This window comes from Granulicella rosea, from assembly GCF_900188085.1.
Lineage (GTDB): Bacteria > Acidobacteriota > Terriglobia > Terriglobales > Acidobacteriaceae > Edaphobacter > Edaphobacter rosea.
Genome location: NZ_FZOU01000003.1, coordinates 396,249 through 511,591, shown reverse-complemented (window position 1 = coordinate 511,591; position 115,343 = coordinate 396,249). Strand labels below are relative to the sequence as shown.

General features: G+C 63.4%; 92 protein-coding genes (2 of these 92 cut by a window edge). 41 read left to right on the top strand and 51 right to left on the bottom strand.

Annotated elements, in window-relative coordinates:
* The 3 genes from carB to CHB87_RS11525 all read right to left on the bottom strand — a co-directional run.
* A protein-coding gene (carB, locus tag CHB87_RS11535) for a carbamoyl-phosphate synthase large subunit (protein WP_089408562.1) crosses the window boundary here: on the bottom strand, positions 1-2,817 show its 5' portion. The gene continues 471 nt to the left of window position 1, outside the view; 2,817 of the gene's 3,288 nt are visible here — the first part of the coding sequence; the start codon lies at positions 2,815-2,817; its stop codon lies off the left edge, out of view.
* Between the two features lie 78 nt (positions 2,818-2,895).
* Positions 2,896-4,029, bottom strand: coding sequence for a glutamine-hydrolyzing carbamoyl-phosphate synthase small subunit (gene carA / locus CHB87_RS11530; RefSeq protein WP_089408561.1), 1,134 nt, complete (start codon positions 4,027-4,029; stop codon positions 2,896-2,898).
* 389 nt (positions 4,030-4,418) lie between these two features.
* Positions 4,419-4,730, bottom strand: a complete 312-nt coding sequence (locus tag CHB87_RS11525) for a Rieske (2Fe-2S) protein (RefSeq protein ID WP_089408560.1) — start codon at positions 4,728-4,730, stop codon at positions 4,419-4,421.
* 133 nt (positions 4,731-4,863) lie between these two features.
* Between CHB87_RS11525 and CHB87_RS11520 the strand changes: the two genes are divergently transcribed.
* Together CHB87_RS11520 and CHB87_RS11515 are read left to right on the top strand one after the other, a co-directional pair.
* Positions 4,864-5,799: an alpha/beta hydrolase gene (locus CHB87_RS11520; RefSeq protein ID WP_176441703.1), complete on the top strand. Its 936-nt coding sequence runs from the start codon at positions 4,864-4,866 to the stop codon at positions 5,797-5,799.
* 91 nt (positions 5,800-5,890) lie between these two features.
* The gene (locus CHB87_RS11515) at positions 5,891-6,316 is read left to right on the top strand and encodes a DoxX family protein (RefSeq protein ID WP_089408558.1); all 426 of its coding nucleotides are present in this window, start codon (positions 5,891-5,893) and stop codon (positions 6,314-6,316) included.
* Between the two features lie 280 nt (positions 6,317-6,596).
* On the opposite strand, the gene CHB87_RS11510 is transcribed toward CHB87_RS11515, so the two are convergent.
* The 3 genes from CHB87_RS11510 to CHB87_RS11500 all read right to left on the bottom strand — a co-directional run bounded on the left by CHB87_RS11510 (position 6,597) and on the right by CHB87_RS11500 (position 12,949).
* A complete protein-coding gene (locus tag CHB87_RS11510) occupies positions 6,597-7,928 on the bottom strand; it encodes a DUF1501 domain-containing protein (RefSeq protein WP_245817945.1) in 1,332 nt (443 codons plus the stop codon).
* Between the two features lie 92 nt (positions 7,929-8,020).
* Positions 8,021-10,618 carry a DUF1800 family protein gene (locus CHB87_RS11505; RefSeq protein WP_089408557.1) on the bottom strand — a complete coding sequence of 866 codons (2,598 nt, stop codon included), beginning with the start codon at positions 10,616-10,618 and terminating at the stop codon, positions 8,021-8,023.
* Positions 10,619-10,756: 138 nt separating this feature from the next.
* On the bottom strand, positions 10,757-12,949 hold the full coding sequence (locus CHB87_RS11500; RefSeq protein WP_089408556.1) for an alpha-ketoacid dehydrogenase subunit alpha/beta: 2,193 nt from the start codon (positions 12,947-12,949) through the stop codon (positions 10,757-10,759).
* A gap of 213 nt (positions 12,950-13,162) precedes the next feature.
* Here CHB87_RS11500 and CHB87_RS11495 point away from each other — a divergent pair, with 213 nt between their 5' ends.
* Entirely contained in the window at positions 13,163-14,587 is a 1,425-nt protein-coding gene (locus CHB87_RS11495; RefSeq protein ID WP_089408555.1) for a S8 family serine peptidase, read from the top strand.
* Positions 14,588-14,623: 36 nt separating this feature from the next.
* Here the strand turns inward: CHB87_RS11495 and CHB87_RS11490 are convergent, their stop codons facing one another.
* Positions 14,624-15,004 (bottom strand): hypothetical protein, encoded by a 381-nt coding sequence (locus CHB87_RS11490; protein WP_142988310.1) that lies wholly within the window; start codon positions 15,002-15,004, stop codon positions 14,624-14,626.
* Positions 15,005-15,274: 270 nt separating this feature from the next.
* Here CHB87_RS11490 and CHB87_RS11480 point away from each other — a divergent pair, with 270 nt between their 5' ends.
* Entirely contained in the window at positions 15,275-16,132 is an 858-nt protein-coding gene (locus tag CHB87_RS11480; RefSeq protein WP_089408552.1) for a mechanosensitive ion channel family protein, read from the top strand.
* Positions 16,133-16,329: 197 nt separating this feature from the next.
* Here the strand turns inward: CHB87_RS11480 and CHB87_RS11475 are convergent, their stop codons facing one another.
* On the bottom strand, positions 16,330-18,423 hold the full coding sequence (locus tag CHB87_RS11475; RefSeq protein ID WP_245817944.1) for a thioredoxin domain-containing protein: 2,094 nt from the start codon (positions 18,421-18,423) through the stop codon (positions 16,330-16,332).
* Positions 18,424-18,543: 120 nt separating this feature from the next.
* The gene (locus tag CHB87_RS11470; protein ID WP_245817943.1) at positions 18,544-20,604 is read right to left on the bottom strand and encodes a TolC family protein; all 2,061 of its coding nucleotides are present in this window, start codon (positions 20,602-20,604) and stop codon (positions 18,544-18,546) included.
* 395 nt (positions 20,605-20,999) lie between these two features.
* On the opposite strand from CHB87_RS11470, the gene truA reads away from it, so the two are divergent.
* From truA to CHB87_RS11445, 5 genes are all read left to right on the top strand, one after another.
* Positions 21,000-21,791, top strand: a complete 792-nt coding sequence (gene truA / locus CHB87_RS11465; RefSeq protein WP_089408550.1) for a tRNA pseudouridine(38-40) synthase TruA — start codon at positions 21,000-21,002, stop codon at positions 21,789-21,791.
* 194 nt (positions 21,792-21,985) lie between these two features.
* Complete coding sequence (locus tag CHB87_RS11460) at positions 21,986-23,293, top strand: M20/M25/M40 family metallo-hydrolase (protein WP_089408549.1); 1,308 nt, start codon at positions 21,986-21,988, stop codon at positions 23,291-23,293.
* Positions 23,294-23,471: 178 nt separating this feature from the next.
* Positions 23,472-25,112 carry a trypsin-like peptidase domain-containing protein gene (locus CHB87_RS11455; RefSeq protein ID WP_089408548.1) on the top strand — a complete coding sequence of 547 codons (1,641 nt, stop codon included), beginning with the start codon at positions 23,472-23,474 and terminating at the stop codon, positions 25,110-25,112.
* A 284-nt stretch (positions 25,113-25,396) separates the two neighbouring features.
* Positions 25,397-25,762: a peptidoglycan-binding protein gene (locus tag CHB87_RS11450; RefSeq protein WP_245817942.1), complete on the top strand. Its 366-nt coding sequence runs from the start codon at positions 25,397-25,399 to the stop codon at positions 25,760-25,762.
* A 53-nt stretch (positions 25,763-25,815) separates the two neighbouring features.
* Positions 25,816-26,565, top strand: coding sequence for an MIP/aquaporin family protein (locus CHB87_RS11445; protein WP_089408546.1), 750 nt, complete (start codon positions 25,816-25,818; stop codon positions 26,563-26,565).
* On the opposite strand, the gene CHB87_RS11440 is transcribed toward CHB87_RS11445, so the two are convergent.
* Positions 26,555-27,043: a cupin domain-containing protein gene (locus tag CHB87_RS11440; protein WP_089408545.1), complete on the bottom strand. Its 489-nt coding sequence runs from the start codon at positions 27,041-27,043 to the stop codon at positions 26,555-26,557. The two genes, CHB87_RS11445 and CHB87_RS11440, sit on opposite strands and share 11 nt — an antisense overlap.
* 86 nt (positions 27,044-27,129) lie before the next feature.
* Between CHB87_RS11440 and CHB87_RS11435 the strand changes: the two genes are divergently transcribed.
* The gene (locus CHB87_RS11435; RefSeq protein WP_089408544.1) at positions 27,130-28,437 is read left to right on the top strand and encodes an NCS2 family permease; all 1,308 of its coding nucleotides are present in this window, start codon (positions 27,130-27,132) and stop codon (positions 28,435-28,437) included.
* A gap of 87 nt (positions 28,438-28,524) precedes the next feature.
* Here the strand turns inward: CHB87_RS11435 and CHB87_RS11430 are convergent, their stop codons facing one another.
* The 7 genes from CHB87_RS11430 to CHB87_RS11400 all read right to left on the bottom strand — a co-directional run bounded on the left by CHB87_RS11430 (position 28,525) and on the right by CHB87_RS11400 (position 38,085).
* Complete coding sequence (locus CHB87_RS11430) at positions 28,525-29,535, bottom strand: DsbA family protein (protein ID WP_245817941.1); 1,011 nt, start codon at positions 29,533-29,535, stop codon at positions 28,525-28,527.
* A 99-nt stretch (positions 29,536-29,634) separates the two neighbouring features.
* Positions 29,635-31,323 carry an NAD+ synthase gene (locus CHB87_RS11425; RefSeq protein ID WP_089408542.1) on the bottom strand — a complete coding sequence of 563 codons (1,689 nt, stop codon included), beginning with the start codon at positions 31,321-31,323 and terminating at the stop codon, positions 29,635-29,637.
* Between the two features lie 45 nt (positions 31,324-31,368).
* Positions 31,369-32,877, bottom strand: a complete 1,509-nt coding sequence (locus tag CHB87_RS11420) for a sugar transferase (RefSeq protein WP_089408541.1) — start codon at positions 32,875-32,877, stop codon at positions 31,369-31,371.
* Positions 32,878-33,188: 311 nt separating this feature from the next.
* Entirely contained in the window at positions 33,189-34,202 is a 1,014-nt protein-coding gene (locus tag CHB87_RS11415) for an ABC transporter ATP-binding protein (protein WP_425432473.1), read from the bottom strand.
* Positions 34,203-34,228: 26 nt separating this feature from the next.
* Positions 34,229-34,858, bottom strand: coding sequence for a molybdenum cofactor guanylyltransferase (mobA, locus tag CHB87_RS11410; protein WP_089408540.1), 630 nt, complete (start codon positions 34,856-34,858; stop codon positions 34,229-34,231).
* On the bottom strand, positions 34,858-36,312 hold the full coding sequence (locus CHB87_RS11405) for a dipeptidase (protein WP_089408670.1): 1,455 nt from the start codon (positions 36,310-36,312) through the stop codon (positions 34,858-34,860). Before CHB87_RS11405 ends, mobA begins: the two co-directional genes overlap by 1 nt.
* Before the next feature lie 408 nt (positions 36,313-36,720).
* On the bottom strand, positions 36,721-38,085 hold the full coding sequence (locus tag CHB87_RS11400; RefSeq protein WP_089408539.1) for a M28 family peptidase: 1,365 nt from the start codon (positions 38,083-38,085) through the stop codon (positions 36,721-36,723).
* 178 nt (positions 38,086-38,263) lie between these two features.
* Between CHB87_RS11400 and CHB87_RS11395 the strand changes: the two genes are divergently transcribed.
* The 4 genes from CHB87_RS11395 to secA all read left to right on the top strand — a co-directional run bounded on the left by CHB87_RS11395 (position 38,264) and on the right by secA (position 43,313).
* Positions 38,264-39,115, top strand: a complete 852-nt coding sequence (locus CHB87_RS11395) for a rhamnogalacturonan acetylesterase (RefSeq protein ID WP_089408538.1) — start codon at positions 38,264-38,266, stop codon at positions 39,113-39,115.
* Between the two features lie 167 nt (positions 39,116-39,282).
* On the top strand, positions 39,283-39,840 hold the full coding sequence (locus CHB87_RS11390; protein WP_089408537.1) for a hypothetical protein: 558 nt from the start codon (positions 39,283-39,285) through the stop codon (positions 39,838-39,840).
* A 65-nt stretch (positions 39,841-39,905) separates the two neighbouring features.
* On the top strand, positions 39,906-40,217 hold the full coding sequence (locus tag CHB87_RS11385; protein ID WP_089408536.1) for a hypothetical protein: 312 nt from the start codon (positions 39,906-39,908) through the stop codon (positions 40,215-40,217).
* 108 nt (positions 40,218-40,325) lie between these two features.
* Positions 40,326-43,313, top strand: coding sequence for a preprotein translocase subunit SecA (secA, locus tag CHB87_RS11380; RefSeq protein ID WP_089408535.1), 2,988 nt, complete (start codon positions 40,326-40,328; stop codon positions 43,311-43,313).
* Positions 43,314-43,390: 77 nt separating this feature from the next.
* On the opposite strand, the gene CHB87_RS11375 is transcribed toward secA, so the two are convergent.
* The 3 genes from CHB87_RS11375 to CHB87_RS11365 all read right to left on the bottom strand — a co-directional run bounded on the left by CHB87_RS11375 (position 43,391) and on the right by CHB87_RS11365 (position 47,498).
* Positions 43,391-43,981, bottom strand: a complete 591-nt coding sequence (locus tag CHB87_RS11375; RefSeq protein WP_089408534.1) for a hypothetical protein — start codon at positions 43,979-43,981, stop codon at positions 43,391-43,393.
* Positions 43,982-44,003: 22 nt separating this feature from the next.
* Entirely contained in the window at positions 44,004-45,941 is a 1,938-nt protein-coding gene (locus CHB87_RS11370) for a sensor histidine kinase (RefSeq protein WP_089408533.1), read from the bottom strand.
* 111 nt (positions 45,942-46,052) lie between these two features.
* Entirely contained in the window at positions 46,053-47,498 is a 1,446-nt protein-coding gene (locus CHB87_RS11365; RefSeq protein ID WP_245817940.1) for a sigma-54-dependent transcriptional regulator, read from the bottom strand.
* A gap of 97 nt (positions 47,499-47,595) precedes the next feature.
* On the opposite strand from CHB87_RS11365, the gene CHB87_RS11360 reads away from it, so the two are divergent.
* Positions 47,596-47,922, top strand: a complete 327-nt coding sequence (locus tag CHB87_RS11360) for a rhodanese-like domain-containing protein (RefSeq protein ID WP_089408531.1) — start codon at positions 47,596-47,598, stop codon at positions 47,920-47,922.
* Positions 47,923-48,009: 87 nt separating this feature from the next.
* On the opposite strand, the gene CHB87_RS11355 is transcribed toward CHB87_RS11360, so the two are convergent.
* Positions 48,010-48,915, bottom strand: a complete 906-nt coding sequence (locus CHB87_RS11355; protein WP_089408530.1) for a dihydroorotate dehydrogenase — start codon at positions 48,913-48,915, stop codon at positions 48,010-48,012.
* A 202-nt stretch (positions 48,916-49,117) separates the two neighbouring features.
* Here CHB87_RS11355 and serS point away from each other — a divergent pair, with 202 nt between their 5' ends.
* From serS to CHB87_RS11335, 3 genes are all read left to right on the top strand, one after another.
* Positions 49,118-50,476 (top strand): serine--tRNA ligase, encoded by a 1,359-nt coding sequence (serS, locus tag CHB87_RS11345; RefSeq protein ID WP_089408528.1) that lies wholly within the window; start codon positions 49,118-49,120, stop codon positions 50,474-50,476.
* Entirely contained in the window at positions 50,477-50,857 is a 381-nt protein-coding gene (locus tag CHB87_RS11340; RefSeq protein ID WP_089408527.1) for a hypothetical protein, read from the top strand.
* Positions 50,858-50,935: 78 nt separating this feature from the next.
* Positions 50,936-51,622 carry a LolA family protein gene (locus tag CHB87_RS11335; RefSeq protein WP_089408526.1) on the top strand — a complete coding sequence of 229 codons (687 nt, stop codon included), beginning with the start codon at positions 50,936-50,938 and terminating at the stop codon, positions 51,620-51,622.
* A 260-nt stretch (positions 51,623-51,882) separates the two neighbouring features.
* On the opposite strand, the gene CHB87_RS11330 is transcribed toward CHB87_RS11335, so the two are convergent.
* Positions 51,883-52,161: an exodeoxyribonuclease VII small subunit gene (locus tag CHB87_RS11330; protein ID WP_089408525.1), complete on the bottom strand. Its 279-nt coding sequence runs from the start codon at positions 52,159-52,161 to the stop codon at positions 51,883-51,885.
* A gap of 12 nt (positions 52,162-52,173) precedes the next feature.
* Positions 52,174-53,988 carry a bifunctional homocysteine S-methyltransferase/methylenetetrahydrofolate reductase gene (locus CHB87_RS11325; RefSeq protein ID WP_245817956.1) on the bottom strand — a complete coding sequence of 605 codons (1,815 nt, stop codon included), beginning with the start codon at positions 53,986-53,988 and terminating at the stop codon, positions 52,174-52,176.
* Between the two features lie 338 nt (positions 53,989-54,326).
* Between CHB87_RS11325 and CHB87_RS11320 the strand changes: the two genes are divergently transcribed.
* From CHB87_RS11320 to CHB87_RS11305, 4 genes are all read left to right on the top strand, one after another.
* Positions 54,327-55,871: a hypothetical protein gene (locus CHB87_RS11320; protein WP_245817939.1), complete on the top strand. Its 1,545-nt coding sequence runs from the start codon at positions 54,327-54,329 to the stop codon at positions 55,869-55,871.
* 82 nt (positions 55,872-55,953) lie between these two features.
* Positions 55,954-56,673, top strand: coding sequence for a bacillithiol biosynthesis deacetylase BshB1 (bshB1, locus tag CHB87_RS11315; RefSeq protein ID WP_089408523.1), 720 nt, complete (start codon positions 55,954-55,956; stop codon positions 56,671-56,673).
* A gap of 312 nt (positions 56,674-56,985) precedes the next feature.
* Positions 56,986-58,032: a ferritin-like domain-containing protein gene (locus CHB87_RS11310; protein ID WP_217897035.1), complete on the top strand. Its 1,047-nt coding sequence runs from the start codon at positions 56,986-56,988 to the stop codon at positions 58,030-58,032.
* 24 nt (positions 58,033-58,056) lie between these two features.
* Positions 58,057-59,091 (top strand): ferritin-like domain-containing protein, encoded by a 1,035-nt coding sequence (locus CHB87_RS11305; protein ID WP_089408522.1) that lies wholly within the window; start codon positions 58,057-58,059, stop codon positions 59,089-59,091.
* 129 nt (positions 59,092-59,220) lie between these two features.
* On the opposite strand, the gene CHB87_RS11300 is transcribed toward CHB87_RS11305, so the two are convergent.
* The 6 genes from CHB87_RS11300 to dcd form a co-directional block, all read right to left on the bottom strand.
* Entirely contained in the window at positions 59,221-59,844 is a 624-nt protein-coding gene (locus CHB87_RS11300; protein WP_089408521.1) for a hypothetical protein, read from the bottom strand.
* Between the two features lie 4 nt (positions 59,845-59,848).
* Positions 59,849-60,763, bottom strand: coding sequence for a UDP-3-O-(3-hydroxymyristoyl)glucosamine N-acyltransferase (lpxD, locus tag CHB87_RS11295; protein WP_089408520.1), 915 nt, complete (start codon positions 60,761-60,763; stop codon positions 59,849-59,851).
* The gene (locus CHB87_RS11290; protein ID WP_089408667.1) at positions 60,763-61,626 is read right to left on the bottom strand and encodes a lysophospholipid acyltransferase family protein; all 864 of its coding nucleotides are present in this window, start codon (positions 61,624-61,626) and stop codon (positions 60,763-60,765) included. The genes lpxD and CHB87_RS11290 overlap by 1 nt, the downstream gene beginning before the upstream one ends.
* A 167-nt stretch (positions 61,627-61,793) precedes the next feature.
* A complete protein-coding gene (locus tag CHB87_RS11285; protein ID WP_089408519.1) occupies positions 61,794-62,492 on the bottom strand; it encodes a lipid-binding SYLF domain-containing protein in 699 nt (232 codons plus the stop codon).
* A 290-nt stretch (positions 62,493-62,782) separates the two neighbouring features.
* Complete coding sequence (locus tag CHB87_RS11280) at positions 62,783-63,448, bottom strand: response regulator transcription factor (RefSeq protein WP_089408666.1); 666 nt, start codon at positions 63,446-63,448, stop codon at positions 62,783-62,785.
* 104 nt (positions 63,449-63,552) lie between these two features.
* Positions 63,553-64,107 (bottom strand): dCTP deaminase, encoded by a 555-nt coding sequence (gene dcd / locus CHB87_RS11275; protein ID WP_089408518.1) that lies wholly within the window; start codon positions 64,105-64,107, stop codon positions 63,553-63,555.
* Between the two features lie 200 nt (positions 64,108-64,307).
* On the opposite strand from dcd, the gene CHB87_RS11270 reads away from it, so the two are divergent.
* From CHB87_RS11270 to CHB87_RS11255, 4 genes are all read left to right on the top strand, one after another.
* Entirely contained in the window at positions 64,308-64,577 is a 270-nt protein-coding gene (locus CHB87_RS11270) for an HU family DNA-binding protein (protein ID WP_089408665.1), read from the top strand.
* A gap of 136 nt (positions 64,578-64,713) precedes the next feature.
* Entirely contained in the window at positions 64,714-65,715 is a 1,002-nt protein-coding gene (locus CHB87_RS11265; RefSeq protein WP_142988309.1) for a site-2 protease family protein, read from the top strand.
* Between the two features lie 39 nt (positions 65,716-65,754).
* Positions 65,755-67,098, top strand: a complete 1,344-nt coding sequence (locus CHB87_RS11260; RefSeq protein WP_245817938.1) for a carboxypeptidase-like regulatory domain-containing protein — start codon at positions 65,755-65,757, stop codon at positions 67,096-67,098.
* The gene (locus tag CHB87_RS11255) at positions 67,098-67,598 is read left to right on the top strand and encodes a DUF4149 domain-containing protein (protein ID WP_089408516.1); all 501 of its coding nucleotides are present in this window, start codon (positions 67,098-67,100) and stop codon (positions 67,596-67,598) included. The genes CHB87_RS11260 and CHB87_RS11255 overlap by 1 nt, the downstream gene beginning before the upstream one ends.
* A 128-nt stretch (positions 67,599-67,726) precedes the next feature.
* Here the strand turns inward: CHB87_RS11255 and CHB87_RS11250 are convergent, their stop codons facing one another.
* Positions 67,727-70,084, bottom strand: a complete 2,358-nt coding sequence (locus CHB87_RS11250; RefSeq protein WP_245817937.1) for an NHL domain-containing protein — start codon at positions 70,082-70,084, stop codon at positions 67,727-67,729.
* A gap of 36 nt (positions 70,085-70,120) precedes the next feature.
* Positions 70,121-70,459, bottom strand: coding sequence for a hypothetical protein (locus tag CHB87_RS11245; RefSeq protein ID WP_089408515.1), 339 nt, complete (start codon positions 70,457-70,459; stop codon positions 70,121-70,123).
* Between the two features lie 191 nt (positions 70,460-70,650).
* On the opposite strand from CHB87_RS11245, the gene CHB87_RS11240 reads away from it, so the two are divergent.
* Positions 70,651-71,517, top strand: a complete 867-nt coding sequence (locus tag CHB87_RS11240; RefSeq protein WP_089408514.1) for a hypothetical protein — start codon at positions 70,651-70,653, stop codon at positions 71,515-71,517.
* Between the two features lie 71 nt (positions 71,518-71,588).
* A complete protein-coding gene (gene yihA, locus CHB87_RS11235; RefSeq protein ID WP_089408513.1) occupies positions 71,589-72,209 on the top strand; it encodes a ribosome biogenesis GTP-binding protein YihA/YsxC in 621 nt (206 codons plus the stop codon).
* Between the two features lie 64 nt (positions 72,210-72,273).
* On the opposite strand, the gene CHB87_RS11230 is transcribed toward yihA, so the two are convergent.
* The 3 genes from CHB87_RS11230 to CHB87_RS11220 form a co-directional block, all read right to left on the bottom strand.
* Entirely contained in the window at positions 72,274-72,507 is a 234-nt protein-coding gene (locus CHB87_RS11230; RefSeq protein WP_089408512.1) for a hypothetical protein, read from the bottom strand.
* Positions 72,508-72,535: 28 nt separating this feature from the next.
* Positions 72,536-73,876 (bottom strand): inositol-3-phosphate synthase, encoded by a 1,341-nt coding sequence (locus CHB87_RS11225; RefSeq protein ID WP_089408511.1) that lies wholly within the window; start codon positions 73,874-73,876, stop codon positions 72,536-72,538.
* A gap of 402 nt (positions 73,877-74,278) precedes the next feature.
* Complete coding sequence (locus CHB87_RS11220; RefSeq protein ID WP_089408510.1) at positions 74,279-74,908, bottom strand: DedA family protein; 630 nt, start codon at positions 74,906-74,908, stop codon at positions 74,279-74,281.
* A gap of 83 nt (positions 74,909-74,991) precedes the next feature.
* Between CHB87_RS11220 and CHB87_RS11215 the strand changes: the two genes are divergently transcribed.
* Positions 74,992-75,894 carry a chlorite dismutase family protein gene (locus CHB87_RS11215; protein WP_089408509.1) on the top strand — a complete coding sequence of 301 codons (903 nt, stop codon included), beginning with the start codon at positions 74,992-74,994 and terminating at the stop codon, positions 75,892-75,894.
* A gap of 80 nt (positions 75,895-75,974) precedes the next feature.
* The gene (gene nth / locus CHB87_RS11210) at positions 75,975-76,784 is read left to right on the top strand and encodes an endonuclease III (protein ID WP_089408508.1); all 810 of its coding nucleotides are present in this window, start codon (positions 75,975-75,977) and stop codon (positions 76,782-76,784) included.
* Positions 76,785-76,788: 4 nt separating this feature from the next.
* Here the strand turns inward: nth and CHB87_RS11205 are convergent, their stop codons facing one another.
* A complete protein-coding gene (locus CHB87_RS11205; RefSeq protein ID WP_089408662.1) occupies positions 76,789-77,568 on the bottom strand; it encodes a uroporphyrinogen-III synthase in 780 nt (259 codons plus the stop codon).
* Positions 77,569-77,656: 88 nt separating this feature from the next.
* Here CHB87_RS11205 and CHB87_RS11200 point away from each other — a divergent pair, with 88 nt between their 5' ends.
* Genes CHB87_RS11200 through CHB87_RS11190 form a run of 3 tightly spaced genes read left to right on the top strand, consistent with a single transcriptional unit; the run spans position 77,657 to position 80,936 of the window.
* A complete protein-coding gene (locus tag CHB87_RS11200; protein WP_142988308.1) occupies positions 77,657-78,793 on the top strand; it encodes a hypothetical protein in 1,137 nt (378 codons plus the stop codon).
* A gap of 17 nt (positions 78,794-78,810) precedes the next feature.
* Positions 78,811-79,230 (top strand): type 2 periplasmic-binding domain-containing protein, encoded by a 420-nt coding sequence (locus CHB87_RS11195; RefSeq protein ID WP_089408506.1) that lies wholly within the window; start codon positions 78,811-78,813, stop codon positions 79,228-79,230.
* Entirely contained in the window at positions 79,230-80,936 is a 1,707-nt protein-coding gene (locus tag CHB87_RS11190; RefSeq protein WP_089408505.1) for a methyl-accepting chemotaxis protein, read from the top strand. The genes CHB87_RS11195 and CHB87_RS11190 overlap by 1 nt, the downstream gene beginning before the upstream one ends.
* Here the strand turns inward: CHB87_RS11190 and CHB87_RS11185 are convergent.
* Positions 80,928-82,229, bottom strand: a complete 1,302-nt coding sequence (locus tag CHB87_RS11185; protein ID WP_089408504.1) for an Hsp70 family protein — start codon at positions 82,227-82,229, stop codon at positions 80,928-80,930. The genes CHB87_RS11190 and CHB87_RS11185 overlap by 9 nt on opposite strands.
* Before the next feature lie 95 nt (positions 82,230-82,324).
* Here CHB87_RS11185 and CHB87_RS11180 point away from each other — a divergent pair, with 95 nt between their 5' ends.
* Both CHB87_RS11180 and CHB87_RS11175 read left to right on the top strand, forming a co-directional pair.
* Positions 82,325-82,819, top strand: a complete 495-nt coding sequence (locus tag CHB87_RS11180; protein WP_089408503.1) for a heme-degrading domain-containing protein — start codon at positions 82,325-82,327, stop codon at positions 82,817-82,819.
* Positions 82,820-82,866: 47 nt separating this feature from the next.
* A complete protein-coding gene (locus CHB87_RS11175; RefSeq protein WP_089408502.1) occupies positions 82,867-83,649 on the top strand; it encodes a DUF1223 domain-containing protein in 783 nt (260 codons plus the stop codon).
* Here the strand turns inward: CHB87_RS11175 and hemC are convergent.
* Positions 83,646-84,599, bottom strand: coding sequence for a hydroxymethylbilane synthase (hemC, locus tag CHB87_RS11170; protein ID WP_089408501.1), 954 nt, complete (start codon positions 84,597-84,599; stop codon positions 83,646-83,648). The genes CHB87_RS11175 and hemC overlap by 4 nt on opposite strands.
* Before the next feature lie 38 nt (positions 84,600-84,637).
* Here hemC and CHB87_RS21890 point away from each other — a divergent pair, with 38 nt between their 5' ends.
* Positions 84,638-84,961: a hypothetical protein gene (locus CHB87_RS21890; protein WP_142988307.1), complete on the top strand. Its 324-nt coding sequence runs from the start codon at positions 84,638-84,640 to the stop codon at positions 84,959-84,961.
* A 24-nt stretch (positions 84,962-84,985) separates the two neighbouring features.
* Here CHB87_RS21890 and hemA read toward each other — a convergent pair whose 3' ends face one another.
* The 3 genes from hemA to CHB87_RS11155 form a co-directional block, all read right to left on the bottom strand.
* Positions 84,986-86,209: a glutamyl-tRNA reductase gene (gene hemA / locus CHB87_RS11165; protein WP_089408500.1), complete on the bottom strand. Its 1,224-nt coding sequence runs from the start codon at positions 86,207-86,209 to the stop codon at positions 84,986-84,988.
* Entirely contained in the window at positions 86,206-86,997 is a 792-nt protein-coding gene (ccsA, locus tag CHB87_RS11160) for a cytochrome c biogenesis protein CcsA (protein WP_342743559.1), read from the bottom strand. Before ccsA ends, hemA begins: the two co-directional genes overlap by 4 nt.
* 175 nt (positions 86,998-87,172) lie before the next feature.
* The gene (locus tag CHB87_RS11155) at positions 87,173-87,400 is read right to left on the bottom strand and encodes a hypothetical protein (protein ID WP_089408498.1); all 228 of its coding nucleotides are present in this window, start codon (positions 87,398-87,400) and stop codon (positions 87,173-87,175) included.
* A gap of 72 nt (positions 87,401-87,472) precedes the next feature.
* On the opposite strand from CHB87_RS11155, the gene mutS reads away from it, so the two are divergent.
* From mutS to CHB87_RS11140, 3 genes are read left to right on the top strand one after another with little or no spacing between them, the layout of a single operon-like run.
* Positions 87,473-90,151 (top strand): DNA mismatch repair protein MutS, encoded by a 2,679-nt coding sequence (gene mutS / locus CHB87_RS11150; RefSeq protein WP_089408497.1) that lies wholly within the window; start codon positions 87,473-87,475, stop codon positions 90,149-90,151.
* Positions 90,148-91,314: an anhydro-N-acetylmuramic acid kinase gene (locus tag CHB87_RS11145; protein WP_089408496.1), complete on the top strand. Its 1,167-nt coding sequence runs from the start codon at positions 90,148-90,150 to the stop codon at positions 91,312-91,314. The genes mutS and CHB87_RS11145 overlap by 4 nt, the downstream gene beginning before the upstream one ends.
* Positions 91,307-92,833, top strand: a complete 1,527-nt coding sequence (locus CHB87_RS11140; protein ID WP_089408495.1) for an ABC transporter substrate-binding protein — start codon at positions 91,307-91,309, stop codon at positions 92,831-92,833. Before CHB87_RS11145 ends, CHB87_RS11140 begins: the two co-directional genes overlap by 8 nt.
* A gap of 72 nt (positions 92,834-92,905) precedes the next feature.
* Here the strand turns inward: CHB87_RS11140 and CHB87_RS11135 are convergent, their stop codons facing one another.
* The 4 genes from CHB87_RS11135 to CHB87_RS11120 are packed head-to-tail and all read right to left on the bottom strand — an operon-like array spanning position 92,906 to position 97,102.
* Positions 92,906-93,358 carry a DMT family transporter gene (locus CHB87_RS11135; RefSeq protein ID WP_089408494.1) on the bottom strand — a complete coding sequence of 151 codons (453 nt, stop codon included), beginning with the start codon at positions 93,356-93,358 and terminating at the stop codon, positions 92,906-92,908.
* A 17-nt stretch (positions 93,359-93,375) separates the two neighbouring features.
* The gene (locus CHB87_RS11130; protein WP_425432475.1) at positions 93,376-94,665 is read right to left on the bottom strand and encodes an arsenic transporter; all 1,290 of its coding nucleotides are present in this window, start codon (positions 94,663-94,665) and stop codon (positions 93,376-93,378) included.
* Positions 94,666-94,679: 14 nt separating this feature from the next.
* Complete coding sequence (locus tag CHB87_RS11125; RefSeq protein WP_089408492.1) at positions 94,680-95,822, bottom strand: metallophosphoesterase family protein; 1,143 nt, start codon at positions 95,820-95,822, stop codon at positions 94,680-94,682.
* A complete protein-coding gene (locus CHB87_RS11120) occupies positions 95,819-97,102 on the bottom strand; it encodes an MFS transporter (RefSeq protein WP_089408491.1) in 1,284 nt (427 codons plus the stop codon). The genes CHB87_RS11125 and CHB87_RS11120 overlap by 4 nt, the downstream gene beginning before the upstream one ends.
* A 526-nt stretch (positions 97,103-97,628) precedes the next feature.
* Between CHB87_RS11120 and CHB87_RS11115 the strand changes: the two genes are divergently transcribed.
* Both CHB87_RS11115 and CHB87_RS11110 read left to right on the top strand, forming a co-directional pair.
* Positions 97,629-99,284 carry an ATP-binding protein gene (locus tag CHB87_RS11115; protein WP_089408490.1) on the top strand — a complete coding sequence of 552 codons (1,656 nt, stop codon included), beginning with the start codon at positions 97,629-97,631 and terminating at the stop codon, positions 99,282-99,284.
* The gene (locus CHB87_RS11110; RefSeq protein ID WP_089408489.1) at positions 99,277-100,683 is read left to right on the top strand and encodes a sigma-54-dependent transcriptional regulator; all 1,407 of its coding nucleotides are present in this window, start codon (positions 99,277-99,279) and stop codon (positions 100,681-100,683) included. Before CHB87_RS11115 ends, CHB87_RS11110 begins: the two co-directional genes overlap by 8 nt.
* A gap of 435 nt (positions 100,684-101,118) precedes the next feature.
* On the opposite strand, the gene CHB87_RS11105 is transcribed toward CHB87_RS11110, so the two are convergent.
* The 7 genes from CHB87_RS11105 to CHB87_RS11075 form a co-directional block, all read right to left on the bottom strand.
* Positions 101,119-103,170: a beta-galactosidase gene (locus tag CHB87_RS11105; protein WP_089408488.1), complete on the bottom strand. Its 2,052-nt coding sequence runs from the start codon at positions 103,168-103,170 to the stop codon at positions 101,119-101,121.
* 18 nt (positions 103,171-103,188) lie between these two features.
* Complete coding sequence (locus tag CHB87_RS11100) at positions 103,189-103,539, bottom strand: winged helix-turn-helix transcriptional regulator (RefSeq protein ID WP_176441702.1); 351 nt, start codon at positions 103,537-103,539, stop codon at positions 103,189-103,191.
* 175 nt (positions 103,540-103,714) lie between these two features.
* Positions 103,715-104,029, bottom strand: coding sequence for a helix-turn-helix domain-containing protein (locus tag CHB87_RS11095; RefSeq protein WP_089408486.1), 315 nt, complete (start codon positions 104,027-104,029; stop codon positions 103,715-103,717).
* A gap of 270 nt (positions 104,030-104,299) precedes the next feature.
* Positions 104,300-105,601: an NHL repeat-containing protein gene (locus CHB87_RS11090; RefSeq protein ID WP_142988306.1), complete on the bottom strand. Its 1,302-nt coding sequence runs from the start codon at positions 105,599-105,601 to the stop codon at positions 104,300-104,302.
* A gap of 77 nt (positions 105,602-105,678) precedes the next feature.
* The gene (locus tag CHB87_RS11085; protein WP_176441701.1) at positions 105,679-109,812 is read right to left on the bottom strand and encodes a beta strand repeat-containing protein; all 4,134 of its coding nucleotides are present in this window, start codon (positions 109,810-109,812) and stop codon (positions 105,679-105,681) included.
* Between the two features lie 217 nt (positions 109,813-110,029).
* Positions 110,030-113,479 carry a glycosyl hydrolase gene (locus CHB87_RS11080; protein ID WP_089408661.1) on the bottom strand — a complete coding sequence of 1,150 codons (3,450 nt, stop codon included), beginning with the start codon at positions 113,477-113,479 and terminating at the stop codon, positions 110,030-110,032.
* Positions 113,480-113,623: 144 nt separating this feature from the next.
* On the bottom strand, positions 113,624-115,343 hold the final stretch of the coding sequence (locus CHB87_RS11075) for a TonB-dependent receptor (protein WP_089408483.1). The gene runs 1,910 nt beyond the window's last position; 1,720 of the gene's 3,630 nt are visible here — the last part of the coding sequence; its start codon lies beyond the right edge, outside the window; the stop codon is at positions 113,624-113,626.

Sequence of the window (115,343 nt, the reverse complement as noted above, 5' to 3'; positions counted from 1 at the left end):
GTTGTCCGCCACTCCCATCACCTCGCCGGTCGACTTCATCTCCGGCCCAAGCACCGTGTCCACGCCCGGAAACTTACCCCACGGGAAGACCGGCGACTTCACGAAGAAGTGCGAGCCCGTATCGAGATCCTTGCCATCCGCCACCTGCGAGGGCAACAGCTCCTTCAGCTTGCGGCCGGTCATGATGCGCGCTGCAATCTTCGCCAGCGGAATCCCCGTCGCCTTCGACACATACGGCACCGTACGCGAGGCGCGCGGGTTGACCTCGATGACGAAGACCTTGCCACGCTGCACGCCGTACTGGATATTCACCAGGCCACGCACATCGAGCGCATTGGCCAGCTTGCGCGTGTAGTCGCGGATCGTCTCCTTGACCTCATCCGTCAGGTCGACCGACGGCAGCACGCAGGACGAGTCGCCCGAGTGAATCCCGGCCTCTTCGATGTGCTGCATGATGCCCGCGATGATGACGTCATCGCCATCGCATAGCGCATCCACGTCGCACTCGGTCGCATCCTCGAGGAAGTGGTCGATCAGCACCGGCCGCTCCTGCGAGTATTCGATCGCCGTATTCATGTAGTGGACGATGGTCTCGTCGTCGTACGCCAGCACCATCGCGCGACCGCCCAGCACGTAGCTGGGACGAACCAGCACGGGGTAGCCCACGCGGTTCGCGCCAGCCAGCGCCTCGGCGATCGAGGTCGCCAGCGCGCCCTCCGGCTGCGGTATGCCCAGATCTTCGATCAGCTTGCCGAAGCGCTTGCGGTCCTCCGCCAGATCGATCGACTCGGGCGACGTGCCGATGATCGGCACACCGGCGCGCTTCAGCGGCAGCGACAGATTCAGCGGAGTCTGCCCGCCGAACTGCACGATCATGCCGATGTCCGCGCCGCTCGCAGCCTCATGCTCGTAGACGCCCAGTACATCCTCAAGCGTCAGCGGCTCGAAGTACAGGCGGTCCGAGGTGTCGTAGTCGGTCGAGACCGTCTCCGGGTTGCAGTTCACCATGATCGTCTCGTAGCCGTCCTCGCGCAGCGCGAACGCAGCGTGGCAACAGCAGTAGTCGAACTCGATGCCCTGCCCGATGCGGTTCGGGCCCGACCCGAGGATCAGGATCTTCTTCCGATCGGTCGGTGCAGCCTCGTCCTCCTCGTCGTAGCAGCTATACAGGTAAGGCGTCTCGCTGAAGAACTCGCCCGCGCAGGTGTCGACCATCTTGTACACCGGCATGACGTTCAGCCGCTTGCGCAGCGCGCGCACCGCCTTTGTGCCCTCCGCGCCCGTCAAGCCCCAGACCGCGGCCAGCCGCTCGTCCGAGATGCCCATCCGCTTGGCCGTGCGCAGCTCCGCGGCGGTCACATCGTCGATGGTCTTCTCGCCGATGGCCTTGATCTCGTCCGTGATCTGCTTCATCTGGTAGAGGAACCAGGGGTCCATGCCAGTCATCTTGGCGACCTCGCGGACGCTCATGCCGCGTTCGAAGGCGTAGCGCAGGTAGCTCAGACGCTCCGGATGCGGCGTCACCAGACGCTGCGTCAGACGGCGCGGCTCGATGTCGTCCGCCGTCGCCTTCTTGCCCGTCTCGAGCGAGCGCACGGCCTTCATCATCGCTTCTTTGAAGGTGCGGCCGATGGCCATCACCTCGCCGACCGACTTCATCTGCGGCCCGAGAATCTCGTCCGCGCCGGGAAACTTCTCGAACTGCCACTTCGGAATCTTGACGACGACGTAGTCGATCGTCGGCTCGAAGCAGGCCGGTGTAGCCTTGGTGATGTCGTTCTGCAGCTCGTCCAGCGTGTAACCGACCGCCAGACGCGCCGCGATCTTCGCAATCGGGAAGCCCGTGGCTTTGCTCGCCAAGGCCGACGAACGCGACACACGCGGATTCATCTCGATCACCGTCATGCGGCCGTTCAGCGGATTCACCGCGAACTGCACGTTGCTGCCGCCGGTCTCGACGCCGATCTCGCGGATGACGGCGATGGACGCATCGCGCATCACCTGCAGCTCGCGGTCGCTCAGCGTCTGCGCCGGCGCAACAGTGATGGAGTCGCCCGTATGCACGCCCATTGGGTCGAAGTTTTCGATCGAACAGATGATGATGACGTTGTCGTTCAGGTCACGCACCACCTCCATCTCGTACTCCTTCCAGCCCAACACGCTCTCCTCGATCAGGCACTCGCCCACCGGCGAAAGATCGAGTCCGCGCGAGAGAATCTCATTCATCTCTTCGCGGTTGTAAGCGATGCCGCCGCCCGAACCGCCCAGCGTGAACGACGGCCGGATGACCACCGGAAAGCCGATCTTCGCCGCGAAGCCAAGCCCGTCCGACACCGTCCGCACCAACTGCGAGCGCGGCATGTCGAGGCCGATCTTGGTCATCGCATCCTTGAAGAGCAGGCGGTCTTCGGCCTTCTTGATCGCCTCCAGCTTCGCGCCGATCAGCTCCACGCCGAGTTTGTCCAGCACGCCCGCGTCGGCCAGATCGACCGCCAGGTTCAGCGCCGTCTGCCCACCCACCGTCGGCAGCACCGCGAAGACGCCCGGCTTGCCAGACTCCTTCAACAGCTCCACCTCGACGCGCAGAATCTCTTCCACATACTGCGTCGTCAACGGCTCGATGTACGTGCGATCGGCGACCTCCGGGTCCGTCATGATGGATGCCGGGTTCGAGTTCACCAGCACCACCTCGTAGCCCTCGGCCTTCAGCGCCTTGCACGCCTGCGTGCCGGAGTAGTCGAACTCCGCCGACTGCCCAATCACGATCGGCCCCGAGCCGATCACCAGAATCTTCGCGATGTCATTCCTGCGTGGCATTTCTACTCGCTTTCATGTCTTACCCGCGTTGATAAGGGCGCGACTGAAACGCGCCCTCATCAAGCTCAATCTCAAAAACTACTTCTTCCACTCTTCCATCATCTTCCGAAAATCCTTGAAGAGATAATGCGAGTCGTGCGGTCCGGGGCTGGCCTCGGGATGGTACTGCACGCTGAACATCGGGTCCGTCTTGTGCTTCAACCCGGCCAGCGTCTGGTCGTTCAGATTCGTGTGCGTCTGTTCGACATCCGCAGGCAGCGTAGCCGGGTCGACGTTGTAGTTGTGGTTCTGCGCCGTGATCTCCACCTTGCCCGTCTGGTGGTTCATGATCGGGTGATTCCCGCCATGATGGCCGAACTTCAGCTTGTACGTCTTGCCGCCCAGCGCCAGACCGAAGATCTGGTGTCCCAGGCAGATACCGAACAGCGGCGCCTTGCCCTTGAGCTTCTGCACATTCTCGATCGCATAGTCGAGCGGCTCCGGGTCGCCAGGTCCGTTCGAGAAGAAGACGCCGTCAGGATTCAACGCCAATACATCCTCAGCCGAAGTCCGCGATGGAACCACCGTCACGCGGCAGCCCTCGCGCGCCAGCATGCGAAGGATATTCTCCTTGATGCCGAAATCGTACGCCACCACGTGCATCTTGTCGCCCGTGTGCGACGGCTTCAGCAGCTTATCGCCGGTCTGATTCTTCGGCTCCGCGTCGGACCACTCGTAGATGGACTTCGTCGAAACGACCGAGGCCAGATCCGTCCCGTCCATCTTCTTGATCGCCCGCGCCTTGGCGACCATCGCTGCCTCGTCGAGGTGCTCGCCGCTCGCGATCACGCCGCGCATCACGCCGAACGCCCGCAGGTGCCGCACCACCGCCCGCGTATCGACCTCGGCGATCACCGGAACGCCATTGCGCTCCAGATACTCGTCCGCTACCTCGGTCGAGCGCCAGTTGGAGGACATCGGCGAAAACTCGCGCGTCACCAGGCCCTCGATGTAGGGCTTGCGCGACTCCGCATCCGAAGGACTCGTACCGTAATTGCCAATGTGTGGATTCGTCAGAACGACGATCTGTCCCGCGTACGAGGGATCGGTAAAGATCTCCTGGTAGCCGGTCAGCGATGTATTGAAAACAACCTCACCCGAGCACTCCGCTCGCGCGCCGAAACCCTTGCCACGAAAGATGCGCCCGTCTTCAAGCGCCAGTATTGCCTGCATCGCCTCTCCTGCGGAATCCGATTAGGAGTGGATTCAATCGATTCTATCAGGTTGAGGCGGTTCCTCCGAGCTGTCACATCCTTTTCACACAAGGCAAAAGGCCCGGCAGCAATGCCAGGCCCTTCACAATCGATACCACCCAGACTAGCGGCGGTGATGGCGGTGATGACGGTGGTGGTGGCGAGCCTGGGCCGGGATGACCGAACCAGCCAGAACGGCGAGTGCAACGACAGCGAGCATCAGACTGCGGAACTTCGTCATGCGAAAACCTCCAGGGTCGTGGACCCATGCATCCTCAGATGCGAGAATCCTATGCCTATTTTCGTTCGTCGCACATAAATTTTTCCTCAGTCGAAACCGCGAACCAGCGTTGATTCCCGCCGGCAAGCTCAGCCGATCTCCACCATCACGCTATCTCCCTCAATCCGAACAGGAAACACATCCACCCGCTCGTGGACCGGATACTGCGACTCCCCGGTCTTCAGGTCGAAGACCCACGAATGCCACGGGCAAACCACCGCCGCACCCTCCAGCCAGCCCTGTCCCAGCGGCCCCTGCCGGTGCGGACACAGGTTATCCACCGCTGAAAGCTCGCCGCCCACGTTCGCCAGACACATCTCCCGACCACCCGCGCCCGTCTCCATCACCGCGCCCGGCTTCGGTGCCTCCGCCACACCACACAACCGCACCCACTGCCCCATGCAAACTCCTCCAACATCATCGTAGAGCTTTTCTTGTTGTCGTTCTCGCGGGAAATCTGCCTCCGTCTTTTGTCCGCGTCGATAGCGGCGCCCCCGTGAGAACCGACAAATGCTACCCTCAGCACAGAAGCCCATGGCCACACAGAAGACGAAAAAGCCGCAGTCGAACGTCAGAATTCAAACCGCAGACCCCGAGGTCGTCGACCCCATGTGGCTGCTCAAGGCCGCCGCCATCATGGTCGCCGTCGGACTGCTCTGCGGCTATGGCACGCTCTGTTACCTCGTCTACCAGGGCCAGTGGCAGCTCGTGCTGCACCCGGACGCGACACACCCCAAAGCCGTCGCCACGGCCACGCTGCCGCTTCAGCCCATCGCCTTCGGCGCGACCGAGTCCGGCCAGCCCCGCCTCAACGGCTGGTGGATACCCGGCGACGGCAACCACGCGGAAACAACCGTCCTCTACCTGCACGATGGCTCCGGCAATCTCGACCGGCAGATCGCGCCACTCGAGGCTCTGCACGCCGCCGGCCTCAGCGTCTTCGCCTTCGACTATCGCGGCTTCGGCGCGAGCGAGTCGACCCACCCAACCCAGCAGCTCATGACCGAGGACTCCGCGGCCGCGCTCGACTATTTGTTGAACACGCGACATCTACCGGCGAAGACGATCGTGCCCTACGGAGCGGGTCTCGGCGCGGCGCTGGCCGTGCAGCTCGCCGTCGCTCACCCGGAGTTGCCCGCCCTGATCGTCGAATCGCCCAACCCCGACCTGCTCGCGCTCGCCCGTAAAGACCCGCGCGCCGGCATGGTTCCCTTGAACTCGCTCTTCCACGAACGTTTCGAACTGACCGCGCTCCAGAGCCTGAAGACGCCGAAGCTGCTGCTCGCCGGCGGTCCGTCGCCGGTCGTCACCCCGCCGGACGCGCAGTCGCTCGCGACGCTCTTCCACCAGGCCGCCACTCCCAGCTTCATCGTCTCAGGCGCGCTCACCGGTCCAGCCTTCCCTCAGACGATTCAGCGCTTCCTCGACGAATACCTGCCCGCCGGCCCATCGCAACTGACACACCAGTAAGCCTCATTTGTCATTCCCGCAGGGAATCTGCTTTACGTCTTTGCCGTTGCTTTTCTTTCTGTCATCCTCAAATTCAGAGAGAGAAAAACCGATGATCCGATGGCTCAACCGCCTCCAACCCTGGGGTCTATTCTTCGTCCGCGTGGTTCTAGGCATCGCGATGACGTATCACGGATACACCAAGCTCATTCCCGCCAGCGGCCTGCACCGCGCTCACCCGCTGGCCGGATTCGAGATCTGGAATCACTACGTCGCAACGCTCGGGCTTCCCTACTGGCTCGGCTACGTCTCGCTCCTGACGGAGCTGCTCGGCGGCCTGCTGCTCATCCTGGGCCTGCTCACCCGCTTCGCCGCGTTGATGGTCACGGGCAACATGCTCGTCGCGCTGATCCTGGTCAATCTTCGCCACGGCTACGCCAGCTCCGAGTACACGCTCGCCCTCATCGTCATGGCGTTCCTGCTCCTGCTGACCGGCTCGGGAGCCCTCGCGCTCGACCGCAAGTTCGGCCTCTCGTAACTAACTAAAAAACAGGTGGTTAAGGAGTGAAGGCGCCCGGTGTTCAGGGCGCCTTACTTGATGAAGGGGAGGGGTAGTGCGGATATGGGAAGCCGGTACCGAGGGAACTGAAAGTCCGGCAAATTTCTTACTACACTTCATAAGACGCAACCTCGAACAAAAAGTTGTCCTCATTTTCGGGATAAATCTACGGGAAACAGAATATTTCTAAAAAAGGCTGCGGCCTGCAAAAATCCGCAGACCACAGCCCTCATCGTGCAAGTTACCGCTAAATCAATGGCTAAACGAAGTTCAGGAACTCACTCGGATTGACATTGCCGCCCGGGAAGACCGTGTTCAGGTTCTTCGCACCCAGCGTTTTATAGGCAGCCTCGCCCAGCACGCGGCGGAAGTCCGTCGTCACGGCAAGGTCGCGTCCCTCGTTCAACTGATCGTTGTTCAGGCCCGGCCACTTGCCGTAGACCTTGCCGCCCTTGACGCCGCCGCCCAGGATGAACATCGCGTTCGCATGCCCGTGATCGGTGCCTCCCGTGCCGTTCTGCCGCGCGGTCCGGCCGAACTCCGACATCGTGACCAGCGTGATGTTCTCCGAGTCCGCGCCCATGTCCTTCCAAAAGGCCGCGATGCCCTCCGAAAACTCCTTCAGCCGGTTGGCAAGCTGGCCGTTCGCCGCGCCCTGATTCTGGTGCGTATCCCAGCCGCCGATATCCGAGAACGCCGCCTCCACGCCGAGATTCGCCTTCAGAAGCTGCGCAATCTGCTTCAAACTGTTGCCAAACGGGGTCGTCGGATACGTGACTCCCGCCGCAGGCGTGTACTTCGCCGGATCGGCTGACTTCAGCATCTTCACCGCTTCGAAGGTCTCCTGACCCGTGCCATGCAGCACTGCGTCCGAGCTCTCGTCATACATCGCCTGGAAGGCGTTCGAGATGGACGAGGTCTGCGGGCCCTTGCCGCCGACCGAGAAGTCGGCGAGATTGTTGACGGCAATCGCCGGCAGCTTGCCCTGCAGCGTGCGCGGAACCTGCGTGCCCAGTGCGACCGCGCGGAAGGCCGACGGCTTCCCTACCGGGCCGACCTGCAGCGCACGGTTCAGCCAACCATCCTGCGTCACCTTGACGCCCGGCGTGCCGGACTCCATGTAATCCTGCGCGTCAAAGTGCGAGCGCGTCGTGTCGGTCGAACCCGCCGCATGCACGATCGCCAGATGCCCCGAGGCAAACAGCGGTTTGAACGCCGCCATCGCCGGATGCAGACCGAACTGCCCGTCGAGATCCAGCACGTCCTTCTGCTGAATCGCAATCGTGGGCCGCATCGAGTAGTAGTTCTTCTCCTGGTAAGGCACGACGATGTTCAACCCGTCCGCCGCGCCGCGCTGGAAGAGCACGACCAGCTTCTTATTGGCCGCCTGCGCCGTCGTCGCCTCGGCCATGACGGAACGCATCAGGAAGCTCGGAATCACCGATGTCCCGACCAGCGCCATCGCGCCGCCTTTCATGAATGCGCGCCGCGAGGCGCCCGTTCCGTCAAGCCCACGCCGGGCCAGGTCGCGCCCATGCATGTCGCATCCCCAGTCGCTCCGGTCGGTCATACCCATCTTCATGAATCCCATGTCGAACCTCCTGCGTGCCCTGCTGCGTACCAATGCTTGTTAAGTTGAACGTATGGCGCGGCGGAAAGTTGTCCGAATACCGAAACAACCTTCTAACGCCGCTGAAACTCCGGCGAACCCAGCAACAACCCGGCGATCACCGCCGCCTGCCTGTCCTGCGCCCCCTGCTGCCCCGGCCGGCGCGCCATGTCGCCGGTCAAAAATGCGCCCGTAGCCGGAACGGCTCCATCTCCAGCCGCCGTATTCTGCCCCGCGCCAAACTCCTTCGCCGCCTGGTCCGGCGCCGCAGTGTTTTCGGACTGGGCCAGCACGGTCGCGCGCGTCTTCTCGCTCACCGGCTGCCCCAGCAGAATCCCTTCCAGCGTACGCTCCTTCGCGGCTGCCGCGATCTTCACCGGATCGACGGAGGTATCCATCGCGACCGGCTTCAGGTTGCCCTCGGAAGACCCCAGCAGAAGAGGCCAGTTCGTTCGCGTCCCCGCAAGCCGGTTGCCGCTCAGCACCAGTGCGAAGTTCATCCGGCTCACCAGCGCGCCTGTGCTTACCCACGGCTCGCTCTTCCACGAGTAGCCGTTCGGCGTCTGCATCCCGTAAAAACCCATGCCGAGCTGGTTCAGCGCCTGCACCAGCGGCAGCGCGTTGTTCACCTGCGCGCCGCTCGCCCGCACGGCCGAGACCACGAACTCCTCCGGCGTCTTCACCTTCGCGCGGTACACCGCTGGCGACCAGAACTCCGGCGACTTGAACATCGTGCGCAGCACCGTCTTGATGTCGCCGTTCGACGCCACCCACGACGCAGCCATCCGGTCGACCAGCGCCTCCGGTGGGTTGTCGCTCACGAACCGGACCGCCAGCTTCCGCGAGATAAAGCGCGCCGTCGCCGGGCTGGTCGCGAGCATATGCAGCACCCGCAGACCCTCGGCCTGACCCTCCGCATCCATGGCCGTCTTCTGAATCCCACCCTGACCGCCGCGACGTCCGCCGCCGCCGATTCCCGGCTGATTCATGCTCGCCAGCCACTCGTCTTCGCCCCTGGACTGGATCGTCACGCCCAGCACCACCTTCGGTCCAAGCTCATGCCGGCGCTCGTCGAAGCGAAACTCCGACCCGCCCTGACCGCCGCCGTACGGACGTTCGATCGTCCACCCCGTCAGCACCTTCGCCACGTTGGTCACGTCGGCCTGCGTGTAGCCCGAGCCGCAGCCCTTGCCCAGCTTGCTGACCGGGTGGTCCATGCTGACCTCGCACTGGACGCCCAGCGTGTGCAGCTCCATCAGCTCGCGCGCGTAGTTCTCGTTCAGCCCGCGATCCTTCAGAGCCTGCTTGACCTGCGGATTCTTCGCGTACTGCGCCAGCCGCGCGCCTTGCTTCGTCGCGATCGACTCCGGTCCGACGCTCTGGAAGTTGTCCAGATACATCAACATCGCCGGACTCTCCGCCGTCGCCACCAGCAGTTGCTCGAAGTTGCCCAGCGCGTTCGGCCGGATCACCTCGCGCTCATACGCCGGCAGCAGGTATGGCTCCTGCTGATTCTTGCGCAGGTAGACATTGAAGTGATTCAGCCAGAAGTCCGTCATCACGGCCTCCAACTGGCGGTCGCTGTAGACATCGCGCATCATCCGCGACTCCACCACCTCACCGCCCACCAGCCGCGCCGAGCCCTGCAGCGACGCGATGGTCTCACGCTGCAGCGGGTTCATTCCAGCGGCCAGCCCAACCACCTCCTGCTGGCTCAGACTCCTGCGGAAGTTTACAAGTTGATCGGGCTCGATCGAGAGAATCGCCAGCAGGCGCTGCTCCGGATCGAGCGCCAGGATTCGCTGCGTCTCCGCCTCGGGAAAGAACTGCTCCGCATGCTGCTGACGCCCGCGCCCAGCCAGATTCGTATCGTCGGTGTTGAAGTCGCCGGCCGCAACCTTGCCCGCCTCGGCCGCCATGGCGTCGCCGCCGGCCGCCGCTTTCTTCTTGCCTGCTCCGACCTGGTCGCCCAGTAGATTGACGCGTTCGTTCTTCTGCTTCTTCGCAGGTGCACTTTGGGGCGCGCCATCCGGTGCATCGCCGACGCTACCGACGGGCGCACCCCCCATCATGGATGGTCCGGCAGCTCCCTTCGCGTAGGCCATTGTCGCGTCCATGTCCATCGCCTTCGGATCGGCTGTCTTTACGCCTCCACCCGCCGCCTCGATCTTCGCCTGCGCCTTCTTGTAAAACGCGATCTGGTCTTTATAGATGCCGTGCAGGACCGGGTCTGCCGGCAGGTCGGCCTTAGTGCGGATCATATCCCGCAGCATCTGCGGACTGGGATAGCGCTCGATCAGCTCCGCCTGCGTCATCTGCATCGCGGGAAAGAGTTCCAGCCGCTTGTCGAGCGCCGAGTCGTCGATCGAAGCCGGGTTGAGCTGGCGGTCGAACCAAGCATCCAGCCCCATCGCCTTCGCCGCCTCCACGTCGCCCGGGCGCGGTCCGAAGGTCAGCCGGTTCAGCGCATGCAGCACACGTTCATCGCCCTGAAGCTGCGGCGCGGCGACCGCCTTGCGCCGGACGACCGGCGCCGTTCCCTCCGCCAGCACGGGCTGACCCGCCATCAGCGCGCAAAGAATCGCAGCGATACCGGCGCGCCCCATCGCAGGGACCGAGCTACCCGTAAACGTGCGACGCCAGCCAGGGAAAAAAGACGATGCAAGCTTCATCACCGAACCTCCGTGCGCAACCAGCTTAGTCCGGGCGAGCAACCACCCGCCAGCGAATTCGGCACACACCAGAGAAAACCCCGCCGCACGATCAAGTTGCGGCGGGATTCGATTCTTTTTTTCTATGAAGGGCGCCTCTCAGTACGCAGCCAGCTCCGCCATGGCCCGGTACAGATCCTCCGGCTGCGGCAGAATCGCATCTTCGAGAATAGGCTGGTAGGCGACAAACGTATCCATCGCCGCCACCCGCCGGACGGGGGCATCGAGGTCGTGGAACAGCTCCTCGCCGATCCGCGCCGCGATCTCCGCGCCATAGCCCCAGCTCTTCATATCCTCGTGCGCGACGATCACCTTGCTGGTCTTGCGCACCGACTCCGCAATCGCCTCCCAGTCGTACGGCGAGAGAGAACGCAGGTCGATCAACTCGACCGAAATGCCTTTTTCACGTTCGAGCTTGACTGCCGCCTGCAACGCGCGCGGCACGACGGCACCGTAGGTCACGACCGTCAGATCCTTGCCCGGCTTCACGATCTTCGCCTTGCCGAACGGAATCGTATAGTCCGGCCCAGGATACTGAGCGCGTCCGAAGGTCTCTCGGTAGAGCCGCTTATGTTCGAGAAACAGAACGGGATCGTCGCAACGGATCGCCGTCCGCAGAAGACCCAGAGCGTCCAGCGCGTTCGACGGCATCACCACGCGAATGCCCGGCGTATGGGTGAAGATGCTCTCGCCCGACTGCGAGTGATACAGCGAGCCGCCCGTCAGGTAGCCGCCGATCGGAACGCGCATCACCAGCGGCGATGAAAACGCGCCGTTCGACCGCCAGCGCATGACGGAAAGCTCGTTGCGCATCTGGTGGACCGCCGGCCAGATGTAGTCGAAGAACTGAATCTCAACCACAGGCTTCAGCCCGCGCGCCGCCATGCCGATCGCGCGTCCGACGATGTTCGCCTCGGCCAGCGGCGAGTTCCACACGCGGTCCGAACCGAACTCCGTCTGCAGCCCGCTGGTCAGCTTGAAGACGCCGCCCTTGCCCTTCACCTTCGGGTCTTTCAGCGCCTCGACGCGCGTCGCATCGGCGACATCCTCGCCGAAGATCACGATCCGCTCGTCGCGCCGCATCTCGTCCTTCAGGCAGGTGTTGATGAGGTCGGCCATGGTGCGCTCGTTCGAGTCGTCCGCCGGATGCGGCGCGACATCGAAACGGGCATCCGTGCAGCTCAGGTCTTCCGAGTACTGATGCTTGAGGATGTCCTCGACCTTCGGGAACGCCGCCGCGACGGCCGCATCGGCCGCGGCCTGCACCTCTTCGTCGACCGCAAGCTCCAGCGCCTTGATCTCGTCCGCCGTTAGGATACCCTCGCGCAGCAGCCAGACGTGCATCTTCGCGATGGGGTCACGCAGGGCCGCGGCCTCGATCTCAGACGCCGCGCGGTAGTCCTTTTCGTCCTCGCTCATCGAGTGCGAGTACGGCCGCACGACGTGCCCATGCACCAGCGCCGGACCCTGGCCGGAGCGCGCATAAGCCACCGCTTCGACCATCGCGGTGTAGCTGGCGATGGGGTCGGTGCCGTCCACCTCGGCGAAGTGGAAGTTCGGGAAGTTCGCAATTAGCCGCGAGATGTTGCCGCCCGGAGTGTTCGCCTCCACCGGCGTCGAGATCGCATACTCATTGTCTTCAACCACATAGACCACGGGCAGCTTCGCGTTCGAAGCCGTATTCAACGACTCCCAGAACTCGCCCTGGCTGGTAGAACCCTCGCCGATCGAGACGTAGACCACCTCGTCGGCCTCGAACTTTACATCCTTGAACTCGCGGTAGTCGCCCGGAACCCTGGCCGCGGACGAAGGCCGGTTGCGGAAGTATCGCCCAGCCTCCGCGCAGCCGATGGCGTGCAGGCACTGCGTCGCCGTCGCCGAACTGGGCGAGACGATATTCAGCCGCTTGCTGGTCCAGTGCGACGGCATCTGACGGCCGCCGCTCGCCGGGTCTGCCGCCGCGCCGACCGACTGCAGCAGTTGCTCGGCGACCGTATTGCCCAGCGCCAGGCAGATCGCGCGGTCGCGATAGTACGGGAAGAACCAGTCGTAGCCCGGACGCATCGCCATGCCGGCCGCGACCAGCAGCGCCTCATGCCCGGCGCACGAGATCTGGAAGAAGATCTTCTGCTGCCGCTTCAGCACGATCTCCCGATCGTCCGTGCGGCGCGAGAGGTACATCAGCCGGTAGAACTCCACCAGCTTCTCCGCGGACAGCCCGCCCCATGAGCGTTGCAGCTCACCCGGCTCATCCTGCTGTACCGCCCCTCCGTTCTTCGACTGACGCGCCATCCGTTTCCCCTCTGCTGAATTTCTATCACCTGTGACAGGCGGCTGTCCTTATCCTAAATGTCCGCGCGGAGGAAACCTCGTTCTTGAGCCCGTTCCTATATTCAGACACCCTCCGCCGGCGCCGCTGCCTCAATCCGGAAATCCTCACCGGCGCCGCCCCATCCCGCCGATTGAGACCTCAGCAGCAAGCCGAACAGGCCTCTGGGGAACATCATGCACCTTCCGAAACGCATCCTTCTCGCGACCGCCGCTCTTTTCATCACCGCCTGCGCCCAGGCCCAGCAGCACCGTCTGCTCGTCGTCTACCGCGATGGCGTCGTCCCGGCCGACGCGGAGTTGCGCGCGCACGCCGCCGGCGCACGCATGCTGCGCCGCCATGACCGCCTCGGCATCGCGCTGATCGGAGCCACCGATACCGCGTCGGCAAAAAAGACCCTCGCCGCCCAGACGGACGTGGAAGCCGTCGTCGAGGACCGCGTCCTCTCCGCCACCAGCATCACCATCAGCAACCTGCCCATCCAGATCAACACGCTTCAGTCCTACGACGGCCTCTACAACACGCCGCAGGGCTGGGCCGTGCGCGCCGCCGGCGGCGCCCCCACCCAGTGGGCGACCACGCAGGGCAAGGGCGTACGCATCGCCATCCTCGACTCCGGCGTCGATGCGACGCACCCCGACCTCGCGCCGAACCTCGCGCTCAACCTCTCCGAGATCGACCAGACCGCCCTGCCCAGCCCCTGCGACGACGGCACACCGCAGGACCAGACCGGCCACGGAAGCTGGACCGCATCGCTCGCCGCCGGCGCGCTCGGCCCCGGCACCGGAGACGTCGCCGGCGTCGCCCCCGCCGCCACGATCCTGAATATCAAGGTGCTCGAGCGCCTGCCCGCCGTCACCGGCGACGCGACCACCTGCGGAGCCGGTCAGGCCAGCGGTCTGCTGAGCTGGGTGCTCCAGGGCATCGACGACGCCGTCGCCAACCGCGCGGACGTCATCTCCATGTCGCTCGGCACGCTCGTCGACCTCTCCACCGGCGACGGCGCGGGGCTGAAGGCGACCTTCGACCGCGTCACCTACGCGGCATCCCAGGCCGGCGTCATCCTGATCGCGGCGGCCGGAAACGATGGCGTCGATCTTTCGAACCCGCGCTACATCGAGCTGCCCGCGCAGGCGCGCGGCGTGGTCGCCATCACCGCCTCCACCAACCCGGACTGCGCCGAGAACCTGCTGGCCAACGCCGCCTGCGTCGCCGGTGCGGTGACCATGCCCTACTACAGCAACTACGGCGCGCCGTTGAACGCTCTCTCCGCCCCCGGCGGCAGCTACCCCGAAGGCCCGGCGAACGACGTCACCAAACCGACCGGCTGGATCGTCGGCGCATGCAGCTCTGGCCTCGCTGGAACCCAGCCCTCGACGAGCACGATCGACCAGATGCACAGCTACGGTTGCTTCGGACTCGGCCACCAGGGCTACGTGCAGGCCATGGGCACCAGCGCCTCGGCCGCGCTCGCGGCAGGATCGGCAGCTCTCATCCGCGCCGCCCACCCGACCTGGGACGCCGCGACCGTCATCGCCGCCATGTACAGCACCGCCGTGAATGGCCAGATCAATACCGCAAGCGCCGTGGCTCTTCCCTAAAAACCTGCCCAGCAACCGGCAGACTGGGCGCGTGCTTCACTTCGTTCCCTTCTCCCGCTCCTTCACCGAACGCGCCAGCTTCTCGATCGCCTCCGCGCGCTTCACCACGTCGAGCGACAACATATTCTTGTCCGTCTTATCGACGTCCTTCTTAAGCGCCTGCGCCAGCTCCAGCAGCTTGTCCGTATCGGCGATCAGCAGCCTCTGCCGCTCGGTCATCCGTGCGATCCCCAGCCGCTCCTGGGTCGAGGGATTCAGCTCACTGCCCGTTCCGTCACCCAGCGATGGCCGGTGATTCGCCGGCCCGGGCGCCGTCTGCTCCGACGCGGGTATGGTTGGAATCCCATTCTGCTGTCCGCCGGCCACAACCGGAGCCGTCGCCAGTCCAAGCGCCAAAAGCCAGATCGTCCGTCTCATCCCCACCCCCCAAGGAAGCGCTCATCGCCAAACTCGACCGCCCCGGGCTTCCTTGCGGGGTCTGCCTGCGTCTCATTCTCAGTGAACTGGCCCAATCCGCCTAGCGGATAAGATAACCGGAGCGTCTGTCGAAGTTCCAACGGACCCAAAAGTGAAAGCGAGCCTGCCCTGAACGTCATCGCCCTCTTCGCCCATCTCATCCCCGTACCTGCGTCCGACGAACCCATCCTCCGCACCCTCGAACGCGACTGGCATCAGGACGTGATCGATATGGTGCGCGACCGCCTCCCCAAGGTCGCCGTCGTCCTCGTCATTCTCTTCGGCGTACAGCGGATCGTCGCGTTCTTCTGCGCCCGCATGCAGCGCGCGGCGGCGCGCCAGGCCAACGTCCAGCGCGCCGCGCAGATGCGCACGATGGCGACGATCATTCGCGCGACGTCGTACAGCATACTCGGATTCTTCGCCTTTTTGCAGATCCTGACGCTCTTCAACATCAACTACGCGCCGCTGCTGGCCTCGGCCGGCATCCTCGGCGTGGGTATCGGCCTCGGCGCCCAGAGCCTCTTCAAGGACATCATCAACGGCATCTTCATCCTCGTCGAGGACCAGTACAACGTCGGCGAGGTGGTCAAGATCGCCTCGCTGACCGGCACGGTCGAGGACCTCACCTTCCGGCTCACCCGTCTGCGCGACGGCGACGGCACGCTGCACATCATCCCGAACAGCCAGATCGCGACCGTTTCAAACCTGACGCGCGACTACTCTGTCGCGACCCTGCCGCTCTCGGTCGACGCCAGCGCCGACACGGCCCGCGTCCTCACACTGCTGCGCAAGATCGCCGCCGACATACGCCAGGACCCCGCCTTCAAGGACGTCGCCATCGCCGATCCCGACGTGCCGGGCATCGACCAGATCAACGGCCGCGCCCTGGTCTATCCGATCAGCATCCGCGTAAAAGCCAACCAGAAGGACGGCATCCTGCGCGCGCTGCGCCAGCGCATCGTCGACACGTTCAAGCAGGAGCGCATCCCGCTCGGCATCGACCCGGCCAACATGCTGCTGCTCCAGCAGCAGAAGGCGCCGGACCCGACGGCGCCGCCAGCCCAGCAGCCGCTGATCGGCTCTTAGCTTGAGCAGGCGTATTTTTTAACCCTCCTCAGGCGCTCGTCATCCTGAACGGAGTGAAGGACCCCTGTATTGCGTTGTTGCTGTTGTCTTTCGTTCTTTCTTGTCTGATGGCAACAAACAGCAACGGCAAGAGCAAAATACGGGGGTTCTTCGCTTCGCTCAGAATGACGGCTCTTTACGGGAGTTGAGGAGAAGCATCACGCCCCGGCCGCCAGAACCTCCGCCAGCCGCTCCACAGAAGCGATCGGCGGCATGCAGATGAACCCGCTGCAGACGACGGCGAAGCTCTCAGCGGTCTCCGGCAGATGCGGAAGCGTCTGCGCGAGCGACGGCGGCAGCGCCCCAAGCTGATCCTGCCGCAGCCGCACCACGCTCCGATTCACCGCATACCGGTTCAGCGCGGTCTTCTCCAGCTCGGACGCCAGTTCATCCGATCCGATCACGCACACCTGCACCGGCGCCTGCACCATCCGCTGCAAGGCGAGGCCGTAGCTCGCGGCGTACAACCCAAGATGTTCGACCACCCCGGCAAAGCATTCGAGCGTAGCCTGCGCCTTCGCGGCGAACTCCTCGCGACCGGTCAGCGCCTCCAGCCTCAGCAATAGCGCCGCCGCGACCGAGTTCCCCGCCGGAGTCGGCGAGTCCTGCAACGGCTTGCGCCGAACGCTCAGCGCGCCCAGAGGAACCTCGTCCTCCGCAGGCGCCTCGGTGTCGAAGAACGCGCTGCCAGCCGCGTCGTAGAACTTCGCAATCGCCGCCTTACCCAACGCCAGCGCTACGTCGAAGTACCGCAGCTCACCCGTCGCCTCCCAGGCGTCGAGCGCCGCATGCCCGGGGAAGACGTAGTCCTCCAACCCTCCAGCCAGCCGCGGCCCATTCTCCACGGCCTCGCCATACGCGACGACGTGCGTCATTGAACCGTCTTTCCATGCGGAGGCCAGCATGCGGTCGAGCGACTTCAACGCAAACGCTGTCGCAGCGGAGTCCTCCAACACGCGCCCTGCCTCCAGGTAAGCCGAGATGCACATCGCGTTCCACGGCGTGTAGATCGTCTTATCCACATACGGCGTTGGACGCAGCTTCCGCGCCGCGTACAGCTTCGGCTTCGCCGAGGCCAGCAACTCCAGCGCCCGCTCCACCGTCGCGCCGGCCTGCTTCGCGACCGTCTCTATCCCCAGGTCGATGTGCAGCGTATTTTTCAGCGGATTGTGGTGCATGTCGCCAATCTCGCCGATGTCGAAATACCGCCCCGCGATGGCCATCTCATCCGGCGTCAGCACGGCGGCGGCCTCGTCCATCGTCCAGGTGAAGTAGTCGCCGTCGTCGTCGAGAGACTCGTCGGCATCCTGCGAGGCGTAGAAGCCGCCCTGCTCGCGGTCGCTCAGCCACTCGTCCATCCAGCGCATGATGTCGCGCGCCACCCGCGCAAACTCCGGCTCGCGGAAGCTCTGGTAGGCGTGAATGTAGTTCTTCAGCAGCTCGCTGTTGTCGTAGGACATCTTTTCGAAGTGCGGGACGGTCCACTTTTCATCGACCGAATAGCGATGGAACCCGCCCGCCAGATGGTCATGGATACCGCCCTTCGCCATCTTTTCGAGCGAGACCGTCGCAGCCAGCCGCACCGCCTTCGCCCCTTCGTCGTTCAGCCGATGCACCGTGTCGATCAGCAGATCGATCGCGCCGGAGTTGGGAAACTTCGGCTGCGCGCCGAAGCCGCCATTGCGCCCATCGAACTGACGGATGGCCGATTCGACCAGCTTGCCAAGCAGCTCCGCGCCAGGGTCCGGCACCGGCTCGTTGAACTGCTCGCTGTTCTCGATGGCCGACATCACGCTGCTGGCGGACTCGTCCACCTCGCCGCGCTTGTCCATAAAGGCCTCGGCCATGGTCAGCAGCACGCGCCGCAGGCTCGGACGCCCGTGCCCATCGACCGGCGGGAAGTACGTGCCGCCGAAGAACGGCTTGCCGTCCGGGGTCAAAAACGCCGTCAGCGGCCAGCCGCCACCGCCGCTGATCGCCGCGACCGCCGCCTGATAGCGCGCATCCACATCGGGCCGCTCGTCGCGATCCACCTTGATCGCAATGAAATGTTCATTGATGATCGAAGCGGTTTCGACGTTCTCGTAGCTCTCGCGGTCCATCACATGACACCAGTGACACCACACGGCGCCGATATCGAGCAGGATCGGCTTGTCTTGCTCCACGGCCTTTGCAAAGGCTTCGGCGCTCCACTCATGCCACTGCACAGGCTGGTGCATCGCCGACCGCAGGTACGCGGAACGCGCACTCATCAGACCATTCTTCACTTCAACGCTCATCTTGCCTCAAGTTTAGTTCACCCGATTGGATGCAGACGCAGGCAGGCCCGAACCATGAGGTCCGGGCCTGTGTGTTTGTGCGCAAGACGCGGGTTACGGCGTGGCCGAGAGCGGCTTCGGCGGCGCCGGCGGCTTCGGAGCGGTCAGGCCCGGGACGAACGGCATCTGCGTCATCGTGCCTGCGGCCGCGTCCACCAGCGAGATGCCGTAGCGGTCCAGCGTGTTCGAGACGATCTGCGACAGCGCCGAGCGGTCCTTCGCATACGCGGCCGTTGCCGAGATGAGCGTGTTCTCCGCCGTCGCCAGGTTGCGCTCCTGCTGCAGCACGTTCGCCGTCGTCGAGGCGCCGAGCTTGTACTTCTTCTGCTCGGCGTCGAGCGACTGCGCGCCGTAGTCGCGCGCGGCCTGCGCGGCCTCGACGTTCGCGCGGTCGTTCGTCAACGCGTACTGCGCGTTGATGACCTGGATGCGAATCTGCGTGTAGAGCTGCTGCAGACGCATCTGCGTCTGGCGATACTCCATCTGCGAGCGCGCCTGGTCCGCCTGCGCGGTGCGGTTGCGGATCGGGATCGTGATGTTCACGCCAGCGCCGTAGTCCGGGTTATTCGCCGACAGCAGGTTCTGCAGCACGCCACCGTAGCCCGTGGGAGTCGAGGCGGTGTTGTTCGCCGAGCCCGTTCCCAGGTTCACCGCACTTCCGTTTACCGTACCGCCAAGCGCGTTCGTACCGTAGAAGGCGAAGGCATCCACCGTCGGGAGCAGACCGTTCTTCTCCCCGCGGATGGTGATCTCGTTGTTCTTCATCGTCAGCAGAGCCTGCTCGATCTGCGGGTTGTTGACGTACGACAGCCGAACGAGATCCTCGACCTTCATGTCTTCTTCCGGCGTGCGATCGAGACCGATGCGGTCGGTCGGGACAACGGGAGCATTCGCGATCAGCGACTCGCTCAGGTCGCGGGCGATCGCCTGCTTCATCAGCAACTGCTGATACTCCAGGTTCGACTTCGAAGTGATGAGCGCCTGCCGGTCGGTCGCGACGGCCGAGTCCGAGTTGACCACGTCGAGCGGCGCGAGCGTGCCGATCTCCAACTGCTTCCGGTTGTCGGACGCCAGTTGCGTCGACTGCTGCAGCGCGCGCTCCTTCGCCTGTTCGTCCTCATAGGCCGAGACCAGCGACCAGTAGATGCTCTCCACCTGCGTGACCGTGTAGATGACCTGCTGGCGGAAGGACGAGTCCGTGATGCGGCGGTCGTTGATCGCCTCGACGATGAAGCGGCGATTCAACCCCGTGCCGAAGCCCTGCAGCAGGTGCTGCGTCGCGGTCGCGCGGAGCGTCGTGGTGATGCTCGGCGTGTAGGTCGCGAGCACGCTGGTCGTCGCGGCGCGCGTGTTGTTGAAGCCTACGTTCAGCAGCGTGCCGGAGCTGAAGCCCTGCTGGTACGCCACATTCGCCGTGACGGTATTGACAGTCGCCGTCGGCGATACGCTGCTCGAGCTCTGCGTGGTCGCGCGCTCGAACTCCACCGTGCTGGTCAGTTGCGGGTCGAAGTTGTACGGGGCGGGTCCGCCGCCGTTGGTGCTGAGCACGAGGCCCGAAGTTCCGGTGCCCGAGCCGCCCGACGAGGTCGACGTGCCGCCCGGACCGCCGCCGCTGGTAATCGTGGTCGTCGTGCCGCCCAGCGTGTTCTCCACCAATCCGGTCGAGACGCCGCGCAGCGACGAGCCGGCGCGCGCGCGCAGAATGTCCGTGTCGGCGATGTCCAGGTTGATGCGCGCGATCGCGATGTCGTAGTTGTTCTCGAGCGCGAGCGTAATGGCGTCCGTCAGGCCCAGGTAGATCGTGCCGTCGCGCAGCAGCGTCGCCAACCGGGGCGTGTTCTGGATCGTCGGCAGCGGCACCTGCGTCGAGGTATAGGGCGCGATCAGGTTCAGGAACTTGTACCCCTTCAGATGGGTGTAGTCCTTGGCGGTGTCGCGCAGGTAGAGCGGCTCGGTCGCCTTCGGCTCCGGCGGCAGGCCCGCGTTGTCGCCTGGCGCGGCCGTGGATGGCGCGGTGGGGCTTACCTGTGTCTGCTGCGCGAATCCCTGCGGCGCCGTCGCGCTCATGAGCAGCAATGCCACGCTTGCCGCCGACTTCAGATCATTCAATCTCACGTTTGTGCTCTCCAGCCTCTTGTTTCCAACTGTGCCGGCGCCGCTGTTGCGGCGTCGGCGAACTTCGAATCGAACTCTGTCCGGCTCATGGCGCATGCCTCCGCCATGACTTCTCAAATCCGGACGCCTGAAAATCCCGGAGACCCACTGCTACGTTGGAGTGATCTTCTACTAGACGAAGCCGACCGCGCCGAAGTCTCGCAAAAAATATGCTTTCCGGCGCTCCCTGCAACCTCTATCTCTCCGTTACGCATCGCCGCCGGTTTTCGTTCCCGAAAATCACCGCAACCATCCAAATTCTTCGATATCCCTCATCATACCAATCGAATGCCCCGGATAGCCGCCCATCGCCGGAACTCCGGGGAAGCGTTATCGTGGAGATAGCCAAACACACTATGCCCCTCTGGAAGCTCATCCTCGCGTACGACGGAACGCCGTTTCATGGCTGGCAGATTCAGCCCGGACTGTCGACCGTGCAGGGTACGCTCGCCGCCGCGATCCTCCACGTCACGGGCGAAGACGTGCTGCCGCAGGGCTCCGGACGCACCGACACCGGCGTCCACGCGCTCGGACAGGTCGCCAGCTTCGAGCTCGCCGCGCCCATCCCGGCCCAGAATCTGCACCGCGCCCTGAATCGCGCGCTGCCGCCCAGCATCCGCATCCTGTCGCTCGAAGCCGCCCCCGAGGGCTTCCACGCCCGCTACTCCGCCGTGCGCAAGACGTATGAATACCGGATCTTCCCGCACGACCGCTGGCAGCCCGGCTTGCCGGATCGCATCTGCTCGCCCATGCTGGCGCCCTGGGTCTGGGACTGCCGCTGGCCGCTCGACCTCGACCGGATGCAGCAGGCCGCGCAGGACGTCCTCGGCACGCACGACTTCACCAGCTTCGCCGCGTCGGACCCCGACCGCACCGCCCGCAAGGCCGGGTCCACGGTGGAAGCGTCGAACGTCCGCACCATCTTCGCCTCCGACTGGACCCACCGGGACGAACTCCTCGTCTACCGCGTGACCGGCTCCGGCTTCCTGCACCATATGGTGCGAAACCTCGTCGGCGCCTTCGTCGACGCAGGCGCAGGGCGCATCGCAGCCGGAGACATCGCGAAGATCATCGCCGCCCAAAGCCGCTCCGCCGCCGGCCCCACCGCACCCGCCAGCGGACTCTTCCTCGTCGAGGTGGTCTATTGATATCCACCTCCGGTCAATCTGCGCCTTCATCTCCAGTCCCCGCCCAAGAGGCTCGTCATCCTGAGCGAAGCGGAGGACCCCCGTATTTCGCTTTTGCCTTTGTCGTTTGCTTCCCTGCGGAGGCATCCTGATATGTTTACCTCCGCCATTGCGCGAATCATCAAAACAGTTAGTTTTGGCCCGGAGGTCTCCTGATGTTCACCTCTGCCGCGACGGCCATGGCGCAGCACCGCATCAGCCGCCTTGCGGCAATCCCTTCCGTCCACCGCGCCTTCCACTGGCTGCACCTGCATCAGCCGCAGCTCCGCCAGTGGCAGTTGCAGATGCTCGCCATCCCCGCTCCGCCCTTCGGCGAACGACCGCGCGCGGAGTGGTTCGCCGAACGCTTCACACAGCTAGGACTGGAGAACGTCCACCTGGATGAAGAGGGCAACGCCCTCGCCGAACTACGCACCAATTCGGGCGCCTCCAATCTTCAATCAGGTTTCGATTCCGAGACGTGGGTTTCAGCCGGCGAGCCCAGCCCCAAAACGAAATACCTCCTGATTTCGGCGCATCTGGACACCGTCTTCCCCGCCGGAACCGCCACCCAGCCGACGGAGGATGGCCCACGCATCCTCGCCCCCGGCGCATGCGACAACGCCGCCGGCCTCTCCGCCCTGCTCGGCATCGCGGCAGCCCTCCAGTGCGCAGGCATCTCACTCCCCATCCTCTTCGCGGCGAACGTCGGCGAGGAGGGCGAAGGCGACCTGCGCGGCATGCGGCAGCTCTTCGAGCGCGGCGCGTACCAAGGCCGCATCGGCGCGGCCATCGCACTCGAAGGCGGCGGAACCGGCACGGTGGTCAACCGCGCGCTCGGCAGCCGGCGCTTCCGCGTCACGGTCAGCGGCCCCGGCGGCCATTCTTGGACCGACGCCGGCGCGCCCAACCCCATTACCCTGCTCAGCCGCTGCCTGGCCGCGCTGGCCGAGATGCCGCTTCCCGCCTCGCCCCGCACCACGCTCAGCCCCGGCATGATCTCCGGCGGCACCAGCGTCAACTCCATCCCCACCTCGGCCTCCGCGCTGCTCGACCTGCGTTCGACCGACCCCGACCAACTCGCCATGACCGAGCTGAACCTCCACCGCACCCTTGAGCTGCTCATCGCGCGCGCTAACCGGCAGAACCCCCACCAACCGCCCGCGAAGCTGCAGATCGAGACCATCGGCAGCCGGCCGGCCGGCGCCCTGTCCGAGGACGCGCCGCTCTTCCAGACCATCCGCGCGGTCGACCGGCACCTCTCTATCCGCACCGAGCCGCGCATCGGGTCCACCGACGCCAACCTGCCGCTCGCGCTCAAAGTTCCCGCCGTCGCGATCGCCACCGGCGGCACGGGCGACGGCATCCACACCGAGGCCGAATGGTACGACCCCACCGGTCGCGAGACCGCGCTGCGCCGCATCCTGCTCATCCTGTTGGACACCGCGCAGCAGCTCGACAACGCCCAGCTACTAGTTCTTTAGTCCCAGCCCAAAACTTTCCCTCAAAATGGGCGTCTAACCAAACGACAAGCAATTCCTGCGTTTCGCCCGGTGAGAAAAGTGCCGTAAGCTGCGCACACGCATCTATATACTGGGCAGTGCCAGCCGTTTCGTTTACGGCGAGACCCGCATACTGCATGAATTGAGGAACCCTCGACCCATGGAATCACAGAAGCCGCATTTCTTCACTCGCCTCCGCAGCCACCGCCTCACCACCACCTTCACGCTGCTCGCAACGCTCTCCATCGGCGTCCTTGCGGGGTCGGTGCTCACTCGCAGCGTCAGCGGCAAGGAGCAGCAAGGGGTCGATAGCTCGAGCGCGCGTCCACTGGTCATTCCCAATCCGACCAATCTTTCGAACGGCTTCTCCGCCATCGCCAAGCAGGTCGGCCCGGCGGTCGTGAACATCAACACCGAGTCGCTGCCCAAGGAATCGCCCAAGAAGAAGCGCCGGCCCGGCGCAGGCGGGCAAGGCGGCGGACAGGGCGATCCCCAGAGCCCCGAGGACTTCTTCAACCGCTTCTTCGGCGGACAGGGCGGCGGACAAGGCGATGACGACGGCGACGGACAGGGCGGCGGCGAGCGTCGCGCACTCGGTTCGGGCTTCATCGTCGACTCGCAGGGCTACATCATCACCAACAACCACGTCGTCGACAAGGCCGACAAGATCTTCGTGAAGCTCGCCAGCGACCACGACGAGGCGGACGAGGGCGTCCCGGCGCGTGTCGTCGGCGTCGACCCCGAGACCGACATCGCGGTCATCAAGATCGACGTGAAGACCCCGCTCCCGACCGTCAAGCTCGGCAACTCCGACGGCGCGCAGGTCGGCGACTGGGTGCTCGCCATCGGCAGCCCGTTCTCGCTCTCGCAGACCGTCACGGCCGGCATCGTCAGCGCGAAGAACCGCTCCATCGACGACCGCGACGCGAACGGCCTTTCGAAGCAGTTTCAGAAGTTCATCCAGACCGACGCAGCCATCAATCCCGGCAACTCCGGCGGTCCGCTGGTCGACATGGCCGGCCAGGTCGTCGGCATGAACACCGCGATCTATACCCAGTCCATGGGTTCGCAGGGCGTCGGCTTCGCCATGCCGTCGAATATCGTCGCGTCGGTCTACAACATGCTCATCGGACCGGAGCATAAGGTCATCCGCGGCTCGATCGGCATCACCTTCCAGGCGGCGCAGTCTTCGGCGGTCAACCGCATCTACGGCTACGGCAACGGCGGCATCATCATCACGACCGTCAGCCCGACCGGCGGCGCGGCCAAGGCTGGTCTGCAGCCGAACGACGTCATCATCTCCATCGACGGGCGCAAGATCGCCGACGGAGATGACATGGTGCAGGATATCTCCGCCCGCAAGGTCGGCTCTTCGGTCAAGATCGGCTACGTCCGCGACGGCAAGCAGATGACCGCGAGCGTCACCATCGGCGACCGTGCGAAGACCTACTCCGACATCACCGCGAACACGGACGACGACGCAGCCGCACCGCAGCAGGCCGATGCCGGCGAGAGCAAGCTCGGCATCACCGTCTCGCCGCTCCCGGCGGCACAGGCGGCCAAGCTGGGCATCAAGGGCGGAGTCACCATCACCAGCGTCCGGCCCGGCTCCTTCGCCGACGAGATCAACCTCGGCAAAGGCGCGCTGATTACGGAGATCAACAAAAAACCAGTCACCGACATGGCCAGCTACAACGCCATCGTCTCTGGCCTGAATGTTGGCGATGACGTCGTCTTCGTCATCCGCAACACTGCGTCGAAGCAGGGCGGCAACTCCTTCGTCGGCGGAACGATTCGCTAAACCGTTGATTCTTCGGGCATCCAATGTCTTCGCGGAAATCGCGACGGCATTGGATGCCGGAGGTCACACAAAAGTACCATCCATTGGAAAAAAAATACCTAACGTGGGCAACCATTTCCTATTGCCAACCGTTGATCGACCCGATACTCTTGTCAGGTAATCGGGTGACACTTTGAAGCGTGTCCTCGATACTTTGTTCGAGGCAACGTTCCAGTATGCGGTTCGGCTCTGTTCTCGCTCTCAGCTCGTGCATTTTGTTCGCCGCAGCCCTGCCTGCAGCGGCCATGCCTCGCGCACACCGCGGACCCACCTCCCCCAGGCTGTTTGCGAGCAGCAAGCACGCTGCTTCTACTCCGAAGCCCGCACCGCGGCCTGCCGCGCAACGCGTCATCGACCCGGCTCGCGCCACTCAGATTCAGTCCGCTCTTATTAAGAGCGGCTACATGAGCGGCTCGGCCACCGGCGTGTGGGATGCCCAGACCGAAACCGCGATGCAGAAGCTGCAGTCCGATAACGGATGGCAGACGAAAATCGTCCCCGACGCACGGGCCATCATCAAGCTGGGTCTCGGCCCGAACGCCAGCTCCGCCGCTGAAGGCGCAGGAACCGAATCGGAAGCCGCCATCAAGCCTGGCGTTGGACCTCAGTAGACTTTTCTTGTTTTGCCTCCTGCACCGCCCCAACGACAATCTGGGATCGCGCGATGCGTAAGCACTGGCCGCTTTACCTGATGGAAGCCGCCGAGCTGGCCGCCTTCATGCTTTCCGCCTGCCTCTTCACGGTCCTGCTCTACCATCCGGCGTCGCCTGCCCTGCATTGGATTCCCGACGCTACCCTCCGCCGAGCCTGCATGGGTATCGCAATGGGTGCGACCGCCGTCGCCATCATCAAGTCTCCGTGGGGCAAGCGCTCCGGCGCGCAGTTCAATCCGGCCATCACCCTCACGTTTCTGCGGCTGGGAAAGATCGGCCCCGTGGACGCCGTCTGCTATATCGCCGCGCACTTCGCGGGAGGCATCCTCGGCGTCGGGCTGTCCGCCATGCTGGCCGGCCGCGCTCTCGCCGTACCGGAGGTAAACTACGCCGTGACCGTGCCCGGCCCGTGGGGCACAGGCGCGGCCTTCGCGGCGGAGCTCTTCATGGCCGCGCTGCTGATGGCTGTCGTGCTCACCACCTCAAACCGTCCGAGACTCGCGCCCTACACAACCTACATGGTGGGCACACTTATCTTCGGCTACATCCTCGTCTTCGCGCCGGTCTCCGGCTTCAGCATCAACCCCGCTCGCACGGTCGGCTCGGCGATCTTTGCCCAACTCTGGACTGCGGTCTGGATCTACTTCGCCGCGCCTGTGCTCGGCATGTTGACGTCTGCGGAACTCTATCTGCGGCTGACCGAACCGCGCCCCAGGCCCTACTTCACCCATCGGCACCTGCAGCAGAAACCTACCGTGTAAGCTCGGCGATCTCCTCCGCCCACTCGCGCCACAGACCGCAAAGCTCCGCCCGGTCGCCCGCCGTGTAGTCCTCGAACTCGAACCCCGGACTGACCGTACACCCCAGCAGCGCCCACGTTCCGCCAGGCACAAGCCGCGCCCCCTGCCAAACCCCGTGGGGCACGACCACCTGTGGCCGCGCCCCGCCGGCAAGATCGTTGCCGATCACGACGCGCAGCCCCGTGCCATCGGGAAAGAGCTGAATCTGCTCCACCGGATCGCCCGCGTAGAAGTGGAAGACCTCGTCCGACGCCAGCAGGTGCATCTCGCTGAAGGTATTCGGCTCCAGCAGATAGTAGATCGCCGTCCCGGTCCGCCGCGCCGACGGATATCGCGCCAGCTCGACCGTTTCCGACGCCTCATACGTCCGCACATACCACCCACCCTCGCGCGGATGCGGCATAAGTCCCAGCATTTGCTTCACTTCTTCGGCGTTCATAAGTTTCCTCCGGCGGAACATTCATCTCACGTTATTCTGAACGAACTCAGCCGCAAATTCTGCACCCAAAGAGGGCATCCGCCGACATGCGCACCCGTCTCGAACAGTACTTCGGCTTTGCCGCCCACGGAACCACCTGGCGCACCGAGATCCTCGCCGGTCTCACCACCTTCATCACGATGGCGTACATCATCTTCGTGAACCCGGCGATTCTCTCGCAGACCGGCATGCCGCTTGCGGCGGTCACCACCAGCACCTGCCTCTGCGCGGCCTTCGGGTCGATCCTGATGGGAACCATCGCCAACTATCCGCTGGCGCTCGCGCCGGGTATGGGGTTGAACGCGTACTTTACCTACACGGTCGTCAAGGGCATGGGCGTGCCCTGGCAGACCGCGCTCGGCGCCGTCTTTCTCTCGGGCGTCATCTTTCTGCTGCTGACCTTCGGCGGCATCCGGCAGAAGCTGCTGGCGGCGATTCCCTACCAGCTCCACGCGGCGGTCGCGGGCGGCATCGGCCTGTTCATTGCATTCATCGGGCTGCGCAACTCCGGCATCATCGTGCCCAGCCCGGCGACGACGGTCACCCTCGGCAACCTGCATGCGCACACCACGCAACTCGCGATCTTCGGCATCGTGCTCATCGCCATCCTGCAGGCGTACAAGGTGAAGGCGTCGATGCTGATCGGCGTGCTCGGCACGCTCATCGTCGGCATCCTCTTCCATCAGGTCAAGTACCAGCCCTCGACCTTCAACCCGCTGGCGATCTCGGCCACCGCCTTCCACATGGACCTGCGCGGCGCGCTGAAGATGAACGCGCTCGAGATCATCTTCGTCTTCCTCTTCGTCGACCTGTTCGACAACATCGGCACGCTGGTCGCGGTGACCGAACGCGCAGGCCTGATCGCCGACGACCACACCATCCCTCGGCTCGATAAGATCTTCTTCGCCGACGCCAGCGCCACGGTCGTCGGCGCGCTGGCCGGCACCTCGACCGTCACCAGCTACATCGAAAGCTCGGCCGGAGTCGCGGCCGGCGGACGCACCGGCGTCACCGCCATCACCACCGGCATCCTCTTCTTCCTCGCCATCTTCATCGCGCCCGCCATCGGGGCCATCCCGGACTTCGCCACCGCGCCGGCGTTGATCCTGGTCGGCGCACTCATGGTCGCCGGCGCCGCGCGCATCGACTGGGAGGAGCCGCGCATCGCCATCCCCAGCTTCCTGACGCTGATCACGATTCCGCTGACGTACTCCATTGCCACGGGCCTGTCGTTCGGCATCATCAGCTTCGCGGTGCTGGAACTCGCCACCGGACGAGGACGCCGCCAGCACTGGATGCTCTACACCCTGGCCGCTCTGTTTCTCTTCCGCTTCGCCTACATGAGCGCGGGGTAGGCTGCCCTTTCTCTCCACCAAACGAAAAGCCCCATGTCTGAGACATCGAGACATGGGGCGTCCAGCATTGGTTCCAGGGAAGAGCGTTTACCGCACCTTCAGCCCCGGCGCCACTGTCGTTCCATCCTCGGCCTCGGTGAAGTCGATGATGTTCTTCAGCGTCTCGTACGGGATGGCGCCCAGCGGCAGCAGGCGTCCGTTGACGGCCAGCATCGGGGTCTGATCGACGCCCGCATCCTCGCCCAGCTTGAGCGATGCGTTCACCTGTTCCTTGATCGCAGGCGTAGCCGCGCAGGTCGCAACAGCCGCCGGATCGAGTCCGGCCTTGGTCACCGCGGCCTTCAGCGTGTCGTCGCCGGTCTCGGGCGTCAGCGCGCTCTGCGTGTCGTAGACGGCCTGCGCATAGGTGAAGTAGGCCTCGTTCTTCTGCTTCGCCACGCACGCCCCGTAGGTCGCGGCCTGGAAGGCGAATGGATGGATCTGCACCAGCGGAAAGGGCTGATAGACGATGTGCGCGTTTGGGTAGTCGCGCTCCAGGTTCTTCATCGTCTCCTGAGCCTCCTTGCAGTGTGGGCACTGCAGGTCCGAGAACTCGACCAGCATCAGCTTCTTGCTCACCGAGCCGCGTGTGGCGCCGTCGGCCCGCGAGGCCAGCATGGCGTTCAGGTCCGCGAATGGCTTCGCGCCAAACGAGATGACGCTGCCGCCCGCGACCGCATGCTTACCGTCGGGCGTGATGAAGAACGCCGTGCTCTGCACCTGCGCATTCGGCGCACGCTCGGAGACGAAGACCACGACCTTCGCGACGCCCGGCGCATCCGTCTTCTGGATCGCCTCCACGCGCCAGATGCGGTTCACATCGTATCCCCAGAGCGACTTCAGGAACCCGTCGACCGTCTCAAGCGTGGGGCTGGGGGCGGTAAAGTTCTTCGGGTCGACTGCGGGAAACGGGTCCGCCTTCGTCACCGGATCGAGCGACTGCAGTTGCAGAGACTTCTGCGGCGCAGGCGCTGCCGCCGCGGGCGCGGCCTGTGCCAGAACGGTTCCGGTAAACCCAATCGTCGACGCCAACGCCGCCACTACCATCGCTTTGTTCAATGAATCCATCCTCTCGAACTGTGTTCGTTGCATTGATTGTTGCCTGTCCCTGTGGTCGTCATTCCCACAGGGAATCTGCTTCTATCTTTACTTCTGCCTCTAAACCTCAACCTTCACCGCAATCGGAAACCGCCTTCCATTCCCGAACGACTTTTCCGTCACCTTCAAGACCGGAGCCGCCTGCTGCCGCTTGTACTCGCACCGCTCCACGAGCTTCAGCACCTGGCGAACCAGCGCGACATCCACCTTCTGCTCCGCCGCGATCTCCTCCGCCGAGCAGTACCGCTCGACATAGGCCTCGAGGATCGGGTCTAACACATCGTACGGCGGCAGCGAGTCCGTATCCTTCTGGTCCGGCCGCAGCTCGGCCGAGGGCGGCTTCTCGATCGTCGCCAGCGGAATGATCTCACGCTCGCGATTCGCATACCGGCTCAGCTCGTAGACGCGCGTCTTCATCACGTCGCCAATCACCGCCAGCGCGCCGACCATATCGCCGTAAAGCGTGCAGTAGCCGGTCGACATCTCGCTCTTGTTGCCGGTCGTCAGCACCAGCGCGTTGAACTTGTTCGACAGCGACATCAGCAGCACGCCGCGTGAGCGCGACTGCAGATTCTCCTCCGCCAGCCCGAACGGCGTGCCCACAAAGAGCGGCCCCAGCGTCTCCATGTAACGGTTGTAGATGTCGTGAATGGCGAGCATCTCGAAGCGTATCCCCAGCCGCAGCGCCAGATCGCGCGCGTCGTCCTTCGAACCTTCGGACGAATACTCGCTCGGCATGCCGACGCCCATCACATTCTCAGCGCCCAGCGCTTCCACCGCGATCGCCGCCACCAGCGCCGAGTCGATGCCGCCGCTCAAACCGATGATCGTCTTGCGGAAGCCGCACTTGCGCACATAGTCGCGCGTACCCAGCACGAGCGCGTCCCAGATCGCGGCGACGTCGTCCGAGACCGGCGGCGCGATCGGCGGCGCGGCGGCTGTATCGATCAGAATCAGGTCTTCGACGAAGGAGGAAGCCTGAGCCACCAGTGCGCCGTCCGCGCCCACGGCGAGGGACGATCCGTCGAAGATCAGGCTATCGTTGCCGCCGACCTGGTTGGTCATCGCGACCAGCGCGCCGTGCCGCTGCGCGATGGCGCCAAGCATCTTCTGCCGGACCTCGCGCTTGCTCTTCCAAAAGGGCGAGGCCGAGATGTTGACGATCAGCTTCGGCTGCGTGCGAAGCGCGGCGGGCTGCGCATCCCACTTCCCCATCAGTTCGTCCACGGGATCGACCGCGTAGTTGCGCCGCGGCCAGAAGTCCTTGTCGTTCCAGGCGTCCTCGCAGATCGTGATGGCGACCGGCGCCGGACCGGCGGGGGTCGGAATCGTCGTGAGCGATTGCGACGCGGCAGGCTCGAAGTACCGCTGCTCGTCGAAGACGTCGTAGAACGGCAGCAGCATCTTCTGTTGAATGTGCAGAATCTCGCCGCCCCCCACAAGCACCGCGACGTTGCGCACATGCTTGCCTTCGGGCGAGTTCGCCGGCATTACCGTGCCGACCAGGAGCGTGGGTCGTCCCGGCGTCGCGGTCCAGCGGACCAAGCCTTCGAGCGCCGTCTGCGCACGAGCCACAAACGACCGCTTCTCCAGCAGATCGGCAGGCGGATAGCCGCACACGGCAAGCTCGGGAAAGACCACCAGGTCCGCCGCAAGCCCTACCGCCCGTTCCGCAAACTCCAGAATCTTGTTCGTATTTCCGACAAAGTCCCCAACCGTCGGATTGATCTGCGCCAGTGCGATCTTCACGCTTCCAGTCTATCGAATAATTGGAAGCACCGGCTGCAACGGGACTTAGGAACCCGTTCCACCCAGCACCACGCCAATCGTGCGCGCCAGAATCGTGATATCCAACCAGAAGGTCCAGTTCTCGACATACGCGGTATCGAGCGAAATGTAGCTGTCGAAGGACGGATCCTGCCGCGCCTCCACCTGCCACAGACCGGTGATGCCGGGCAGCACGTCCAGCCGGCGCAGATGCGCCAGATCGTACTGCTCCACCTCGGAGGCGATCGGAGGCCGCGGCCCCACCAGGCTCATATCGCCGCGCAGCACGTTGTAGAACTGCGGCAGTTCGTCGAAGCTGTACTTGCGCAGACGGCGCCCGACCTTGGTGATGCGCGGGTCGTTGACGATCTTGAACAGGACGCCTTCGCGCTCGTTCAGGTGGCTCAGTTGCTCCTTGAGCTTGTCCGCATTCGTCACCATGGTGCGGAACTTGTAGCAGTTGAAGGTCCGGCCCTTGCGGCCGATGCGCGCGGCCTTGTAGAAGATCGGCCCCTTCGAGTCCATCCGCACCGCAATGGCGATGAAGAGCATCGGTATCGCAAGAACGGTCAACGCGATCGTCGCCAGCGTGATGTCCAGCGCGCGCTTCATCAGGAAGGCGCCGATCGGGAACTCGCGGCGGTGAAGCGGAATGGTGGGAAACTGGCCGATGTACTCGACGGTCGCATTCCAGGCCAGACCGTCGTAGAGGTCCGGCACCACGCGCACATCGATGCCGGCGGCGCGCGCCTCTTCGACCAGACCGATGACCAGTTTCTTTTCCGCCGGGACAGAGAGGAAGATCTCGTCGACGAAAAGCGACCGAGCCAGCGCGAGGCAGTTCTGCATGTTGCCGATCACGTCCGCGTCGCCCGACTCCGCCTCGCGCTCGGTCAGCGCGACGAAGCCCTTGAAGCGGAAGCCGAGGTGCTGTAGCGACTCCAGGTGATTGCGCAGCGCATGCGCCACGCGGCCCGCGCCGACGATCAGCACGTTGCGCGTCTCATGTCCGGCGCGATAGCGACTGTAGACCATGCTGCGCCAGACCGCGCGCCGCAGGCACAGGAGGAATGCCGTGAAGACCACCAGCAGAATGACGATGACGCGCGAGACCGACTCCACCTGCTTCAGGTAGAGCGTACCGCACAGGATGAGGCCGGAGACCAGCGTCGCCTGCACGGTCATGCGCTGCTCATGCAGCCCCGTGCGGTTCTGAATCGGCCCATAGACGCCGTAAGAATGGGTAAAAAAGATGAGACATACGCCGAACCACGCCCAATACGCCAGCCAGATGGGCGGAGACGTCGCGAAGATGGTGGGCAGCATGGAAAACGAGTGCGCGCCAAGGGGATTCCCCATCTGGCAGCGAACGGCGATCACGCCCGCGACGAAGGCCGTCAGCAGGTCCAGAAACGCCCACACCAGGCTCGTGACGGAAGGACGCTGCGACATACGCACCCGTGCTGACTTGGTGTTTCCGCCGCCGTGCCGCTTTCCCGAAACAATGACCTGCTGCAGATAATCCGGTGTCGCCATAATGCAAGTGTCTCCCGTCCAACGACCGACGAAGTTGAATTCCGGCCAGAACTACAGCCGAAATACACGTCCGAAGCTCCCCAAACTTCCTGGTCGAGGAACCCGCATCCAAATCCTACCTTGAGTATGACAGCCGGAGGCACTTCCATCCGGGAGGAAACTATCTCAAGACACGAATGAGGGTAAGTCGTGCAATCGACTGGTGAAGAGGTATGGAGCGCCACCTGAAGAATACGTTTTGAATCCATTCCCCGCAAGTCTTCCGCAAGTCTTTTATATAGATAAGCCGACGAGCGCTATACATCGGCCAATTATGCCGGTAGCACCAGTTCGTCCAGTAATAAAAACTCGCGAAGAATCGGATCGTCGCTTCGTTCCATCTCCGGCATCGTGCCGAAGAACCTCACCTCACCCTGATGCAGGAAGACCACCCGATCCGCCAGCTTCTTCGCAAAACGCATATCATGCGTTACCACGATGCTCGTGAGATGCAGTTGCTGCTTTAAACGTTGGATCAGATTGCCCAGCAGATGCGCCATCATCGGGTCGACCATGGTCGTCGGTTCGTCGTAGAGCACGGCCTCGGGCTGCGCCGCCAAAGCCCGCGCGATGGCGACCGACCGCTTCATCCCGGTCGAAAGATCGCTCGGCAGCAGGTTCTCCATCCCGGCCACGCCCACCATCTCCAGCAGCCCGCGCACCACCTGGAACATCTGGTCTTCTTCCATGTCCTTGCGCTCGCGCAGCGGAAACGCAACGTTCTCCCCCACCGTGATCGAGTCGAAGAGCGCGCCGTTCTGGAAGACCATCGTGACCTTCTTGCGAACCTCCTGCAACTGCCGCTCGCTGAAGTGGGTGATATCTTCGCCGCCGACCCGGATCGTGCCGGAGTCGACCTTGAGAAACCCGAGGAGCATCTGCAGCGAAACCGATTTGCCCACCCCGCTGCGGCCCAGGATACAAAGCGTCTCGCCCGGATTGACGCAGAAACTCACATCCTTCAGCACGTGAAAGTCGCCGAAAGACTTCGAGACATGCTCGAACGAGATATAAGAACGCGGCTTGCCGCGATCCTCCGGCACAGCCTCGACCGCAGCCTCGTTCTGCGCCGCGGCCTGCACCATGAACTCCTCGACCGCCGGCGTGATGCTCAGTTCGACGTCCGCCAGGAGCGGAACCGAGCCCGCATCGTCGGTGTCGGCGACGAGCGCGTCCGAACGATGCTCGGAACCCTCGGCATCCGAGCTCTCGACCGCGCGGTTCTTGTCCTCGGGCGTCCGCTCCAACGCCTTTTCCGCCGTCAAACTCTCGTCCTGCTCCGCCATTCGGGCATCCTCTGCGTGGTGTTGTCCTATTCTCTCTCAGATGCGGTCGCAGCCTGCACGGCGGCAAACTCTTCCGGCGTATTGACGTTCCGGAACCAGCCCGCATCATCCGCCACGACCGTATCCGCGAGCACGGCGTCCTCGGCGACTCCCTGCTCTGCCGTTAGCGCCGCCGCCGCCTCCCGCAACACGGGATAGAGCTTGTATCGCCCGCGGGCGATGGACGCAGCCAGATACGGCAGCACCGCGCGATGCAGCAGCGCCACCGTGGGCTGCGGAATGCCGTCGACCGTGAAGAGAGCCAGCCGCGTCGTGGAGCTCGACAGCGCCGCCTCGATCCATTCCCGCAGCAACGCCACCGGCAGACATGGCAGATCGACCGGCAGCACGAGCGCCCAGTCCGACGGGCAATGCGCCAACGCCGCCTCCAGCCCGCTCATCGGACCGCAGTCCGGGTGCAGATCCGGCGCCAGCGGCGCAAAGTCCGCATACGCAGGATAGGCGCCCAATATGTAGACATCCCCACAAATATCCCGCAACTTCGCCACCGCGCGCGCCAGCAACGTCTCGCCGTCAATTTGCAGCAACGCCTTATCCTGCCCCATCCGCGAGCTGCGGCCGCCGGCCAGGACGTAGCCGGTCACACGCGGCGGCATCAGCTCTCCAGCGCGGTGAGCGTGCTCAGGATACCGAACCAGCGCACGATCGACTCCACGCCCCGGTGAAAGTTCGCCAGATGAAACTTCTCGTTGGGCGCATGAAGGTTGTCGTCCGGCAGGCCGAAGCCCATCATGACCACCGGCAGTCCCAGCTCGCGCGTGAAGTCGCCCACGATCGGGATCGAACCGCCGCCGCGCACGAAGACCGTCTCCTTGCCGAAGACCGTGTGCATCGCCTCGGTCGCCGCGCGGACGAACTCGTTGTCCGTGCTGACGACGATGGGGTCGCCCGAGTGAATCAACCGCACCTCGAGCGTGCAGCCCTTCGGGCACAGCGTTTCGACATACTCCTTATACAGGCGGAAGCTCTCCGCCGGGGTCATATCCGGAACCAGACGCAGGCTCACCTTCGCCAGCGCACGCGCCGGAATCACCGTCTTCGCGCCCGCGCCGATGAAGCCGCCCGGCATGCCGTGAACGTCCAGCGTCGGCCGCGCCCAGGTGCGTTCGAGCACCGAGTAGCCGCTCTCACCGGTCAACGCAACCGAGCCAACCTCCGCGTGGCGATACTCCTCCTCGTCGAAGGGCAGCAGCTTCCACGCGGCCAGCTCGGCGTCGGACGGAGCCTGCACCTTGTCGTAGAAGCCGGGGATGAGGATCTTCCCCTCCGCATCCTTCAGTTGCGCGATGATCTGGGCCAGCGCGACGAACGGGTTCGGCGCGGCGCCGCCGTACATGCCGGAGTGCAGATCCGTCCGCGCGCCCTGCACCTCGATCTCGGTGTAGATCATACCGCGCAGGCCCACGCATAGCGTCGGCAGATCGGGCGCGAACATCTCCGTATCGCTCACCAGCGCGACATCCGCATGGAGCTGATCGCCGAAGTCGCGCACGAAGGCCGCGATGCCCTCACCGCCGACCTCCTCCTCGCCCTCGACGATGACGCGCACGTTGATCGGCAGCTTGCCGCCGCCCGCGACCATCAGCGATTCGAGCGCCTTCACGTGCATCCACATCTGGCCCTTGTCGTCGACCGCGCCGCGCGCGTACAGGTTGCCGTCGCGTTCGGTGGGCTCGAACGGCGGCGACTTCCACTCGTCGAGCGGCTCGGCCGGTTGCACATCGTAGTGCCCGTAGCAGAGCACGGTCGGCTTGCCCGGCGCATGCAGCCACTCCGCGTAGACCAGCGGATGGCCGATACGCGCCGGAACCACCTGCGCCGGGCCGGACGCGCCCGCCGTCATGCTCTCCTCGGTCGAGGTCTCGATCAGGTGGACGTTCTCCATGCCGATGCGCGTCAGCTCCGCCGCGACGAACTCCGCCGCCCGGCGCGTGTCGCCGGCGCGCGCTGGATCGGTCGAGACCGACGGAATCCGCAGCAGCGCCTTCAACTCTTCGACAAACCTGTCCCCATGATCCTTCGCAAACGCTACCGCCGCTGCACCATTCATCGACATCGCTTCTCCCTGTGGTTGCTCTTCTTGCCGTTGCACTTGCACGTCTTGTTTGTCATCCTCGAAGAGGATCTGCTTCCGTTCTGTCTTCTCAGCCCTTGCGTGTGAAGCGCCGCCACAGCCTGGGTGCCCCATCCATCGCAGCGCTTCACCGCGATGGGTGGGACGTAACACCGTTCGATTCGAGACAGCCCCTGAGCGGAGTTGAATGGGCTGCGTCTTGTTCGGCACGGGTGAGGAAGGCATACCCCAGGGGCTAAAGCCCCGTCCTTGCCAGGTCTAAGTGCCAAGGCTAAAGCCTTGGCCTACCCAGATGCAAAGACGTCAGCCTTGGCTGACTTGGCAAAAACGTCAGCCTTGGTATACCTGGATGCACCAGCGTCAGCTACTCGATCCTGCAACGCACTACCGCTTCGGCTGTCCGCCCGCACTCCACTCCGGCTTGAAGTCGCTCGACGCCAGCCAGCGCAGCGGCTCGACCAGCGATTGAATCGCCGCCGTCATAAACGGCAGGTCCAGATGCTCCAGATCGTCGTTCGGCTGGTGGTACGTCGGCACCGTGCCGTAGCCTGCCGCCGTGTGCGCGACCACCCCCTGCAGCGCAAGCTGATAGTTGTCCGAGCGTTCGAAGAAGTGCTCGTCCGGATAGGGATCGTCGCCCAGCTTCGCGCCATGCGCAGCCAGCGTCGGGCCAAGATTCGACCGGCTCCAGCCCGTGAAGAGCAGCGTATCCTTCGGCATCTTCGGGTCCTGGCTGCCGATCATCTCGAACTCCACGTTCGCGACCAGATCCTTCAGCGGCACGGGCGTGTGTTCGCCGAAGAACTCCGAACCCAGCTCGCCCGCCTCCTCGCTGCCGTAGCAGACGAAGAGCACGCTGCGCTTCAACTGCGGTCCGGCGGCCAGCGCATGCGCGAGTTCCAGCACGGCGGTCGTGCCCGCGGCGTCGTCGTTGGCGCCGTTGTAGATCGTGTCCCCGTTCACCGCCGGGCCGATGCCCAGGTGGTCGAGGTGCGCGGTCAGCAGAATCGTCCCGGCCTTCGGGTCGCTGCCGGGCAGGTAGCCGATGGCGTTGTACGTGCTGCGCGGCGGCTGAGGCAGCTCATGCACGCGCAGCTCGACGACCGCGCCGTCCTCCTGCGCGGCAAGGCTGGTCGCGGCCTGGCTGTCGACCGCAACCAACGTCCGCGAACCCGGCAACCCCGTCTTGAGACGTATTCCGATCTGCGTCTTCCCGCCCGTCGCTTCGACCATGTGGTCGATCTCCGCGTTCCTCGGCAGCAGTACGAGCGCAGCCCCAGCCCGGCGAGCCGTTCTCGCGGCGGCAAGCGTCGTCTTGCCGGTCAAAAGCACCGCCGCGCCCTTCAGGTCGCCCGCCTTTGCGATCTCCGCCGCATCCACCTTCCGCAGCTTCGCCTGCACATCCACGCCCGACGAGGAGAGCAGCAGGACGCCCGCGCCCTCGGACAAAGTCGCCGAGCCAACGTGCAGCGTCGCATGGCCGTCGAGTACGGGCGAGACCACCTCCGCGCTCTGCAGATAGCCGGTCATTCCCGGCGCGAACTTCAATCCGTACCCCATGAACTCCGACGCGACATAGGTCGCCGCAATCTGCTCGTCGCGCGTTGCGCTGCCGCGACCGGCCATCACGTCGCTCGCGAGAAACTCCTCATGCGCGCGCACCCACTCCGGCTTCACCGTCCAGCCGGTCTGGGCGAACAGGCCCTGTGTCGCCAGGCAAAGTCCCAGCGTCGCCGAAACCACGTGCATACCGCGCCTACTCCAGTTCATTCAGCCTGCCTTTCCAGCTCTTCGGCTCTGCTCGCGAACGAAGGCCGCAAGGTGAGTATAAGGAAGAATGGGTCCAGCGAACGGCGATCTCTTTCCCTCTCAACGGAAACAAATTCTCTAATGACACCGAGCGCTGCGGGATGTTAGCCTTGCGGCCATGTCTCGACTCCAGCTCCGCATCCCGTTCCGAGTCCTCGCCCTGCTGCTGCTCGCCTTTCCCCTGCTTCGCGTCCAGTCGCGAGCGCAGAATCCGGCCAACGGTACGCCCGACGCGCCGCCCCAGACCGAGGTCGCCGTCGACGCGCCGTTGAACCCGAAGCTGCCTACGGTCTTCATCGTCGGCGACTCCACCGCGCGCAACAAGGCGGACCTCGGCTGGGGAGACCACTTCGCGCCGCTCTTCGACACCACCCGCGTCAACATCGCCAACCGCGCCATGGCCGGCCGCAGCAGCCGCACCTATATCAACGAGGGCCGCTGGGCCAAGGTGCTGGCCGAGATGAAGCCGGGCGACTACCTGCTGCTGCAGATGGGCCACAACGACTCCGGCGATCTGGGAGGCGCGAAGCCGCGCGGCTCCATCCACTCCATCGGCGAAGAGACCAAGGACGTGCCCCAGACCACCGGCCCGCTCGCCGGACAGGTCGAGACGGTACACACCTACGGCTGGTATCTGCGCAAGTACATTGCCGAGGCCCGCGCCAAGGGCGCCACGCCGATCCTGCTGACCACCACCGTCCGCAACATCTGGAAGGATGGCAAGATCGAGCGCGACATCGGCTACAACGATTTCATCCGGCAGGTCGGCGCGCAGGAGAAGGTTCCGGTGGCCGACATGGGCGCGCTCGCCGCGGACAAGTGGCAGTCGCTCGGCCCGGCGGCCACTGCGGCGTACTTCCCCATCGACCACACCCACACCAGCCCGCAGGGCGCGACGATCAACGCCATCTGCGTGGCGGCGGCGCTGCAGAAGATTCATTCTCCGGTCGCGCAGTACCTGAAGCAGTAGAAGTGTCCGGGTGCCCCATCCATCGCAGCTTCAACGCGATGGGTGGGACGTATAACGTCCCCAACCGCTCCGGACGGTTCACGTCCCACCCTTTCGATGAAGCCGAAAGGATAGGTCGCCCGAACATCTCACTTCTGACTATCGAAGCCGTCCAAGTCGATACCGCCATGATGATCTCCTGCTCATTGACCCCGGAAGAGTTTGAGGCGCTTCGCCGAATCCTCTGGGCGCCCCTGTATCGACTCACTCTCTTCAATCGTTACTGGAACCAGCACCCCTTCTTCTTCTTTGGATCCTGGATTGTCTGCGGATTCGCCGCCGGCGCGATGCCGCGTCTCTACCGTCCTTATGGAGAGTTGCTCCTCTTCGCGGTTTGGCTCACGATCTTCATCCCGCTGATCCGCCGCTCTCAGCGTCCAGGTCCGAAGCTCATGGAGAAGTTGAACGCCGACTTGCCCTCATCTGTCTCCGTCGAGGACAACGGCATATCGACAAAGCTTCCTCTGGGCGTTGTTTCGACCGCCCCTTGGACAGCGTTCAAGAGTTGGCGAGATGCCGGCGCGTTCTTCTTTCTCAACTGGGCGGACGGTTCGAACTTCCTTGTCCTCCCTCTACGCGGCCTCTCTTCCGTGGAGCGGGAGACGCTGCGGGCGACCTTCGAGGATCGTCTCGGTCCATCGGTGGAGCCCATCATCCGCGGTTACGGATTGCTTCGATCCCGCTAAGGTTTGCTCGGCATGCGAGCCACTCCTCGCGTAACATAGAAGCTGTACGTTCCACGATCCACACGATGCGCCTGCGCTCCTCCCAGTTCGTCTTTCTCGTCGTCCTGCTCTGCTCGGTGCAGTTCGGGGGAGACTGCACGCTGCATCTGCTGGCGGACGCCGTCTGCGACCGCACCTGGATCGCCGCCTCGCGCGGTGAGACGCAATCGGCATCCATCACCCAGGACAACCGCCAGACGCTGGGCGCACATGCTGCCCGCCAGCCCGAAGAGCTGACCGCCGAGTCCCTGAGCGTCCACCGCTCGGTCTGGACGATGCGGTCGCCGGCCTCCGATGCCGCGGCCATCGCGCACCGCACCGGACTCCTGCGCGCCTAAGCTCTGCTCTTCAGCTACTCCGCACCCAATTCCACGCGATCTGCGTGAAACCGTGCCTGCCTCGCTTCGCGAGCGCCCACAACTGATAGATACCAAAGGACCTTCATCTTGTTCAACTCCGTCATCGCCAAGGTCTTCGGCACCGCCAACGAGCGCGCCGTCAAGAAGCTCCATCCGCTGGTCGAGCAGGTCAATGCGCTCGAACCCACTATCTCCGCGCTCTCCGACGATCAGCTCCGCGAGAAGACGCTCGAGTTCAAGGCGCGCGTCGCCAAGGCCATCGAAGGTCTGGACCCGAAGGAGCAGGCGGACGAAATCTACGCCGCCGAGAAGGCCGCGCTGGACGAGCTGCTGCCCGAGGCCTTCGCCGTCTGCCGCGAGGCCGGCAAGCGCATCGTCGGCATGCGCCACTTCGACGTGCAGATCATCGGCGGCTCGATCCTGCACCAGGGCAAGATCGCCGAGATGAAGACCGGCGAGGGCAAGACGCTGGTCGCCACCCTGCCGACGTACCTGAACGCACTCGCCGGACGCGGCGTCCACGTCGTCACCGTGAACGACTACCTCGCCAAGCGCGACGCGGAGTGGATGGGCAAGATCTACGGCTTCCTCGGTCTGACGGTCGGCGTCATCGTCCACGATCTTTCGGACCAGCAGCGCCGCGAGGCCTACGCCTCGGATATCACCTACGGCACGAACAACGAGTTCGGCTTCGACTATCTGCGCGACAACATGAAGTTCGAGCTCTCGGACATGGTCCAGCGCGGCCAGTACTACTGCGTCGTCGACGAGGTCGACTCGATCCTGATCGACGAGGCGCGCACGCCGCTCATCATCTCCGGCCCGACCGACCAGACCACCGACAAGTACGCGCGCGTCAACCTCATCATCCCCGAGCTGGAGCTGGGTGAGCTGATCGAGACGCTCGAGAACAAGACCTGGTCCGGCGACTATGTGATCGACGAAAAGTCACGCTCGATCACCGTGACCGACGAGGGCTGGGAGAAGATCGAAGGCCTGCTCGGCATCGGCAATATCGCCGACCCCGAAAACTGGGACCTCAAGCATCACGTCGAGACCGCCATCAAAGCGCACAACCTCTACAAGCGCGACGTCGAGTATGTGGTGAAGGACGGCGAGGTCATCATCGTCGACGAGTTCACCGGTCGCCTGATGCCAGGCCGGCGCTGGTCCGATGGCCTGCACCAGGCCGTCGAGGCCAAGGAAGGCGTGACGATCCGCAAGGAAGATCAGACCCTCGCCACCATTACCTTCCAGAACTACTTCCGCCTGTACAAGAAGCTCTCCGGCATGACCGGCACGGCCGAGACCGAGGCCGCCGAGTTCGACAACATCTACAAGCTCGACATTGTCGTCACGCCGACCAACCGCAGGATGCAGCGCATCGAGCACCAGGACGTCGTCTATCGCACGGTGAAGGAAAAATACTTCGCCGTCGCCGATGAGATCGCCCGCCTGCACGAGAAGAAGCAGCCCGTGCTCGTCGGCACGACCAGCATCGAGAAGTCCGAGCTGCTGTCGGACATCCTGAAGCGCAAGGGCGTCCGCCACGTCGTGTTGAACGCGAAGTTCCATGAGAAGGAGGCCGAGATCGTCGCGCAGGCTGGCCGTCTCGGCATGGTCACGATCGCGACCAACATGGCAGGCCGCGGAACCGACATTCTGCTGGGCGGCAACGCCGACTTCATGGCCCGTCAGGACCTCGTGCGCAAGCAGCAGGCGCGCGCGGTCTCGGGCGCGGAGGGCGCGATTCAACCCGTCGCCGGTCCGGGCATGTTCCGGTTCTACTACTCCGGCCAGGAGTTCGAGACGACGCAGGAGCTTTGGAACGCCGCCGTCGCGACGCACGAGGCAGCCGCCAAGGCCGAGCACGACGCCGTCATCGAGGCCGGCGGTCTGCACATCATCGGCACCGAACGCCACGAGAGCCGCCGCGTCGACAACCAGTTGCGCGGTCGCGCCGGACGCCAGGGCGACCCGGGCGACAGCCGCTTCTACCTCTCGCTCGAAGACGACCTGATGCGCATCTTCGCGCGCGAGTGGGTCTCCGGCCTGCTGCAGCGCCTGGGCATGGAAGAGGGCGTGCCGATCGAGTCCGGCATGATCTCGAAGCGCATCGAAGCCGCGCAGAAGGCAGTCGAGACGCAGAACTTCGAGTCCCGCAAGCACGTGCTCGAATACGACGACGTGATGAACAAGCAGCGCGAGGCAGTTTATGGCCTCCGCAAGCAGTTGATGGAAGGCGTCGATCAGAAGCAGCTCATCACCGAGGACTACGTCGGCACGATCCTCTCGAACATCCTCGAAGAGAACGCGCCCGAGAAGGCGCATCCCGACGAGTGGAAGACGCAGGCCATCTTCGACCAGCTCTTCGACCTCTTCGGCGTACGCTTCGAGAACGAGATCAACATCGCCGAGCTGAACCGCCACGAGCTGGGCGAGACCATCTTCGACAAACTGAAGGCGCGCTACGACATCAAGGAGTTGATCCTTTCGCCCGCGACCATGCGGTATCACGAGCGGATCGTGATGCTTTCGGTGCTCGACGGCCTGTGGAAGGATCACCTGCTCGCGATGGACCACCTGAAGGAGGGCATCGGACTGCGCGGCTACGCCCAGCAGGACCCGCTGGTCGCCTACAAGAAGGAGTCCTTCGACATGTTCGAGGCGATGATGCTGCGCTTCCAGGAAGACACCGCGCGTCACCTCTTCCGCATGCAGATCATCGGGCCGGACGGTCAGCCGATCGAGAGCGCCGAGCAGCTTGCCGCGGCACAGGCCGTGCAGGCGGAGCCGCCGGTGATCGACGCGGTCGCCCAGCCCGCGGCCATCGAGGCGCCAGTCCAGCGTGTGCCGACGGTGCCCATTGCCTCGCCTTCGACCACCATCGATGCGCTCGAAAAGGCCTTCCAGAAGAAGAAGGAGCGGGAGCTGCAGGCCGCGCGCAGCGCCGGCGGCAGCGCGACCGCCGATGCCGCAACCCCTCGTGTAGCCGGTGCGCAGGTTGGCCGCAACGACCTCTGCCCCTGCGGCTCGGGCAAGAAGTTCAAGAAGTGTCATGGGGCCGAAGCATAAACGCTTTTGAAGTTTCGAAGGTATGAGCTTAGAGCTTAAGGCCGTATAGCCTTAAGCTCTTTTCTTTGTCCCACAAGCTACTTCGTCAGGTCGTCCAGCAGCAGCTTCGCCTTCGTGGCCAGGTTCAGCGATCCTTCGGAGTCGCCAGAGTCCAGCGCCGCCTGCGACTGCCGCAGGAAGTTCTTCACCTGCCCCACTTGCAGTCGCTGCTGCTCGACCAGCCCGGCAGGCAGTTCGACGAGACGCTTGTTACAGGCGGCGATCAGGTCCGCCGCCTGCTGATGCTTCTGCGGCGAGGCGTCGCCGCCCGTCGTGAGCGCACCGATCACCGAGGCGCCGTCCGGCGCGGGGGCGCCTGCGCTCGCGACCTGCACTGGAGCGGGCACGGGCGTCTCTACAGGCTTCGGCGCTACGGGCGCGGGCTTCCGGCGCGGCTTGCGCGGAGGCTTTACCGTCACCACAGGCGCCTTTGGCAGCGGCTGCTGCTCCACCACCGGCGCCTTCGCCGGCTCCGGCGGCGCCACCAGAGGCTCCGGCGCCTGCGTCTGCGCGGCCAGCACCACCGGGTTCGGCTTGTGGCGGCAACCCGCGAGCACGCAGACCGACAGCAGCAGCGCATGCGCGGCCAGGGTCCGGCGGCCTTGCACAGTCGAGATTAAACGCTTCATTGCATCGTTCACAGCTTCACTTCTATCTTTCCGATTTCAAGTCCAGGCCGCGGGCCCCGGCTGGATTCAGCGGCAACCGAAGGGTGAACGTGGCGCCGCGATCCGCCGCGTCCGCTACCACGCTCGACCGCACCTCCATCGCGCCGCCGTGCATTTGTAGTATGCGATACGTCATGGCCAATCCGATACCGCTTCCTTTCGCCTTCGTCGTAAAGTACAGCTCGAAGATACGCGGCAGCAGATCGGGCGGAATTCCCTCGCCCTGATCGACGACCTCCAGCACGCAGAAGTGATGCTCCCGGCGCAGATTCAGACGCAGTTGGCCGCCCTCCGGCATGGCCTGCATCGCGTTCAGCACCAAATTCAGCACCGCCTGCCGTATCATCTCCGCATCGACCAGCACCATCAGGGGTTCGTCTGGCTCCTCCACCTCAACATGCACATGATTCTCTTCGAGTTCGTGCGAGGTAAGCGAGACGACCGCGCCCACGATCTCGCGCAGATCGGTCTCGCGCAGATGCAGCTCCATCGGGCGCGAAAAATCGGCGAGCGTCTGCACGACGCGGTCCAGCCGCTGCATCTCCCCCGCCAGCACCTCCGCATGCCGCTGCGCGCCGGCGATGTCGGTTCCGGCGGCGAGCTTCGACTTCAGCAGCTCCAGGTGGACGACCATCGCATTGATCGGATTCTTGACCTCGTGCCCAACGCCCGCGGTCAGCCGCCCGATCGCCGCAAGGCGCCGAGAGACCTCCAACTCGCGTTCGATCTCGAGCGCGGTCTCGGTATCGCGCAGCGTCAGCAGCGTGCCCAGGCTGCCGGGGTCGCCGCGACCGTCGTCGATGGGGTCGAGCGAAAGCTCCACCTCCCGGCCGTCTTCGAGCACCACGGTCCGGGCCGGGACGCGGCGACCGCTCTCGAACGCCGCCAGCACTGCCCTGCCCAGCCCGGTTTCGGGCCGGAAGATCTCGTCCAGCCGCAGCCCGACCATCGGCCCCTCTGGCCGGCTGTCGACCAGGAAGTGCGCGACCGCATCCGAGACCATGACGGCCCGGCCAGCCGCCGTGATCAGCAGCACGCCGTCGCGCAGCGTGTCGAGCACCCGGTTCATGTTCGCCTGCAGCGCCGTGTAGCCCTCTTCGGTCGATCGCAACTGACGACCCAGGCGGTCGATCGTATCCTTGACCCGCACCACCGCGTCGCTGCGCCTGCCGGTCGGCAGCCCCAGCACGCGGGAACGCGGCTCCGGCAGCGCCAGCGGCTCGGCCTCGCCTGCGACGGTCAGCTCCTCCAGCCTCCGGCTGATCTGCTCGATGGGCCGCAGCGCGACGTTCGCCAGCAAACCCGCGGCCAGCACCGAAACCAGCCCGGCGACCAACGCGAAGAATCCCGCCGCGCGCAGCCACGGCTCGATATTCGCAAGCAGAAACGTGGACCGGACGCCGACGTGGACGACCAGAAATGGCTCGCCGTTGCGGTCCAGCGGAACAGTCACGTCCAGTACATGCGGCGCGCCGAAGATCTCCCTCGCCTGGTACCCAAAGCCGGCGCGGCGCACCATTTCAAATTCTGTCCGCGCCATCGCCACCTGGTTCCACATCTGCGGATCGGTGCTGACGAGCGTGTATCCATGCGAGTCCGTGACGCCGACATCCTGCACCGCCGGACTGTAGCGGACGATGGCGGTCATGACATCGTTGAGCGAGGAGCTGGCGCGCAGCGCGTCGGCCACCGCTGCGTGGAAGGCCTCGTCCGTATGGTCGGCGGGCGGATGCGCGCGCAGACCGGACTCGACCGCCTGCCGGGTCATCAGAAGCACCTCGCGCGCCAGCACATCGTTGCTGGAGCCGGTCTGGTCGATGCGCTGGCGTAGCATCTCGCCCAGAAACAGGACAGAAAGCACGAGCACGATGGCGAAGGTGACACCCGACGCCGCCATCACCAGCTTGGTCTTCAACCGCATCGCGCGCCCTTGTCTGTCAGTCCCGCAGGAGAATCTACTTCCTTATTTGTCATTCCCGAAGGAAATCCGCTTCCTTGTTTGTCATTCCCGCAGGGAATCTGCTTCTGTTTTTTACTTCCCGTACTCGCCGCCGCCCGATGCGGCATGCGAGTACTCCTTCAACTTGTTCTGTAAGGTCTTCGAGCTGATGCCGAGAATCTCCGCAGCCCGCGTCTTGTTGTTATGGGTCGAGAGCAAGGTCTTTAGAATCAACTGCTTCTCCGCTTCGTCCACGGTCGTGCCGACCTCCACATGCACCGCCGTGGCGCTCTCATAGGCAGCCGTGTTTTCGATGGCGTGAGCGGGTGCGGGTTGGCGCGCCGGATGGGCCGACGGCGCAAAGCCCGGCTCGCCGAAGTGCGGCGGCAGGTGCTCGACGCCGATCGCTCCCTTGCCGGCCAGAATCGTCGCGCGCTCGATGGTGTTGCGCAGCTCGCGCACGTTGCCCGGCCAGTTGTATCCGGTCAACCGGGCAAGAAATGCGTCCGACATGCCCGATACCGAACAATGGTGGCGCGCGTTCATGTCGTCGATCATCTTCGACGCAATCGCTTCGACGTCATCCGTGTGATCGCGCAGCGGCGGCATCTGGATATTGAAGACGTTCAGGCGATAGTAGAGGTCGCCACGCAGTTCGCCCAGGGCGACGGCGCGCTCCGGGTCTTTATTTGTCGCCGCGACGACGCGCACGTCGACCGGCGTCTCGATCTTGCTGCCCAGTCGGCGCAGCGTTCGATCTTCGAGCACGCGCAGCAGCTTGGCCTGCGTGGCGGCGGGCATCTCGCCGATCTCGTCCAGCAGCAACGTGCCTTCCTCCGCCAGCTCGAAACAGCCCGCGCGCCGCTCCAGCGCGCCGGTGAAGGCGCCTTTTTCGTGGCCGAAGATCTCGCTTTCAATCAGTGTCTCGGGAATCGCCGCGCAGTTGACCGCGACGAACGGCTTGTTTCGCCGCGAGCTGAGGTCGTGCAGCGCGCGCGCGACCAGCTCCTTACCCGTGCCGCTCTCGCCCGTCACCAGTACGCTGACGTTCGACGGCGCGACTCGCTCGATCATCGAAAAGATGGACCGCATCTGCGGCGACGAGCCGACCAGCGAGCCGAGCACGCCCGTGTCGCGCAGTTGCCGCCGCGTGGCTTCGAGCTCTACATCGGCCTCGCGCTGGCGGCTGGCGTTTTGCAGAATCGTCCTGAGGCGGATGGGGTCGACCGGCTTGGGAACGTAGTCGTACGCGCCGATGCGCATGGCCTCCACCGCCGACTCGATCGAACCCTGCGCCGTCAGCATGATGACCTGCACCCGCTGCGGAAGGTCGCCGATGCGGTTCAGCATCTCCATGCCGTCCATGCGCGGCATCTTCAGGTCGGTGACGACGATGGCCGGCGACCACTGCTGCACTTTTTCCAGCCCCTCGACCCCATTCGCGGCGCAGTCCGTTCGATAGCCCCACGAAGCGATCAGCTCGGTGAGCCCATTGCGGGCGTGCATCTCGTCTTCGACGATCAAAACCTTTTCCTGCACCTCGGCAATACCTCCACGGCAGACAAGTGACACAGAACGACCGGTAATTCCGTAGGATGCAGAATCTTCCCGCAGCGTCCGCATATATTCTGTTGGAATGTTAGCCCCCGAGATCACCGTCCAGGAATTCACCCAGCTTCGTACTCAGCCCGCGCCTCCACTTCTGTTGGACGTGCGCGAACCCTGGGAGTTTGAGACCGCTCACCTGCCCGACTCCAGCCTGATCCCCATGGGTGAGATCACCAGCCGCGCCCACGCCGAACTCGATCCCGACCAGCCGATCGTCGTCCTCTGTCACCACGGGGCACGTTCGCTTTCGGTCACGATGTGGCTTCGGAATCAAGGGTTTGACCACGTGCAGTCGCTCGCCGGCGGGATCGACGAGTGGTCGCGGAACATCGACCCGACCGTGCCTCGCTACTAGCCAAGGCTCAACACCAATTAAACGGATCAAGAGTAAAGATTGGTGTTGATCGGTTCAATCGGTGCGGATCGGTGTTAGGTAGTTTGTTTAAAGTTGAAGCCCACGCGTCAGGCTTGAAGCCTGCGCAACCTCATGCGTCGCGCACCAGCGGCGCAGGCCATTGGCGATGTTTTCCACCGCCCGCGGATCGGCGTAGCTCGCCGTGCCCACCTGCACGGCAGTTGCGCCGGCGAGCATGAACTCCACCGCATCCTCCGCGCGCAGAATGCCGCCCATGCCGAGGATCGGAATCTTCACCGCGTTCGCCACCTCGTAGACCATGCGGACGGCGATCGGCTTGATGGCCGGCCCGGACAGCCCGGCGGTCACGTTCGCGATGCGCGGGCGGCGGGTCTCGACGTCGATCGCCATGGACAGAAAGGTGTTGACCAGCGAGAGGCCGCTCGCCCCGGCGTCCTCGGCCGACTTCGCCATCTTCGCGATACTGGTGACGTTCGGCGAGAGCTTCACGATCAACGGTCGCAGCGAGGCGCGCTCGCACTTCGAGACCAGCTCCGCCAGCAGGTGCTGGTCCGTGCCGAAGACCATGCCGCCGTGGCTGGTATTTGGACAGCTCGCGTTCAGCTCGTACATGGCGATGCCGGGCGCATCGTTCAGTACACGAATCACCTCCAGGCAGTCGTCGATGGTGAAGCCGAAGACGTTCGCGATCACGACCGCTCCGGGAATCTGGCGCAGACGCGGCATCTTCTCCGCCACAAACGCCTTCACGCCCATATTCTGCAGGCCGATGGCGTTCAACATGCCGGATGACGTCTCGACGATGCGCGGCGTCGGATTGCCGGCCATCGGCTCCCGCGAAAGCCCCTTGGTGACAAACGCGCCGATCTTGGCGATGGTTACAATCTCTTCAAATTCAACACCATAGCCGAAGGTGCCACTGGCCGCGATGACCGGCGAGGCCAGCTCCACACCCGCCACGGTCACCCGCATATCCGGCCCGGTGCGCAGCTTTAAGGGCGTGGGGGTAGTCGCGGCAGCTTCGGTTTTAGGCGTTGTGGAGGACATAGAAAGATTGTACGAGCCTTTGTTTGTCATTCCCGCAGGGAATCTGCTTTGGCCTTTCTTGTTTGTCGGCCTCGCGGAGGATCTGCTTTTGTACTTTTCTTGGCGGCAAGCGGATTAGAATAACCAGATGCTTGATCTGTCGTTCGTACGGGCGAACTTGCCCCTGGTAGAAGAGAAATTGCGCTCCCGCGGGATGGACCCGGTGGCCGTTCTGGGCAGCTTTGCCGAGATCGATACGGCTCGCCGCGAGGCCATCACCCAGGCCGAGACCACGAAGGCGCAGCGCAACCGCCTCTCCGAAGAGATTCAGAAGCTCCGCAAGGCAGGCGCGGACGCGACCGCGCAGACCGAAGAGACCCGACGCCTCAAGTCGGAAGGCGAAGTGCTCGAAGCCGCAGCCGCCAAGGCCGACGACCGCCTGCGCGAGATGATGCAGACCCTGCCGAATCTTCCGCAGGCCAGCGTCCCCACCGGCAAATCCGAGCACGACAACGTCGTCGAGAAGACCTGGGGCGAAAAGCCCGTGCTCGACTTCCCCGCCCGCCCGCACTGGGAGATCGGCGAAGCGCTCGGCATCCTCGACTTCGAGCGCGCGGCCAAGATCTCCGGCTCGCGCTTCGTCGTGCAGTTCGGCCAGGGAGCGCTGCTCGAACGCGCGCTCGCCAACTTCATGCTCGACCTGCACACTCGCCAGCATGGCTACACCGAGGTGTTGCCGCCGACGATGGTGAACTCCAAATCACTCTTCGGCACCGGCCAGCTGCCCAAGTTCGAGGAAGACCTCTTCCATTGCGACGACAAGGGCGCCTATGAGGCGGGCAAGTACCAGGATGGCGATCACTGGCTGATCCCCACCGCCGAGGTGCCGGTCACCAACCTCTTCCGCGACGAGACGCTCGACGAGGCGCAGCTTACGGTCAGCCTCTGCGCCTACACCTCCTGCTACCGGTCCGAGGCCGGCAGCTACGGCAAGGACGTGCGCGGCATGATCCGCCAGCATCAGTTTCAGAAGGTCGAGCTGGTGAAGTTCACGACGCCGGACAGGTCCGCGGAAGAGCACGAGAAGCTGACCCGCCATGCCGAGGCGGTGCTCGAAGCGCTGGGCCTGCCCTATCGCCGGATGCTGCTCTGCACGGGCGACATGGGCTTTGCGTCGTCCAAGACCTACGACCTCGAGGTGTGGCTGCCGGGACAAGGGCTCTACCGCGAAATTTCAAGCTGCTCGAACTTCGAGAGCTTCCAGGCGCGGCGCGCGAACATCCGCTACAAGCCCGCCGGGGCGAAGAAGTCCGAGTTCCTGCACACGCTCAACGGCTCCGGCCTGGCGGTTGGCCGGACTTATCTTGCGGTGCTTGAAAACTACCAGCAGGCCGACGGCACGGTCCGCATCCCCGACGTCCTGCGGCCGTATATGAACGGCGCGGAGTTCATCGGCAAACAGGTTGGCGCATGGCAGGGGAAGGCCGCGCAGCAAGGGAAGATATAAATGGGCAAGCTCCTCAAAAGCTATTTCTTCTGGACCTACGAGCGCGGCAGCCTGCACTACGACATCATGGTCACGTTGATTCTGATCTTCATGTTCGGCGCGCCGTTCGTCGTGAACTTCAAGGACAAGCCGGTCGAGACGGCCGCGCTGCACGCGAGCGAAGTGCTGGTCCGCGAGGCCGGCAACAAGGGCGACCGCAGCCGCTTCATCTACCAGGTGCGCGCGGAGGATATGACCGGCGCCAGGTCCGACGCCGAGATCAGCGCCGCCATCGTGCGGCTGGTCGAACCCATCTCCGGCGAGGTGACGCTCGAACGGTATGAGCCGCTGTACAACGCCTCCGGCCAGGTGATTGCCTACAATGCCTGGGTATTGCGCTAGGCTTCCGGATAACAAACCGACGCCCGCCGCATCTAACGGTGGAAGCTGGTGTTCGGACTATTTGAGGATTACGACCCGATGAAGATCTTGAAGCACCTCGGCCCTGTCGCCGCGTTTGCCCTCTTCCCCGCAGCAACCGCTCTTGCAACTCCGCCAACAGGGCTCGACGCCGTCATCGCCCAGATGGATGCGGCCTCGAAGACCTTCAAGTCCGCCCAGGCCGACTTCACCAAAGACATCTTCGAGAAGATCGTCAGCGATCACACGATCCAGAAGGGTAGCCTGTACGTCGAGCGCAAGGGCGCGGACACCTACATGGGGCTCAACATCACGGGCGCCGGAGCCACGACGGTCGAGTACACCCCCGGCACGGTGCGTCAGTACCAGCCCGGCCTGAAGTGCTTCAACACATACTCCAGCCTGAATAAATCGAGCGTTGAGAGCTTCCTGACGCTCGGCTTCGGCGGCAGCGGCACGGAGCTGAAGAAGAACTGGACGATCACCGACCAGGGAAGCGAGACGCTGAGCGACGGCAAATCGCAGGTCAAGGTGGAGAAGCTGGATCTGGTCGGCAAGGACCAGAGCGTACGCAACAACTTCACCCACGTCACCCTGTGGATCGATCCCGTGCGCGGCATCTCGTTGAAGCAGGTCTTCTATACGCCCAGCGGCGACACCCAGACCGCGACCTACACCAACATCCGCATGGGCGGGACCATCGACAAGAAACCGTACGCGATCGGCGGCGGAGCCTGCCACAAGTAACTCGCGCTTGGCTTGGAGCGGATTACCTTTTGCTGGCGAGCAGCCCAAATGCCTGTCATCCTGAGCGTAGCCGAAGGACCTGCTTTTGTTCTTGCTGTTGCTAGTCTTCCGCCTCTGACCGGAACATGAACAGGCAACGACAGAAGCCTGAAGCAGGTCCTTCACTTCGTTCAGGATGACAAGCATTGCGGGCTGCTGCTTGAGCCTAAAGGTAATCCGCTTTACAGCTCACCGCATGAAGCTCTAAGCCGGCAGCGCCTTCATTCTTCATCCTCGTCCTCAGGATCATCCTCGTCCGGATCGTCCTGCTCCGGGAAGGCGTCCTCGATATCCATCTCGGCGACCTGCACGCCGCCGCCCTCGGTTTCGACCAGCACCTGGATCCGGCCCTCGGCGCGCTCCAGCTCCAGCTTGCAGGCGTTCGAGAGCGTCACGCCCTCCTCGAACAGCCGCACCGACTCCTCCAGCGACAGCTCGCCCCGCTCCAGCCGCTCCACCACCGTCTCGAGCGCCGTCAACCTGTCCTCAAAGCTCGCCATAGCACTCTCCCCTTACAGAACTCCAATAACCTCGGCAGCGGCCTTGTACTTACCGAAGGGCGCGCTGACCTGCACGCCCTGGACATGACCACGCGACTGCTCCAGCATCTCCCGTGCGATGGCGATGCCGACCTCGCGCGACTCCTCGGGTGTCTCTGCGGCGGCCATTCGCGCCATGATCTCCGTCGGCATCGACACCTTCAGGTCGTTCTTCATAAACTCCGCGTTCTTCAGGCTCGTCAGCGGCCAGATGCCCGCGATGATCGGGATGCGGAACTGCTCGATCCGCCGCAGGAACTGCTCCAGCAGGCGCAGGTCGAAGACCGGCTGGGTGATGCCGAACTCCGCGCCCGCTTCGACCTTCGCGGCGAAGCGGCGGACCTCGTTGTCGATGTCGGGCACGCCGGGATTCGCCGCAACCGAAACGGTGAAGCCCGTCGAAGCGCCGATCGGATTGCCGCCGATATCGAGCCCGTGATTCAGGCCTTCGACGATCTTCACCAGACCGATCGCGTCCACGTCAAAGACGGCGGTCGCATCCGGATAGCTGCCCATCTTCGGCGGGTCGCCCGTCAGGCAGAGAATATTCTTCAGCCCGATCGACGACGCCCCGATGAGGTCGCCCTGCATGCCGAGGATGTTGCGGTCGCGGCAGGTGTAGTGCAGGATCGTCTCGATGCCGACCTTCTGCTGAATCTGCACGCACAGACTCTGCGCGCTCATGCGGGCGCTGGCGCGGGGCGAATCCGGCACATTGATGGCGTGGACGCCGAGCTTGTGCAGCACGTCCGCGCCCTCAAGCTCGCGGGTGCAGTCGATGCCCTTCGGCGGCACGATCTCGACCATCGTCACGAACTTCTTGCCTGCGATCAGCGAGCCGATCAGCGAGCGGTCTTTCAAGGGCGGCGGCTCGATGCCCGGCCTGGCGTTTGGAGCAGGCCCGGCCTTGACGCTTTCGACCCCAACCTCCTGCGCCTCCAGCGCACGCAGCGCGCCGCGCATGGCCTTGATATGCTGCGGCGTCGTGCCGCAGCAGCCGCCAACGATGGTCGCGCCAGCCTTCACAAACTTCTTCGCGAAGCTCGCCATGTACTCGGGCGAGTCCAGATAGATGCTGCGTCCGTCCACCTGGCGCGGCGTGCCGGCGTTCGGCATCGCGGCCAGCGGCAGCGTCGTGGCGGAGCGCATGCGCTCGATCGCCGCCAGCACGACCACCGGGCCGGAGCTGCAGTTGCAGCCCACGGCGTCCGCGCCCCAGGCGGTCAGGCGCTCCGCGGCAACCTCGGCGGTCGACCCGTCGAGACAGTTGCTCCGCTCATCGACCGTCATCATAACGATCAGAGGCAACTCCGGCGCCTCGGACTTGGCCGCGCGGATCGCCTGCTCGGCCTCGGCCAGCGACATCATCGTCTCGACGATCAACAGGTCGGCGCCCACGCCCGGCCCGCCCTCGGCCAGACCGCGAATCTGAGCGGCAAAAGCCGCGTAGGCGTCATCCGCCGAAAGCTCGCCATCCGCACCGACCCGCACGCCCAGCGAGCCGATCGCCCCGGCGACATACGCCTCCGAGGCCATCTTCTCGCGGTGCGCCTCGACGCACGCGCGCGCAATCCCGGCGCCCGCGCGGTTGATCTCGTGGACCTTCTCTTCGAGCCCGTAGCGCTTCAGCCGGACGGCATTCGCGCCGAAGGTGTTCGTCTCGATCACCGCCGCACCGGCCTGCAGATACTCGTTATGGACGCCGCGAACGACCTCGGGCTGCGAGAGATTCAGTTCGTCGTAGCAGCGATTGATAAAGATGCCGCAGCCATAGAGCATCGAGCCCATGGCGCCGTCGCACAGGATCGTCCTGCCGCGCAGCGCGGCGGCGGCGGCGAACAGCCTTCCAAAAGAGCTCTGGAATCGCCCCTGACCCTCATTTTGCCCGTCTTTTTCCACAGTCTCGACCGCTGTCGCCATCATCTCCCTACCCATCGAACCGGCGCCCTGGCGCATCGGCTCCAACCTATCCATCCTAAGCCACCGGCGTCGTTGGTCAAAACCCTCTGCTTCCGAAGTGGGTGGGCGAAGCGTCCAATGTTTAGCCCTTGAGTCCTTTGGTATACTCGGCCTAGTCCCCGCTGGCAGAAATTACGCCGCAGCGCGCACGTTTGGAGTCGTTCACGTTGAAATTGTTCAAGTCCTGCAGCCTCACCGCACTCTCAGCGCGCGGCCTTCTCCTGGCTCTCGTAGCGCTTTCGCTTACCTCGTGTGGCGGCAATAAGTATTACAGCTTCCCGGAGTACAACTTCGCCGGCCGGCCCGTGCCGCCGAGCAAGCTGCAAGAGCGCGTCATGGTCTCCATCACAGTGAACGGAGCGCAGGGCGCCCTGGCGATTCTGGACGGGTACCGCGACATCCGCAGCAACGTCGAGAACACAATCCCGTCGTTCTCCATCTCGGGCTATAGCGGCGCGTATCCCAGCCTGATCATCAACTACCCAGAGCAGACCCGCGGCTATGTGTACTCGTCGACCGACGGTTCGCTTGCCTCGATCAACTACGGCACGGAGGCCAGCCTGGGCAGCGCCGGCAGCTTCGGTGGCGTCTCCACATCGATCGCCGTGGCGCAGGACGATAGCCGCCTCTTCGGCGCGGTCGAGACCGCCGGCGCACTGGTCGTCATCGACAACAGCCTCGGCCGGACCTTCGTGTTGAACCTGCCGAACGTCTACAAGGTCGTCGAGAACACCGGCAACACCATCGCCCTGGCCATGGTGCGCAACTCGAACGCCCTCTATCGCGTCGTGAAGTTGAACACCAACCAGGTCTATAACACCACCCCCGGCGCGACCAATCCGCTCTTCCCGCCGGGTGCGGTCGACTGCCAGCCCTACATTCTGCCGGTCTACTGCGTCGTGCCCGTACCCACGAACAATACGCTGAACCGGCCTTCCAACGCCTACTTCTCGCTCGACGGCTCGACCGCCTACGTCATCAACTGCGGCACCGAGTGCGGCGGCACTGCGCCCGCGACGCTGCCGGGGTCGAGCGCCAGCATCACGCCGTTTTCAACCGGCTCGCTCACGGTCGACGTGATCCCGACCGTCGCCTCGCCCTCGCAGAAGGTCGACTCGCCCTCGATCGCCATTCCCGGCGGCGTAACCACAATGATCTCCGACGGTACGAACCTCTACATGGCAGGCCAGCAGCAGCAGACCGACGGCCGTTTCGCCGGCATGCTGACCGTCATGCCGCTGTCGACGCAGGTTCCGGGTACTCCGGTCGCCATCTCCGACGGCTCGCACAGCAAGATGCTCTTCGCCGACGACAACACACTCTGGGTTGGCTCGCAGGCCTGCTCGACCGGCGAGCGCGCCTACCAGGCGTCGCTGGGCGTCACCTCGCAGGCCGCGAACTACAACTGCCTGACCATGGTGAAGCTGGCGACCTCGACGACCAGCATGACGACGCAGATCATTCCAAACGCAGTGACCGGAACCAGCGCTGTTGTTCCCTATCCGAACCTCGACAACAACCAGTTCTACTACGGCTCGCTGACCGGCCTGTGCTGGGTGCAGAACTTCCACAAGGTCTACACCGCATACGGCGGCCAGGTACACGCCTTCAACACCACCGACGGCTCCGAGATCAACAACGCCAACATCTCGGTGCAGGGTACGGCGCTCGACGTGGCGTACATGGATGCCGTGACGAACACCGCGGACTAATCACGTAGAACCAGGGATTGGGGAATAGAAGCTGCTTCCGCAGCGCCATTCCCTGGTCCCTGTTTTCTTGCTCCCTCTCTCTATGGTCGACATTCTTGCCATCGCCGCGCATCGGGACGACGTCGAACAGACCTGCGGCGGCACGCTGCTGGCCATGCATGCACGCGGCTGGCGCACCGGCATCCTGGACCTGACGCAGGGCGAATCCGGCACACGCGGAACCGCCGCCGAGCGGCTGGCCGAGGCAACTGAGGCCGCCCGCATCCTGAACGTCACCCACCGCGAGGCGCTCGACCTGCCCGACGGGAACGTCCAGAACACGCTTGAGAACCGGCTGAAGATCGCCGCGGTCCTGCGCCGGCTGCGTCCCCGCGTGGTCATTCTGCCCTACTGGCAGGGCCGCCATCCGGATCACTACACCTCGGCCACGCTTGGCTACGAGGCCTGCTTCGTTGCAGGTCTCAGCAAGGTCGTCACCCCCGGCGACCCCGACGCCAAGCCTCACCGGCCCTACAAGATCCTTTACGCATCGCTCTATGCGGATGTCCGGCCCACGCTGGTCGTCGACATCACGCCGTATATGGAGACGCGTCTGGCCTCCCTGCTGGCATACCGGTCGCAGTACGGGAACCAGCCGCAGGGCGGCGGCCTCTTCGTGCCCGAAGAGGAGATTCGCGAACGCACCTTCGCCAGCGCGCGCCATTACGGCCTGCTCGCCGGCGTGCGCTATGCGGAGCCCTTCGTTCAGAAAGAGGTCGCGCTCGTCGACGACCTCATGGCCCTGCCCGTTCAGTCCATCTAGATCGACTAACCGTCCACTTTGTTGATGCCATCAAGTCTTGTCATCTAGATGGCCGGACGAGCAACCCCGCGCGCCGCTTCAGGAATCACAAGTCCCGTTCGCCAAGATAAGACCGGATTCAATTTGTAACTCAGTTTGATCTCTTTCAACGTATCGCACGATGCGTATGGCACTGCTTTGTCTTTTCTTTGGTGGAGTCGACCTATGTGTCAGCGGAAATAACTTTTGCACTTATTCCAATCCAAATGTTATTCGCTGGCGTGTTCAAGATACGAAGGCTGCAACAAACGTAACAACTGGAGAGGTAACGACGTGGACACACTCGAAAAGCTGTATAACAAAGGCGTCTCTCGACGCAACTTTATGGCTGGCGCCGGCGCACTCGGCGCTGCATCCGTCCTTGCCGGATGCAGCGACAGCGGCTCAGTCGCGGCTCCTGTCACCTCATCGACTTACACCGACCTGGATGTGCTGAACTTCGCACTGAACCTCGAGTATCTCGAAGCGCAGTTCTATCTCTATGCGGCGACAGGTAAGGGTCTTGCCACGGCGGACACGGTTGCTCCCTCCGGCTACACCGGCAAGTACACCGTCGGCACGGTCACGGTGGGCAACGCAGGCCTCGTCGCGGGAACCACCGCACAGCAGCAGCAGATCATCAGCGAAATCGCCTACGAAGAGCAAGAGCACGTTCGTTTCCTCCGCGCCGCGCTTGGGTCCGCCGCTGTTCCCATGCCTTCGATCGACCTCTCCTTCTTTGCTCCGCTTGCTACCGCGGCCGGCATTACGGGTGGTTCGACCTTCAGCCCCTTCGCCAGCTTCGACGCCTTCCTCATCGGCGCGTTCATCTTTGAGGATGTAGGCGTCACTGCCTATGCCGGCGCCGCTCCTCTTATCTCCGCCGCGGGCGTGACCGCAGGCTATCTCAACGCAGCTGCGGGTATCCTCGCCGTCGAGGCCTATCACGCAGGCTATGTACGTACGGCGCTTACCGGCCGCGCCATCGCAGCTGGCGCAACCACGCCGACCTCCACGGCTTATCCCTACGTTGGCATCGCGAACCAGGTTGCGGCTCTGCGTGCAACGCTCACGGTGGGCAACTCCGGCGCGGGCAGCACAGGCACCGGGAACACCGGCGCCGCAGGCTCTTCCACCTCGGTCGAGACGCTGCTCACCGTGCCCACCTCGGTGACCACGCCCAGCGCGATCGTCGCGGCGGACTCCACGTCCGCGATCGGCTTCGCACGCAATGTCAACCAAGTTCACCACATCGTGTATGGCTCCGCGACTGTTGGCGTGGCTAAGGGCGGCTTCTTCCCCAACGGCACCAACAGCATCTTCGCGACCACAACAGCCTAAGCGGCAGAAGGACGGATCACTTCCATGGCAAACCTCGAAACTCAGATACTGGACGATGTTATCGTCAAGAGCCGCCGCAAGCTGCTGACGCTTGGCGCAACCGCTCTCGGCGGCCTGGTGCTTGGCACATCCAAGGCACAGGCTGCAACCACATACACCGACGCGGACATTCTCAACTTCGCGCTCAACCTCGAATTCCTCGAGGCAAACTTCTACTACCTCGCGGCCTTCGGATGCACCATCAACACCCCGAATGCGGCGGCGATTGCAGCGGGCGCGCCTTCCGCGGGCATTCCCATCACCGGCTCGTCCGTCGGCACGGCGGGTACCGTCTCCGGCGGCTCGAAGGTCCCCTTCACAACTGTCTCGGCGGCATCTTATGCGATCGAGACCGCCATTGAAGAGGGCAAGCACGTCCTCTTCCTGCAGAAGGCTCTGGGCAGCGCAGCGGTTCCCCAGCCGGCCATCAACCTGGGCACCTCGTGGCAGACGCTTGCTACCGCGGCGAACATTCCCGGCGGCGCCTCCTACTCTCCTTACACGAGCGACGTAAACTTTCTCGTCGGCGCATACGTCTTCGAGGACGTAGGCGTCACGGCTTACCATGGCGCGGCATCGCTGCTTACCTCGGCCGGCAACCTGAGCGCCGCCGCGGGTATCCTCAGCGTTGAGGCCTATCACGCCGGCCTCGTTCGCACCACCATCAACACGCTCGATCCGACCAACACCGGCGCGGGCTCTTACACCACGCTCATCTCCAACCTGCGTGCGACGCTTTCAAACGCCGCGCTGCTTGGCGCATCGGGCGGCACCTACGACACCAACCCCGATGACTTCGGTCTCGCAACCTTCACCACGGGCGCACTCGGCGCGGGCGGCTCCACCGCAACCGCAACTCGCCTGACCGATGCCGACCAGACCAACGTCATTGCGTTCTCGCGCAACACCACGCAGGTGCTGAACATCGTCACCGGCGGCGGCGCTGTCGCGAACGGCGCAGTCAAGAGTCCCGCCACCGGAGTCTTCTACCCCGCCGGTATGAACGGCCTCTTCAAATAAAGCAGGACTTACAAAAAAATACAGAGACTCCAGTCCCTTCCGGCTGGAGTCTTTGCATTTTGTAACTCATTTTGAAAAGCAATGAACTGAAGCATCACTTACAGCTCGACCGCCGAAGAACTTATCGCTCTAAGCTATTCTCTTAGCTCCCGCCATAAGTCGCCCTCGAACATACGCTGCAAGCTCTTCACTGCAGTAAAGCGGAGGCCGCATGGTAAATCGCTGCGCATGTGCGATCAGCCGCAGCGAGACGCCTTCCCACTCCGGCGAGCCAACCTCGCCCTCCGGCAGCACCACCGCATCCGCGCGGTCGAGATACGCCTTCGCCGAGGCCTTGAAGTCCGCCGTCGCGGGGTCCAGCACACTGATAAACAGATCCGGCTTCAGGAAGCGCAGCACGCTGTTCGACTCCAGGATGACATTCTCCGCCTTCGTCATCTCCTGCCGGATGCGCGGCATCGCCTCGGCAAGCTGCCCCTGCCGGGTCCGCACCCACAGCGACCGCATCGCGCCCGCAGCGAGGTAGCGCGAGCTGTCCGTGCCGCTCTCGCGTTCGCGCTCTTCGCTGATTGCGATGGTGTGCTCGGCGGTCTCGCAGTCGCAGGCCTCGCCGTTGGCCGAGCAGACGCCGTGCCCGAACTGCGTAATCTTGAACGCGGTCCAGCGCAGCTCCGGCATGGCTGCAATGATGCCCGCCACGACGCTTGTCTTGCCGATATTCCGGGTGTGTCCGCCTACGACCACGATCGCCATATGTCTACCTGTGCTTCAACCGCGCCAGATCGCGCAGATATTCCTTCAGCGGCCGCGCCGGCCGGCCCCAGAAGACCTCGCCCGGCCCACGCATCTTCTTGCCGCTCAGTACGCCCGCGCCTCCGCCCAGGATCACGCCAGCCCCCACCGTAGCATGCTCGCCGATGCCTACCTGCCCGCCGAGGATCGCTCCGTCCTCCACCACGCTCGACCCCGAGATGCCCGTCTGCGCCGCGATCACCACGTTCCGCCCGATGCGGCAGTTGTGCGCGATGTGGACAAGGTTGTCGATCTTCGCGCCCTTACAGATGCGGGTCTCGCCCAGCGCGCCTCGGTCGATGGTCGTGTTCGCGCCGATCTCCACGTCATCCTCGATCGCCAGCGTCCCAACCTGTGGGAAGCCGATGTACTCCCCGGTCGCCGCATCGCGCGCGAAGCCGAAGCCCGTCGATCCCAGCACCGCGCCGGCCTTCACCGTCACGCGGTCGCCCAGCGTTGTGCCCGGATAGATCGTGACGCCGGCCTCAATCCTGCACTCGCTTCCAAGACTGACGCCGCTCGACAGCACGGCATACGGCCCAATCCAACAGCGCTCGCCGATGGTGACGCCCTGCTCTACAATCGCCGTCGGATGCACATAGCCCAGCCGTGCCGGCGCGAAGAACGCCTGATAGACCCGCGCAAACGCAAGCCGGGGAGCAGCGGTCTCGATCACCCTCGCATCTTCAGCGCCGGAGCCAGCGCTCGCCAGAATCAAGCCAGCAGTTGACCCCAACGCCAGCGCCAGCGCGGCCTTATCGGTCGCAAAGACCACCGCGTCGGCGGTCGCATCGTCGATGCTCGCCAACCTCGCGATCTTCGTCTCCGGCACACCGGTCGTCGAACCCAGCAGCGCCGCAATCTCTTTCGCCTTCGCCATCAGTACACTCCTGCTTCGCCGGGCGGTCTGGTCTTCCAGCGCCGGTGCATCCACAGCCACTGGTCAGGATACTCCCGAATATAACGCTCGATCACCGCCGTAAAGTGCGCCGTGTTGGCAAGCACATCGGCCTCGTGGTCGCCGGTGCAAATCAGCTCGAGCCGTTCGCCGAAACGCAGAGCATAGCGCTGTTCGGACTCCTCCCAGACCAGAAAGCCCGGCACCACGGCCGCTTCGGTCTTCAGCGCGATGCGCGCCAACCCGGCCGCCGTACAGGCCTCGACGCCGAAGAACGGCACGAAGAGCCCCTGCGGCGGCGTCATGTTCGTATCCATCAGGATGCCGACCGTCTCGCCCCTGCGCATCGCGCCGATCAGGCCGCGGGCAAAGTCGTCCTTATGCAGCACGCGATTGCCATGCATGCAGCGGATGCGGTTGACGAACTCGTCGACCAGCGGGTTATCGAGCCGCCGGATCACCATGCCCATCGGGTAGCCGACCAGCGAGTGATAGAAGCTCGAAAGCTCCCACGCGCCGAGGTGGCCGGTCAACACCAGCACCCCCTTGCCGGACTCGCGCGCCGCCAGGTAGTGCTCCAGGCCACGATACTGGATGAACTCCCCCGCGCGCTCGGGAGTGTAACGCGGCATGAGGCAGAACTCCGCCAGCAGATGACCAAGATGCCGATAGACGCCGCGCAGGGTCCGATCGCGCTGCTCCGGACTCCAGTCGGGATACGCCATTTCGAGGTTGCGCAGGCCAACGCCACGCAGACGCCCCAGCAGCCGGTAGGCCAGCGCCCCGATCGCGGCGCCCACGCTGCGTGCCGCACGCCTTGGCAGCGTTCCCAACAGCCGGACCATCAGCCAGACGGCGGCAAACTCCAACCTCTGCCGGAGTGTCGCCCGGCGCGCGTCGATCTTTTCGCTTGCTTGCTTCAAGAGTTCAGTCTACAGAAAATGGGATAAAGAAAAAGAAACAAAAAAGGACAGCCCATAAGGCTGCCCTTTTTGCGATATCCAACTGCGGTTTAGTGGTTTTCCTTCGAGACGACGAAGTACTTCGCCACCGTGCGGACGAACGGACGAGCCGTGTCCGGCACCGGCGTCTTGCCACCCAGCACCACCTCGAACGGGACGTTCGCGCCATACATCGAACGCGTATCGTCTTGATTCTGCGAGAGAACCGTACCATCGAGGTCGATGCCGGCAAAAAGACCCTTGCTGCGCGAATAGGTCAGGAACTCCGCGTTCAGCTTCCAGTCCGTACCCGCCTGCGCATTGCGGCCCACCGGACCTGCCGAAGCAGCGGCGTCGCCGCCGATCTTGAACTTGTTCTTCAGCATGTCCTGCAGCCCCTGCTGGTTCATCGCGACGAGCACCAGGTCCGTCGCCTGTCCGCCAATCTGGAAGCCGAAGCTGCCGCCCGCAAGCTGCACGAACACCGGAGCGCTCCAGCCCTGAGGCGTGCGGCAGGTTGAAACGCCCTGTCCATACTGTGCGCCGACGACGAACGCGCCCTTCTTGAAGCTGGGGATGACCACGACGCAGGATGCGCCGGCCAGAATGCTCTGCGGGATGCCCTTATCGGGCGTGCCCATAATTTCGTCGATCACGTTCTTCGCGGCCGTGAGCCGCTCGTCCAGCTTGGGCTTGTCGCCCTGCGCGAACGATAGAGTTGCACTTGCACACAAGGCAGCCGCCGTAACAATCGAGCTAATACGCTTCATTTCACTTCCTCCGGAACTTCATCACCATGCCGCGGGGATCATCTGCGTTCAACCGTCCCCGATGCGGAACAGCTATGTGATGGATAGCACAGGGGGCGGAGTTGTACGGAGGGGTAGGAATCCACGAAGTCACCGGAGAGAAAAAAATGGGGGGCTACGAACCGGTGGGCAGATCGCCAACCTTGTCGCAGCCCCACTCTCCCAGGTCTGTGTTGCTTGAAGACACTTTGCCCTATCCCCAGTCATAGCACAACGGTACGGAGGTCTATAGACCTAAGTAACCACTTTGTTTACTCATGAGTTAATACATTTTCAGATTTCCCAATGCCACGCTCCAACGCGTAAAGCGTCAACTCCAGCCGCGTCTCCACGCCGACCTTGCGCATGATCCGGCCGACATGCGCCTTGATCGTCACGGCATCGACGCCCAGCGTCTCGGCGATCGCGCGATTCTGTTTGCCCGAGACCAGCAGGTGCAGCACCTCGGTCTCACGCACGGTGAACTTCGGCAGCTCGCGGCTGGCGGCGTCCTGGCTCTCGCGCGAGCTGGCCACGAGGCGCGCCATCACCTTACGCGGCGCCCAGACGGAGCCATCCTCGACGATATCGATCGCCATCTCCAGTTCGCCTTCGCGCGCCTTGTGGCTGATGTAACCCTTGGCGCCGGCGCCGATAACGCGTTCGATATAGTCGAACTCCGTCGACCCGGCCATGACGATCACGCGAAGCCGGGGACGCCGCTGGCTGAAGGCCGCCAGCAGCTCCAACAGATGCCCCTCGGTCGCGTCCTCATCCACCAGCACGATGGAGACGCCCTCCGTATCGAGAGCCCTCGGCGCGGACAGCGGCACAACCTCGATATTCTTCTTCGCCAGAACTGTCTGCAAACCCAGGATACGCAGCGGGTCGGTGGCGACCACCCCGATGCGCTTCAGAACCACAGGAGGCGCTTCCATTGGCTTGTTCACCTCGCGCACAAGGCGTCGTGTGAGTGTGCTCGGACCCACATCCGGGTATCCGGCCACCTATTGATGAGCCATTCTTTCTCTTTACATGGCCCTTACAGCTTCGGCAGAACGATCCCCTGCTGATTCTGATACTTGCCCCTGCGGTCGGCATAGCTGACCTCGCAGATCTCGTCGGACTGGAAGAACAGGATCTGGCACAGCCCTTCGTTGGCGTAGATCTTCGCCGGCAGCGGCGTGGTGTTCGAGATCTCGAGCGTCACGAAACCCTCCCACTCCGGCTCGAACGGCGTCACGTTGACGATGATGCCGCAGCGCGCGTAAGTCGACTTGCCGACGCAGATCGTCAGCACGTCGCGCGGAATCTTGAAGTATTCGATCGACTTCGCAAGCGCAAACGAGTTCGGCGGCACAATGACGCTATCGGCCGTCACGCTGACGAACGAGCGCTCGTCGAAGGCCTTCGGGTCGATCACGGCGCTGTTCACGTTCGTGAAGATCTTGAACTCGTCCGACACCCGCAGGTCGTAGCCATAGGAGGACAGGCCATACGAGATCACCCCATCGCGCACCTGTTTTTCACTAAAGGGAGAGATCATCCCGTGCTGCGTTGCCTGCTCTCGAATCCAACGGTCGCTCTTGATCGCCATAGTCCCCTGCTCGTTTTCCTGATAGTTTCAGGCTTCATCTTATATGGATGGATACGCGCCGGCGGCTGCGGAAAACTGGACCGTTTCGCTTGAAATGAGATCGCGCGCACGCCAGTCTTTCATTGACATTCGTCGCGCGGCTTTCTACGATGAACTAGACTTAGCATCACATTTTGTGCATCGCAGAGAGATGGCTCACCTTGATTAAACAGGATCTGATTCAGCGCGTCGTGGACCGTACCGGGCTCGTCCGGACCAAGGCGGAGGCCGCGGTCGACACCATCTTCGAGAGCATGAAGCACTCGCTGGTCGAGGGAGATCGCATCGAACTGCGCGGATTTGGCGTATTCACGGTCAAGCCCCGCAAGACCGGCGTCGGCAGAAACCCGCGCACCGGTGCGGAGGTCAGCATCGCCCCCGGCAAGGCAGTCCGCTTCAAGCCGGGCAAAGAACTTCATCTGATCGACTGAAATACCTTCACGCGCGCACGGTTCGGGCATCTTCTTCCGCTGCGGCGGCCACGCATCGCTGGCGTGGACTCGCCAAAGCGGATGTGTGCGTTTTTGAATACTCGCCGCAATCCGGCGCTGAAGGCACCTCCACTCGATGGCGACTCCGGGGCTACTCCCGAATCCGGCTGCAACGGCAGTGAAGCGTCCCGCTGCGGTCACACTTCGCGACGCACTCATTGCCACGTCGCTGTTTCTGCTGACCCTGATCTCCACCACGGCCGTCGGCGTGCGTTACATGTACAACTTCCGCCTCGGCCAGGATCCTCTGACGACCGACGCCGACCTGCTGCCTTTCAGTTGGGTCTGGCAACATCGCGAACTGTTCGTCAGCGGCCTGCCCTTCTCGCTCACCCTGATCGCCATCCTGCTCGCGCATGAGTTCGGCCACTACTTCGCCTGCCGGTATTACGGCGTGCGCAGCACCCTGCCGCTGATGCTTCCGGCGCCCTCACTGAGCGGAACCTTCGGAGCCGTCATCCGCCTGCGGTCGCGCATCCAGAGCCGCGCGGCGCTGATCGCCATCGGCGCGTCGGGGCCGATCGCCGGGTTTATCGTCGCGATCGGAACGGTGATGCTGGGGCTTCGCTGGTCGACCGTGCCAGCCTCCGGCGTTCCCTCGCTGGTCCACAACGTGCAGATTCCGCTCATCATCCAGATTCTGCATGCGATGATTCGCCACGCCGACCCTTCGCTGCAACCGATCCAGTCGATCGTGCCGCACCCGGTGCTGAGCGCAAGCTGGATCGGCATCCTCATCACCGCGCTGAACCTCATTCCGGCCGGCCAGCTCGACGGCGGACACATCATCTATTCCATCTCGCCGCGGCTGCACCGCCTCACCTCGGTGGCGACGGTTCTCTTCATGGCGATGCTCGGCATCGCGGGCTGGGTAGGCTGGCTGCTGTGGAGCGTCGTGCTGCTGCTGCCCGGCATGGGGCATCCGAGGGTTAAGAACAACGAGCCCTATGGCGTCGCGCACCTCGCGCTGATTCCCATCTGCTTCGTCATCCTGATTCTTTCGGGCACGCCGCGCCCCTTCGCCGGATACAGCCTGCTGGACATGCTCGCGAAGTATCACTGGCATTGGCCGTTGTAAGGGCAGAAGCAAATCCGTACAACTTGCTAGACTATAAATGTGAGCCAACTCCAGCCTTTCGCCAAAGAAAATCTGCGCAAATCCGCCTCATTTGCACTCGCCTTCGCGCTCCTCTGCACTGCTGCCGCCGTTGCCGAGCCGATTACCGGCGTCGTGACCAACAAGACGAACTCGAAGCCAGCCGCCGGCGATGACGTCGTCCTGCTGAAGCTCTCGCAGGGCATGCAGGAGCTGGCCCGCACCAAGACCGACGCCAAAGGCCGCTTCACCATCGAGGTGCCGCAGGACGGCCTGCACATGATCCGCGTCACGCACGACAAGGCGAACTACTTCCGCCCCGTGCAGCCCGGCACGCAATCGGTCGAGGTCGAGGTCTTCTCCGCCGCCGCCAAGGTCGACGGCGTGACGCAGGAGGCCGACGTGATGCGCATCCAGAGCGAGCCCGGCAACAACAGCGGCCTGCGCATCGTCGAGCACTACTTCGTCAAGAACGAGTCCAGCCCGCAGAAGACGCAGTTCAGCGATCATCCGTTCGAACTCTGGCTGCCGAAGGGCGCCGTCGTCGAGGGCTCGGCCGCGATGGCGCCAGGCGGCATGGCGGTGCAGCAACCGCTCGTTCCGATGGCCGACGATCCCAACCACTACACCATGATCTTTCCGCTGCGGCCGGGCGAGACGCAGTTCCAGGTCACCTACAAGCTGCCCTACAGCGGCAGCCTGACCCTTGCGCCCAAACCCGCGCAGCCGACCGACACCGTCGCCGTCATGCTGCCGAAGAGCATCAAGTTCCTCGCCGGCGCCTCGTCGCCCTACACCCCGGTGACCGAAGAGACCACGGCCCAGACCTTCGTCGCGCGCAATGTCAAGCCCGGCCAGCCGCTCGACTTCACCATCAGCGGCACAGGCGAGTTGCCGCGCGACTCCCAGGCCGGACAGCAGCAACCCGCGCAGCCCACCGGCCAGACCGCGACCGGAACCGCCCCCGGCGGCGATGCGGTCACGCCATCCGAGGCCAGCGCCCAGATGCGCGCCGACACCCAGCCCGGCAAAGGACTCGGCAACCCGCTCGACTCCGACGGCAATCTCGACCCGTGGGCGAAGTATAAGTGGTGGATCGTCGGCGGCCTGGCCGTGGTGCTGGCCGTCGGCGCCGGCCTCCTCTTCCGCAACCCTGGCGCGCCCGGCCACGCATCCAGTTCGCCTCAGCCAAACGGCCTGCCGCCAGTCGCCCCCGGTGGTCCGTTGCAGGTGCTCAAGGATGAGCTCTTCGCCATCGAGACCGAACGACTGCAGGGCCGCCTGACCGAGGCCGAGTACGTCGAGCAGAAGGCCGCGCTCGAGATCGTGCTGAAGCGCACGCTCGCCAGAAACGGAAACGTCTGATGCAGACCATTCTGCGCTTCCTGCAACTGATCGCCATGGTCGTCTGGGTTGGCGGAATCGTCTTCTTCGCCTTCGTGCTCGCGCCGTACGCCTTCCACAATCTGCCCACCCAGCACCTGGCGGGCGTGGTCGTGGGAGGCACGCTGCGCATCCTGCACCTCATGGGATTCGTCTGCGGGGGCCTGTTCTGGGTCGCCACCGCGATCCTCTTCACCCGCGCGCCCATGCGCGTGCGCGGCCGGTACGAGATGCAACTGATGCTCTCCGCCGTCATGCTGCTGGCGACCGCGTACCTGCAGGCGAACGTCCTGCCCGCCATGGACCTCGACGTCAGCCACGCCGGCGGCGACATCAACGCCGTGGCCGCGACGCACCCGGCGCGCGTTCACTTCGAAAAGCTGCATGTCCGGTCCGAGCGCGTCGAAGGGGTCGTGCTGCTCTTCGGCATCGGCGTCCTGCTGCTGATGGCGCGGGAAAATCCCGACCCGGCAAATACATAGCGCGCTGCCTCGGGTGTGTCGTACCTGCCGTGGCCTGTCCCTTTGTTTGTCATTCCCAAAGGGAATCTGCTTCTGTAGTTGTGCTTGCTTTTGCCTGTCGTCTTGTCTTTCATGCACGCATAAAGCCCCTACTGCACCACCAGCGTCACCGCGACGCTATGTAAGATCGGCGCCCCCGCCGCGCTGGTAGCCGTCCCTGTCACCACCAGATTCGCTGTCGTGGCAACGCCTCCAGCCGTCTTCACCCGCGCTCCGCACCCCGCGAGCAACAACGGCAGAGCCAGCAGCAAGACCACGCGACGCCGTCCGCGCAGAAATAGCCCCGGCAGTAGCAGGCAAACAAAGACGACCACGGGCAGCCGCAGCGAGGCAGTCTTCGCCGTCTGCACCGTCAGGGTGAAGCCCTGCGACGCTGCGGGCGGGAGCAACGCCGGGCTGAAGCTGGCCGTCGCTCCCGCCGGCAGCCCGCTGACCGAGAGCTCGATCGGACTCGCCAGCGTCGAGCCCTGCGAGGCGACCTGCGCGACCGCAAAGTTGAAGACAGCCGCGCTCCCCGCCGAGACCGTCTGACTGGCCGCCCCGGAGACAGCGAGCGTAAAGTCGGGGTTCGCCGCGACGCCGATCGTCTCGACCGCTGCCTGGCTTACGCTGCCGAGAAAGTCGACATCCCCCGCATAGGCCGCAGTCAGCGAGTGCGTTCCCAAGCCAAGAGTCGACACCGTCACCAGCGCATCGCCCGTTGCGCTCAGCGTTGCGGACGCGATGGCCGTGCCGCCATCCAACAGCTTCACCACGCCCGTCGGTATACCGGCTGTGTTGCTCGCGACGTGCAGGGCAATATTCACCACGGACCCGAGCGCGGCGCTTACAGGCGAAGGCGTGACCGTCGCGGTCGACGGCGCCTGCCCGATCGTCACCGCGCCCGGCGCGTACGAAAGCGCGTAATTCCCCGCCAAACTGCCCGTCAGCGCGGCTGTGATCGCATAAGCGCCCGGGGCCGAAAACTGCGTCGCCGCGCTGCTGAAGACGACAGAGACCTTACCGGCATCCTGCGCCAGCACGCCCGAGACCGTCCCGCCCAGCGCCGGAAGCGCCTGCCCGTAGAGCGTCGCTGCCGGCGCGGGCACAGCCGTGACCGGCGCCGGCGCAATCTCCAGCGGCGCCGCTCCCGATGCGGCCGGCGCATGCAGCGCATCGCCGCCGTAGTCGGCCGAGAGCAGGTGTGACCCGGCAGCCAGACCGCCGAGGCTGAACGCAGCGGCGTTGCCGGTCAGGCTCGCGATGCCCAGCGTAGTCGAGACGCCTCCCGTCGTATCGAGGAATGCGACGCTTCCGGTCGCCGGGCTCGAGGTAAGCGTCGCCGTAGCCGTTCCCGTACCGTAGACGGTGCTCGCGGGCGCGGCCAGCGTCAGCGTTCCCGACGCGAGACCTCCCACGCCGCCGATGGTGTGGATGATCGCCTGCGCGTCGATCTGTCGTATGCGCTGGTCGGCCGTATCGGCCAGCGTGACCAGACCCGCCGGCGAGACCGCCACGCCGCGCGGACTGTCCAGGCTCGCCGTCACGGCTGGCGTGCCGTCGCCCGCGAAGAGTTCCGTCCCCTCACCCGCGACGGAGGTGATCGCGCCGGTTCCGGCGTCGATCCGCCGGATGCGATGGCTGTGCAGGTCGGCGACGTAGATGTTTCCCGCTGCGTCGAGCGTGACGCCGCGCGGCAGGTTCAGGGCGGACGCCACCGTCGTGACGATCCGGGTCGTGGCATCGACCCGGCGCACGCGCTGATTGTGCGAGTCGGCGATGAAGAGATTGCCCGCCGCATCGACCGCCAGTCCGCCCGGTGAGTCGAACTGCGCGGCAGTCGCCAGCCCGCCATCGCCGGCAAAGCCCTGCTCGCCGCTGCCCGCCACCGTCGCGATCAACCCCGTTGCAGCGGCGACACGGCGAATGCGATGGCTGCGGCCATCCGCGATGTAGAGATTTCCCGCTCCGTCGAGCGCAAGCGCCGTGGGCAGGTCCAGGGTCGCAGCCGTCGCCAGTCCGCCGTCGCCCGCGGAGCCGGCGGCGCCTGTCCCCGCGAATGTCGTGATGACGCCGCTGACCGCGTCGACGCGCCGGACCCGGTGATTGTGTGCGTCCGCCAGGAACAGGTCGCCAGTCGCGTCGAGCGCTACCGAAGACGGTGAATCGAGTAGCGCCGCCGTCGCCGGTCCGCCGTCGCCGCCGAAGCCCTGCACTCCCGCGCCAGCCACGGTCGTCAGCGCGCCGGTCGAATCGATTCGCCGTATGCGGTGCGCGCCGGTCTCCGCAACGTACAGATTGCCCTGCTGGTCGAAGGCGATGCCGCCAGGCAGCAACAGCGGCGTGACCTGAGCCGACTGCCCCCAGCCAGGCGCACCCGCCAGCAACACGAGACACAGCGCCACTCGGAGCAGGCGGGTGAGGCGCGGCGATCGGCGCAATGGGTCGTTGCAGCTCAGCTTGACCATGGATATCGTGCGCCGATTATAGCCGCGCCAGCCTGCTTATCGCCGGTAAAACGCCTTGTCGTATCCGCGCAGGTAGGCGTTGCGGAAGTGCTCCACATACGGCCCGCGCGGTCCCAGGTTCGGGTCGTAGCCCGGCGCCTCGCGGAAGCGGCGGTCGCCCTGCGGACGGTAGCCGAAGCCCTGGTTCAGGTCGCGCAGGCCGTCGTCGAAGCCGGAACGGAAGCCGTTCTGGTCGGCGACCTGGATCAACGGCGGAGGCGCCTGCATCGGTGGAGGCGGTGGGCCCGGAGCGTAGTACACCGGCCGCTGCGCGCAGCCTGCAAGCAGGACCGTCGCAGTCGCCGCAATGGGAAGCAGAAGTTTCAGACGTTTCATCGAGATTCCTCCTCGGCCTGCAATCGCTGACGATCAAAGGCCTACGCTCCGTTTGAACGCAGCTCCCAGACGGATGTTGTGAAGAAAGAAGTTGCGGTGAAGAACGAAAAAAACGAAGTACAACTGCCGGGCAACCTTTGTCATCTATCAGCAATAGGCTCCTTGTACGTGGCCGAACGGAGAACGAACGCATGACGACGATGAATTTGAATCTGAAGACGATTGCTACCCTGACCCTTGGCGGCGCACTGATGCTGGGCGGTTGCAAAAAGAGCACCCCCGCCCCCGCGCCGAATGTTGCAGGCGTGTTGAACTCCGACGGCTCCACGACGAACCCCGATGGCTCGGTGACTTACCCGGCCCGCACCGCGCCGACCACCGCGCCGGTCACCAATTCGGACGGCTCCATCACCAATCCGGACGGCTCCGTGACCTATCCGAAGGGCTCGCCACAGGCCCAGCGTGAGACCGCCGCCGCGTCGGTTGCCTCGCCTGCTCCTCCTGCCGCGCCCGCTCCCGCGCCGGCCCCGGTCAACGCCATGACAGCCGAGGCTCCCGCGCCCGTCGCCGTGACGATTCCGGTCGGAACCCCCATCTCGGTCCGCGTGACCGAGACCCTGAGCGCCAGCCGCAACAACGTCGGCGACCACTTCACCGGCGTATTGAACTCCGGCCTGATCGTCCACGGTGAGACCGTGATCCCGCGCGGCACGCCGGTCGGCGGCGAGGTCGTGGCCGCCAAGGGCAAGGGCCGCTTCAAGGGCGCGGGCGACATCGGCATCGAGCTAACCTCGATCGCAGGCCACCACGTGCAGTCCAGCGAATACGAGGCCGTCGGCAAGGGACGCGGCAAGCGCACGGCCGGCTTCATCGGCGGCGGCGCAGGTCTCGGCGCGCTCATTGGCGGCCTGGCTGGCGGAGGCAAGGGCGCGCTCATCGGAGGCGTCGCCGGAGCCGGAGCCGGCACCGCAGCGGGCGCCTATACCGGCAACCGCGACGTCGTCATCCCGTCCGAGACGGTCGTTCGCTTCACTCTGCGCTCGCCGCTCACGCGCTGACGCCCGCCCTTCCAGAATGGGCCACGGGATTCCGTGGCCCATTCTCCTTGCTCCCGACGTACACTGGGACGATGCGACTTACCCCCGTCTTTCTTCTCTCCGCCATCGACGCCGCTCACTTCCCCGGTGAGACGAAGACCTTCGGCGCGCCGGAGATCGCTTTTCTCGGCCGCTCGAACGTCGGCAAGTCCTCGCTGATCAACGCGCTGCTCGGCTCGAAACAGGCTCACACGTCGTCGACGCCCGGTCGCACCCGCGCCATCAACTTCTTCTCGCTGCACGAGGGCGCGGGCGACAAGCGCAAGGTGCGCCCATCCCTGATCTTCGCCGACCTGCCCGGCTACGGTTACGCCAAGATCTCCAAGGCAATCTCGAGCGAGTGGCCGAAGTTCATCGAGCCCTACCTTGCCGAGCGCGAGACGCTTGCCCTCTCCATCTGCCTGGTCGACACCAACATTCCTCCGCAGGAGAACGACAGCCAGCTCATCCACTACCTGCAGGAGATGGGCAAGCCGTACCTGGTCGTCGGCACAAAGTCAGATCGGCTCTCCGGCAATGTGCTGGCGAAGTCGCTCGCCGCGCTCAAGAAGAAGCATGAAGTCGACGATATCCTCATCGTCTCCGCCAAGACCGAAGCCGGAACCGGCGCGCTGTGGCAGAGGATTCATGCCGTCGCGGCGGAGAGCCGGTAGTCTTTCTTGTTTGTCATTCCCGCAGGGAATCTGCTGTTGTACTTACAACATACTCATCATGGCTCTAGATATCTGTCTTTGCTTCCAGGTAGGCCAAGGCTTTAGCCTTGGCACTCAAACCCAGCAAAGAATGGGCTTCAGCCCATGGGTATGCCTTCTTATCCAGCCCTACCCTCTGATTGAAAATGCTATAACTCCGGCAAAAAGGAAAAAGCAGTTTCCCTTCGGGAATGACAAACAAGAGAACAAGCAACAACAAAAGAAGCGTAAACACAGAAAGGCCCGTGGAGGAATCCACGGGCCTTTGCTGTCGGTTGTAAACGACATCACTCGCCGTAGTAATCGAGACCGAGGTGGGTGATCAAATCCTGGCCCATGATGTGGCGCAGCGTGTTCTTCAGCTTCATCGACTGAATGAACAGGTCGTGCTCCGGATACACGCCGGGCGCGCTGTCGGGATCCTTGAAGTAGAAGCTCAGCCACTCCTGAATGCCCAGGCCCTTCAGCTCCGACGAGCGGGCTGCGAGGTCCATGAACAGGACGAGATCGAGCGCCAGCGGAGCCGCCAGGATCGAATCGCGGCACAGGAAGTCGACCTTCAACTGCATAGGGTAACCGAGCCAGCCGAAGATATCGATGTTGTCCCAGCCCTCTTTGTTGTCGCCACGCGGCGGATAGTAGTTGATCCGCACCTTATGGTAGAGATCCTTGTACAGGTCCGGGTGCAGTTCCGGCTGGAAGATGTGTTCGAGCACGCCCAGCTTCGAGACCTCCTTGGTCTTGAAGCTCTCCGGATCGTCCAGCACCTCGCCGTCGCGATTGCCGAGGATGTTGGTCGAGTACCATCCGGCAACGCCGAGCATGCGGGTCTTGAAGGCCGGCGCCAGCACCGTCTTGATGAAGGTCTGGCCGGTCTTGAAGTCCTTGCCGCAGATCGGCGCGTTCATCTTGCGCGAGAGTTCCTTGAGCGCCGGGATGTCAACCGTCAGGTTCGGCGCGCCGTTCGCGAACGGAATGCCCTCCTTCAGCGCGGCCCAGGCATAGAGCATGGACGGGCTGATGCCGGGATCGTCGTTCACAAGGCCCTTCTCGAACGCTTCGAGGGTCTGGTGAACCTCCGTCTGCTCGAGATAGATCTCGGTCGAGCCGCACCAGATCATCACCTGGCGGTCGGTCTTCGTCTTGAACTCCGCAATGTCGTTGCGGATCTGGTTCGCGAGGTCGCACTTGTTCTTGCCGACCTTCTGGTGCTTCGCGGTCAGGCGCTTCACGTAGTGCTGATCGAAGACGGCCGGCATGGGCTCGATCGATTCGAGGAACGGACGAATCTCTTCGAGCGTGTCGCGATCCAGCACCTGCGCGGTCTTGGCCGCGTCGTACAGGTTGCCGCCGAAGATATCCCAGCCGGTGAAGACCAGGTCCTCAAGCGGCGCGATGTCGACGAAGTCCTTGATCAGGGGCGAGTTGTTGTCGGTGCGCTTGCCCAGCCGGATGGTGCCCATCTGTGAGATGGAGCCGATCGGCTTCGCCATGCCGCGGCGGATCGCTTCCACGCCGGCGATCAGCGTCGTCGCAACGGCGCCCATGCCGGGGATCATGATTCCAAGTTTTCCTGTGTGAGGCTTGATGCTGGCCGCTTCTTGAGGCGCGGCTCCGGGTGTAGACATTCTGGGCAAGACCCTTCTATCGAGCGATATTTCCGATACATCGGACACTCAAGTATCGCTCACACGCACTCGCGCGCGCAAACAAAACCCGTTACCGGTAACTGTAAATCCCTTTTCAATTCAATCACTTACAAAGACAAACCAAGCCGGAGTTTCGGAAATGAACGCAATTTCCATCCGCTAAACGTACAAACGCCAAACACCGATCTTCACCGAAAGCTCCGATTCAGATCGGCAGCATCGGCAAGATCGGTGTTGAGTCCTTGTCAATCGTGGAACAAATCTACTTCTAAGGGCGCTCTGATTAAGTCCGCAACCCATATCCCAGGGGCTAAAGCCCCACTGACTCTGCGGAACTTATTGTCCGGGCTAAAGCCCGGACCTATCTTAATCAGAGGTTCCCTAAGCCGGCTCGGAGGTGCGGATCCGGTTCTTCCAGTGCGACTTAACAAAGACGACGAACAGGATCACGATCACCGCCTCCACCCCAAGGTGGAACCGGTGGAAGATCTCTTTGAACTCAGGATTCGTATTCCAGCTCGCGCCGAGACGCATCCCTACATATGCCAGCGCGTAGCACCAGGGCCAGGACCCGATGAACGTATACACGTGAAACCGCACCTGGTTCATCTTCGCCACGCCGGCCGGAAACGCAATGAATGTGCGGACGATCGGCAGCATGCGGCCGATCAGCACGGCGAAGGAGCCGAATTTGACGAAGAACCTGTCCACGCGGTCGAGGTCGTGCCGGCTCAGCAGCAGGTAGCTTCCGTAGCGCTCGACCATCGGCCGCCCGCCCCTCGCGCCCACCCAGTACGCCGGGATCGAGCCGATGTTCGAAGCCAGCGAAGCCGCCGTCGCCAGCAGGATCAGATCCCACTGCGAGTGCGCCAGCGCGTACCCGGCCAGCGGCATAATCACCTCGGACGGGATCGGGATGCAGGCAGATTGGATCGCCATCAGGACGACTACGCTGGCATACCCACCGGCAGCGATCAAACTGACGACAAGAGCGAAAATTTTCTCAGACATTTCCGTTCAGTATATCGAGAACCGCTCCCAACCGGCTTTTGTTAGCATCGAATTCATAGAGACGACAGGAGATTCAACCCCCGATGGCAGAGTTCATCCCATTCAAGAACGAACTTCCCGATCCCGCTGAGACCAAGGAAGCCCAGGCGGCCGTCGCCGCCGAAGACCGCGCCGCGTCGGGCGAGCACCGCGTCGCGCTGGAGCACCTGGCAACCGCGGTCTCCACGCCGGTAACGCCGCCGGGTCGCCCCGCCTCCAGCTACGGCGCGGCCCCGCACGATCCGTCCAAGCCGCCCGTCAAGCGCCAGATCGTCTGCTTCAGCTTCTATAAGGTGATGCCCGAATGGCGCCGGCTGCCCGCCGCCGAAAAGGCCCTGCACAAGGCCGCCTTTGCCGACGTGCTGAAGAAGTGGAATAAGCCGGGCGAGTTCCTCTCGCTGACGTATTCGACCATCGGCACGCGCGGCGATGTCGACATGTGCATCTGGTCGATCGGCTACGCGGTCGACGAGCTGAACGCCATGCGTTCGGAGCTGATGGGCACACCGCTCGGCGGCTACCTCACCAGCCCGCACAACTTCCTCGCCATGACCAAGCGCAGCCAGTACCAGATCGACCGCCCGGACGAGAGCGAAGGCGAAGGCCGCGGCGCGATCCGTCCCGGCGGACAGAAGTACATCTTCATCTACCCGTTCTGGAAGACGCGCCCGTGGTACCTGCTCTCGGCCGCCGAGCGCAAGCGCCTGATGGACGAGCACATCCGCATTGGCCTGATGTACCCGCGCGTGAAGCTCAATACGACCTACTCCTTCGGCATCGACGATCAGGAGTTCGTGGTGGCCTTCGAGACGAACTTCCCCGAGGACTTCCTCGACCTCGTCCAGCAACTGCGCGAGACCGAGATCAGCCTCTACACCCTGCAGGACACGCCGATCTTCAGCTGCGTCCGCCTGCAGCCGATGGATATGCTCGACCGGCTGGGCTAACTCTGTCCGAGCAACCTACCCGAGGGCGGCTCAAAGAGCCGCCCTTATTTCGTGGTCGACTGATCTGCGATAGGCTTTCCATGATGGCAACGAAGAAGCGCTCCGCCAAAGCCCTGACGCCTCCACAGAAGCTCTCGCCCAAGGCCCGCAAGCTGGCCATCGAAGGCGTGCCCGCCGCGAAGGCCCGCAAGATCGCCGCCTCCGAACCCACCAGCAAAACCAAGCGCGGCCGCACCATCAAGCCCACCTCGAAGGAGCGCGTCGCCGCCATCCTCGACGCTCTGGCCAAGACTTATCCCGGCGTAGTCTGCGCGCTCACGCACCGCAACGCCTTCGAGCTGGTCATCGCCACAGCGCTCTCCGCCCAGACAACCGACGTCAACGTGAACAAGGTAACGCCCGAGCTCTTCGACTTCTACCCAACACCGAAGGCCCTTGCCGCCGCGCCGTTGCTGGAGATAGAACGCATTATCCACTCCACCGGCTTCTACCGGGCGAAGGCGAAGAACATCAAGGCCGCCGCGCAGGTGCTCGTCGACCAGTTCAAAGGCAAGGTGCCCGAGACGATCGAAGAGCTCATCCTGCTCCCCGGCGTGGCGCGCAAGACGGCGAACGTCGTGCTCGGTTCGTGGTTCGGCATACCCTCGGGCGTTGTCGTGGATACACATGTCTCGCGCATCTCGCAGCGTCTCGAACTGACCAAAAGCACCACGCCCGAGAAGATCGAACTGGACCTGCAGAAGATCGTCCCTCAGGATCGCTGGATCAACTTCTCGCACGAGCTGATCCACCACGGCCGCCAGGTCTGCATCGCGCGCAACCCGCGCTGCGTGGACTGCACGCTTGAAAAGATCTGCAACTCCGGCGATAAGACATGGAGCTCCTGGTAGCGACTTACTCCACGAAGTAAGTCGTCAGCGCATCGACCAGACCGGCAATCGTCGCCTGCCCTGCCTCGATCTGCGGCGGATGCCCCAGCTCCGTCAGCGTCCGCGAGGTCACCGGCCCGATGGACGCGATGAGGATCGAAGGATCGAGCGCGAGCCCTGCCATCTCAAGCAGCGCAAACAGATGCGTTGCAGTCGACGAGCTGGTGAAGGTGATCGCATGCGGCCGCCTCGCCGCGTCATGCAGAGCCGAGGCAAGCGCCTCCGCCGCACCCTGCGGCACGACGTTGCGATACGCGTCGGCAATGGTCACCGTCGCACCGGCGGCGGCGAGTCCTTCGGGCAGCACATCGCGCGCCTCGGACGCTCGCGCCAGCAGCACGCGACTGCCCGCGACGACCTGCGGCGCCAGCTCCGCCAGCAGCGCCTCCGCCACATACTGAGCGGGCATCAGATCGACCTCCAGCCCGCAGGCGAGCGCCGCCTTCGCCGTCGCCGGTCCAACCACCGCGACACGCGGCAGGGAGCCGGACGCCCCCACCTGCTCCCTCCGTTCGCAGAAGCTCTTCACCGCGTTGGCCGACGTGAAGACCACCCAGTCGAAGCGCGGCAGATCCGCCAGCGCGGCGTCCATCGCCTGCCATGAGGCAGGCTCGGCAAGCTCGATCGTCGGGATCGGCAGCGTCTGAGCGCCGCGGCTTTCAAGCTGCGCCGCCAACTCCGACGCCTGCTGCCTGGTCCGCGTGATCAGGATGCGGACGCCATCGAGTGGGAGATGCGGTCTCATGTCCTGATGATTGTACTTCCGGGTGAGCCACATGACTTTGGTGTTGAATCCGCGCCCTCTGCCGATAAGCACGGTAAGGATGGATTCGATGACCTTCAGATATCTGGTGTGGCTCCTGCTCTGCCTTGGCGTCGTGCCGGTCTTCGCACAGGACGAAGAGCACGTGCAGGTCCATGGCTTTGTTACCCAGGGGCTGCTGTACAGCAAGGATAACAACTACCTGGTGAGCGGCACGAACACCGCGTCGGTGGACTGGACCGAGGCGGCTGTCAGCATCACCGACCGTCCCGCGCCCAAGCTGCGCATCGGCATCCAGCTTCATTATTACGAACTGAGCGATCTTGGGAGCAATTATCCAACCATCGACTGGGCGCTGGGCGACTACCAGGTCAATCCTTATTTCGGCCTGCGCGCGGGCAAGGTCAAGACGCCGCTTGGCCTCTTCAACGACACGCAGGATATCGACCCCGTGTTGCTTTGGGCTCTGCTGCCGCAGTCGATTTACGCAAACGACAATCGCAACTTCTTCCTCTCGCACTATGGCGGCGATGTCTACGGCACGACGCCATTGGGCCAGAAGGGCGGCAAACTCAGTTACCGCGCCTACGGCGGCACAAACAATCTCCCTGTAACGGGTGGGTTCGGCGAACAGATATACGACCAGACCGGCCTCGTCTTCGACAACGATCTGCCCGCGAAGCAGGGGGGCGCCGACTTTCGCTGGCAGACGCCCATCAAATCGCTGATGCTCGGCTCGAGCTTTCTTTATGTTCACACTCATGCCAAGGCGGAGAATGGAACAGCCGATATCAAGTCCTACGCGCCTGCCTACTATGGCAAGCTCGAAGCGGGACGGTACTATGCCGCGGGCGAGTATCGCCGTTCGATTAACCATGCACTCTTCAATATCAGCTCGTCCGATGTGAAGACGACCTACGACCTTAAAGCGTGGTACGCCATGTTCTCCTATCGGGTAAATACGAAGCTGCAGATAGGCGCTTACTACAGCCATTATCTCTATGCTCCAGGAATGGCGAGTTACGCATCGAATAACTCGAAGGATCTTGTCCTATCCGGGCGATACGATTTCAATCAGAATTTTTATGCCAAGGTCGAAACACACTTCTTACATGGAACAGCGCTCGGATATTATCCCGACGACAATCCCGACGGCGTAAGACCACGCACCAATCTCGCCGTCGCCAAACTGGGATTCAGCTTTTAGGAAAGGGGGAGGATCCGATGAAAGTACGCTACCTGTTCATACCGTTACTGCTGCTGTGTGGAGCGCCGTCGCTCCGAGCCCAGAAGATCATCATCATCGCCAATCGCTCCGCGAAGGTGGAGGAGATAGGCATAAGCGATCTGCGCGGCATCTTTCTCGGCAGCAGCACGCGCTTCAAAAACGGCGTTACCGCCGTGCCGGTGCTGCTGCGCAGCGGTCCGGAGCATGACGACTTTCTCGCCGAGTATGTCGGCAAGGTCGATAGCAGCTTTCGCACCGTATGGCGCAGCCTGGTCTTCACCGGCGTCGCCTCCATGCCGAAGAACACGGATTCGGACGCAGCCATGGTCGCCTACGTCGCCAGCACGCCCGGAGCCATCGGCTATGTCAGCAAGAACTCGCCTCATGACAACGTTACGACCGTGGCGGTGAAGTAATGATTAGAAATCTCGACGTTCGATCGAAGATACTCACCGTCCTGAGCTTATTGCTTCTAGGCTACTTATTTCTGCTCGGCACGATGAACTGGAATATCTCGAAGACCACGACTTACTCGCAGCAGGCGTCGGACGAGTTATTCCCCGCCGCGCTCAGCAGCCAGGAGGCGGAGATCCTCTTTCAGCGCGTCGTCAAGCATTATCAGGACGCCGTCGTCCTGCAAGATCAGAGCGGAATCGCCGCGGCAGCCGAGGACGAAGAGCACGTGCTGGCGGATCTCGCCGAGGTCCGGCGTCAGACACACAACGACCCGGTTCGGCTTGCGCTGGCCGACCAGGCCATCGCCCTGATGACCGATTTGCGCCGTCTGGCCGAACAGACCTATCCCGCGCTGATGAAGAATCCCGACGCCGCCACCCCGGAGACGCTCGCCAACGTCGCGCGCCTGGCGAAGGAGAACCGCGATATCGCCGACCTGCTTCACAAGGTCAGCCTCGATGTCTCCTCGGACTTTCGCGAGGAGCTTCATGGCATGGCCGACATGGCGGCGCATGAGCGGGTGTACGGCATCATCGTCTTCCTCGCCGCGTCCATCTGGGCCGCGCTCTCGATCGTGCTCATCGAGCGGCAGATCGTCCGTCCGGTGAAGAGCCTCTCCGCCCGGCTGCGCGACATCGCCGAGGGCGACGGCGACCTGACCAAGCGGCTCCGCGTCGAAGGCGACGACGAGCTCGCGCAGGTCGGCGCCTCATTCAACCTCTTCGTCGACCAGCTTCAGAGCATCCTGCAGGAGGTCGCCACGAGCACCGTGCAGCTTTCGAGCGCCACCTCCGAGATCGCCGCCTCGTCTATCCAGATGTCCAACCGCGCCGACACCCAGCAGCAGGAGACCATGCAGATCGCCATGGCGATGGAGGAGATGTCGGCCAGCGTCGGCGAGGTAAACCGCAGCTCGCAGGCCGCGGCCGAGAAGGCCCGCCACGCCGCCGCCACCGCGCGCAACAGCGGCCACGCCGTGCAGGAGACGCTCTCCACCATGCGCGACGTCGCCGCCTCGGTCGAAGAGACCGCCGGCCAGATCACAGAACTCGGCCAGCGCTCCACCGAGATCGGCAAGATCGTCGGCGTCATCCACGACATCGCCAACCAGACCAACCTGCTGGCGCTGAACGCCGCCATCGAGGCCGCTCGCGCCGGCGAACATGGCCGCGGATTCGCCGTCGTCGCCGGCGAAGTGCGCGGGCTGGCCGAGCGCACCGGCCAGGCCACGCTGCAGATCGGCGAGGTCATGAACCTGCTGCAGCGAGGCACCGACGACGCCGTCACCACCATGCGCCGCAGCCAGGTGCAGGTGCAGCTCGGCGTCGAGGCCGCAACCACCACGGGCGACTCGCTCCAGAAGATCATCGAGGCCGTCGAACAGGGCGCGGACATGATCACCCGCGTCGCCAGCGCCACCAGTCAGCAGGCGACCTCCGCCGCGCAGGTGAACGAGAACATCGCCCGCATCGCGACCATCACGCGCCAGTCCGCCGCCGGCGCGCAGCAGTCGGCCAACGCCGCCGGCGAGCTCTCCGCGCTTGCCGCCAATCTGCGCACGCTCATCTCGAAGTTCCAACTCGACACGCCGCAGCCCGCGACCAACTACCGCTCGCCACGCCCGGTCACCCCGGCGCCGGTCCGCGCCTCGGCCTACTCAAACTGACCGCAGCGCCAGCCCCTGCGCGACCGAGGTGAACTCATCCCCGGCCACCACGCGATCTTCGCCAAACCGCGAAGCGAAGATCGCCCGCACCGCTGGAACGAAGCTCGTGCCGCCGGTCAGAAAGACCCGGTCGATCGCCTGCGCGGCGACGCCGGTCGAGGTCAGCAGCCCGTCGACCGTCTCCGCGATCTGCTCGAGCTCCGGCGCAATCCAGTCCTCGAACTGCGCGCGCGTTACGGGAATCGGCCCGATGTCGACCGTCGAAAAGCTGCGCCCAAGCTGCGGTCCGCCGAACTGAAACACGGCCGCCTCGCTCCGCGAAAGATCGATCTTCGTCCTCTGCACGGCCTGGTGCAGCGGATAGCCCAGATCCTCGTCGATCACGCTCTGCAGCGCCTCGATCTTCTCGGGCTCCAGCCCTCGCTTCTGCGCGCTGGTCAGAATCTCCAGCACGTTGCGCGTCTTCAAAAACGAAAGATAGTGCCACCGCTCCAGATTGGCGTAGATCCACGCCGGAACCGCCGGCAGCAGCTTGTTCAATCCCCTCGCCTGCGAGTCCGACCCGAGAGCCGGCGAGACCAGATGCCGCACGATCTTCGCGTCGAACGCATCGCCCGCCAGCCCAAGACCAGCCGTCGCAATCACCTTCGTCGGCCGCGCGCCGCCGACCTGCAGGATGGAAAAGTCGCTCGTGCCGCCGCCGAAGTCGCCGATCAGGATCGTCTCCTCGCGGTCGAGCGTCGCCTGGTAGGCGTAGGCCGCGGCCACCGGCTCGTACTCGAACTCCACCGACTCGAAGCCCGCCTGCACGAACGCCGCGCGCAGCCGCGTCAGCGCGTAGGCCTCATCCTCCTCGGTCTCCGCGCCGACGAAGCGCACCGGGCGGCCGACCGTCGCATGCAGCACCGGCTGGCCGAACTGCTTCTCGGCTCGCAGACGCAGATCCTTCAGGATGCGCGAGATCAGATCCTCGAGCGTGTACCGTCGGCCGAAGACCTCCGTGCCGCTCAGCGTCTTGCTCGGCAGGTAAGACTTCAGCGACTGGATGAGCCGGCCCGGCCGGTCGCCTTCAGCATGCGCCGCAAGATACTGCGCGATCGCCTCCGGCCCGCTGAAAGACTGGATGCGGCTCGCATGTTTTTCCAGATACAGCAACGACCGCGAACTGAACGAGTCGTTCGAGAAGCGCACCAGCTCGACGCGGTTTGGCGCAATCGCGCGCGCGACCGAGCTGTTCGTCGTGCCGAAGTCGATACCGATAGAGGACGGTGCAGATTGGAAAGCCGAAGGCATGAAGACCTATTATTTCGCAGAGCGGCGCCCCGTGCGGCTTAGCCATCAACATTTGCGAGAGCAAGCCGGTGTACCGTAACAGGAGGGGTTCGGCCATGAGTCTTGAAACGGATATCGAACGGATGAAGATGCAGGAGCTGCGCCTGCGCTTCGAGCGCTTCTCCGCCGAACAGGCATGGGAGTTGGGCAGCCGGCTGCGAGACGCCGCCGTCGCGCTGAATGCTGGCATGGCCTTCGAGATCCAGGTCGCCGGCCTGACGCTCTTCGCCGCCGTGACCGACGGCGCCACCACCGGCATGCAGGACTGGATTCGCCGCAAACGCAACACCGTCATGCGCTTCGGCAAAAGCTCCTACGCGGTAGGCCGCGAGCTCGACCTGGCCGGCACGACGCTCGAAGCACGCCAGGGCCTTGCGCTCGCCGACTATGCCACACATGGCGGCGGCTTCCCCATCCGGCTGCGCGGCACAGGGCTGATCGGCTCCGTCGTCGCCAGCGGGCTGCCCCAGCGCGACGATCACAACCTGGTCGTCGAAGCCCTCGCCAGCATGTTGAACGTGCCGCGGAAGGACGTCGCCCTCGAAGAGTAAGGTCTGTAACCTTTCCGCGATAGGCCAAGTCTCAGGCGCAGGTCCATATGCGCATCTACACAGCCTTCGCCACGATCGCCGTCCTGCTTGCCGCGGGATTAATGCTCCTGAGTGCTCAAACCACGGCGACGCCCACCCAGGAGCCGCGCGATCGCAGCGCGATCCTCGTCGAACTCTTTACCTCGGAGGGATGCTCCAGTTGTCCGCCCGCCGACGCACTGTTGCGCCAGTTGAACGGCGCGCATGCCGCGAACGGTCAACGCCTGATCGTCCTCAGCGAGCACGTCACCTACTGGAACTCACTGGGCTGGACCGACCCGTTCTCCGCCGAGACCTATACCCAACGGCAGGCCGCCTACACCGAAAAGCTACGGCTCGATAGCGCCTACACTCCGCAGATGGTCATCGGAGGCATCGAGCAGGTCGTCGGCAGCGACCGCGCCGGCGTCGAACGGGCGATTCGCAAGGCCGGTCAACAGAACTCGCCGGCTTCCATCCGCATCCTCAACGCGAATCCCGAAGGCAACCGCCTCCAGATCGCTTACGCCACCGCCGGTGAGACAAAGGGGGCTGAGATCATCGCCGTACTGACCGACGATACGGATCAATCCAGTGTGCAGCGCGGCGAAAACTCAGGCCGCACCCTGGCCCATGTCTCCGTCGCACGCACCCTCACCCGGATCGGCAAGGCGACGAGCTCCGGCGCGCAAAGCGCAAGCGTCGCTCTGCCCGCCAATCTGCTTGGAACTCCGGGCCATCACCTCATCCTCTTCTTGCAGATTGCGGGACAAGGCCGTGTGCTGGACGCGGATGCCAGGCCGATCGGCTAACCAGCCAGCAGCTCCAGCGCCCCGCGCTCCTTCAGATGCTTCGCGCACCACTCGCCGATCGTCTCCGCCTGATCGCTTGGGCTGGCCTCGGTCGAAACCTGCACCATCTGCTCCCCATCGGGCGACAGCACCTGCGCAAACATCCGCCAGCGACCCGACTCCACAAGGCAGTGCGCGCCCAGCGGCAGCTCGCAGCCGCCGCCCATCGCCGCCAGAAACGCCCGCTCGGCATCCGTACAGAAGCGCGTCTCCCAGTCATCCAGCTTCGAGACCGCCGCGAAGATCTCCGCATCGCGCCCCGCGTCGATATCCCCCGTCAACGGATGCTTCGGGTTGCGGGTCTCGAGCGCCAGCGCGCCCTGCCCCGGCGCCGGCGTCAGCTCCTCGATATCGAACCGCTGATGCACGCTCTCCGCCCGCTCCAGCCGGTCGAGCCCCGCGCACGCCAGCACCAGCGCGTCGCACTCGCCCTTGTCCAGCTTCGCCAGCCGCGTATCCACATTGCCGCGCAGCTCGACGAACTGCAGATCCGGCCGCAGCGCCAGCAACTGCGCTCGCCGCCGAGGGCTGGTCGTCCCAATCCGCCCGTTGTAAGGCAGCGTATGCAGCGCCCAGTAAGGCTCGCAGACGAAGGCGTCGCGGGCATCCGCACGCGGCGGAACGGCGGCGATCGTAAAGCGGGGATCGATCGCCGTCGGCAGATCCTTATAACTGTGGACCGCCAGATCGATACGCCCAGCCGCCAGCGCCTCCTCGATCTCCTTGGTGAAGACGCCCTTGCCATCCAGCCCTGCCGGAACCACGAACCCCGGCTGCTGCATCCGGTCGCCCGTCGTGCGGATGACCTCGATCTCGACCGCGTGGCCGGCGTTGCGAAGCTGGGCGGCGATATGATTCGCCTGCCAAAGTGCGAGTTGGGACCCTCGGGACCCGATGCGAATAGTCGTCATGTCTTTTCAAGGATACGGGATGCGGATAGAATCTCGCCATGCAGGAGACTCTATATAAAACATCAACACCCGATGCTTCGCGCCTAGACGGCGAAGGCGAAGCACTATATCTCACTTCAAAAACCGAAAATGGGATGAACGTTTATTTCGTCGAGCAATTTCACGGTTGGTGGGACAGCTCTGTAAAGAAATATATCTTGGGTCAAAGAGTCTTATCCAGCGAAACTTTCACTACTTTCGACTCTGCTCAGGCGCTATACAACGAGCAGAAAGAAAGTCTTGCCCGACAGGGATTTAAGCATTCTTTCTCGCTCAATCCGTATGGACCAGATCCCATTTACACTCTGATCTCTGTTGACTGAGTGGGGCCAGCCAGAACTCCAGATTCACTCCGGCTTCTCTCGCAGCGCCACCAACTGCGGATGCAGCAGCTTCGCCGTAATCGATCGCGTCAACGCATCGACCGCCGCCTGCTGCTCCGGCGTTAGCCCGGCGAGCTTCGTCGCCACCCGCGCCAGCTCCGCCTGCCGCATCTCCTCGGCCGACTGCTGCAGAGCCCGGATCGCCGGCACTGCGCCCAGCGATTGAATCCGCTGCTGGTACCGGTCTACCTCTGAGCTGACGATGTCTTCGGCCGCGGCGGCCTCGCGACCCCGGTCGGCCAGGTTCGCCGCCGCAACCTGCTGCAGGTCGTCGATGTCGTAGACGAAGCAGCCCTCGACCTCGTTCATCTTCGGATCGACGTCGCGCGGAACGGCGATGTCGATGAAGAACATCGGCTTGCCGCGACGCTTCTGGATAAACTGCTGCCCATGCGCGCGGCCGAACAACTGCTGCGGCGCGCCGGTCGAGGTGATGACAATATCCGCGCGATGCGCCTGCGCGTAGAGCTCCTCGAACGGGATGACCTCGCTCGAAAGTCCCGGCCCGGAGAACTGCGCGACGATCTTCCGCGCGCGCTCCGGCGTCCGGTTCGCCACCAGGATCGACGCCGCGCCCTGCTGGATCAGGTGTCGCGCCGCCAGCTCCGACATCTTGCCCGCACCCACCAGCAGCACCTGCTTGCCGGCCAGCGAGCCGAAGATCTTCCGCGCCAGGTCGACAGCCACACTCGCGATCGAAACCGAAGAGCTGCCGATCTGCGTCTCGCTCCGAACTTTCTTGGCCACAGTAAACGCACGCTGCAGCAGCCCTTCAAGCGTTCCCGAGACCGCGCCCACCTCGCGCGCGACCGTATACGACTCTTTGACTTGTCCGAGGATTTGGGGCTCGCCGACCACCATCGAGTCCAGCGAGCTGGCCACGCGGAAGAGATGCCTGACCGCCTCACGCTCGCGAAACTCATACAGATGCGGCTGAATCGTCGACGCGGGAACGGCAAAGTACTCATCCAGAAACCGCAGCAGGTCGGAGTTTTGAGCGGCGTCACTCTCCTGCACGGTCAACAGCTCGACGCGGTTGCAGGTCGATAGAATCAGCCCCTCGCGGATTCCCGGCTGATGCGCCAGCGTCCGCGTCGCGTCCGCCAGCCGACCGGCGGGAATGGCGAGCCGTTCGCGCACGTCGATCGGCGCGGTGTTGTGGTTGACGCCCAGCAGCACAAGCTTCATGGCGCACCGAACCTGTGAACGGAAGAAAACAGGTTCGCCGCCCAAACCGTGACGACGACAAAGAAGACAAAGCTCGAAAGATAGACCGCACGGCGACCGCGCAGGCCGGAGTGCCGCCGGATGAAGATCATACCCACATACGCCAGCCACATCGCGAACGAGAGCAGCACCTTGGGATCGAGAAAGTAGCTCGGCCCGACGGTCTGCTCGGCCAGCAGCGAGCCGATCAGCAATCCCGCCGTCATGCAAGGCAGACCGAAGAGCAGCGACTTCAGCGCGATCTGGTCGATGGTGTCGAGCGGCGGCAACGTGATCCCGCTCGATTTTGCAGCCTTGAACTTCGTCTTCAGCCGTCGCTCCTGAATCAGGTACAGCAGGCTGGCGATCAGGCTGACCAGCAGCGCTGCATACGCCGCCAGCAGCAGAGCGATGTGCAGGAAGATCCAGCCGGTCTGAAGCAGAGGCGCGAGCAACTCCTTGCTCGGCCGGAACGCCGGGCCAAGGCAGAGCAGAAACGTCACCGGCAGCAGAAAGACACCCGGCGCGACGGTCTTATACCGGGCATAAACCGCGAGGAACCCGGCCGTCAGCAGCAGCGCAAGCAGCGTCTGCGTCTCGTGTGCGTCCACCGGCAGGCTGTGGTGCGCGTCGCGCAGCATCTCCGCCAACGAGACGAAGTGAAACAGCAGCGCCGCAACCGTCGTCGGAATCGCAATGTGCCGCCACCGCGGCCGGTCGTACAGAGCCGCAGGCAGCACCGCCAGAGCGGAAGCACCGTACAAAAACACCGCGACTCGGAGCCAGAAGAGAGACATTGCGTTGAGGTGCGCCGATATTTCGGCAGACACTTCAGTATATAGTCTGCACAACTCGGGGCGCCCGTGATCGCCCAACGCAGTGAGGCCATCGCGAGAGTACGATCCGCCTAACAGGCTAACCTGCTCATTGAAATGAACAGGTTAGCTAAGACTTCTGAATCCAGTTCCTCAACTGCTCTTCGCAATAATCGGTGGACACAAAAAACGGCTTTTCGAGGATCTCTACCTTCAACTTGCCCGCCTCATACAGGTAACTCGCCGTCACACCCGACCTCGAGATCTTGCCCTGATTCCCTGTCAGCGTGATGCCCTGTGTCTCGGCCAACTGCTTCGCCTTCGCGGCGAACTCCTCCGCGCTCATCGGAAACTCCATCGCTTCACCTCAATCCTTCGACCATGAGTGTATTGCACCGGCCCACGTTACGGTATTCTGACGATTCGAGCGATGGCAAACGAACTCCCCAGCGAAGCGCAGTTGACCCCGGTGATGCGGCAGTACTTCGCCGCCAAGCAGCAGCACCCCGACTGCCTCATGTTCTGCCGCATCGGCGACTTCTACGAGCTCTTTTACGAGGACGCCATCGTCGCAAGCCGCGAGCTGCAACTGACGCTGACCGCCCGCGACCGCGAAAAGAAGCAGCCCATGTGCGGCGTTCCCTACCACGCCGCCGAAAACTACATCCACCGTCTGCTGCGCAAGGGCTACCGCATCGCGCTCTGCGAGCAGATGGAAGATCCCAAGACGACCAAGACCATCGTCCGGCGCGAGGTCACCCGCGTTTTGACGCCCGGCACCGCCGTCGACCCCGGCCTCGCCGCCGGCGAATCCTGCTGGCTCGCCTCGCTGGTCGCGCTCAAAGGCGGTCTCGTCGGGCTCTCCGTCATCGATTTATCCACAGGCGAGTTCCGCGCCACCGAGTTCTCCGGCCCAGCCGCCTGGGCGCAGGCTGTCGACGAGATCGGACGCATCCGCCCGGTCGAGATGATCTACGCGAACGCCGGGCTGCTCGGCGCGCAGGCCCGGCTCGATGGCGCAGCAGAGGAGACCGGCGGACTCGACGCGATTCGCACCAAGACCCCGGTCGACGACTGGGTTCTCACCGCCGAGCACGCCCTGCCGCTTCTGCGCAGCCACTTCCGCGTCCACTCGCTCGACGGCCTCGGCCTCGGCGGACACGAGGCCGCAGCCATCGCCGCAGGCGGACTCGTTCACTATCTGAAGGCAACCAAACAGGGCGCTCTGGAACATATCGAAGGTGTCCGCTACTACGAGCGGTCCGGAAACCTCGAACTCGACGCCGTCAGCGTGCGCAATCTGGAACTCGTAGAACCTTTGTTTTCAGGAGAATCCAGCCAAACCACGTTGTTTTACACGATGGATTGCTGCTGCACGCCGATGGGCAAACGACTGCTCCGGGCCACGCTTCTCCGTCCTGCTGTGGAAGTTGTGGAAATCGAGGCGCGCCTCGAATCCGTCGCCGAAGCGGCTGGCGATCTGCGCCGCCGCGAGGCGATCCGCCGCTCCATGGACGGGGTACTTGACCTCGAACGGCTGCTTGGCCGCGTGGCGATGGACTCCGCCGGACCGCGCGAGGTGATGGCGCTGGCCGGCACCCTCGGCTGTCTGCCAGCCCTCCGCCGAGCCGTCGGCGACATGACCGCCGCTCGCTGGCAGGAACTTTACGCCGCGCTCGACCCACTCGAAGATCTGCACACGATGATCGTGGCCGCCATCGTCGACGAACCGCCCATCTCCTTCGCCGACGGCGGCGTCATCCGTTCAGGGGTGAACGCCGAACTGGACGAACTTCGCGAGCTGTCAAAGTCCGGCCGGCAGGCGCTGGTCGCCATCGAGGAACGCGAACGCGCCCGCACCGGCATCGGATCGCTCAAAGTCCGGTTCAACTCCGTCTTCGGTTACTACCTCGAGATCACGAAGGCGAACGCCAGGTCTGTCCCGGGCGATTACGAACGCAAGCAGACGCTGGTGAACGCCGAACGCTTCACCACCCCCGAATTGAAGGACTACGAGCAGAAGATACTGACCGCGCAGGAACGGTCGGGCGAGATCGAGCGCCGCCTTTTCTCCGAGCTGCGCCGCCAACTGCTTGATTCCGCGGGGCGGATGCGCGAGACCGCACGCCGAGTCGCCGAGATCGACCTGCTCGCCAGCTTCGCCCAACTGGCCGCACTGCGCGGCTGGGTACGCCCGCAGATCGATACCACCTCCGTCCTCGAGTTCATCCACGCGCGCCACCCGGTGGTCGAGCGGCGCATGGAGGAGTCCGGCGCGGGCCGCTTCGTCCCCAACTCGCTGTATCTGGACGCCGCCGACCCCGGCCCGGCGGTTCTGCTGATGACCGGCCCGAATATGGGCGGCAAGAGCACCTATCTCCGCATGGCCGCGCTGCTGGTCGTCATGGCGCAGTGCGGCTCATTCGTCCCGGCGGAGCGGATGCGCCTCGGCCTGGTCGACCGCATCTTCACCCGCATCGGCGCCAGCGACAACGTGGCGCGCGGCCGCTCGACGTTTATGGTGGAGATGACCGAGACCGCCGCCATCCTGAACACAGCCACTGCAAAAAGCCTTGTACTGTTGGATGAGATGGGGCGTGGAACTGCAACATACGATGGACTTTCGCTCGCATGGGCTACCGTCGAACATCTGCATGAACGCATCGGCGCCCGAACACTCTTCGCCACCCATTACCATGAGCTCACTCTCTTGGCCGACCGGCTGGCGCGACTGAAAAACGTCCGCGTCACGGTGAAGGAGACCAATGGCGGCATCGTCTTCCTCCACACCGTCGAGACGGGCGCGGCAAACAAGAGCTACGGCATCGAAGTCGCACGGCTGGCGGGTCTTCCGCAGGCTGTGATCGGTCGAGCGCGCGAGGTGCTGCGCATCCACGAGAAGGCAGAAGTGCAGCAGATTGAGCAGGATAAGCGTGGAAGACGAAGTGAGGCCGAAGCCAGCGGCGCGCTGCAGTTGACGATGTTCACGCCGCTTTCGCAGCGCATTGTCGACCGCATCGACGAGGCCCAGATCGACTCCCTCACACCGCTTGAGGCGTTGAATCTGCTGGCCGAACTGAAGCGCGAGTTGAAGGCGGGCGCGGCATGAAGCTTAAATCCCTCGTCGTCGCAGGCGTGATGAGCGGCACCTCGGCCGATGGGGTCGACGTGGCGCTGGTGCGGATATCCCCCCCGAAGAAGGTCGGCGGCACGCCGAAGCTCGCCCTGCTGACGCATCGGCAGTTCCCGTATGACGCAGCCATACGAGAGGCGGTGCTGCGTGCGATGGACGCCAAGAGCATCTCCGCAGCCGACCTTGCACGCCTGAACTGGCGGCTCGGCGAGGTGTATGCGGATTGCGTCGCCGACACGGTCGCCGCCAGCGGCATTCAGCCCGATCTTATCGGCTGCCACGGCCAGACAATCTACCATCAAGCGACCGCACAGGAGTTCTGCGGCGCGCCGGTCCGCACTACGTGGCAGATCGGCGAGGCGTCGGTGATCGCCGAGCGGCTGCGCATCCCGGTCGTCAGCGACCTGCGGCCCGCCGATCTCGCGGCCGGCGGACAGGGCGCGCCGCTGGTCCCGATGCTCGACTATACGCTCTTTCGGTCCAGGAAGAGCCACCGTATCCTGCTGAATCTGGGTGGGATCGCTAACGTGACCGCCATTCCGGCAGGAGCCGGCATCGACCGCATACTGGCTTTCGACACCGGCCCGGCAAACATGGTGATCGACGCCGTCATGCATCGCCTCTACGGCCGCGCGTACGACTGCGGCGGCCAGACGGCGGCACGCGGCGAGCCTCTGAGCATCGCGCTCGACCACCCATTCTTCGCCGCAGCTCCGCCGAAGTCCTGCGGGCGCGAGGAGTTCGGCGCCGCCTTTGTCGACGACTTCATAGTGCGGCTTCAGGCTCGCGGCGCAAAAAAAGCCGACATCGTCGCCGCGGCTACCACGCTCACGGCAACCTCGATCGCGGACGCCTGCGCGCGCTTCTGCCGGCCACACCTTGGCGACGGGCCGATCGAGATGATCGCGACCGGTGGCGGAACGCAGAACTCGTTCCTCCTCAAGCAACTTCGCTTATTGCTTGAAAAACAAGGTGTTAAAATGTTGCTATCAGATGAGATAGGACTTCCATCTGAAGCGAAAGAGGCAGTCGCCTTCGCTTTGCTTGCGTGGCTGAGCTGGCATCGTCTACCGGGAAATATCCCTTCCGCCACGGGCGCCGGACGCCCTGTCATTCTGGGGAAGATCACCCATGCGTAGGCTGCTGGCGGCGACGGGGCTGCTCGGCTGCCTGCCGCTGGCAAGCTGTCGCTCCGCGCCCGAGAACGGCCGGACGGTCGTCATGATCGTTGAATCCAGCCCGAACAATCTGGACCTGCGTCTCGGCACCGATGCCCAATCCGAACGTATCGGCTCGCTCGTCTTCGATCCGCTGGTCCGCAAAGACGAGCACTTCGAGATGCAGCCCTGGCTCGCCACGCGCTGGGAGCAGCCCGACCCACTGACCTGGATCTTCCACCTGCGCAGCGACGTGTACTTCCACAACGGCCAGCCGCTCGCCGCCGCCGATGTGGTGTGGACGATCGAAAGCCTGATCGACGGCAGCCTGATCACCTCGAAGGGCGGCGCCTTTTCGGCGGTCGCGAGCGTCGAGGCGCGCGATCCCCTCACCGTTGTCATCCATATGAAGCGGCCGGACGCGAGCCTTCTTTTCAACCTGTCGGACGGTCTCTTCGGCGTCGTACCGCGCGGCTCGGGTAGGGACTTGGGCCAGCATCCGATCGGCTCGGGGCCATTCCGGTTCGAGAGCGCGGAGCAGGATAAGGAGGTCGTCCTCGACCGCAACGACCGGTACTGGGCCGGCACCCCGAAGCTTGAACGCGTACTGTTCTCGGTCGTACCGGATGCGGTGACGGCGGCGCTGGAGCTGAAAAAGGGTTCCGCGGACATTGCGAGCAACGTGCTGACGCTCGATATGGTGCATACGCTGGAGCATGCACCGGGGCTGGCGGTCGAGGCTGGGCCGGGATCGACCGTCTACTACCTGAACTTCAACGTGACCCAGGGGCCGCTGCGCGATCGGCGCGTACGGCAGGCCATCGCCTGCGCCATGGACCGGACGGCGATCGTCCGGGCCGTGTGGCGCGATCAGGCGCGTCTGGCGACGACCCTGCTGCCGCCTGGCCACTGGGCGGAGGCAAGGCCGGAGACGCTCGCGCGCTATCCACAGGATCTGGCGCGCGCCGCCCGGCTGCTCGATGAGGCCGGATTCCCTGTCGGCAAGGACGGCGTCCGGCTGGGGCTTGAGATCAAGATCTCGACCGACGAGACGACGCGACTGCTCGCCATCGTGCTGCAGCAGCAGCTTCGCGCGGCTGGCATCCGGTTGACGCTGCGCTCGGCGGAGTTCGGCACTTTTTATTCGGATGTGACGCGCGGCGTCTTCCAGATCTATTCGCTGAAGTGGATCGGCTCGAATGAGGATCCGGATATCTTTCGCTATGCGTACGGCTCGGACCGTTTTCCGCCGAAGGGCGGCAACCGTGGACGCTACAGCAATCCGAAACTCGACGCCGACCTGACGGCCGCGGCCAACAGCTCCGAGGAGTCCACGCGCAAGGGGTATTTCGTCGACGCGCAGAAGATTCTGGCGGAGGATGTACCGGGGATTCCGCTCTGGTTTCCGAACAACGAGATCGTTCATACGCAGCGGGTTACGAAGATCGTCGCGAGCGGGTCGGGCAGCTACGATTTTCTTCGCACCGCGGAGTTGAAGTAAGGCAGCCTACGGTGGGACTGAAGTCGCGCCGTCTCAAAGCATGGACTTGTTTATTCACCGCTCCTCGGCACTTCAGAATTTTGCAATCAGGCTGATGCCTCCAACCAGGAGGAGACCGCCTGCGATGCGGCCGGCGTTCAGTGGGTGGGGTTGCATTCTGAACCAGCCGAAGTGATCGATCAAAAGTGAGCCGATCAGCGCGGCCGTCACGGTAAACCCTACGAACGGCCCGGCCCCCACTTTGTTGACCAGCGTCAGGCCGGCATAGACCTGTACTGCCCCTACAAGACCACCGACAACAGCCCACCACGGCATCTCCGCCAAGTCCTTTTGAGTCGGCAGCGGGTGAGGGTGGATCAACGAAGCGCCCGCGAAGAAGAAGGTAATCAGGGCAAAGGAGATGGCGGACGCAAGCCACGGGTTCACGACATGCTTGTTGAGTTGGCCGTTCATGGCCGCCCCGCAACTCTGGAGCGCACCTCCGATGATGATGAATGGGATGATCCATCCGGCGTTCGCATTCATAAGACTCTCCTCTGGGTTTAGTGTCTTCCGACGAGCACGTTCATCAGGATCGCTCCGCCAAGCGCGGCAAAGAGCGCCACAGGCATGGCGACGGCGCCGACCTTCAAAAACTTCCAAAAGCTCACATCGATCTTCTCTCCGCCTGTGTCTTCGCCAGATTCCTTGCGAAGCGCGAGAAGCCACAGAATTGTAGCGAGAGATCCAGTGACCGAAAGATTGGGGCCAAGGTCCACGCCGATCAGAACAGCGTTGGCGATCAGTCCCTTCGCGTGAGCCGCTTGAATTGTGCCGCCCGCGATAAGGCCTAGGGGGAGATTGTTCACCATGTTGTTTGCAATGCCTACAACGAAGCCTACGACGAGCGCGCCAAGATTCTGGCCCAAATGCGATGCCCAGGCGAGCCACTGCTGGGTCAGGTTCAACGCCCCCTGACTCTCGACCGCATCGACCATGACAAAAAGGCCAGCGACGAGCAGAAGCGTTGACCAGCTAATCTCGCGGGCCAGCCTGGTGGGATTGCTTCCTGCCTTGATCGAGACGACGGCGGTGATGAGCAGAGCCGCGAGGCAGGTCGGCAGACCCAGATCCTTCTTTAACGCGGAGGCCGTCAGAAGCACGGCAATCATCAGCGCGAGCCCTGCAAGAACCAGCTTGCCGTTGCCGCTCAGCCTCGCGTCTTCCACGTCGCATTCGATGCTCTTGCAGAGGTCTTCTCGAAACATGAAACGCATGACGAAGAATGTCACGAGGATCGAGAACAGTGACGGAATACCGAAGTCTGCCAGCCATGTTCCCAACGGAGGCATCCCGGTGTGGAAGACAACCAGGTTGGCTGGATTCGAGATCGGGAGGACGAAGCTCGCGGCGTTCGCGATCAAGGCGCAGACGAACAGGTACGGAAGCGGTGAGACCTTCGCCTTGCGCACCGCCGTCAGAATGGCCGGCGTCAAGACGACAGCGGTGGCGTCGTTCGACATGAAGATCGTCACCAGCGTTCCGACTCCATAGACCAACAGGAAGAGACGCGAGCAACTGCCTTTGGCTCCGCGCACTGCTACAGAGGCTACCCAGTCGAAGACACCTTGCTCCCGCGCCAGTTCGCTCAAGAGCATCATGCCGATGAGGAACAAGTAGACGTCGCTGCCCTTGGCGATTGCCTGTCCGGCCAGCTTCAGCGGCACGAGACGAAGAACGATCAGGATCAAGGCGCCGCCGGAGATCCACCAGACCTCCGGGATTCCACGCGGGCGCGTCAGCATCAGTGCAATGCTGACGGCGACGATCAGAGGTAGAACAACGTGTGCCATGTCCATGGAAATCACTACCACTTCTTCCCGTTCTTGTTGGGTCCGAGCTGTGTTCCGAGCAGACCATGCTCCGGCCATGCCTCCAGTGTATTGTCCTGATCGCGCTGCTCGGATCTGCGTTCCGCGCGCTGACCGATCGCGAGCCGAATCTCATCGCTCGCTCCTCTTCCCTGCGCATCCTTGAAGGACACCTGCAAAGGGTGGGTTCCGTCACTCGGAGTCGGCAAGTCCGCCTCCCACACGTGGCTGTCGCCGACGCGCTTCATCGGGTGCGTCTGGCCGTCCAGGTGGGCTGTCGCCTCTAAGGCTTCGACCTCACCCCAGAACTTCGCGCGAACCTTCAAGGCATCCTGCGGTCTCTCGGTGGACTGGGTCAGAAGCCGCTCATCACTGGGCGACGTAATGATGGCAACAGGCAAATCACCCAACTCCACGAATCGCCAGCTCACTCCGTTGCCATCGATGCTGGTAACTGAATAGCCCACTGGTCCCTCTTCGATCTGTCCCGTCGAGCGGGTGGCGGAGTAGAGTGTCCGGCCATCGTTGGCGATCTCGTTGTAGTGCGTGTGGCCCATATCGACCAGGCGAACATCGTAATCGCGGACGAGACGGCTTACCTCCTCTCCGCCGACCTTCAGATCGCTGGGGTAGCAGTGCAACAGGATCACTTTGGTCTGGCCGTTCTTCGTAGCTTGTATCAACTCATTCTCTGCCCACGTTAGTTGCTCTTCCGACACCGTGAAGGAAGGAGGGTCAGGTACGTCGAAGGCGTTCATCGCCAGGAATCGGGTGTCTCCCACCGTGAAGGCATAGTGAGTTTCTTCCGACATCGCCTCCTTGAAGTTGGCGAAGCTCCTCTCATGAACATCGTGGTCGCCGATGATGGCGCACCACGGTATATGGAGGCGGTCCAGTTCGCCGCGCACCACCGCGTAGGCCGCGCGGCTGCCGTCATCGGCTACATCTCCAGGCAGGAAGACGAAGCTCACCGAATCGGCGAAGGCTCGATTGACCTCAGTCACGATCTCCGCCAGGTCGAGATGGTTCCGCTCACCGGCCCTGGTCATGTGGAGATCGCCAAAGTGAACCCAGCTTACGACACCGGCGGCGTCGGGCGAGTTTGGTTGAAATGGACGTTTCGATGCGCGTGCGTTCATGCTGAGATCTCCTGGGGAGTGACTGGGGAAGATGTGTCTTTGTCCGGTTCATTCTCGTTCGTCAAAGTCTCTGGAATCGCCGTCCACAGCAAAGCGAACGCCAGTACGGCGATCGCTGCCAGAGACAGGAAAGAGACGCGGTAGCTGAAGTGCTGAATCAGCTTGCCGCCGAACGTCGTGCTGAGAGCTGCGCCGAGGCCGACGGCCGTTGCCAGGCCGCCTTGAACGAGATTGAAGCGGCCCGTGGCGCGTGTTCTGTCCGCCACCACGAGGATCGAGACGACACCAAAGATTGCGTTCGCAACGCCGTCGAGGAGTTGGATCGCGATCAGGCTCTCCGTGTTGTGGGTCAGGGTATAAAGCAGTGCGCGGATCGGAAGGACGCCAAAGCCGATCATCAGCAACGGCTTCCGGCCATGCAGGTTGGCGAATCGCCCGATCGCCGGGGCGAAGCACATGATAACGACCTGCGTCACGACGATGCAGGCCGACATAAACGGAGCAGCGGAGGCCCGCGAACCATGCGACAGCATCTCGCCGAGTTGCGGCAACATCGCCGCATTCGCAAAGTGGAAGAGGAAAGCACAGGCTAAAAAGAGCAGAAGAGTCCGATCTCCAAGCAAGGTCTTCATCACGGAGACTCGCGCAGCGACTTCCTTCCCATCGACCTGGATCGCTCCGCCACGGGCGAGGTCGTAGTCGATGTCCTTGCTCTTCATCGCTCGAATCGCGAGCATCGTGGGAAGGGTCAGCAACGCAGCCGTGATGAAGATGGATCGGTTGCCGAAGAAGTGGCTGATGCCGGCAATCAGAAGCGCGCACGCCACGTTGCCCGCCGAGTTGAAGGACTGGTTTTTCCCAAACTGGCGATCGAAGAAGGTCACGCCAACCATTCCCATGGTGACCGCGGCGAGCGTCGGTCCAAGGAACGGACCTGCACCTCCTATGAGCGCTTGAGATGTGTACACGGTCCAGGGCGCGGACGTCATGCTGAGCAGGACCGCTCCCACATCGAGAACGGCTGAGGCCAATACGAGAATCGTTCTCTTTGACCTGACTTGATCGACGATGGCGCCAGCCGGAGCCTGCAGAACGACGGTGATGATGCCGCCGATCGTCAACGCCAACCCCACGCGCCCCGGCTCCCAACCGTCGCCCGCCAGGTAGGCCGCGAGAAACGGCCCAAGGCCGGTTTGCACGTCGGCAAGAAAGAAGTTCGTCGCCTCAAGGGCGTGGATACTTCTTTTCTTGCTCGGATCGATTTCCATCACGTTGACCATCGGTGACAATTTTTCCGGCGACTAAGCGCTTTTGAGTTGAAGGTTCTTGCGGCCACTCTCAAGCTGGAGTGAACCATGGTGCTTCACATCGCCGCCTTCTTCGGAGGCGGCATAACGTAGTTTCTTTTTCTCTTGGTAAGGGGTTCGATGCAGTTGGAGTATGGCGCATCGAACTGGCAGCCCATTAGTCTCAAACCGGCGACTTTCAGAGAAAGATCGAATGTGCATCGGCAATACCTCTACGCGTTCTAGGGCAAGCGACGTGCCATTCTTCGAAACCGCCGAATCCCCGCAATCGCCTTACATTTGGCGGATTGGAGACTTCTGGAGCGCCATGCGCCGGCCGCAATCCGCTCACCTGTCTGTGCGGATTGCGTACAGATCGTTTCCCAAGGGTCGATGTCTTTGCATCCGATCTGCAGAATAGCGATCAGAATCGGGCGGATCACCATTGGCCGGTCAGTTGCATATCATAACGACAGGTGCTCGATAGAAGTTCTCAAAAGTGGGACGAGAGAGGAGCGGAATGCCGAAGATCTTTTGGAGAAGCCTTCGCTCACGCATCCTGTTGCTCGTCGTTTTGACGTTTCTGTTCCTCGCGGCCGCCGCTCTCAGCTTGTTTACATTTCTTCGTAATCGCCATGCGGAAGCACTGTCCCTGACCGAGCATCGTCTTGTCAGCGTGGCGGCCAATCTGGCACGGAACTATGCCGACCACCGGACGGCGGATCGTTCTCTGCGAGCGATCCAGCCGGGACCGCCACCGCCGCCTGCTCCTCCGACGCCACCGCACCCAGAGCGCGACCGGCCACCGCATCCGAAACCCGATCTCCTGAAAGAACTCACGGCGGAGACCTTGCAGCATGAGGATGGCGTCGAGGGCGGCTTCTATGCTGCCAGAGCCGATGCTCTGATCGGGTATGCCTTCCCGACCCATGAGGGACCAGGGGCTGAGAAAGGTATGCCCGAGCGAGAGCGGCCCACCATCGAAAATCTCGCGCGTGAAGCGGTAGCGGCAGATGCAATCAAGACCTTTCGGTTTGAGGGGCCGCATGACGCCATCCTCTTCGTAGCAGCTCCGATCCATGAGCCGTCCCGGACAGATCAAACCGCCAAGGCGACAGACGAAGTGACTGGCGCTGCCTGGCTGATGGAGCGCCTACCGGGCATCGAGGGCGGGCAAAACCGCGAACTCCTGTTTGGAAGCGTGGGTTTCGGGATCGCCGCACTGATCACCGCGTTGCTCGCCGTGTTCGTGACGACGGAGATTCGCAGCGGGGTGAACATCGTCCTCCAACGATTGGGTTCGATGGAGGGCGGCTTGCCGGCAGCCAGTCAGCAGATGCAGGGCCGTCCGCCGCTCGAAGAATTCGATCGCGTTCTCCACGGTATCGATTCCCTGGCGCTTGCCTTGCAGGAAAAAATCGAGAACGAGCGGACATTGGAATCGCAGGTGCGCCATAACGAACGGCTCTCCGCGCTGGGGCAGTTTGCCGCCGGAATCGCGCATGAGCTACGCAATCCACTCGGCACGATCCGAATGCGGACGCAGATGTGGCAGCGTTCCACGGACGCGGAAGCTGCCAGGCGGAGCAGCGCCGTGATCCTCGAAGAGATCGACCGTCTGGATACCATCATCAGCCGTCTCCTCTATTTCGCCAGGCCGATCCAGCTTCAACTTCAGCTCATCTCGCTCGACGATCTATGCAGGGTCACGGCCTCGACGTGGGCAGAGAAAGAAGCGGCCAAAGGCATCCAGATTATCTGCGAGGCAACGACCCACAGCGTCCTCATGGCAGACCGCGGCCGACTCCTCCAGGTGCTCGACAATCTTATGGAGAACGCCGTTTACTCAGCGTCGCATTCCGCCGCGGAAGGTGGAACCGTAACCATCCGCACGACGCTGGATGCTGCATTTGCCCGCATCGACATTGCGGACGACGGGCAGGGATTTACGTCGGCAGCTCTGCGTCATGCGCTGGACCCGTTCTACACCACGAAGGACACGGGAACGGGACTCGGCCTCTCCATCTCATTTGAGATTGTGCAGGCTCACGGAGGCGAACTGCTTCTCGCCAACCGCGAAGGAGGCGGGGCTGTGGCTTCGCTCCGTCTGCCATTGGAGAGCAAGGACCGGGATACCCTAAGGATGGCAAAACAAGAGGCAGGACAAGATGTCTGAAGTGCTCATCGTGGACGACGATCATAACTTTCGAGAGACGTTGCGGGAACTGCTGTCGGATGCGGGATATGGGACTCGCATCGCAACGAATGCCGAAGAAGGGATCGCCTTGCTCCAGACGACGACTCCCGACCTCACACTCTGCGACTGGAAGATGCCGGGCGGCGGCGGAGAGCAGTTTCTCAAGAGTCTCCGGTCCGAAGGGCTGCCGACGACCATGCCTGTCATCATCCTCACCGCTCACGGCACCGGACCGAATGCGATGCAGGCCATGCAGCTTGGCGCGTACGACTTCATCACTAAGCCTCTCGATATCGACCTGGCCCTCGCCACCGTCGCACGCGCAATCCGCCACATGGAACTGCAGCGCGAGGTCGAGGTGTTACGACAGCAGCGGTTCAGAGACAAATCCCTGGAAGACCTGACCGAATCCGACGAAGGGTTGAAGCCTCAACTCATCGGCAACTCGCCTGCATGGATTGAAGTCTTCAAGAATATCGGCAGGGTCGCCGCAACCGATGTGGGCGTTCTGCTTCTGGGAGAATCCGGCACCGGCAAGGAGGTCGTCGCCCGCGCCATTCATCAAAACAGCGCGAGAAGCCGTCGCCCCTTCATCATTCTCAACTGCGCCGCACTGCCTCCCGAGCTGTTGGAGTCCGAACTCTTCGGACACGAACGCGGGGCATTCACCGGTGCAGTCGCACAGAAGCGGGGGAAGTTTGAAGCTGCGGACGGCGGCACGATCTTTCTGGATGAGATCGGAGAGCTACCGCTATCGCTTCAGCCCAAGCTCTTACGCGTGCTCCAGGAGCACACCTTCGAGCGGGTCGGAGGAACGGCTTCCCTCCATGCCGATGTGAGGGTGATTGCCGCGACGAATCGTCCGCTGGAGGATGATGTCGAGCAGAGGACCTTCCGCGCAGATCTCTTCTATCGCTTGAACGCCTTTACGGTCCGGCTCCCGCCACTGCGAGAACGCCGGTCCGACGTCCTTCCCTTGGCGGAGTATTTCCTTGCGCGCTATGCACAACGAAATCAACTCGCCTCGACGGGCCTTTCGGCGGAAGCGATCGCGGCTCTGCAGAACTACTTCTTTCCAGGCAATGTGCGGGAGTTGGAGCATCTGGTCGAGCGGGCCGCGGTCAAAGCCGGAGGACGCGCCATAACGGTCGACCTCATCCAGGAAGAATTGGCGAGAGAGAAGAACGCCACGCCCGGTCTCTTCGACGCTCAGGCAGCCGAAGCGATGCCTTTCCACGAAGCGGTCGCAAGCTGGGAACGGCATCTCATCGAACAAGCGTTGAAAGCATCTCACGGCAACAAGTCGGACGCCGCGCGCAGGCTGGGAATACACCGGCGATTACTCTACGAAAAGCTGACACAGTTAGGGATGCTATAGGCCGCCTGAACGAAGTGTGGGACTGAGAATCTCCGCTCTTTGGAGGTTCGGCATGGAAAAGTAACAACCTCCCCGTGTTCGGGGAGGTTCGGGAACTGCGAAGAAGTGTAACCCGATCAGGAGAAGAAGATACGCAGGTAAACATGCTGAAGTCCGGGGGCACGGAACAAGCTTGCGGAACTTGCTCACAACGGGCTGGGCGAGCCCCTCGACAAGAGCAGCTTGATGTTTGGTGGCCGGATGAGAAGCGATTGGATCCAATCGAAGGTCTGCGCTCGGGAGACGGAAAGAGAGACTGCGGACCCAAGCCGCTCCTGCCGACATCCCGCCGCCATCTCGATTCGCTCCGCTCTGAAATGGCGCTTCGAGGAAACAGCCTAAGGATCGGTTCAAGCTCGATGGAGACCCAAAGAGTCGGGGATGACGTCTCGAACTTCACCTCAGAACCGCGACGCCATACTGCTGCAGTTTCACGGATCGTGTCTGGCCTCCTTCCAGGACATCTTCCATGGGCTTGGGTAAAGACACGACGCGGGGTTGATCCGCATAGTTGGTCAAAATGAGAACTCTCTTCCCTTCCCCGACACGGACGGCGAGGTCGACTCCCTCCGGAAGATTGGGAAACGTCTCTGAGATTCCGGCCTCCTCGAGCATCCATGCCCCGGCCTTGGCGCCCATGGACGCCGAAAGCTGCATCCCAATGTAGGTGATGCTCCCTTGGCCCACCTTGCGTGTCACCGCCGCGGGCTGACCATCGAGCCAGCCATTGCTCTTCCCGTAACGCATCAGAGTTCGCACGTCCGGCTTGAGTGAGCCCAGCTGTTCCGCCCAGACGGAATCTTCCCCGGCGCCCCATTCGCCCATGACCGGAACATTCTTTTCGAGAGCGTAGAACTGTTCGACACGGGCGCCGAGGAGATCGACCAGCGGACCGGGCTGTCGCTGGGGAGCGAGGCCATTGTCTTCATCCTTCATCGCGCTCCGTTGACCGAGCACGAGACGACCGCCGGCGCGGACATAGGCTTCGAGATTCTTCGCGGCTTCGGGCGTGAGCAGGTTCAGCGCGGGCGCGACGACGAGTTTATAACGGCTGAGCGGCGCGGTGTCGGAGACGACATCGATCGCACCAGTAAGGGCGTGGAGCGGCCGGTAGTACGTGAGGAAAGACTCGATCGGATCGAACGCCTTGTTATGCCGCTGCCAGTTGATCGCCCAGCGGCTTGGATAGTCCTGGAGGATGGCGATCTCGGATGCGACGGTCGTGCCGGCGAGAACGGAACCGGCCTTTTCGAAATCGGCGCCGACCTGCTGCACCTCGTCATAGACGGGGACGGGGGTTCCATCCGCGCCGACGAGCGTACCGTGGTACTGCTCCTGCCCGTTGAGATCGCTGCGCCACTGCCAGTATGCGACGGCTTCGGAGCCATGGCCGATGGCGTTCCAGGCCATCGCCCGGACCTCGCCCTTATCGAGGATGTTGTTATCCGCATGCCAGTTCACCATGCCGGGTTGTGTCTCCATCACCCAGAAATTCTTGCGCAGAAAGCCGCGCGTGAGATCGTGCGTCGCTCCGTTGCGCGCGGGATCGAGGTGGCCCGAGCCGACGTAGTCGTCCCAACTCGCGAAATCGAGATCCTGCGCGACCGTGTAGTGATCGTAGGAGTCGAACCAGCCCATCATGTTCGTGGTGATGCGCTGACGGCGCTCCGCATGGGCACGGATGACATCCAGTTGATTCTTCTGGTAACTACGCCACTCATCGGTGACAAACTCGCGCCAGTTGAGCAGCAGACCGGGATTTCCGTAGCTGACGGCAATGGGAATCTGGCTCCAGTCCTGAAAGGTCTCGCTCCAATAGGCCGTCGTCCAACGGGCGTTCAGGTTATCGAGCGTCGTATACTTCGCCTTGAGCCACTGCTGGAAACGAGCGCGATCCTCGGGGCCGTAGCTCTCATTCGCATACTCGTTGTCGATCTGCCAGCCGATCACGTTGCGATCGTGACCGAAGCGCTCGGCCATTTTCCCCGCAATGTCACGGCAGAACTCACGGTACCTGGGATCGGACCAGTCGAATTGCTGACGGTTGCCGTGCTCGTCTTTGCGGCCATCGTCCTTGGTGCGAAGGGTCTCTGGGTATCGCGTGGTCAGCCACGCGGGCGGGGCGGCCGTGGGCGTGCCGAGAACGACAGCGATATGGTGCTTTTCAGCGAGGCGGACGGCACGCTCCAGCCAATCCAACTCATACCGGCCCTCGGCAGGCTCGATCGTCGACCAGGCGAACTCTCCCACCCGGACGAAACGGATGTGCGCCGCCTCCATCAAGGAAAGATCGGCGTCCCACCGGCTCTCCGGCCATTGCTCGGGATACCAGGCCGCGCCGAGAAGCAGGGGAGGCGTGCGCGGTTGAGGCGGGAGCGGGGCTTGGGCGACGGTCGAAAGACAGAAGGATGCAAGACAGGCAACAACGAACAGACGTTGACGAATCATGGCGTGTCTCCATGCGGTTCAATCCTGGGGTTGAGGTTCGGGGTCGGAATCACCTTCCCCAACGGAGTTCGCCTCGAGCCGAGGAGCAGCCGCGATCAGCCTCGAAAACGCCTCAAGGTGATCGAGCAGCTCACGCACGGCGACGTCGGCGCCTTCCGTCAAACGATACTCTACATGAAGCGTTCGATCGCTGAGGTCCGTTCGGGAGACCAGGTCTGCGGCCTCCAACTGTCGGAGGGTCTGGTGGATCGTCTTGCTGGACGTCTGCGGCAAGGCCCGCCTCAACTCGCCAAAGCGCGCGGCGCGAACGGTCAACGCCCAGAGAAGGTGCAGCTTCCACTTACCTTGCAGGCTAACTAAGGTTCTCATGGCTGCCTCACGGCGATGAGAGGAAGATCGCAGGACGTCCTTGATGTCTCGTTCGCGGTTCGGTCGTTTCATCGGCAGCCCATATCCTCAGGTTCCACATACAACGGGAGTCTTCGATCGAATCTCACCCCACGGGACCGAGTCACGCCAACCGGCCCGGCAAGTGGACTGCCAGTCAGGATGATTCATCGAAAAAGTAGAGTCCGTCGGCTCCTCGCGGAAGGTAGCCGTGGGCGGAGAGAGTCCGCAGAATCCGGTAGGTGGTGCTCTTTGGAACGCCGCTTCGTTCTGAAATTTGATTGACATTCAGACGCTCAGCACTCGCTTCGAGGAGGCGGATGATGGCGATCGCCTTACTGAGCGTCGGAACGAGATAGCTTCTGTCGACATCTGGACGTCTTCGCCGTGCCGATAAGGTGCGGCTTGCTTGGACCAGCGTATGGTCTGACTCGGGTGTAACCGCGATATCGAGCGGCAGTTTCCGTATCATCTGGCTTTCCTCCGATCTGGCTTAGCCTCGCTCGCAATCATCGCGCTGCCTGTGCTGCGGCCGATATCGTCTTTGGTTGAGCCCGCGAGTCGATTGCGGCTGGTTAGGAAGACGGCGTTCGACGGGCTGACTTTGACGCAACGGCTACAACGACGCGGAAGAGTCGCTCCCCACACGGCATGTCCCCGGGGCGCGAGGCCATGCGCCTCGCAAGGAGAACTCCACGACTGAGATAGATCCCGAGGAGTCCTCCGTTCGCGAGGGTTATCTTCACTTCGGATTGATCGCGATCGAGCTGGATGCGGCTGTGGTTGAGATCTGCTGCACGGGAACGCCTGAGCTTGTGAGTTCGAGGATGCTGTCGTTACCGGCGTTCGCCACCCATACATTGCCGATGGCATCGAACGCGAGGGAGACAGGCTGGCTGATCCCATTGGACGTAAACGGAGAACCCGTAAGTGCGGTTCCGGACGGAGTGAAGGCGGAGAGGACGGCGCCTGTTGCATTGGCGAACCAGGCATTGCCGGCAGCATCGATGGCCGCTGCCGTCGGAGCCGCCAAGCCGTTGCCGGACAGCGGTGCTGTGGTTGCGGGAGAGCCTGTTTGCGCGAGCGCCGTCACCGTGTTGTTGCCGGCGTTCGCCACCCAGATGTTGCCGCTCTGATCGATGGCCGTGGTCGTGGGCTTATTGAAGGAACCCGCGTAGTCGATGGCGAGGGTCCAGTCGATGGGCGCCGTCGTGAGGGAGGGCTGAAAGGGATTCGAAGCTGGAATCATGTTGAAGAGGGCCGGCACGTTCAACGTCGGATTTTTTGCGATCGCAAGCGCGGCGCCGACGGTGTCGGTGGGCACGATGCCGCCGGCGGGGGTCACGTTGACGAAGAGTTGATGACAGAGACTCAGGGAGCCGGCGTCGCCTGTCGTGTTCACACACGCGGCGATCAGGTTGGCCAGCGTGTTGATCTCGGCCGTGGGGGCTGTCGCGCCGGCGGGCAACAGATCGCCCGGAGCCGCGCCGGTCGCCGTGTTGACCAGCTTATGCACCGACGCAAAGGCGCGCGCGAGGCCGGCGATGTTGGTGGATGACGTTCCGAGGGCGGAGGCGCCGGACATGAAAGGAGCGAGCGCGAAGGCGCTCGCGACTGTCGTCACCTCATTCGCGTTGACGTAGGTGTTGGCGGAGAGCTGGGCGCAGTCTCCGAGCGCCGCCATGATGGCTGAGTTGGGGTTGACCCCCGAGCCGGTGTTGCCGCCCGTGGCGACCAGATACATCTGCTGTCCCGTGGTGCAGCTGTAGTCGCCGGTGATGTTGAAGGCGCCGGTCGACGTGGTCGTGACAGGAGCTTGGAGGATGCTTTGCACGGCGGAGCCATAGCCATTGATCGAGCCAGCATAGAGTGCGACCGACGCGCCGGAGATCGGCTGTTGCCCGCCGTGAATCGTGCCTTGCAGCTCCAGGTGCGCGCTCGATGGAGCGGCGGAGGATGCACGGAAACCGGCGCTGCATCCCGACAACAACACAGAACAGGCAACCAGTGCAAGCAGGGGGGTGATCATCTTTTTGACGGGCATCTGCATGTCTCCTTCGGGATGGGGCACGTTGTTGAAACGACGAAGAGTGAGCGAGAAAAGTGGCCGAGACATCGTCTTCATGGGCGCACCCCCGGGGATGCATTGACGACCTGCTGGATGATGGGAGCGGCGGGAGCCGCCACGCCGATGATCTCAGTCACTGTGTTATTGCCTGCGTTGGCGATCCAAAGGCTGCCGGAGGCATCGACGCTGACGCTTGCCGGTTGCGAAAGATTGGCTGCGGCGCCGATCGGAATCGAACTGACGGCCGTTCCGCCGCTGTTGAACTCGGACACGCTGCCGTTTCCATTAGCCACCCAGACATTGCTGAGCCCGTCGATCGCCAAGGCCGTTGCACCCGACAAACCACCGCCCGACAAGGTACCGAGAACGGACCCCAGATCGGAAAACTTGGTGAGACTGCCGCCGCCCGCGTTGATGGAGAGCACCGACCCCGAAGCATCGACCGCGGCCCCGGTTCCGCCGCCGCTTGAAGTGATCGCCTGCGAAGACAGATCCGTCGGGAAGACCGAGAGGGTCTGGTTCGTGAAGGTCACGAAGACGTTGGCCTTCTGAGTGCCTGTTCCGGTAAGAGCGGCTGTCTGGGTTCCGGACGCATCGACGACCTGGAGCGTTGTTGAGATCGCTCCGGTTGCCGTCGGTTTCAGGGTCACGGTGATGGTGCAGGTCGACGAAGCGTTAAGGCTGGCGCCACAGGTATTGGTCGAGCTATAGCTGTTCGTGGCTTCGCCGGTCAGTTGAATGGACGTGATGGCGTGGGCGGCTCCGTCACCGTTGGCAAGAGTGAAGATCTCCGTGGCGGAGGAGCCTTGTCTGACATTGCCGAAGCTATAGTTGGTGGGCGTCAAATACATACCCGCCGGCGCCGCGGCCACGGTGATGGTCGTGGGAGCCGACGACCCGCCGGGATTGTTGGCGTCTCCGGAGTAGACCGCGGTCAGGGAATGCGTTCCGACCGACAGGCTCGGGGAGATATACCAGCTTGCACACACTCCGCCTTGTAACGCCTGCGTAGTCAGCAGCGCCGTTCCATCGTAGATTTGAACGTTGCCGGTTGGCGCTCCGTTGGCGGTGGCGACGCACACCGTGGCGTTGGTCGAGCCCGGCGAGACGATGCTGGTGGCTCCATACTGCGCCTGCACCTCCGTGGTGTCGCCGACGTTCAGCGTACCCGTCGCAGACGCCGCGGTGTACGTCCCGTCTCCGACATACTGCGCCGTGATGGTATGCGTTCCCTCCGCCAGCGCGCTGGTTGGAGCATAGGCTGCATTGCAGACCAGGGTCGTCGAGGTTATTGAGCAGGAGCCGGCAACCTGGTTGCCGCCGTCCACGCTGAAGACCAGCGGGGCGGCCGGAGCCGTACCGCTGAACGAGCCTGTGGCGCTCAGTACGGCGAGCATCGCGCCCTGGGCAATATTGACCGCTTGCACCTTGATCGACAGCGTGGCGGTCGGGTTGGGAGCGATGCGGACGTTGTCGAGGAAGACGGTATTGTCGGTCGTGGCCGTGCCAGCGAACTGGATGGTCTCGCTCGCGCTAGCCGCCGTGAACGTGCCGCTGTAGTCGGAGTAGGTTGCGGCCGACTGCGGTGGGTTGAGCGAAGCAATCGTCGTTCCGTTCACATTGATCTTGAACGGGTTCCCCACCTGGGTCTTCAGGTTCTGGCGTTGCGAGGCTGCGACGGTGATCTTATACTGCTGGCCCGCCGTGAAGCCGGGGATGGCCTGGGTGATCGTCCCCGTCTCCTGGATGAGCGCGTTCTGCACCCCATCCGGCGCATTGCTGTTACCCGAGCTGAAGGCGCTGGCGTTGGCCGTGATGCCTGATCCGACATGCGATACCGAGGGCACAAACGTCCATGAAGCACCTGTGGGAGCGTAGATGTAGGTGGTGGTGACCGGCGTCTCGAAGCTGTAGTTCGGAACGGCGATGTAGGAGGCCGGCGAGTTGCAGACAGCCGTGCTGCTCGCGCTCGACACACCGTCGAGTACAGCCGTGATCTCATAGCAGTAGACGCTGCTGTAGTCGGTCAGGCCGGTGTCGACGTAGGTCGTCGTGGTCAGGCCCGTGGAGACCGCCGTGTAGGCCTGCCCGTTCGTGGAGCGGTTGAGGGTGTACGTCGTGCCCGCATAGTTGATGCCGGAAGACCACGTCACGGTAAGCTGGCCGTCTCCGGTCCGTGTCACGGTCACGCCGCTCGGACCGCTGCCTGAAGTAGACGTCCCGCACACGGGCGGCCCGGGAGCAGCGGTGGCGCCGCCGAAGACGCCAGACACCGTGACGCAGTACGACGCCCCGACCGTAAGCCCTTCTTCGGTGTAGGTCGTGTTGGTCACCGTCGTGAGCGTCGTGTATGCGGAGCCGTTGACGGACTGCTGGATGAGGTAGCCGGTCACGTTCGGCAACGCGTTGTAGGTAATCGTAAAAGCGCCAGGTCCGGCCGGCGTCAGCGTGACGCCCGTCACGGGAAAGCTCGATGTCACCGTGGCGCAGACCGCGGCGCTGGTTGGGCCGTTACCGGCTCCGTTGATGGGCTGGATCGTGTAACAGTAATTCCCACTGTTACTGAGACCGCCGTCGGTGAAGCTGAGCGAGGTCGTGTTGGTGAGCGGAGAGTAGGTGCTTCCGCCGTCGATGGAGCGGTTGATGTTGTAGCTCGCCGCGCCGGAGGCTCCCTGCCAGGTCAGCATCAGTGCGCCGGGAGACGCCGGTGTGACGGCCAGATTAGTGATGCCTTGCGGGCTGCTGAGAAATGCGATCGCACCCACGACCGAGTAGGCCGGAGCCGCGACGCCAGCGACAGCCATCGTGCCTGCGCTGAAGCACTGGTTCGTCAACACCTGGGAGGGCGAGGAGCCGTTGTTTGTGCCGGTATCGGCAACATACACATAGACGTTGTAGCCGCATCCTGTGGCGGCGGAGCTGCTGGAGAAGGTAACCGTTGTGGTCGTGGACGTGGCGCTGTCGTTGACCATCAGCGCGGTGATATTCCCCCCGGGCGTCGTAAAGCCCTGCGCCTCGCTCAAGCCGGAGAAGGTGGTCGCATAGGCCTTCGATGTGCCGCTGCCGAGTCCCAGATCGACGGAGGCGACCCTGTAGGCTCGCATCTGCGGAGCGAGGGTATAGGTTCCGTCGCCGTTGACCGAATAAAGGCCGTTGCTGAAGATGCAGTTGTTGCAGTCTTCATAGGGCGTGGTCAGCGCGTTATTGGGAAGCAGGGTGAAGATGCCGGCCTCTTGGAGACCTACTTGCTGACTGAAGAAGATGAGTTGATCCCCGATGTAGGTCGCAGCCTCCTTGCCCACAACGTGCGGGTCGCTGTTGGGATTGGTGAAGGTGTAGTTGTATTCATCGAGAAAGATCGGCATCGTGGCGGGATAACCGTCGGCCGTGATGATCGCTTGCAGCGTCGTGATGTTGTCGTTCGCCTCGCTGGGGTTGTAGTCGTGATAGGAGACGAACTGAAGCAGCCCTTTGGCCTTGAGGTTGGCATCGGCGAGGAGCGTCGACAGCGTACCGAAGGTTCCGCTGTCTCTGCATTCGGCGTCGCCTCCGATGATGAGCGCGGGGTTGGCCGCTCGTGCTCCCGTCGCGGCGTAGGTGTAGACAGAGTCAGCCGCTGCCGCCTCGCTGCTCCAACTGGAGTCGCCTGCCGCCAGCAGCAGGTTGTTGCAATCCGGTTCGTTGAGAATCTCAAGATAGGTGAGACACTGCCCACCATTGCACGCTGTATTTTCGTGCTGGATGATCTTGTAGACCATGTCTTCGTACACGGTCAGATAGCCCACATTGTTCGGCGGCGCATCGTCGATGCTGGTGCTGTTATAGGACAGCCACAGTGGGACCTCCGCGATGTTCATCAGCGTCGTGATGCCGTTCGCCTTGGCGATGGGCGCCCAGGAGACGGGCCCCCATTGCCAGGTGGAAGGATCGGCGACGCTTCCCGGCACATAGGAGCCCACGCCATTCGGCATGGAAGCCGCGTATGCGGCCTCGGTCGTGTTCGCCGGTACGATCTGGTCCACGTGAGCGGTCCCTCGTATCAGCGTCAGGCCCGAGTTCGCCATCATGGGAAGGACGACGGGTTGGTCCGCCGGGTTCGGAGAGTTGGAGCCTCCGAAGAGCATGGGGCTGACCGAAGCGTTGACCACGTTCGAGAGATTGACCGAGACCGTCGCCTGCGCGGTCATTCGTTGCGGACAGGCAGACAAGAGGGCAGCCAGGAGGCACACGGAAGACGTAGAGATCGTCATCACGCGCGCGAAAACGTTCGCGAGACAACGGGAAAGGGCGGGACGTCTGTGAAGCCGGGCAGCTTGAGGGATCATAAGGGTCTCCAGCGTTAGATAAAATTCGAAGGTTTGAAGCGGGGATCGAGACCAGTTCCATGGATCGGCAAACGTCGCTCTAATCGCTGCGCAGTGACGTGATCGTGACGGGGCCGAGCAGACCGGAGGGCAGTATGGGGGATGCCTGCGTGTAGGGTCGATAGGTCGTGAAGGTGTATCGCTTTGCGGCGCCTGGCTGCTCGTCGCCGATCAACCGGTTCACCCACGAGTTCGTGACGCTGATCCGTAGCCGGTTTGCCCCGACCCGCAACGCCGACGTGATGTCCAAGGCGTATGGGGCGTGCCAGACCTCCCCTAGGTCGTGTCCGTTCAAACTGACGCTGGCAAGATTCTTGACATCGCCGAGGTGGATCAGAACCCGCTGATGCGGCTCTAGCCAATCCGCGGGGACATCGAGAACTTTGCTGTAGATCGCGGTGCCGGAAAAATACCTCACGCCGGGATCGCTGTTCTCTGTCCAGGAGTTCAGTTCCGGCAAGGTCGCCCTGGGCGGTGCGCCCCATCCGCTCGGGAACTCAAGCTCCCACGCACCCTCAACCTTGGCAAGTTCCTGTTCCGCCGTTCGAGGAACGAATTGGGTGGCTTTCAGCGCCGGACGACGGAAGATCACGAAGACCGAATCCGAAGGATTGAGTTGCATTGGGACATACGTCCGGCCGTTCTGGGTGCGATACGAGACGGCTTCGACTGTGCCCGTATCGGCATGCCAGAGCTCCGGGATCCGGCCACGCTCTCGGAAGCTGGCTTCGAACGAGGAGACCGTCAGTCCCTGGTTGCTGACGAAATAGATATCCCCATTGGTAAGCTGGCGATGGACGAAGCCCAGATCGGTCGACGCCGGCTCTTTCCCTGGGTCGAAGTCGGGTCGTACGCCCATGGCGTCGAGCGCCGATAGAACGTTGTCGCCGACATAGACAACACCTTTGCCCAGATGCCGGGTTCCCTTCCCTTCCCCAAAGACCTCGCTGGATAGACTTGCAAACACCTTTGGGTCATCCGCGAGACTGGGACTTTCCTCGGGTCTGATGCCCACCACCGATGCGCCGTCGACGACGAGATTGCGGATTGCCTGCAAGGCCGGCAGGGAGAGTCGTTTGCTGAACCGGCCGAGATCGAGCAAACGATAACTCCCGCCCCCCGGCGTCGTGATCCGGCCGTTCTTATCCACCTTGAGCGAATGGACGATCGCGTCGGCGTTGACGAAGTCGTATGCGTAGCCGCGCGGGATATCCGGCGTTCGCGCCCCATAAACCTCCGTAACGTTGGTGTTCTCTCCGTAGAAGGACAGGACGTCGGCCACAAAGTGGCCCTGCTGCAGCATGTAGCTGCTCCTGGCAAGGTAATCGGTCCACGGCCGAGCCTGTTCGGCCCATGTCTCGTTTCGATTGAACCACTGCCCGAAGGGACCGAGGGTGATCCCCGGCTTTGCATCGACCAGTGGCTGGTGCACCGAAGTATGGACGACGATTCGGTTGATACCATTCAGAAACTCCAGATCCGCGGTGCGCTTCATCGTGGCTGGCGACCAACTGTACGGAGCCTCATTCGCCGTGAAGGATTCTGCCGCGGCGAGGTTTTGCCCGTAGATGTGCGCGACGGAGGCAGTCTCGCGATCGTCGGCGTCGTAGTTATACGGCGGCGTGGTGCTGCTCTCGTCTCTCGCCCACATGGCTCCCATGGGGACTTGACTGAATTTCTTGACCTCCATGCCATCCGCATTGAAGGACCGGCCGCTCTCGTGGGATTCGACATACTGTCCCATCCCGCGAGAGTGCAGGACGTCCTGAAGCACGCCATAGTGTTGGCTGACGATCAGGTCGCCGATGGTCTTGCGGAAGTCCCAGAGGAATCGTTCGCTGGCCGCGGGACTGTCGACGATGCGCCCGGTCAGCACCGGCAGCCAGGGCGCCGGGTCGTACCCGCGCCGTTGCCGGAAGTCCTCAAGCATACGCGGCGTCCAGTTCTCGGGGCCTGCTTCCCAGCTGTCATTGACCATATACGTGACTCCGCGCCTTCCAATCTCGGCGCCGAGGGTCTCCTGATAGCTGTCGAGGTAGGCAGTCAGGTACCGACGAACGGCCTGGCCATCGAGCTTATCGACCTCGAGGCCTGTCGCCTCCGGCTCGGCGGGATTGTTGGTCATGCCGATGAGGCTGTATCCGAAGCGCAGGACAACCCAGCGGCCGGCGGGCGGTGTCCAGGTGAGGGTTCCGTCGGCGGCCATGTTGGAGGTCAGATCGACGACCTCGCCCCTGCGGATAACGCGATCGGCGTTCATCGTCTCAGAGACAGAGTCGGACGAGGGCGACGAAGCCAGAAAGCCGGCCTTCGCTTCGAAATGGTCGATGAGCGGTTCCTGGTGGAGAACGAGCTCGTTGATCTCGTAGCTGGTGCGCGCCACCGGCGCCGGATAACCATAGACCTTCGGGTCGAACATGGCTGCGAATCCCGAGACAGGGCCTGGCGCCTGATTGAGGAAGCTCACACGGAAGAACCGCGCCGTCGTCGCCGGAATGGCGACGGTGACCTGTGGCAGGCCGTGCGAAGGCAGCGCCTGCACCTCTCTCCAGGTGCTCCCGTCGTCGCTGGCCTCAAGGTCGATGCGCGGAGAGGGCAGGTTATAGAGCCATTCGACCAGTGGCAGAGGATCCGTGGTCGCGAGCGTGACGCTCCTGATCGTCGTAGGCGACGTATAGCTGTAACGAATCCACGCCTTCTCTCCAACGATCGGCATTGCGAGCTTCACGCTGGTGGATAGCTTGCCGTCGGCGAGCAGTGCCGGGAGCAGCGTCCGATCGCTGGAGTCGATCACCGCAGCCGGCTCCGGTGTGTTCCCACGGTTGTCTCGGAATGCGACCACGGCCGAGTCCGCGTAGAACATCGGCGGCTCCTCCGGCGTCTGCGTCGTGAGGAGTGGCGGAGCTTTGGGGCGATCCTGGAACGATCCGGTCGTGATGGGGGGCTGTTGGAGTTTACCTGTAAACGTCCTGCCACCGTCGATGACCGTTTCGCTCCATACGTACTTCTTCATCCCGTCGGCGGGCTTGACCCATGGGCCTCCGGTTTCACTCCATCCGGGGCTGGCGGCGATACTTTCCTCCATGCCATATCGTTCGGCCAGTTGGGTGGAATGACGCAAGGCATCTCGCCACGCGGGCGTCATGTAGACGATTCGCTTCGGCACGATCTGAGGAGTGGTACGCGCGGCGTCAAACAGCTGGAAACCGCCAATCCCCGCACGATGCATCCATTCGAGATCGAGCCGAATTCCTTCCTCGCTGATATTTCCATTCATCCAATGCCACCAGACTCGCGGGCGCGCACTTTGAGGAGGATTGAGAAAACCTGCATACAATTTTGAATCGGCTTCGGGTCGGCTTGATGGACCCGATGGCGGCTTCGGTGAGGACTGTGCTGCGAGAGAAAGAGCAGGGAGAAATATTCCAAGGCCCAGGCTTACAAGCAGAACTCCTGCATGGGCCGCGGGAAAGTGGGAACCGGTTGCCATCGTCATCCTTTTCATTTCTCAGTTGCGGAACGTCCAGACAAGGCAGGCGACTAAAGATCTCGAAAAAATCTAGTTTCTGACAACTCGAGCAGGGGCTTGAGCCGGACACCCGAAGCGGGTCCGGCTCAAGCGCTCTGCGGCTTCTCAGAAGATGTACTTCAGTGCAAACTGCGCGATACGAGGACCGGCATTGGCCGCCAAAGCGGTGATGGTGCCGAAGCTCGTGCTGCTGGACAGTGGGCTTGAAAGGGCAGGATCGCCGAGTTCGGTGTGATTGAAGACGTTGAAGTACTCAACTCGGAAATCCAAGGCCGTCTCCCGGTAGATGGGGAAGGTTCGAACCACCGAAGCATCAATGTTGGTATACCCCGGTCCGCGGATCGAATCCTTGACCACGTTCCCGAAGCCGCGGGTTGCGTCGGTGTTGACCGGCATGGAGAAGGCAGCGGGGTTGATGAAGTTGCGGCAGTGTGCTTGCGAACCGCAATTTCCCGCGTTATTTGCATCTTTGGAATATGCAGGCAGAGAGAAGTTGCGGAGCGCCCGGTCCTGATTGAGTCCTGTAAGCGAGAGATCCTGTCCGGCGGTGGCCGTCAGTGTATCGCCCGACCGATGGCTCAAGAGGGCGGAGACCCTCCATCCGTTCGTGATCGCCTGGACGGCGCGATAGCCAGTGTGCAGCTTCGGTAGCTCCCAGATTGAAGACGCCGACACCACATGCGTGTGATCGATGTCCGACAACCCGCGATCAAGGGCCTTGATGTCCGTCACATAGGAGGCGGAAGGGATACCCGTCGCGTTGGCGGGATACAGGGGATAGACGTAGGACTGGCTGGAGTTGATGTCGTTGTTAGCGTTCGTGACAGCGAGGTCGTCATAAGCCTTCGAGAAGGTGTAATTGACGATGAACGACAAGCCGTGCGACATGCGCTTCTCGAGCGTCGCCTGCAAGGAGTTATAGTGAGCGTTGCCGATCATGGCTGCGTCGTCGATGGGGCCGTAGCTTGCCTGGCAGCCGACCGAGGTCGTGCAAGGGCCGACCGTCGGCGCGGTGTTGTAAACCCTCCTCTGATTGGTGGAGAGCGACGATCCGGTATTGACGGCCGGGTTGTTTTCAAGCGAGACGAACAGATGCCGAGATCCCGTGCCCACGTAGGCCAGATGGGCGAAGAGGCTTCCGGTGAACTGGTGCTCGACGACCGCGTTGTAATCGTAGGTAACGGGGACCTGATAGTTCCCGCTTGGATCGTATTCGTACACCGTAACGGGCTTTGGAAAGACGGTGGACGAGGCCAGCGGTTGAGCGAATGGAAAGGGATTCGCGTAGGCGCCCACGGCGCAGCCGGTGCAGTAGGGGTTATCGAACGGCCCGCCAGGATTGGTTCCCGGTACCGGGTTGTACATCGCCGGGGCGGTCAACGAGACCGAGAGTGTATTGGGCGCCTGAGCGGATTGGTTCAGGTTGAAGAACCCTTCCGTACGGTCCTGATAAAAGATGCCGAAGCCGCCGCGAATCGATGTCTTGCCATCGCCCATCACGTCGTAGGCGAAGCCCAGTCTCGGCATGAACTGCTTGTACAGGTTGCCGACGCCATAGCGCTGCACGCCGGGATCGCGATAGACCAGCTCACCTGCCGGAAGATTGGTGAAACGAGAGCTTCCGGTGTTCGCCGCGTAGGCTGCAGGCTTGAAGACGGGCTGGAATCCGATATTATTTTTCCACGGCTCGAACATCTCCCAGCGGACACCGTAGTTGAGCGTGAGTCGCTTGGTCGCCTTCCAGCTATCCTGCACATAGATTCCGGGAAACTTGGCCCGATCTCCGACCTGTTCAAGTGTTCCCTGCACGAAGCTGCTCATGAAG

Excerpts from the sequence above, each read along its gene's own strand:
- carA (WP_089408561.1), bottom strand. The coding sequence starts at position 4,029 with ATGCAGGCAATACTGGCGCTTGAAGACGGGCGCATCTTTCGTGGCAAG.
- CHB87_RS11525 (WP_089408560.1), bottom strand. The coding sequence starts at position 4,730 with ATGGGGCAGTGGGTGCGGTTGTGTGGTGTGGCGGAGGCACCGAAGCCG.
- CHB87_RS11520 (WP_176441703.1), top strand. The coding sequence starts at position 4,864 with ATGGCCACACAGAAGACGAAAAAGCCGCAGTCGAACGTCAGAATTCAA.
- CHB87_RS11515 (WP_089408558.1), top strand. The coding sequence starts at position 5,891 with ATGATCCGATGGCTCAACCGCCTCCAACCCTGGGGTCTATTCTTCGTC.
- CHB87_RS11510 (WP_245817945.1), bottom strand. The coding sequence starts at position 7,928 with ATGGGATTCATGAAGATGGGTATGACCGACCGGAGCGACTGGGGATGC.
- CHB87_RS11505 (WP_089408557.1), bottom strand. The coding sequence starts at position 10,618 with ATGAAGCTTGCATCGTCTTTTTTCCCTGGCTGGCGTCGCACGTTTACG.
- CHB87_RS11500 (WP_089408556.1), bottom strand. The coding sequence starts at position 12,949 with ATGGCGCGTCAGTCGAAGAACGGAGGGGCGGTACAGCAGGATGAGCCG.
- CHB87_RS11495 (WP_089408555.1), top strand. The coding sequence starts at position 13,163 with ATGCACCTTCCGAAACGCATCCTTCTCGCGACCGCCGCTCTTTTCATC.
- CHB87_RS11490 (WP_142988310.1), bottom strand. The coding sequence starts at position 15,004 with ATGAGACGGACGATCTGGCTTTTGGCGCTTGGACTGGCGACGGCTCCG.
- CHB87_RS11480 (WP_089408552.1), top strand. The coding sequence starts at position 15,275 with ATGGTGCGCGACCGCCTCCCCAAGGTCGCCGTCGTCCTCGTCATTCTC.
- CHB87_RS11475 (WP_245817944.1), bottom strand. The coding sequence starts at position 18,423 with ATGAGTGCGCGTTCCGCGTACCTGCGGTCGGCGATGCACCAGCCTGTG.
- truA (WP_089408550.1), top strand. The coding sequence starts at position 21,000 with ATGCCCCTCTGGAAGCTCATCCTCGCGTACGACGGAACGCCGTTTCAT.
- CHB87_RS11460 (WP_089408549.1), top strand. The coding sequence starts at position 21,986 with ATGTTCACCTCTGCCGCGACGGCCATGGCGCAGCACCGCATCAGCCGC.
- CHB87_RS11455 (WP_089408548.1), top strand. The coding sequence starts at position 23,472 with ATGGAATCACAGAAGCCGCATTTCTTCACTCGCCTCCGCAGCCACCGC.
- CHB87_RS11450 (WP_245817942.1), top strand. The coding sequence starts at position 25,397 with ATGCCTCGCGCACACCGCGGACCCACCTCCCCCAGGCTGTTTGCGAGC.
- CHB87_RS11445 (WP_089408546.1), top strand. The coding sequence starts at position 25,816 with ATGCGTAAGCACTGGCCGCTTTACCTGATGGAAGCCGCCGAGCTGGCC.
- CHB87_RS11440 (WP_089408545.1), bottom strand. The coding sequence starts at position 27,043 with ATGAACGCCGAAGAAGTGAAGCAAATGCTGGGACTTATGCCGCATCCG.
- CHB87_RS11435 (WP_089408544.1), top strand. The coding sequence starts at position 27,130 with ATGCGCACCCGTCTCGAACAGTACTTCGGCTTTGCCGCCCACGGAACC.
- CHB87_RS11420 (WP_089408541.1), bottom strand. The coding sequence starts at position 32,877 with ATGGCGACACCGGATTATCTGCAGCAGGTCATTGTTTCGGGAAAGCGG.
- CHB87_RS11415 (WP_425432473.1), bottom strand. The coding sequence starts at position 34,202 with ATGGCGGAGCAGGACGAGAGTTTGACGGCGGAAAAGGCGTTGGAGCGG.
- mobA (WP_089408540.1), bottom strand. The coding sequence starts at position 34,858 with ATGCCGCCGCGTGTGACCGGCTACGTCCTGGCCGGCGGCCGCAGCTCG.
- CHB87_RS11405 (WP_089408670.1), bottom strand. The coding sequence starts at position 36,312 with ATGAATGGTGCAGCGGCGGTAGCGTTTGCGAAGGATCATGGGGACAGG.
- CHB87_RS11400 (WP_089408539.1), bottom strand. The coding sequence starts at position 38,085 with ATGCACGTGGTTTCGGCGACGCTGGGACTTTGCCTGGCGACACAGGGC.
- CHB87_RS11395 (WP_089408538.1), top strand. The coding sequence starts at position 38,264 with ATGTCTCGACTCCAGCTCCGCATCCCGTTCCGAGTCCTCGCCCTGCTG.
- CHB87_RS11390 (WP_089408537.1), top strand. The coding sequence starts at position 39,283 with ATGATGATCTCCTGCTCATTGACCCCGGAAGAGTTTGAGGCGCTTCGC.
- CHB87_RS11385 (WP_089408536.1), top strand. The coding sequence starts at position 39,906 with ATGCGCCTGCGCTCCTCCCAGTTCGTCTTTCTCGTCGTCCTGCTCTGC.
- CHB87_RS11375 (WP_089408534.1), bottom strand. The coding sequence starts at position 43,981 with ATGAAGCGTTTAATCTCGACTGTGCAAGGCCGCCGGACCCTGGCCGCG.
- CHB87_RS11370 (WP_089408533.1), bottom strand. The coding sequence starts at position 45,941 with ATGCGGTTGAAGACCAAGCTGGTGATGGCGGCGTCGGGTGTCACCTTC.
- CHB87_RS11360 (WP_089408531.1), top strand. The coding sequence starts at position 47,596 with ATGTTAGCCCCCGAGATCACCGTCCAGGAATTCACCCAGCTTCGTACT.
- CHB87_RS11355 (WP_089408530.1), bottom strand. The coding sequence starts at position 48,915 with ATGCGGGTGACCGTGGCGGGTGTGGAGCTGGCCTCGCCGGTCATCGCG.
- serS (WP_089408528.1), top strand. The coding sequence starts at position 49,118 with ATGCTTGATCTGTCGTTCGTACGGGCGAACTTGCCCCTGGTAGAAGAG.
- CHB87_RS11340 (WP_089408527.1), top strand. The coding sequence starts at position 50,477 with ATGGGCAAGCTCCTCAAAAGCTATTTCTTCTGGACCTACGAGCGCGGC.
- CHB87_RS11335 (WP_089408526.1), top strand. The coding sequence starts at position 50,936 with ATGAAGATCTTGAAGCACCTCGGCCCTGTCGCCGCGTTTGCCCTCTTC.
- CHB87_RS11330 (WP_089408525.1), bottom strand. The coding sequence starts at position 52,161 with ATGGCGAGCTTTGAGGACAGGTTGACGGCGCTCGAGACGGTGGTGGAG.
- CHB87_RS11325 (WP_245817956.1), bottom strand. The coding sequence starts at position 53,988 with ATGGGCTCGATGCTCTATGGCTGCGGCATCTTTATCAATCGCTGCTAC.
- bshB1 (WP_089408523.1), top strand. The coding sequence starts at position 55,954 with ATGGTCGACATTCTTGCCATCGCCGCGCATCGGGACGACGTCGAACAG.
- CHB87_RS11305 (WP_089408522.1), top strand. The coding sequence starts at position 58,057 with ATGGCAAACCTCGAAACTCAGATACTGGACGATGTTATCGTCAAGAGC.
- CHB87_RS11300 (WP_089408521.1), bottom strand. The coding sequence starts at position 59,844 with ATGGCGATCGTGGTCGTAGGCGGACACACCCGGAATATCGGCAAGACA.
- lpxD (WP_089408520.1), bottom strand. The coding sequence starts at position 60,763 with ATGGCGAAGGCGAAAGAGATTGCGGCGCTGCTGGGTTCGACGACCGGT.
- CHB87_RS11290 (WP_089408667.1), bottom strand. The coding sequence starts at position 61,626 with ATGGTCCGGCTGTTGGGAACGCTGCCAAGGCGTGCGGCACGCAGCGTG.
- CHB87_RS11285 (WP_089408519.1), bottom strand. The coding sequence starts at position 62,492 with ATGAAGCGTATTAGCTCGATTGTTACGGCGGCTGCCTTGTGTGCAAGT.
- CHB87_RS11280 (WP_089408666.1), bottom strand. The coding sequence starts at position 63,448 with ATGGAAGCGCCTCCTGTGGTTCTGAAGCGCATCGGGGTGGTCGCCACC.
- dcd (WP_089408518.1), bottom strand. The coding sequence starts at position 64,107 with ATGGCGATCAAGAGCGACCGTTGGATTCGAGAGCAGGCAACGCAGCAC.
- CHB87_RS11265 (WP_142988309.1), top strand. The coding sequence starts at position 64,714 with ATGGCGACTCCGGGGCTACTCCCGAATCCGGCTGCAACGGCAGTGAAG.
- CHB87_RS11255 (WP_089408516.1), top strand. The coding sequence starts at position 67,098 with ATGCAGACCATTCTGCGCTTCCTGCAACTGATCGCCATGGTCGTCTGG.
- CHB87_RS11250 (WP_245817937.1), bottom strand. The coding sequence starts at position 70,084 with ATGGTCAAGCTGAGCTGCAACGACCCATTGCGCCGATCGCCGCGCCTC.
- CHB87_RS11245 (WP_089408515.1), bottom strand. The coding sequence starts at position 70,459 with ATGAAACGTCTGAAACTTCTGCTTCCCATTGCGGCGACTGCGACGGTC.
- CHB87_RS11240 (WP_089408514.1), top strand. The coding sequence starts at position 70,651 with ATGACGACGATGAATTTGAATCTGAAGACGATTGCTACCCTGACCCTT.
- yihA (WP_089408513.1), top strand. The coding sequence starts at position 71,589 with ATGCGACTTACCCCCGTCTTTCTTCTCTCCGCCATCGACGCCGCTCAC.
- CHB87_RS11225 (WP_089408511.1), bottom strand. The coding sequence starts at position 73,876 with ATGTCTACACCCGGAGCCGCGCCTCAAGAAGCGGCCAGCATCAAGCCT.
- CHB87_RS11220 (WP_089408510.1), bottom strand. The coding sequence starts at position 74,908 with ATGTCTGAGAAAATTTTCGCTCTTGTCGTCAGTTTGATCGCTGCCGGT.
- CHB87_RS11215 (WP_089408509.1), top strand. The coding sequence starts at position 74,992 with ATGGCAGAGTTCATCCCATTCAAGAACGAACTTCCCGATCCCGCTGAG.
- nth (WP_089408508.1), top strand. The coding sequence starts at position 75,975 with ATGATGGCAACGAAGAAGCGCTCCGCCAAAGCCCTGACGCCTCCACAG.
- CHB87_RS11205 (WP_089408662.1), bottom strand. The coding sequence starts at position 77,568 with ATGAGACCGCATCTCCCACTCGATGGCGTCCGCATCCTGATCACGCGG.
- CHB87_RS11200 (WP_142988308.1), top strand. The coding sequence starts at position 77,657 with ATGACCTTCAGATATCTGGTGTGGCTCCTGCTCTGCCTTGGCGTCGTG.
- CHB87_RS11195 (WP_089408506.1), top strand. The coding sequence starts at position 78,811 with ATGAAAGTACGCTACCTGTTCATACCGTTACTGCTGCTGTGTGGAGCG.
- CHB87_RS11190 (WP_089408505.1), top strand. The coding sequence starts at position 79,230 with ATGATTAGAAATCTCGACGTTCGATCGAAGATACTCACCGTCCTGAGC.
- CHB87_RS11185 (WP_089408504.1), bottom strand. The coding sequence starts at position 82,229 with ATGCCTTCGGCTTTCCAATCTGCACCGTCCTCTATCGGTATCGACTTC.
- CHB87_RS11180 (WP_089408503.1), top strand. The coding sequence starts at position 82,325 with ATGAGTCTTGAAACGGATATCGAACGGATGAAGATGCAGGAGCTGCGC.
- CHB87_RS11175 (WP_089408502.1), top strand. The coding sequence starts at position 82,867 with ATGCGCATCTACACAGCCTTCGCCACGATCGCCGTCCTGCTTGCCGCG.
- hemC (WP_089408501.1), bottom strand. The coding sequence starts at position 84,599 with ATGACGACTATTCGCATCGGGTCCCGAGGGTCCCAACTCGCACTTTGG.
- CHB87_RS21890 (WP_142988307.1), top strand. The coding sequence starts at position 84,638 with ATGCAGGAGACTCTATATAAAACATCAACACCCGATGCTTCGCGCCTA.
- hemA (WP_089408500.1), bottom strand. The coding sequence starts at position 86,209 with ATGAAGCTTGTGCTGCTGGGCGTCAACCACAACACCGCGCCGATCGAC.
- CHB87_RS11155 (WP_089408498.1), bottom strand. The coding sequence starts at position 87,400 with ATGGAGTTTCCGATGAGCGCGGAGGAGTTCGCCGCGAAGGCGAAGCAG.
- mutS (WP_089408497.1), top strand. The coding sequence starts at position 87,473 with ATGGCAAACGAACTCCCCAGCGAAGCGCAGTTGACCCCGGTGATGCGG.
- CHB87_RS11145 (WP_089408496.1), top strand. The coding sequence starts at position 90,148 with ATGAAGCTTAAATCCCTCGTCGTCGCAGGCGTGATGAGCGGCACCTCG.
- CHB87_RS11140 (WP_089408495.1), top strand. The coding sequence starts at position 91,307 with ATGCGTAGGCTGCTGGCGGCGACGGGGCTGCTCGGCTGCCTGCCGCTG.
- CHB87_RS11135 (WP_089408494.1), bottom strand. The coding sequence starts at position 93,358 with ATGAATGCGAACGCCGGATGGATCATCCCATTCATCATCATCGGAGGT.
- CHB87_RS11130 (WP_425432475.1), bottom strand. The coding sequence starts at position 94,665 with ATGGCACACGTTGTTCTACCTCTGATCGTCGCCGTCAGCATTGCACTG.
- CHB87_RS11125 (WP_089408492.1), bottom strand. The coding sequence starts at position 95,822 with ATGAACGCACGCGCATCGAAACGTCCATTTCAACCAAACTCGCCCGAC.
- CHB87_RS11120 (WP_089408491.1), bottom strand. The coding sequence starts at position 97,102 with ATGGTCAACGTGATGGAAATCGATCCGAGCAAGAAAAGAAGTATCCAC.
- CHB87_RS11115 (WP_089408490.1), top strand. The coding sequence starts at position 97,629 with ATGCCGAAGATCTTTTGGAGAAGCCTTCGCTCACGCATCCTGTTGCTC.
- CHB87_RS11110 (WP_089408489.1), top strand. The coding sequence starts at position 99,277 with ATGTCTGAAGTGCTCATCGTGGACGACGATCATAACTTTCGAGAGACG.
- CHB87_RS11105 (WP_089408488.1), bottom strand. The coding sequence starts at position 103,170 with ATGATTCGTCAACGTCTGTTCGTTGTTGCCTGTCTTGCATCCTTCTGT.
- CHB87_RS11100 (WP_176441702.1), bottom strand. The coding sequence starts at position 103,539 with ATGAGAACCTTAGTTAGCCTGCAAGGTAAGTGGAAGCTGCACCTTCTC.
- CHB87_RS11095 (WP_089408486.1), bottom strand. The coding sequence starts at position 104,029 with ATGATACGGAAACTGCCGCTCGATATCGCGGTTACACCCGAGTCAGAC.
- CHB87_RS11090 (WP_142988306.1), bottom strand. The coding sequence starts at position 105,601 with ATGCCCGTCAAAAAGATGATCACCCCCCTGCTTGCACTGGTTGCCTGT.
- CHB87_RS11085 (WP_176441701.1), bottom strand. The coding sequence starts at position 109,812 with ATGACCGCGCAGGCGACGGTCTCGGTCAATCTCTCGAACGTGGTCAAC.
- CHB87_RS11080 (WP_089408661.1), bottom strand. The coding sequence starts at position 113,479 with ATGGCAACCGGTTCCCACTTTCCCGCGGCCCATGCAGGAGTTCTGCTT.